We start from the raw sequence: 112,489 nt of genomic DNA, 5'->3' as shown, positions 1-112,489 counted from the left end.
TCAGCAGGTCCTCCATCACCTCGCCGAGGTTCGGGCTGACGGCGGACAGGCCGAGCAACCGGCCGACCGCTTCGGAGGACGTGACGACGGCGTCCGCGCCGGACTGGCGCAGCAGCGGGACGTTGTCCTCCTCGCGGACGGCGACGACGATGTGCGCGTTCGGGTTCAGCTGCCGGACGGCCAGCGTGACGAGGACGGCGGAGTCGTCGCGATCGGTGGTCACGATCACCTCGCGCGCCGTCATCACCTCGGCCCGGCGCAGCACCGTGCGGTTGGTGGCGTCGCCGTGGAAGGCGGCCATCTGGTCGTTGCCCGCGTCACCGACCGCCTGCGCGCGCGGATCGATCACTACGATGCCGTCGCGCTTCACCCCGTTGCTGAGCAGGGTCTGCACGGCGGAGCGGCCCTTGGTGCCGTAGCCGACGACGATGGTGTGGTCTCTCATCCGTTTCCTCCATCGCGTGTCGCGCATGATCCGGCGACCCTCGTTGGCCAGTACTTCCAGTGTCGTGCCGACCAGTACCACCAGGAACGAGATCCGCAGCGGCGTGACGATGAAGGCGTTCACCAGCCGGGCGGCGGGCGTCACCGGCGTGATGTCGCCGTACCCGGTGGTGGTGAGTGTGACGGTGGCGTAATAGATGCTGTCGATCAGATCGACAGTGCCGTCGTAGCTGTCCTTGTAGCCGTCACGGTCGATCACCACGATCAGGACCATCAGGGTCAACAGCCCCACTGCCACCATGAAGCGGCTGAAGAGCTGAAAGAGCGGCGAGCGCGTGCTCGCGGGCAGGTTGACCAGAAGGCCGTGTGGATTGCGACCGGGCAGGGATGGCACGGGACCGACCATATTGCACCGGCGGGCGATCCACCGCATGCGACAGGCTCTCCTGGGACAGCGCCACCGTCACCATCAGGTTGGCGCCGTCCTGGACCACTCGGGTCCGCATCCGCAGCCCCTCGATCGTGCGCAGCATGGCGGCGTTCTCCGGCTGGACGACGCAGACCGCCCGGTCCGCGCCCAGCTCGCGCGCGGCGGTGATGACCTGGCGCAGCAGCTGGCCGCCCAGCCCGCGCCCCTGCCAGCCGTCTTCGACCAGCACGGCGATCTCCATCGCCGTACCGCCCATCTCCTCCCAGGGCGCCGCTGTGGCCATTCCGATCACCGCATCGTCGACACCGGCAACAATCGACACCCCGCCGGCCGGTGCGGACAGGTGGCGCGCCGTCCGGGCCGTCAGCTTCGGCATCGGGACGTGGTAGCGCCGAGTCCGGCTCTCGTGCGAGCAGCGCTCGTGCATGGCCACTACGGCCTCGGCGTCCTCGACGGACGCCCGCCGCAGCTCCGGCTCGCCGGCACCTGGTCGCGGCCCGTCGATCACCGGCTCCTGCAGCCGCTCGGCCAGCCGGCCCGCGATCTCGACCAGTACGTCGGCCCGCGCCCACTCCGCCGGCGTGTACTCCTCGAACCCCTGCAGCGCGCCCAGCTCGTCGTCCACCGACATCGGGTCGTCGATCAGCCGCAGTACCGCCCGCAGGTAGCGCGTCGGCGCGTCACTCAGGACGTCGGCCTGACACGGCCGGACCGTCGTCCGAACGCACCCGGCCTCGGCCACCAGCGCGGTCAGATCGTCAGCGGTCCAGCCGACACCGGTCGAGACCACCAGCTCATCCACGGCGCCGGTCTCGGCCGTGAACACCTCCAGGCTCAGAATGTTGATGTCGTCCGCACCACACCGTGCAGCGAGTTCGGCCAGCGCACCGGGCCGGTCGGCGAGTTCGGTCCTGATCTTCCAGAGCATGCGGACGCCCTCCCTCGAAAGCTTCGTGCTTCCACCCTGCGGGAGCGCTGTTGCCTCGTCGGGTCGGGGATGTTACGTCCGCGTCAACGGCGGCGGATCACCTTGGGCAGCCGGGCGCCGATCCGCGGTTTGCGCGTCGCCGCCAGCACGGCGGCGGACTCGCGCTTGTCCAGGTCGGCGTGCCGCAGCAGCTCGGGGTACGTCGCCTGCGGGACCGGCGGGTAGGTCGTCACGATCGCGTCGCCGGAGAAGACGAAGAAGATCGCCTGCCCGTCCTTGATCACCTTGAGCAGCGAACCGTCGCGAACCGTCAGCGCGTGCTCCAGCGCCTTCTTCCGCGCCGCGCGCTTGGCCATCGCGGCCTGGACCGCCTGTTGCGCCGGCTCCCGGCCGTGCCGCACGGCCTCGGCGACGAGCGGTCCGTACCGCACGCCGTACTTGATCAGATTCTTGGCCAGTTGGCCGCGTCCAGCACCCGCCATACTCCGAGCGTACTGACTGAGCCGGGTCGGCGTGCGGAGGTTCGGTCGGTCAGGCACCATGGAGGCCGTGAGCTCCCCCAATCCGCGCCGCCCGATTCTGCCCGGCAACAAGCTGTTCGAGTCGTTGCCCGGTGCTTCCGACCCGGCCGCCGTCACCGAGGTCGCGCACCGGACGGCCGAGCTGCTGGTGCGCGGCGTCCGCTCGTCGGAGGACGCCGAGGTGCACGCGCGAGTGGTGAAGCTGGCCGACGACTACGGTCTGGACGAGCTGGCCGAGCTCTGGTCCGATGCGCCGTCCGACTCGCTGCCGGGCGCGCTGTGGCGCCTCTACCTGCTGCGCTCCTGGGTGCATTCGAACGCCGAGCAGGTCTCGCTGGAGTTCACCACCGGACGCAAGTACGCCGAAGTCCACGCGGTGGTCGCCGGCGTCGCCGAGCCGCCCGGCCCGACCGAGGTCCGGGACATGGTGGACGCCGTCCTGCGCGGCGTCGCGACCGGCGATTTCGCCACCACACTGGACCGGGCGGCCGCCTTCGCGCGGATCGTCGCGACCGGCCGCGCGCACCTCGCGGACGACGGTCACGACCAGGTTCTCTCGGCGTCCAAACTCGTCGAAATGGCCGACCAGCTGCAGATCGCGGCACGCTCGGAGCGCGCCGGTCAGCTCTGGTAGTTACACTGTTCGAGGTGTCGGGCCGGTGCAAGCCCCGGGTCCCAAATAAAGCCGCTACGAGCGGCCACGCGCCGTGAGGCGCTTCCCGGTCCGACACCCCAAACACGTGAACCGCGCCCGTCTCGTGAACGTTTGACGGTTACCTGGCGGTCTTTTGTCAGTTACCTTCACGAGGGTGTTCGTACCTCTGGGACCGCAAGTCTCGGACGCCCAACCCCTCGGAAGGATCACCCATGTCTCGCCTTCCCCGCGCGCTGCTGCCGGTTGCCCTGGCCGGCGCGTTGTTGCTCCCGGCCGTGCCCGCTGTCGCGCAGCGCGGCAACTTCGATGTGCAGGCTCATCGCGGCGGGCTCGGTCTGACGGTCGAGAGCACGATCGCGTCGTTCACCCGCGGCCTCGAGGTCGGCGTCAGCACGCTGGAGCTCGACGTCCAGATCACCCAGGACGGGCACGCCGTCATCACGCACGACCGTCGTGTCGGCGGCAACAAGTGCCGCGACACCGCGCCGTACACGCCGGGCGACCCGGAGTACCCGTATGTCGGCAAGTACGTCAACACGCTCACGTTGCAGCAGGTCAAGCAGCTGGACTGCGGCACGCTGACGCAGCCCGAGCACCCGCAGGCGCAGCCTGATCCGGGTGCGCAGATGCCGGAGCTGCGTGACGTCTTCGCGCTCGTGCAGCGGTTCAAGGCGCATGACGTGAAGCTGAACATCGAGACCAAGGTCGAGGCCGGCGCGCCGACCGAGACCGCGCCGCGCGAGCAGTTCGTCCAGGTCGTCGCGCGGGAGATCCGCAACGCGCGGATCGCCCGGCAGGTGACGATCCAGAGCTTCGACTGGGGCGCGCTGATGCGGATGCGCCAGGTCGCGCCCGAGCTGCCGCTGATCGCGCTGACCAACTACGACTTCCTGCAGGTCGGTCAGCCGGGCAGGTCGCCGTGGCTCGGCGGGATCGACATCGACGACTTCGGCGGCGATCTGGTCAAGGCGACCAAGTCGTTCGGCGCGGCCGCGATCTCGCCGGTGCACGGCTTCCCGCAGAACGGCAAGATCAGCGATCCGGGGTACCGGCCGTACGTCACCGCGGCCATGGTGCAGTCGGCGCACAAGGCCGGGATGAAGGTCGTGCCGTGGACGATCGACGACCCGGCGACGATGCAGTCGCTGATCGACAAGGGCGTCGACGGGATCATCACCGACTACCCGGATCGGCTGCGGTCCGTCGTCCGGGCGAACGGGTTCCGGCTGCCGCGCGCGTACGAGGCGCCGGCGGTCCGGGCGTTGCCGGCCGCGCATGCGCACAACGACTACGAGCACCGGCGTCCGCTGCAGGATGCCCTCGACCGCGGCTTCAGCAGCGTCGAGGCGGACGTGTGGCTCGTCGACGGCGAGCTGCTCGTCGCACACGATCTGGAGAACGTCGTCCCGGGCCGGACGCTGGAGAGCCTGTACCTGAAGCCGCTGGCCGAGCGTGTCCGCGCCAACCACGGCCGGGTCTACCAGCGCGGCGGCGACTTCCAGTTGCTGATCGACATCAAGAGCGACGGTCCGACGACGTACGCCGCGATCGACAAAGCCCTGGCCAAGTACCGCGGGATCAGCACGATCTTCGCGCACGGCCACGTCTTCGAGGGCGCCGTCACCTCGGTGATCAGCGGCAACCGGCCGCTCGACGTCCTCAAGGCGCAGAAGGTCCGGTACGCCGGGTACGACGGCCGGCTCGCCGACCTCAACTCCGGGATGCGGGCCTCGCTGATGCCGCTGGTCAGCGACAACTGGACCAACCACTTCACCTGGACCGGCACCGGCCCGATGCCGGCCGCCGAGCGCGCAAAACTCAAGTCCATCGTCACCACCGCCCACCGCGCCGGCTACCGCCTCCGCTTCTGGGCCACCCCCGACACCCGCGGCGCCGCCCGCGAGGCGCTCTGGGCAGAACTTGCGGACGCCGGCGTCGACCACCTCAACACCGACGACCTGCACGGCCTGGAGGCGTTCCTCCGCTAGAACCGCACTTGGTACAGACGGGCGGCCGGCTCGACGAGCACGTCGAGCCGCTCGCCCGTCGTGATTTCGCGGACGGCGCGGCAGCGGAACGTGACCTGGAACGAATCGAACCGCGGCCCGCTGATCCTGAGATCGAGCTCGTAGCCGGGCTGGGTCTCGCTCCAGCGCTGATCGCGAACCGCCAGGACGTCGCCTATCGCCTGGACGCCGGAGGTCTCGAGCAGCAGCGTGTCCCGCCGTCCGCCGCGGGAGATTCGCCAGAAGGCGATGCCGAAGCCGATCGGCACCAGCGCCAGCGGGCTGAACAAGGCGGCCGTCGACCAGCTCGTCAGGCCGAGGGCGCCGGGGCCGATCAGGATGGCGAGGCCGATGATCCCGCCCACGATCGCCGTCACCACCGACCCGCGGTAGCTCGTCGCACTGACGCTCGCCGGGCTGAGCTTCCCGTTACCCGGTTGGCGCCACTGCGTCGTCGACATCGGAGCAGATTATGTGATCTCCGTCAGATCGACGACATCTTTCCCGGCCCGGAACGCCTGCTGCTGGCGGATAGCGCCGTTGCCGTCGACCAGCAGCCGTTCGATCCCCTCAGTGACGAGATCCTCGTCCCCGAGTTGCTGCAGCGCCGGAGCGACGTACTGCTGCAGTTTGGCCAGCAGCTCCCGCACGGGCAGCGTCTGCCCAGTCGACACCTCCAGCGCGGTTCCGCTCAGACCATCCCGCGCAGCGAGCCAGTACGCCGCGTGGAGGATCTCCGGCTCCAGCTGCGGGCCGTGGTCGCCGTCGAGGGCAGTCATCACCAGCGCACGGCAGAGCGTCGCGAGCAGGACGGTTTCATCGACTGTCAGCGGTACGTCGCTGATCCGGACCTCTACCGTCGGCAGGTGACTCGACGGGCGCACGTCCCAATAGATCATCCGCTCGTCCAGAATCGTGCCCGCTGCCAGATGCATCGCGACCAGTGCGTCATAGTGCTCGGCGGACTCCAGGTACGGCGGCGGCCCGGCACTCGGCCAGCGCGACCACAGCACCCAGCGCCAGCTCGCGAACCCGGTGTCCTGCTCCAGATACACCGGCGAGTTAGCCGTCAACGCTAGTAGGGCAGGCAGCCACGGGCGCAGGTGATTGGAGACGCGGATCGCCGCCTCCTGGTCCGGTACGTCGACGTGGACGTGACACCCGCAGACTCCCTGCTCCCGGGCCAGCAGGCCGTAGCGATCGGCCATCTCGCGGTAGCGCGCCTGCTGCGTGACCAGCTGCGCGGCGACACCTCGCGGCGGGACGGCGATCGCTAGCACCCGAGCACCTTCACCGGCCGCGGCCTGCGCAAGCTCTCTGCGCAGTCCGGTCAGCGCCGTGTGCAGCTCGGCCGCAGAGTCGCAGACCGGGCTGTTCGTCTCTACCTGAGCCCGGGTGAGTTCGAGGGTGACGTCGAGGTCGGGCAGCTCGTCGACGACCGCCTGGCTGCGCGGGAGCGGGTCGCCGGTGGCGGATACCAGCAGGAGTTCTTCTTCGACTCCGATGGACGGAAGTTTCACCCTCCGCCGGTACCCGCGCGGGAAACGGGTTAGGGTCTGGCTGTGAGTCTGCCGATGGTCGCCGCGACGCGGTACGTGCTGCCGCTGAGGGAGGGCGGATCGCTGCCTGCTGTTGTCGAAGGCAACGATCTGGGGACGTACGTGATCAAGTTCCAGGGCGCGGGCCAGGGCCCGAAGGCCTTGGTCGCCGAGGTGATCGTCGGCGAGCTGTTCCGGCGGCTCGGCCTGCGGGTGCCGGAGCTGAAGCTGATCCAGCTCGATCCCGCGATCGGCAGGTCCGAGCCGGATTTCGAGATCCAGGAGCTGCTGATCCGCAGCGCCGGGCTGAACCTCGCCGTCGACTTCCTGCCCGGCTCCTTCGGCTACGACGTCACGTTCAACCCCGGCGCCAAACTGCAGGCCGAGGTGCTCTGGCTGGACGCGTTCACCGCGAACGTCGACCGGTCCTGGCGCAATCCGAACCTGCTCGTCTGGCACAAGCAGCTCTGGATGATCGACCACGGCGCCGCGCTGTACTTCCACCACTCGTGGATGCCGGCCGAGCGGTTCGCGACCCTCCCGTTCGACTACCACGACCACGTCTTCGCGGACGCGGCGTCCGACGTCCTCGCGGGAGTCGACGAGTCGCTGGCGGCGCGGATCACGCCACAGCTGCTCACCGAGGTGATCGCGCTCGTCCCGGACGAGTGGCTGACCGAGGGCGATCGCGAGCGTTACCTGGAATACCTGCTCGCCCGGCTCGCGAACAGGTCGGCCTGGGTGCCGGGAGGTGCCGCATGAGCGCGCTGGTGCCGTTTGACTACGTCATCCTGCGCTGCGCGCCGCGCGTCGAGCGGGGCGAGTTCATCAACATCGGCGCGATCGTCTACTGCCGCGACCTCGACTTCCTGGCCGCCGCCTGGGACTTCACCCCCGAGCGGGTCAGCGCCCTGTACGGCGACCTCGACCGGGACGCCCTCAAGGCGTCCCTGGAGCACATCTGCGCGATCTGCGCGGGTGACCCGGCGGCCGGGCCGGCCGCCAAGGTCAAACCCAACGAGCGGTTCGGCTGGCTCGCCGCGCCGCGCAGCACCGTCATCCACGCGGGGCCGATCCACAGCGGGATCACCAATGACCCCGCCGCGGATCTGGACCGGCTGATCGAGGAGTACGTCGGTTAGCCGAGCGCCTTCGAGACGACCTCGCGGGCCTCGACGAAGACCTCTTCGAGGTGGTCGGCGCCCTTGAAGGACTCGCCGTAGATCTTGTAGAGATCCTCGGTGCCGGACGGGCGGGCGGCGAACCAGGCCGACTCGGTCGTCACCTTGAGCCCGCCGATCGCGGCGCCGTTACCGGGCGCGCTGGTCAGCCGGTCGACGATCGGCTCGCCGGCCAGCTCGGTCGCGGTGACGGCGTCCGCCGAGAGCGCGGACAGCTTCGCCTTCTGCTCGCGGCTCGCCGGTGCGTCGACCCGCGAGTACGCCGAAGCGCCGAACCGCTCGACCAGCTTCGCGTGCGCCTGGGACGGCGTCGCCCCGGTGACGGCCGTGATCTCACTGGCCAGCAGCGCGAGCAGGATGCCGTCCTTGTCCGTCGTCCACACCGTGCCGTCGAAGCGCAGGAAGCTCGCACCCGCGGACTCCTCGCCGCCGAAGCCGACCGAGCCGTCGATCAGGCCGGGCACGAACCACTTGAACCCGACCGGCACCTCCCAGAGCCGCCGGCCGAGATCGCCGACGACGCGATCGATCAGCGACGACGACACCAGCGTCTTGCCGACGGCGACGTCCGGGCCCCACTGGCGGTTCGCGAACAGGTAGGAGATCGCGACGGCGAGGTAGTGGTTGGGGTTCATCAGGCCGGCATCCGGGGTGACGATGCCGTGCCGGTCGGAGTCGGCGTCGTTGCCGGTGGCGACGTCGTAGGCGTCGCGCTGGGCGACCAGCGAGGCCATCGCGTACGGCGAGGAGCAGTCCATCCGGATCTTGCCGTCGTGGTCGAGCGTCATGAACGACCAGGCCGGGTCGATCCGCGGGTTCACCACGGTCAGGTCGAGGCGGTGCCGCTCGGCGATCGCGGCCCAGTAGTCGACACTCGCGCCGCCGAGCGGGTCGGCGCCGATCCGCACCCCGGCCGAGCGGACGGCGTCCAGGTTCAGGACCGACGGCAGGTCGTCGACGTAGTGGCCGAGGAAGTCGTAGGAGCCGGCCGCGCGCCGGGCCTGCTCGAACGGCGTCCGGCGGACGTCGCGGTTACCGCCGGCGATCAGCTCGTTGGCCCGGGCGGCGATCCAGCCGGTCGCGTCGGAGTCGGCCGGGCCGCCGTGCGGCGGGTTGTACTTGATGCCGCCGTCCCGCGGCGGGTTGTGCGACGGGGTGATGACGATCCCGTCCGCGCCCGCGCGCTCGACCCGGTTCAGCCGCAGGATCGCGTGCGAGACGCCGGGCGTCGGCGTCAGCCGGTCGGCGCTGTCGACGAGCGTCTGGACGCCGTTGCCGGCGAGGACTTCGAGCACCGTCCGCCAGGCCGGCTCGGACAGGCCGTGGCTGTCGCGGCCGACCAGGACCGGGCCGCTGGTGCCCTCCCCGGCGCGGTACTCGCAGATCGCCTGGGTGATGGCCAGGATGTGCGCCTCGTTGAAGGCGCCGTCGAGACTCGAGCCGCGGTGGCCCGATGTCCCGAAGACGACCTTCTGCGCGGGATTCTCGACGTCCGGCGTGATGCTGTCGTACGCCGCGAGCAGTGCGGACACGTCGACGAGGTCCTCGGGCTGGGCGGGCTGGCCTGCGCGTGAGTGCATACCCACATGCAAGCACAACTCGCGACCGGTGTGTGTCGATCTCGCGTCCGCCCGTTCGTCAGGTGAACATGGATCCGATGACCAACGCCACCTTGTACGCCGACACCCGCGCCCGGGTGATCGCCGCCGTCCGCGATCTCGACCCCGGCGCGCTGGACCGGATCGTCCCCGCCTGCCCGGAGTGGACCGTGCACAACCTGGTCTCGCATCTGGCCGGCGTCGCGGCCGACTTCCTCGCCGACAACCTCGACGACGCCCCCTCGCCGCCGTGGACCGCCGTCCAGGTCGACGCCCGGCGCGACCGGTCGCTGGCCGCGATCCTCGACGAGTGGGCCGCGGCCGACATCGAGCCCGTCATCCGGGCCAGCACGCACCCGCTCGTCTGCAACCTCTGGGCCGACGCCGGCACCCACGAAGCCGACCTGCACGCCGTCCTCGGCAGCGGCCGCCCGCCGACCGAGCTGCAGCTGGCCGCGCTCGCCTGGATCCTCGACGAACCCGGCCCGCTCACCCTGCACACCGAGCACGGCACGTGGTTCCTGGCCGGCGACGGCCCGCCTGCCGAGGCCAGCACCTCGACGTACGAGCTGTTCCGCGCCCTGATGGGCCGCCGCCACCCGAGCCAGATCCAGGCCTGGAGCTGGTCCGCGCCGTCAGCTGCTCCCTACTGGAGCCATGAACTCCCCCGCCTCCCCGAGCCCGCCCAGCCTCAGACCGACTAGATCTCGTCCAGGCGGGCGATGAGCGTCTTCGGCGCGATCTGCCGGTAGGCCTGCTCGACCAGGTCCTCGACGTGGTCCCAGTCGACGTCGACGTCCAGGTAGACGCCGAGCCAGCCGCGGTGACCGACGTACGGCGGGCGGTAGAAGTGCTCGGGGTCCTCGGCGACGAGCGCCTCCTGGACGCCCGGCGGCGCCGCGCACCACAGGCCGATCCGGTCGTCGTGATGCTGGTTCGCGAAGTTCACGAACACCTTCTTGTCCCGCACGAACCACGTCGGCTCGCCGTGACTCAACCGTTCGGTCGCCTCCGGCATCGCGAGGCACAACGCGCGCAGCCGCTCCAGTACGTCCATGACCTCAGTGTCGCGGACGGGGGACGACGACGCCCGCCTCGTACGCGTAGACGACCGCCTGCGCCCGGTCCCGCAGGTCGAGTTTGGTCAGGATGCTGCTGACGTGCGTCTTGACCGTCTGCTCCGCGAGCACCAGCTCGGCCGCGATCTGCCGGTTCGCGAGCCCGCGCGCGACCAGCCGCAGTACTTCGGTCTCCCGCGGCGTGAGCTTCGTCGGGGCCGCGACCACCGCGGGCTGCGAGCGGGCGAAGTCCTCGACCAGCCGGCGGGTGACCGACGGCGCGAGCAGCGCGTCCCCGGCGGCGACCACCCGGACCGCCGCGGCCAGCTCGTCCGGGGTCGAGTGCTTCAGCAGGAAGCCGCTCGCCCCGGCGCGCAGCGCGGAGTACACGTAGTCGTCGAGGTCGAACGTGGTCAGCATGACGACCCGCGGCGCGTCCGGGACGGCGAGGATCTCGCGAGCCGCGGTCAGCCCGTCCATCACGGGCATCCGGACGTCCATCAAGATCACATCCGGCCGCAGCTCGGCCGCCTGCGCGACCGCCTCCGCGCCGTTCCCGGCCTGGCCGACCACGTCGATATCCGGCTGCGCACCGAGCAGCGCGCCGAACCCGGCGCGGACCATCTCCTGGTCGTCAACGATCAACACCCGGATCGACACGAGTCACCTCCTGCAGCGGGAGCAGAGCCTCCACCAGATAACCCCCTTGCGGGGTCGGCCGCGCCGTCACCGCGCCGTCCACCAGCTCGACGCGCTCGCGCATCCCGATCAGCCCGTGCCCGCTGCCCCCGGTCATCACCGGGCCGCCCTGCTCGTTGCGCACGCGGACCACCAGCATGGACGCCGTCCGCCGGATCTCCACCTCGATCCGCGCCCCCGGCGCATGCCGGACCGCGTTGCTCAGCGCCTCCTGGACGACCCGGTACGTCGTCAGCTGCACCGCCGGGTCGACGTCCAGGACCGACTCGACATCGACCTCGATCGACGCGCCGGCCTCCCGATGGGCGGCGATCAGCTCGGACAGCTGCTCCAGGCCGGGCTGTGGCTCGAGCTCGGCGTCCGGCTGCTCCTCACGCAGGATCCGCAGCACCCGCCGCATCTCGGCGAGCGAGGACCGCGCCGCCTCCGCGATATCGGCGAACTCCGCGCGGACGCCGTCCGTCAGCCCAGGCAGCCGATGCGGCGCACTATCGGCGCGGACGACGACAACCGACAGGTGATGCGCCACCACATCGTGCAGCTCACGCGCGATCCGGGCCCGCTCCTGCAGCCGCGACCGCTCCGACCGCTCCGCCTCAGTGATCGTCTCCTGAACAGCCAACTGACTACGCGTCTCGTTGACCGACCGGAGCACGTCACCGACACCAGCGCCGACAGCCGAGAGCACCACCATGATTACCAGCGCGGCCCAGCCTGTGTAGAAGCCCAGCACCACGGCCCCGATCACCGCGACCAGGCTGAACGCCTGGGCTGCGAGCCACCAGCCGATCAGCTCCCGCCGCGGCATCCCGCGAGCGCCGGCCAGCGCGAGCAGGATCGAGTGGCTGAACACAGCCGAAGCCGCCCACGGCCAGGGCTCGCTCGCGCCGTTCGGCGCGGACAGCGGCGCCATGACCGCGGTGATCGCGAGCGAGACGCCGAGCGCCACCTGCGGCTGGTAGAAGACGGCCGCCAGCGCGAACGCACGAGCCAGCCCGAGAAGCACCGGCAAGAGCAGGAACCCGTAAGCGTAGTGCTGCAGGGTATCGAGTGTGGTCAGGAAGAAAGTCGCCGTGACTCCGACGGCGGCCGCGATCCCCCAGCGACCGCGCGGCCAGCCCGCGAGGAGCTGTTGAACGTCGAGCATGATGAGAACCCTTTCACAGTTGAGCGAGCCAGGACAGGAAGAAGAACGTTCCCGCCACGCAGATCGCGATAGTTGCCGGAAGCACCCACTTCGAGGTTCGCTCCCCGCTGAGCCGGCGGAGCAGCGCGGCGTGCAACCTGGTGATCCCCCGCAGCACCAGGGTCAGCAGCACCACGATCGGCACCGACACCGCCGCATGCACCGCCCACGCCCCGGCCAGCGTCGGCCCGCCCCACGTCCCCGCCCCGTAGGGCCCCCGCACCACCAGCCCGTACAACGGCCCCCGCAACACCGCAATCGCCAAAACCACCAACAACAACCAAGCCACCAACCCCATCACCACCCCCGCAAACCCACCCCCCAACCTCCCCACCCGCCCCATCCCCCGCCCCCCTCCGCGCGGCTCGCCCCCGCCCTCGGCGGCGGCGTCTGCTGTGGGCTCGGCTTGGTCGGGGGTTGTTTCGGGCCAGCTGGCGGCTTCGGGGGTGCGGGCCAGGTTCCGGCGGGGGGTGACGGCGTCGGCCATCAGCGACAGGCCGCGGGGGACGAGGCGGGCGGCGTCCGCGAGTCCGCTCAGGGTGGCGCGGAGGAAGCCGGCCCGGGCCGGGTGCTCCGCGAGTAGCTGCGTCATGGTCTCTCCAGGTCTTGATCGGTGAGTCCAACGCTAGAAATTCGGCGGGCGCGGCACCTCCGGCCACGGAGCCAACCTGCGTCCAGTACCCCGGTAGGGGGTGGTTGTGATCCAGGTCACAGTGACCACGATCCGTGCCGTCGCGTTACACGGTCAGTGCCGTACGGCCTCGTCCGCCGTGGCACGCCCTGAGTGGAGGTTCGGCATGCGCATTCGGAACCTGGCAGTGACCGCACTCGTCCCCGCGATGGTGCTCGCCGGGTGCGGCAACGAGGCGTCGTCCATCGCCGCGTCGTCCCCCGGCGCCAAGAAGGCATCGAAGCAGACGCTGACCGAGGAGGTCGGCAGCCCCGCGGTCGCCTCGGGCGACCCGGTCGTCAACGCGTACTACGACTACCGCGTCGCGCTCGACCAGATGATGCGCAGCGGCGGCGCCAAGACCGAGCAGCTCCGCCCGGTGATGACGACGAAGCTGTTCCAGTCGATCAGCGTCCAGGCGAAGTACTACCGCGCCAAGCGGCTGCGCAACACCGGGGCGACCAAGGTCCTCTGGGCCAAGCGCACGCTCGCGTCGAACGGCGTCATCGTGACCGCCTGCTACGACACCGCGGCCGCCCGGACGGTCGACTCCGCGAACCAGTCCGTCCTGCCCGCCGACGTCCCGACCCGCTGGCTGGACCAGATGCGCGTCCAGCAGCAGAACACGCGCTGGATCGTCGACGGCGGTAAAACCACCCCGACCGACTGCTAGCGACTAGTGGCGGACCATCTGGCGCAGCAGGGTCTCCACCGCCAGATGCAGATCGGCGTCATGTTCAGGGCCTGACCACACGACGACACAGCCCTTGTCGCCGAGTTTGCTCGCGACCAACTCCCGGGCCGGCGTCGGGTCACCCTGATTGAGCACCACGACCAACCGGCGTCCGTCCCGCTGCAGCCGGTCGAGCAGCGGCGGCAGCGTCGACCCGCGGAACAGCCCCGGGTCGCTCTTCACCTTCGTCTCCACCATCACCCCGCGGCCGCGGACGACGAGCAGGAAGTCCGCCCGGTCGCGGGTGAACTCGCGATCGTGGTAGATCCGCGCCTTCGGCCAGAGCCGCTGGAACGCGACGTCCACGTCGGCGTCGTACCGGTCGGCCAACCGGCTCACCTTGGAACTCGTCCCACGCGGCCGGTAGCTCTCCGGCGTCCGCCGGCCCGAGCGCATCCGCCCGAACAACGGGCGCACCCAGCGCCGCAGTCTCGTGTCGATCATCGGCGGACCCCTCGACCTAGCCAACACTGATCTTCAGTGTCCCCACCCGGCCGGGCCGCCGAACCCGCCCACACCGATCGTGATCGCACCGCCACATACCTCGCCGTATTTCGGTTGCACGGCCGCGGCGCGTTCGGTCTGATGGATCGTCAACGACCCGGAGGCCGCACGATGGAATCGCTCAGCGCGGACGAGATCAGACGCTCGTTCGTCAACTCGACGAAGAGCCTGGTCAAGGCGATGACCCTGCCGCGCGGCTTCGCCGAGCTGCCCTGGGAGTCGCTGGACTTCCTCGGCTGGCGCGACCCGAAGGCGCCCAACCGCGGCTACCTCGTCGTCCGCCACGCCGACGCCGTCACCGGGATCGCGGTGACCACCCAGGCCAGCGGCAAACCCCGGCGCGGCACGGGCCTGTGCGACCTGTGCAACACCGCCCACCAGGTCACCGACGTCGCCCTCTTCGCGGCGCGCCGGGCCGGCGCCGCCGGGCGTGACGGCAACACCGTCGGCACCTACATCTGCGCCGACCTCGCCTGCTCGCTCTACCTGCGCGGCCTGCGCGACCTCGCCGTCCCCCAGGGCGACACCGCCCCCGCCGAGGAGCGCGTCCGCCGACTCGGCACGCACCTCGGCGCCTTCGTCACGCGCGTCCTCGCCTGAACCACGCCCACCCGGCCTAGGCTGGGCACCGGCACCACGCCGGCACGGAAGGGAACCGCGATGACGGAGTTCAGGATCACCCACGAAATCCACGAGGCCCACCCCGACATCCGCGAGAAGCTCACCGCCACCACCATCGAGGCGATCAACGAGTCCAGCGCCCGCTCCGCCGAGGACGCCGCCCGCGTCCTGCGCCACAAACTCGCCGAGATCGGCGTCCACATGAGCGACCCCGCCTGCCTGGCCGCCATCGAACGCATCCGCTCCGGCAAACAACTCCGCTTCGAAATCGAAGAAGCCGACTAGGCCTGGCCGCGCAAGGCGGCGACCGTCTCCCGCAGGACGACGTCGAGCGGCGTCGCCCGGACGCCGAGCACAGCCTCGGTCCGGGTGGAGTCGAGGACGTGCGGCTCACGATCGGCGTACTGCATCTCGATCAGCTCGGCCATGATCGAATCCTGCGCTCCGAGCCGGGTCAGCTCGGCCATCGTCATCGGGCTCAGCCGCGGCTGCGGCACGCCTGCCAGCTCAGCCAGCCGCGCGGTCAACGCGCGGACCGGCAGGGTGGAGGTGGACGGAACGTGCCAGCCATGACCCCAGGCGTCGTCGCAGCGAGCAGCGGCGAGTAGCGTGCGCGCCGCATCGTCGACAGAGGTCCAGCTGTGGACGACGTCCAGGTCGCCTGGGTAGGTCGCTTCGGCGCCGGTCAGCAGCTGTGGAAGGACGACGAGGTTGTAAACGGACAGAGCGTCGCCACCGAGGAAGTCGCTCCCCCGCACCTCGGTGGCGCGTACCCGGCCGGCGTCGTGCGCCGCCACCGCATCGGCCCACATCTGTGCGCGGACGCGCCCTTTCACCGTGCTCGGGGCCGCCGGCAGATCCTCGGTCATCGGGACGCTGACCGGCCCGTACGCATAGGTGTTGCCGAGCATGACGTAGTCCGCGCCGACGCGTTCCGCTGTACTGAGCAAAGCGGCCGCGAGCGGCGGCCAGTCGCTCGGCCAGCGGTCGTACGCCGGCATCGCGCAGTTGTACAGCGTGACCGCACCCGCGCTGACCGCGCCGAGCCGGTCGGCGTCACACGCGTCGGCCGCGATGCGCTCGATCCCGGGATGCTGCGGCCCGGACCCGCTCCGGGTGACGAGGCGAACCTGCTCGCCCTCCCCCGCGAGCATCCGGGCCAGGGCCCGCCCGGTAGCACCGGCTCCGACGACAACCGACAATGCCATGAGAATCCTTCCGTGATGAGATGTCTCCACCGTAGGAACTCTGGGCTGTGACGGACATGTCCGGAGAACTTGACTGCATATCCGATCGTCTGCGTCGTACGCTGATCGGATGGATGTCCTGAGCGACGTGCTGGCCGCCTTACGGACCGGCCGGCCACATGCGGCACGGACGCGGACCGAGGCGCCGTGGGGGATTCGCTTCCCGCCGAGCGACGGCGCGGGGTGCCATGTGTTGCTGGCCGGGTCGTGCTGGCTGATCCCGGCGCGCGGTGCGCCGCTGCAGCTGACAGTCGGCGATGTGGTGTTCATCCCGCACGGCACCGGCTATGCCCTGGCCGACCAGCTCGACAGTCCCTTGGTCGACTTCGACGCCACCCCGGACGACGTTCCCGGCGAGGGCGCCACCCGCTTGCTCTGCGCCGCCTACTACTTCGACCGGGCAGCGAGCCACCCGCTGCTGGACGAACTCCCAGAGGTCTTGCACCTTCCGCAGCGGCTGGGCCGGCACGCGTCTCTCCGCGCGGCCATCGAGCTGCTCGGGACCGAACTCAGCTCGCCGCGCGCCGGGACATCAGCGATTCTCGCGGGCCTGGTCGACGCGCTGCTGCTCTTCGTCCTCCGGGCCTGGTTCGACGACCGCGCCACTGCCGGCTGGGCAACCGTCCTGGCTGACCCGGCGCTGATGGCGTCCCTGCACGGGATCCACACCGAACCGAGCCGTCCATGGACAGTCGCCGGCCTGGCCGCACTCGCCAACCTGTCCCGCGCGACCTTCGCCAAACGCTTCACCGCGGCTGTCGGCCGCCCACCGCTGGCCTACCTCACCTGGTGGCGTCTGACCCTGGCTGCCCAGCAGCTACGCACAACTACGCACCCCCTACGCCAGATAGCCGGCCAGACCGGCTACAGCACCGAGTTCGCGCTGACCAAAGCCTTCAAACGCCAGTACGGCCAGGCCCCTGCGCACTACCGTCTCAGCTCGACTTCAACTGCTCCGGCGTCAGGAGCGCGTGCAGCGTCAGGCCGGCCTCGGTGAGGGCGGTCGGCGTCCGGTCGTTGCGGTTGATGACGCAGAGCGCGTCGGTGATTGTCGCGCCGGCTGCGCGGAGGTCGGCTGTCGACAAGACGATCTGGCCGCCGGTGGTGACGACGTCCTCGACGATGGTCACCCGGCGACCAGCGACGTCCGCGCCCTCCGCGAGGCGGCGAGTGCCGTACTCCTTGGCCTTCTTGCGGACGAACGCACACGGCAGCCCGGTATGCCGGCCAAGCGCCGCGACGACCGGGATGCCGCCCATCTCGAGCCCAGCAAGCACCTCGGCGTCCGGCGTCCCAACTCGGCTATGTCCACGCCTCGCACCCTAACCGGACGGGGCCTGGTGGGGCCCCGGCCGGTGGTGGGGTCAGTTGAGGGGGAGGTCGGTCCAGGTCTTGCCGGCGTCGGTGGAGATGGACGCCGTACGCGGACCGGTCTGGCCGTAGTAGAGGTCACCTTCACTACGGAAGGACCGCAGCTTCGGGAAGCCCTCCTGACGCTCCGCCTGCCCGTCCTCCCCGAGCAGGTACACCCCGACTGACTTCGGATTCGCCTTCTCAGCCTGGCCGACGAACATGACGCCACGATCGGTCATCGTCACGTGCTGCTCGACAAGCCCCCAGGCCGTCGGGTCAAGCTTGCTCCAGGTCTGGCCGCGATCCGTCGAGATCGAGCCGGCCAGGAGCGTGTCCGCGGTGTCACTCCCGTCACCGACCGGGAGCGCGATCACGGTCTTCCCATCGGGCGAAACCGCCAGATAGGCCGTACTCGTCTCCAGCACCGGGTCGCGCGCCAGGTCGTGCTGCTGCCAGGACTTACCGTCGTCGGTCCACAACACCACGCTCGTGCTGTCGGCACGGTCAGCCTCCACCCAGAGCCGACCGGTCTGATCCCGGTACGCCGGGCCCGCGGACATGACGCCGTCCGGCAGTTTCAGCCGCTTCAGCTCACCCGCGCGGACGTCGAGAACCGTGATCACGCCGCCGATCAGCTCACCGGTGACGAGATCCCCGGCACCGATCGTCGTCGTCTCACCGACGTACCGCACCGGCTTCTCCGCCGGTCCACCAGCGCTGAGGTGATACAGCTTGGCCTCCTGCCACGCCGGATCGGACGCGTTCTGCGGAAGGTCCTCCGGCAACGAGACAGCGACCAGGTCCGGCCGCGAGTCCGAGGACACCGAATCGTGGAACGGCAGGACCGTCACCGGACGTTTCAGCGCCGGCGTCACCAGCGGCACCTCGTCCCGAACCAACTTCGCGGCGTACGTGCACTTGTCCCCCGCGCACTTCTCCCACGCCGCCGCCCAGCGGTTCGGTGCGACGACCGTCAGGCCGGCAAGCTCGCCGTCCGCCTCAGCCGGCACCTGCGGCCCGGGGGCCGGCTTGATGTCGGTGACGTTCGGCTGCGGCGCGATCGACGGCTCCTGACCGGTGATCGAGCTCGGCGTGAAGATGAGCGCCGCGACGGCGATGGCCGCAGTCACGGTGGCACCGGCGGCCAGCAGTAGCTGATTGCGCGCCCGGCGCCGAAGCCCGCGCTGCAACAGCTGGTCGAAGTCGGTCTGCCGGACCTGCTCCTGGACGGAGAAGCCCGCATCCTTGATCTCAGGCATGGTCCGCCTCCTTGACGGGTTCGTCAGCAAATTCGTTCACCAAGCCGGCCAGCCGCTCACGCCCCCGCGCCAACCGCGCCTTCACCGTCCCCTCCGGGACGCCGAGCTGCGCCGCAACCTCACGCACCGGCAGATCGGCCAAGTGATGCAGCACCAGCGCCTCCCGCTGCGCCGCCGGCAACTGCCGGAACCCATCCACCAACGCCACATGATCCGGACTCAACGCCGGCTGCACCGCCGGCGCCGGAGCCCCCGCGAACAACCCCCGAAACCGCCCAGCCCGCTTGGCCCGCCGCCGAACCACATTCAGCGCCACCACCCGTAACCAAGCCTCCGGATTCTCCACCCGCGCAAACTGCCGCCGCCGCGCCACAGCACGCACGAACGCCTCCTGCACCGCATCCTCAGCCTCACCAAGCTCCCCGCAAAAGAAGTAAACCTGCGACACCAGCCGCCGATAACTCCCCACGAACAACTCCCGAAGCTGCTCCTCCACCGCCTCCACAGTCACCTCCACTCGTCCGTCACATCATCAACGAGTCCCACCCCACCCACCCGGTTGCATCCAACTCCCCGCATTTCCCCACCGCGCGGAGGACAGACACCGACCCGCCTCCGGCACCAGCGGGAAGTCACGCGGCAGCGCGGAATCCCGGCGCCAGCCGAGAACAGCCGAGCGGCAGCCCAGAGCGGGAAACCAAGGGCGGGACGAGGGGCTGCGGGGCGGGAGCACAGCGGACGGCACCCATGCAGTGCAGGCCGGCAGTAGCCGCGAATGCCGGCGACAGCCGGGAGTCACGCGGCAGCACGGAAGCCCGGGACAGCGCACCACCCGGACCACACACGACGACAGCACCTCCCAGCCACGCAGAGCAACACCCCGAGGCCAGTCCTCACCTCCCGCGCAGCAACGCGGTCCCGGTGCCAGCCGGAAGGCACGCTGCCGCAGCCGGGAACGGCGGAGCGACAGCCCGGAGTGGGAACCCAGGGCGGAGGAGCTGCGGGACGGGAGCGCAGCGGACGGCACCCGCGCAGTACAGGCCGGCGGCAGCCGCGAACAGCCCGGCGCCAGCCGGAAGTCGCGCGGCAGCGCGGAAGCCCGGCGCCAGCCGGGAACAGCCGGGCGGCAGCCCGGAGCTGGAGACGAGGGCGGGAGGGGGAGCGTGCGGGAGGGGAGCGCAGCGGACGGGACGCTCGCGGGGCAGGCGGGCGGCAGCCCCGCAGGAACCGCGCGGTAGCGCGGCGGAGGGTGTGCGGGCGGGTGGTGGGGGTTAGCTGGCTTGTTGGTTGGGGGGAATGGGGAGGAGGTTGCGGAAGGTTTGGACGGTGATGATGGGGACGCCGAGGTGGCGGGCGGTGCGGGCTTTGACGGAGAGGCTGTCGGGGTCGGCGGCGACTACGAAGGTGGTGTCGGGGCGGACGGCTTCTTGGGGGGTGTAGCCGGCGGCTACGGCGCGGTCCCACCAGGTTTCGCGGGATTCGATCATGTCGCCGGTGAAGACGAGGGTGCTGCCCGGCGGGAAGCCGGTGGCGCCTGGGCGGACGGGGACGACGTACGCTCCGGCGCTCGCTTGGGTCAGCGCTTCGTCGACGTCCGACTCGTGGTGGCCGAGCATGACCGCGACGCGATCGAGGTCGGCGCGCTGCTCGCCGGTGATCGGGCCGCCGGACCAGGACGCCTGCGCGAGGCCGGAGACGTAGTACCGGTGTAGCTCGTGGACCTCGGCGCGGGTCAGGCCGAGCGCGGTCGCGACCTGCACGAGCTGGTCGGCGTCCGACGCGGTGATCTCGCGATTCGCCAAGATGCCGTCCAGCAGCGCGAGGTACGAGTTCGCCTGTGGTGGTTCGGGAACGCGCGGCAGCTGGTCGACGAGTCGACTCATCCACCCATGCCGCCCACCCGCGTGCACCGGGCGGACAGTCGGCGTGAACGACCCACCCGGCAACGCCGGCCACCCCAGCCGACTGACCTCTTCATAAGCCCATTGCCACGGCGGCGGCGACGGAAACGCCTGCAAATACTGGGCAAACAGCTCAGCAGTCGCGCGAGTATCGGCCAGCGCCGAGTGCCAACCCTCGATCGAGATCCCCGCCGCGGCGCAACACGCACCCAGCGTCCGCTTCGCGCCCGGATACAGATAACCCGCCAGCGCCATCGTGCACATCGAGCGCTCGGTGATCAGCGGGACGACGACGCCCAGCCGCTCGAACTCGGCCCGCAGGAACCCCAGGTCGAACTCGACGTTGTGCCCCACGACCATCCGCCCCGCGAGCAGCTCCCCCAACTGCCCCGCCGCATCAGCGAACTCCGGAGCCGCCAGCACATCAGCGGTCAGGATCCCGTGGATGTGCTGCGGCCCGAGATCGCGCTGCGGATTCAGCAGCGTCACCCACTCGCCCTCGACCCGGCCGCGCGCATCCAGCAGCACGACCGCGATCTCGATCACCCGATGCCGGTGACTCGGCAGCAACCCGGTCGTCTCGGTGTCGATGACGGCGTACATCGCTGGCCTCCTCCGGCTCGGTTTCCACGCACAGCAAGCCAATCACAGCCCACCGACACTTTCCGCGCGCGCCACCTCACACCGGCGGAACGTCCACCCCGATCTCCTCCCCCAGCTTCGCCCCGTGCATCAGCGCCAGCTCGTCCCCGCTCCAGAAGCGCCCCGGGTCGTACCAGTTCGGCCGCCGGCCCTTCATCAGCAGGCCCATCTCCTCGTACGTCACCGCGACCACCTCCGCGCAGTACGCCGACTCCAGCTCGAACTCCCGCCGGCCGCGCCGCAGCGCCGGGATCCGGCCGCGCGCCCACCGCGACGCGAGCCGGGCCGTCGACGGGAACGGCGTCCCGTCGAGGCGCGCGACCGTCCGCAGTACGGCGTCCTCCATCGTGCGCGTCACCGGGTGGTCGAGCTGCCGCAACCACGCGCGCTGGCCGTACTTGTGCGCCCAGACGGTCACCGCGTCCCGCAGGTCGTGCAGCTGGACGCCGCGGTGGTGCGTGCCGGTCCAGACGTCCTCCAGCGAGCGGCCGAGCTCGGCATGCCACATCAGCGGCGGCATGTCCTCGATCACGATCGCCATGCCGACGTGGTTGACGGGACTGTTGGTCATGGTCTGGATCGCGCGATCGGCGGCACTGTCACCGCGGAACAGCCAAATGTCACCTGTTCGTGTCAGTTCCGTAGCGTCATCCAGTGAAATGCGGCTGTCCACGTCGCTAGGTTAGTCGGCATGAAGGTATGGAAGGTCGTAGGACTTGCGGGGCTCGTCGGCGTTGCCGCCACGGGCGTGGTCATCGCGCGCGGCGAGCGTAAGCGGCGCGCCTACACGCCGGAAGAGGTGCGCGACCGCCTCAAGACCCGGGTCAAGGAAGCAGCGAACGCCTGAATCGGTTCAGCTGACAGACCGGTACGACGATCGGCCGGGCGCGAGGACGCCGTAACTCGGTGGTACGGCGACACCCCTCCGCGCCCGGCCGAAGTCATGTCCTGATCTTACGGCCCCGCCGGATTAAATGTTGTGCAAGGCAACTTCTTTCAGTTGGCCGGCGCCGATCACGGCGGTCTGGAACGTGCAGTACGGCTGCCGCCGCCGATCCGTCGGCGATCCAGGATTCAACAATCGCATCCCCTTCGGGCTCACCGTGTCCCACGGGATATGACTGTGCCCGAAGACGAGCAGGTCTACTCCCGGGTAAGCACGATCGCATCGCTCCTCGCGCCCCTTCGCCGCGCCGGTCTCGTGGACGACGGCCACCTCGAGCCCGTCGAGTGACACCCGGGCCACCTCCGGCAGCCGCGCCCGCAGCTCCGCGCCGTCATTGTTACCCCAGCACCCGACGAGCCGCTTGGCCCGCGTCTCCAGCTCGTCGAGCAGCGCCACGTGCACCCAGTCGCCCGCATGGATCACGACGTCGGCCTCGTCGACCGCCGCCCAGACGACGTCCGGCAGCCGCTTCGCCCGCGCCGGTAGATGAGTGTCCGAGATCAGCAACAGCCGCATCTACCCACTCTCCAACGCCAGAACTCACCATTCAACTCTGCAGCGCCGCGATCAACTCCTTCTCCCGCGCCAGGCTGAGCCCCGCACGACGCTCGCGCTCCAGACCCAGCTCACGCTCGTACGCCAGGACGTCGGTCAGAAACTCCCGCCGGAACCGATGCCGCAGCCCCGCGGCCTGCCCGCTACGGCACGACCAACCGGCGTACTCCGGGTCGGACATCCACATCGTCAGCGACTCAGGCCCCATGTACTGCCCGACCTCCTGTTTCTCCAGCCAGCCCGGCGAGGCCGACACCACCGGCCCGGTATGCCCGCCGATCTCCCGCGCCAGCTCGATCCACTCCCCGAACGGCACAGCCGGCCCTACAGTGTCGAAAACGCCCACCCGCCCGGACTCCGCGCCGTCCAGCAGCCAGGCGGCCAGATCACGCACGTCGACCACAGCAGTCGGCAGGTCGGGGCAGTCCGGCACCAGCAACGGCTCCTCCGGCGCCTGCGCTGCTCGCGCGACCCACGCCCCGGCCCGGTCGCTCGGATCCCCCGGGCCGCCGATCAGACCGGCCCGCGCGATCACCAGCCGATCCCCGACCGCCGCCGTCGACGCCAGCTCACACGCGACCTTCGCCTCGCCGTACTGCGTTCTGTCCGCCTCGTCACCCTCGAACGGCGAACGCACCGCGGCCGACTCATCCGCCCCCGGGGTGTCGAACTTCTCGTACACATTCCCCGACGACACATAACTCCAGTGTTTGGCCCGCGCCCCGAACGCGGCCAGCGCCCCGCGCACGAACCCCGGCTGCCACGACACCTCGAACACCGCATCCCACTCCTTCGCGGGGACGGCGTCGTACGCCTCGGGTCTGCTGCGATCCACCGGCACCAAGGTCGCGCCGGACGCCGCCGCACCGCTCTCACCACGCGCGACGCACGTCACCGCATGACCGCGCGCCACCGCCTGCGTCGCGATCTCCCGACCCAGCCACGCCGTCCCGCCAAGGACCAGAATCTCCATACAGACAAGCCAATCAGGCCCCACCGACAAAACCCAACCCCCTTAGCCGACAGCAGAAATGGCTGGATTCCTGCAGGTCATCGAGTACCGGACGTCGAGACCGGACGACGTCGCGGCGCTGCTGGAGGACTACCGCAGCAAACGCGAAGCCGGCGCCGACGGACCGATGCCGGTGCACAGCGTCACCGGTACGGACCGGGAGGACCCGGAGCGCTACTTCACCGTGGTCGAGTTCACCTCCTACGAGGAGGCGATGGAGAACTCCGCACGCGCGGACACCAGCGAGTTCGCGGCGCGGATGCGCGAGCTGTGCGACGGACCGGCGACGTACCACAACCTGAACGTCCTGCACTCGGCCGCGTACCGCTGACAGGGCTCGACCCCAGCCGGACTCGCATTCGGCTGGGGTCGAGGCAGGGGAGGCTGGAGGCCGGTGCCGGAAAGGAAGGCGGCACCGGCACTCCGTTCGGGGCCGGGTCCACGGCGCTGGATCCGGACGTGTCTGGTGGAGGGCAGCCGGGAGGGCTAGCGGAAGACCCGGGACGGCGACCACCCGGACGGCGGAGCGCCGCCGTACGAGCCGTTGCCGCGATCGCTGTGCAGCGGATCGGGGTCCTGTGGTTCCGGTGTCGCGTGCAGGTCGGGCCACGGCCGGTGGGCCAGCGTTTCGCGCGGCGGGAGCGTCAGATCAGGGTCCGGACCGGACTCCGCGTCGATCCACTCGACCTCGGTCGCCCCGCCGTGCCCGTGGATCGCGATCACCGACTCGATCGCGTCCCACACGGTGGTGGTCGGATAGTCGCCGTACCAGCGCAGCGCCACCGCTCCGTCGGTGAACTGCACGCCCTCGGCGACCGGCCCGGTCCCGCTCACCCCGGACACGTCCTGATGGCGAATCAGCCGGAAGCGACGAGATGTCATTTCGGAGCGACCTCCCACAACCGCTCCCCCGGCAACCGCCGGCTCGGCCCGGCCTCGGTCAGGGGAATCGGCTCACTGGTCACTTTCAACCCCGCGAACCGGCGCGACATCGCAGCCGCATACCGCTCGGCCAACTCGGCCTCGGCACTGTAATCCGCGACGACGTGGTCCCCGAACCACACTCGTACGCGGCACCGTTGCGGAACAGGATCGCCGGCCACCTCAATGCACCCGGCGCGTCAACTCGATACAGCGGTCCACATCGATCACATCCACTTCCCTGTGGGGATGGGTACACCGATGTGACGCCCCCCACCCCACTTCATGACGCGATCCCCCAAAACTTTCTGAAATCCCCAGTCCCGGAAGTCAGCCAAGCCCCTCGACGATCGCCGCCGACGTGATCCCCGGGGTCAGTTCGACCGTGCGGAACGACCCCGACTCGATCAGATGCAGCCCACGCCCCGGCAACACGCTCTCCGCCATCCACAACGCAAACTCAGCCGCCGCCTCCACGTCAGCAGGATCCAGACTCACCGCCTGCCCAGTCCCACTCAACGCCACCCCCAACTCCCGCGGCCCCGGCACCAACGCCTCCAACACCACCGACGGCCCCTCAACACTCCCCCGCCCAACCCGCACCCCAGGCCACCGCCCCCGCAACGCCTCCGCAAACTCCTCGACGTCCAGAACCCACCCCGGCTCCTCCAACGGCGCGACCAGGTACACCTCAGGCACTCACGACCCAAGGCTGCCAAAGCTCGGCGTCCTCGGGGTCAGGCGTCGTCTGAGGAGGGAACTCGTGGACGCCGGCGCCGGGCAGGTAGGCGGCGACCAGCCAGCTCATACCGTGGTCGAGCACCAGCGCGTACGCCGAACCACCCGCAAGCTCCTCGAAGACCGCACGCGCCTCGAGCGCCTGCTCCTCCTCGTCCCTCCGAGCGTGCAACCGCCGAACATGCACCGCAACCGGATACCCGTCGTACGCCGTAGCCCCCTCCTCGGGATCCCACTCGCCATAAACATTCGGCTCCACCTCAAAAGCCAACTCGCCCTCCGACCGCCGCGCCCGCCCCACCAACACCCGCTGCCCCGCCCCCACCTCACCAGGCTCCACCACCCGCAACCCCAACACCCCCACCAACCACGCCGCACCCGCCGCGACGTCGTCCGCCGCCAGAAAGATGGTGTCGCTCGTGGACATCACTTCTCCTTCGTGAAGGTGAGCAGTCGCCCGTCACCGAGAATGACATGGACGGCGTCCGCAACCGCGGAGCCGGGCTGACCGAGCGCACGACGGTACGACCGGACGGCCACATCTTCAGTCAGACCGATCGGTCTGCCGTCGATCACTACTTCGCCGCTCGCGCCGGCCTGAGTGCTGCCGGTCGTCATGTTCCGCTTCACCGCACTCGATGACCTGCTCTCCGGCGTCTTGAACTCCACGACGACGCCCGCCGCACCTCGAGCCTTGCGGACGACGACGTCGGGATTGCTGGTCTTGTACTGAGTGTGGTCCTCCGGCCGCACGTCAGCGCGCCATCCTTCCGCGGTCAACCGCTCCGCGATCTCCTGCTCTTTCGGCAAGAGCCGCCGTTCTGGGTCGACGAGCACCGGCGCGAACTCGATCTCGAGCGGATGAAGGTCCAGAGCGAGTTGGAACTCCTCTCCCGGCACCCCGAACGGCTCGACGTCGATCTCCGGTTGCACGGCCTCTGGAGTCTCCAGCGGGTCTGCCAGGGCGGCGAGGAGGGGTTGGGTTCGGTCGTCCGGGGTGAGGGTGAGCTCGTAGCCGGATTGGAGGCGGTCTTGGCGGGCTTGTTCGGCTTTGCGTTCTTCGTTGGTGGGGGTGTGGGTTTTGCGGTGGTTTTCGAAGGGGGTTTGGTCGAGGGTGAGCTCGTAGTCGGACTGGAGGCGTTGCCGGCGGGCTTCTTCGGCTTTGCGTTCTTTGTCGGTGGGTTCTTCGGGGGTGTGGTCGGCGGGTTCGGGGATGGTGAGGTCGGGGGTTTCGGGAGGGTCGGGGAGGTGGTCGTCGTCGTTTTCGTGGGCTTTGCGGAAGTCTTCGAAGGGTTTGCGGGTGACGGAGAGGGGGGTGGGGTCGTCGCTGCCGCTGGTGAGGGGGTTGCGGTCGGGTGAGTTGGTGGAGGGGTTGCTGGTGGCGGGGCCGGTGGTTACGAGGCGGTCGGCCCAGCCGCGGGCTTTGGGGGGCGCCAGGGAGAGGTAGTGGGCGGCGGCTTCGCAGGAGCGAGCGGCGGCGTCCAGCTGGTGGGCTGCGGTGGTGGCGCCGCCTTGGGCGGCCAGGGCGGCGTTTTCGCGGCAGCGGGCAGCGGTGCGGTGCAGGCGGTCGATCACCTGCGGTACCTCGTCCAGGCAGTCGACCAGCCCGCGGGCGACCCGCTGCAGCTCAGACGGCATGGGTCAGATCTGGTCGGCGTAGCTCTTGCATCCGGCCGAGGCGATCTCGAGGGCCTCGGCGGCTTGTTCGACGGCCTTGCCGGCCGCTTCGAGGATCTCGGAGATGTCCCGGTCGATACCGGTCGCCGTACCCGCGATCAGGCTCTCCACCAGCTGGCTGTGCTGCGTGAACCGCAGCTTGAAACCGGCCAGCCCGCCCGCTGCCTGCTTGGCCTCCATCGAGACCTGGAACAGCTGTTCCTTGAGCCGCTGTACGTCGGACACCCTGCACCCACTCCTATGTCAGTTGCGCTTCTTCGGCAGCACGATCGCCGTCCCGGCCACGATCGCCGGTACCAGGATCGCAAGCCACCAGGGCAGCCCGGCCGCCATGGCGACGTACACCACACCTGCGCCGCCCCAGCCCCACCACCGCGCGCCGGGGAGCCGCGGCAGCCCGAGCATCCGGGACGCCGCCAGCATGGTGATCGCACCGATCGTCGCGGCCGCGACGGCGGCCGGGAACAACCCGCTGAACACCCACACCAGTAGGAACCCGACCAGCGTCAGGACGGCGCTGATCGTACGTCGTTTGCGTCGCTCCTGCAGCGCACGCCCCTCGGCCCGCACCGCCTCCAGCTCGTCGACCGCCTCGGCCAGCTGCGTGGTCAGCCGCGCCGCCGCCGACTCCAGGTCGCTCACCGCCCGGATCTCCGGGAACGGGACGTTGACTCGTCTGCCGTCCGCCGGGAGCCCGGCACGCTGCAGACTCGCCGCCGCCTTCTCAGCGAGCGCGTTGAGCCGCTCCTCGACCTGTCGGCCGCGCTCTGCCATCGCATCGGCTTCGCTCTGCGCCGAGGCCTCGGCGCGCGTCCGGGTCGCGGTCAGCCGGTCCTGCGCCTGCTGTGCGTCCGTCCGCGCCCCTGCGACGACGCGCAGCGCCCGTACGTACTCCGACCACTCCTGCTCTTCGGTCTTCATCGGCGTACCAGCTCCACTGCGCGCTCGACCTCGTCAGACCGCAGCGCGGCGAACGGTACGACGACCTGTGCCTCCGGATGCAGCCCGTCCCACAGCAGCCCCCGGTGCGGCTCCGAGGCCCACCGGACAAGCGGTCCGCAGACTGCGCGGACGCCGTCCTGCGGATGCCGCAGGAAGAGGTGCGTAGCGACATTCGCCCGGCCGTAGCCGAGGTGCTCCGTACAGACATGCAGCCGGTTCCACCAGCCGAAGGTGATCAGCCCCTGCGCCGGTCCGTCGCGCACGATGTCCTGCAGCGCGTTCGCCGGGCTCTCGAAGAACCCCTCCGCGTGCAGCTGCATCCGCGGTACGCCGTGGAACCCGAAACCGAGCAGATAGGTGTGGCTGAGCTCCCCGTTGCGCATGGCGTCCCGCAGCGCGAACAGCCGGGGCGCAATGTCGCCGTGCTTGTCGACAGTCTCGACTTCACAGCCGAGCGACCGTAGCGCCTGGACCAACGCGTACTTGCCGTCAGCAACCGCAGGCGCCGAGTCAGTCCCGTCCATGAAGATGAAGCGCGGCGCCTCCACCGCAGCAGCGGCAGTCGAGAGCGCGAGCCCAGTCAGGACGCCGAGTGCGTCCGCCGGCCCGTCTCCAAGCACCAGGACGCCGGCACCGGGCTCCGGCCGGACTTCGACCTGCACCGGCTCCTCGGTGACCGCAATCGGCAGCCCTGTCCACGGTCGACCCAGCTCCGGCTTCACTGCGGCCGCCGTATCCGTCAGCCGGGCCGGCTCGGCCAGATGGAACACCCGCGGCGGATGCACCGTCGTACCGGCTCGCTGCCACAGCTCATGCCGCAGGTCGTCCAGTACGGCCTTGTCCGCGAAACTGACCAGCACATGCTGGTTGTCGTCAGGGGAACCGAAGTTCGCGTTCAGCACCGCTTCGCCGCGGAATTGCAGCTCCGCCGCCGCAGTGTTCCCACCGCGCAGAATCGCCTGCGAGTCGGCCGGTGTCGTCTTCAGAGCGATCCGGTACGGCACCTGTCCGAAGATGGCGTCGCGCCGCGTCGACAGCCGTTTGACGCCTTCGATCGTCTGCGTCGCCAGTACGACGTGGACGCCGTACGCACGGCCCAGCCGGACCAGCCGCTCCAGCAGCTTCGCCGCCTCGTCGGCCAGCTCGTCGTCGTCCTCGAGCAGCACCTGGAACTCGTCCAGGACGACGAGGATGCGCGGCGGCCGCTCCGGCCCCGGTGCGAGCTCGGCAATGTCCGCAACGTTGCCGTGCGCCTTGAAGATCTCGCTGCGCCGCGCCAGCTCGTCCGACAGGTACCGCAGCACCGCAAGACCGAACGCACGGTCGCTATGGATCCCCAGCACCCGCACGTGCGGTAGCCAGTGCTCCCGCTCCCCCGCCGGGCCCAGCGCAGAGAACTCGACACCGTGTTTGAAGTCGAGCAGGTACATCTCCAGGTCGGCCGGGTCGTAGCGCGCGGCGAGGCCGTGGATCAGCACGAGCAACAGGTTCGACTTACCTTGCCCGACTGCGCCGCCGACGAGCACATGCGGCAGCGCGGGGTTGCCACTGCGCAGCCGGACCAGAGCCGGCGTGCGGTCGTCGTACCCGATGACCGTGCCGATTTCGTCGGTGACCGGCTGCCACCAGGTGATGCGGTCCGGCAGGGTGCGCTCGAAGTCGATGGTCGGCAGTACAGCGATCTCCGCCAGCTCGGCCACCACATCGCAGATGCCTGCGGCAACGTTCGCATCGAATGGTGGGTCGAGCTTCGCAGCGACACCAGCCAGCGCGGCCGCCTCGGCTCGGTCGCCAGTGATCGCTACCGGGTTCAGTAGGTCAAGCAGCTGTTTAGTGTCGATCTCGCTGTCCGCTGCGGCAGAGGGGTCGTGATGCACCAGGAAACAGATGCCCCGCTCGCCAGCAGTAGCGGCGAGCCGCAGCAGGTCGCGCTGGGCCAGCTGGTCGATACCGGACGGGTAGTCGAACAGCACGACGAGCCGGTACGGATCGGTGACGCGACCGGTCTCCCGAATCAGGTCCTCGAAGCGGCGGTGGCCGAGCTGCGCCTGCCGGCTGGCGCGCAGCGACGAGACATCGACCAGACCGGACAGCACGGTGTGCAGCTGCTCCGCGGTGTGGGTTGCCCTGGGCACCAATTGCGGGTACTTCGTGGTCAGATGCCCGAGCAGACCCATCATTCCGGTCAGCTTGGGGTCGAAGGCGTCGATGCGCAGCCGGAACGGCTCAGCCGCCGCAACCAGGCGTAGCGCGACGCTCTGCAGGAGGCGGCGAGCAGACTCGTTGCGGTCCGCGGTGACCTTCCACCCGTTGGTCCGGAGCAGCGGTACGACGACCGGCGCACCGGCCTCCAGCTCACCGATCCGGACGTACGGCGGCACGCCCGCGCCAACCAGCTGCCGTGAGCGCCAGCGGGCGTCGTTCGGCGGAATGGCGGCCAGACCGGGCGCCAGACGGTCGGCCAGCAGACGCGCGGCCGGCTCGGCCTCAGCGAGGGCAGCCGCGGTCTTGGCGTTGACCTGTGCCTGGGACTCACGACGGGCGAGTTGAGTCGCCTCCTGCAACTGCCGGTGCAGCTGGACGGCGCGCTGGTGCTCGCCGTGCGTCAGCCGCCGCGCATGCTCCAGCAACTGCCCCAGCGCATGCTGCAGACCACGAATCCGAGCTTCCAACAGCTCGGGAGCCACATCTTCTCGCGCAGAGCGCGCTGTATCAGTTTCTCGCGCAGAGCGCGAAGCCGCGGGCACACCGTCCCCGTCAGGCTTCTCCGTCACGAGCACCGTCCTTCCACCTCTGCCCCGCGACACCTACCGCCTGGGACAACCATGTCACACCAGCAGCCACTGTCGTCACTCCAGGCATCAGTAGTCTCACGCATCAGTCAGGGGGCCACGAGCTCCAGTTCGTAGCCGTCGTCGTTGTGCAGGAACGCGGCGTAATGCTGCGGCCCGCCGGCGTACGGGTGCCGGTCGGCGAACATCAGCGTCCAGCCGTGGGCCGGCGCCTCGACGACGATCGCGTCCAGCTCGGCGCGGCCGGCGACATTCAGGGCCAGGTGGTTCAGGCCGGGGCGGAGCCGGTCGTGGTCGGCGGCCGACATCGCCGGGCTCTGTTCGGCCACCAGATAGCTGCCGTCGGGCGCGATCCAGGTCATACCGCCCGGCCAGCCGTCGCCGTCCTTCCAGCCCAGCCGGTTCAGCACCCAGCCCCAGCTGCGGACGGCACGGGACAGCTCCGGAACCCAGAGTTCGACGTGATGCACGGCGGCGACCATCGGAGCATTATCTGTGCTCGTCGAACCGGCTCGACACCGCCGTCGCCACGGTCCCCGTGACGAGCAGCCAGACCAGCGCCGCGAGCAGCCAGGGCCACCAGGAGCGGCCCTGCGCGGCTTCGGCGACCGCCTTCCCCGACAGCCCGCCGGACGGCGCGAAAACGGCCACGAGCAACACCCTCGCGAACGTCGTCTGCCTGGTCATCTCCTCATTGTCACCAGCTCGTCCGACCCCCGCAGAAACCTTGGCGTTTCGCGCCTGTTGGAGGGGATTTCCGAACTTGTCCGTGGCAGGGTCTACCGTCTGCGGTGACAGTTGAGGATCGGGGGTTTTCGTGAGCAGCACCCGGATCGAGAGCACGGCGTACGGCGCGGCCGCGCTCGATCGTCTGCAGGCCGTCGTGCAGCGGCTGAAAGCCGGCGACCCGATGGCCCCGGTCACCCTGCTGCTGCCGAACAACCTGGCCGGCGTCGTCGCCCGCCGGCACCTCGCGAAGACCGCGATCGCGGGGCTTTTCCCGGCCACCTTGGAGCGGCTCGCCGAGCAGCTGGCGGCCGGGCTGCTCGCGCCCCGGCGGCCCGCGACCCGGCCGATCGTGGCCGCGAGCTGGCGGACGGCGCTGTCGAAGGCGCCGGGGATCTTCCACGAGGTCGCCGACCACCCCTCGACCATCCAAGCGCTTGCCTCGGCCCATCGGGAGCTGCGCGATCTGTCCGAGTCCGCGCTCGACAAGGTGGCCTCGGCGTCCGTCCTCGGTCCCGATCTGGTCCGGCTGCATCGTCAGCTGACCGGCGATCTGACCGGTGAGTGGTACGACGAGACCGACCTGCTGCGCGCCGCCGCGGCCCGGGTCGAGGCCGAGCCGGCGATCGTCGGTGAGCTCGGCGCGTTGGTGCTCTACCTGCCGCAGGAGCTCACCCAGGCCGAGGCCGCGTTCGTCCGGGCGCTGGGCGCCGCCGCGGCCGACCTCACCGTGATCGTCGGGCTGACCGACGTCCGGCGGGCCGATCGCGCCGTCCGGCGGTCGCTGGAGCGGATCGGTCTCGACCTGCCGCCCTCGATCTCGCGGAACTATCCGGTCGCGACCGAAATCCTCAACGCCTCCGACGCCGACGACGAGATCCGCTGCGTGGTGCGCGAGGTCGTCGCCGCGCTCGAGCGGACGTCGGCGCACCGGATCGCGGTCCTCTATTCGTCGATCACGCCGTACGCGCGGCTGCTGCACGAGCACCTCTCGGCCGCGGGGATCGCGGTCAACGGCCCGGGGACGCGCCCGGTGCACGAGCGAGCCATCGCGCGGACGCTGCTGGAGGTGCTCGCCCTCGTCGATCAGGACCTGCCGCGCGCCGATGTCTTCCGCGCCCTGTCGAACGCACCGACGCGTGACTTCACCGGTGAGCGCATCCCCGTCCCGCAGTGGGAGCGGATGTCCCGGGCGGCCGGTGTGGTGCGTGGTGACGACTGGGAGAGTCGGCTCGCCCTCTACGCGCAGTCCGAGCGCCGCACGGCCCAGCAGGAGGAGGCGGCGGAGGATCCGCGCCCTGCAGCGATGCGGCGCGCGCAGTACAACGCAGAGAAGGCCGAGCGGCTGCATGCGTTCGCGTCTGAGCTACGGCGTCGGCTGACCGCGCTGACCGGGCTGGAGAGCTGGTCCGAGCTTGCCAGCGCGGTTCTGCAGCTCTTCCAGGAGCTGCTCGGTGACTACTCGTCGCTGCCGATCGAGGAGCAGTACGCCGCTGCTGCCGTCGAGGGGTCGCTACGCGGCCTCTCAACGCTGGATGAGCTCGGTACGCCGGCGAGTCTCGCAGTGCTGCGCGACGTCCTGGAGCTGGAGCTGCAGCAGTCGCTCCCCCGGGTCGGCACGTTCGGGACGGGCGTGCTGGTCGCGCCGCTGTCCGCGAGCGTCGGGCTGGCGGCCGACATCGTGTACGTCGTCGGCCTGTCGGAGGACCTCTATCCCGGGCGCGTCCACGAGGATGCGCTGCTCCCGCACCGGGTCCGCGAGGCCGCCGCGCCGGAGCTGGCCTCCTTCCGCGACCGGCTCGACGAGAAGCAGCGACACCTGTTGGTCGCGTTCGCGGCCGGCGCGCGCAAGGTGGTCGCTTCGTTCCCCCGTGGCGACCTACGCCGTTCGTCGCGGCGGCTGCCGACCCGCTGGCTGCTCGGCTCGCTCCGCTCCCTGAGCGGCGACCATGCCCTGGCCGCCACCGCCTGGGAGCAGGGCGCGTACGGCGATCGCCTACGGACCTCGGCGTCGTACGCCGGCTCGTTGACGACGGCAACCATGCCGGCGAGTGAGCAGGAGTGGCAGGTGCGGTCGGCGGCGGCCGGGTTGTGGCTGAGCGACCGGGTGCTGGTTCGCGCTCGTGAGCTGCTGCGCGGCCGCGGCAGTCCGGCGTTCACGCGCTTCGACGGCGACCTGTCCGGCGTGCCCGGCCTCCCGCAGTACGCCGTCGAGGATCGGGTCGCGTCGCCGACGTCCCTGGAGGCCTACGCGAGCTGCCCGCACGCGTACTTCGTCGAGCGGCTGCTCCAGGTCGAGCCGTTGGAGGCCCCGGAGGATCTGCTCGTCATCTCGCCGATCCAGGTCGGCAACCTGATCCACGACAGTCTGGATGCGTTCGTCAGCCGGCTGGCCGGTGCGCTCCCGGCGTACGGCGCGGCCTGGCCGGCGGAGCAACGGCAGCTGCTGCTCGCGATCGGGGCCGAGCTGGCCGACCGTTTCGAGGCGGAGGGGCTGACCGGCCATCCCCGGCTGTGGCAGCGTGAGCGGCTGCGCATCCTCGGCGATCTGATGGTTCTGCTGAGCGATGACGACCGCTGGCGGTCCGAGCGGGAGGCGTCGGTGGTCGCGAGTGAGCTGCGTTTCGGGTTCGACGGCGAGCCGCCGGTAGAGATTCCGGTGCCGTCCGGGCGGGTGCTGCTGCGCGGCTCGGCCGACAAGGTCGACCTCGGCCGCGACGGCACGATCTACGTGACCGACGTGAAGACCGGCGGCTTCTCGCGGTACGAGGGGATCGAGGCCGATCCGGTCGCCGCCGGTACGAAACTGCAGCTACCCGTCTACGCGTACGCCGCGCGGGCCCGGCTCGGCGCGGCCGATACGCCGGTCGAAGCGTCGTACTGGTTCGTCCGGCGCGGCGGGAAGCGGATCCCGGTCCCGCTGACCGCCGAGGTCGAGGCGCGTTACGTCGAGACGCTGGACGTGATCGTGTCGTCGATCGCCGGTGGGCTCTTTCCGCCCAAGGCGCCCGAGATCCCGGACTTTCTCTGGGTGCAGTGCCCGTACTGCAATCCGGACGGGATCGGCCACAGCGAGGTCCGCGCGCGATGGGAGCGCAAGCGGCAGGATCCGACGTTGGAGCGGCTGGTCCGATTGATCGACCCTGCGGTGTACGAGGAGGCCGGCGATGAGTGAGCAGCTGCTCGACGGTCCGGCCCGGGAGCGGATCCGGACGGATACCGAGACGACGCTGTTCGTCGAGGCCGGCGCGGGCTCGGGGAAGACGCATGCGCTCGTCGACCGGGTGACGACGCTGGTGCTGCGCGATGGCGTGCCGCTGCGGACGATCGCGGCGGTGACCTTCACCGAGAAGGCCGGCGCCGAGCTGCGGGACCGTTTGCGAGTCGAGTTCGAGAAGGCGCGGAAGGGGCCGGCCGGGCCGCTGGCCGACGAGGCGCTCGACGATCTGGACTCGGCGTCCATCGGGACGCTGCACGCGTTCGCGCAGCAGCTGCTGCTCGCGCATCCGATCGAGGCCGGTTTGCCGCCGCTGATCGACGTCCTCGACGAGGTCGGTTCGTCGGTCGCCTTCGAGGAGCGCTGGGCCGAGCTGCAGCAGCAGCTGCTGGACGACGAGGCGATCGCCGAGCCGCTGCTGCTGGCGATGGCGGTCGGCGTCGAGCTGAAACACCTGCGCTCGCTGGCGCGCCTGTTCGGCAACGACTGGGACCTGATCGGCGAGCGCGTGCTGGTGGCGCCGCCGGAGCTGGTCGCGATGCCGGATCTGACCGGTCTGACCGCCGCGGCCGCGCAGCTCGGCGGCTTGGCCGAGTCCTGCTCGGACGCCGAGGACCGGCTGCTGCCGAAGCTGCGGCAGATCCGCGAGCTCGGGCTGATGCTGGAGACCGCGACCGATCAGGAGACCCAGCTCGCGGTGCTGCAAACGCTGCGCGGGCTGAAGATCGGCCGGATCGGCCGCAAGGAGAACTGGCCCGATATCGCCAAGGTCCGGTCGGACTGTACCGCCGTCGTGGACGTCGCCGGTTCGCTCGTCGAGCTGCTCCTCGATGCTTGCCTCCGGCATCTTTCCCGCTGGGTCGCGGAGCGGGTGCTGGAGTCGGCCGAGGTCCGGCGACGGGACGGCCGGCTGGAGTTCCACGACCTGCTGGTGCTGGCGCGCGACCTGCTGCGGCGGGAGACGTCGGTCCGCTCGGCGCTGTCCGACCGGTTCGAGCGCCTGTTGCTGGACGAGTTCCAGGACACCGACCCGATCCAGATCGAGCTCGCCGTCCGGATCGCCGCGGGCGCGGACGGCGGCGCCCCGGACTGGCACGACATCGACGTCCCCGACGGGCGGCTGTTCGTCGTCGGCGACCCCAAGCAGTCCATCTACCGCTTCCGCCGCGCCAACATCGCGACCTACCTGACCGCCCAGGAGCTGCTCGGCGAGACCGTCACCCTGACCACCAACTTCCGGACCGTCCCACCTGTCCTGGCCTGGATCAACCACGTCTTCAGCGCCCTCATCCAGCCGCAGGACGCCGCCCAGCCGACCTACCATCCGCTGACGCCGCATCGCGAAACCCCCGCCAAAGCTCCCGAGCCGGAGGTCGTCCCGGCCGACGGCGAGGAGCTCACCCTCTTCGACTTCATCTCCGACGAACCAGAGCCCGAGCCTGAGCCGCCGGCGGGTGACGGCCTCGGTCAGCTCCTGCAGTTCCGGCGTCCCGACGACGAACCGGCGCCCGCCCCCGCGCCGTCGTACGACGAGGCGGTCTCCGGTCCGGCGGTCAGCATTCTCGGCGCGACCCCGCACGACGATCTGCCGAGGGCCCAGGCGTCCGTCCTGCGTGAGCGGGAGGCGACCGATGTCGCGGCGGTCATTGACCAGGCGCTCCGCGAGGGCTGGCTCGTCCACGACGAACGGCGCAAGACCTGGCGGCCGGCCGCGGCGGGCGATATCGCCGTCCTGGTTCCGGCGCGGACGTCGCTGCCGTTCCTCGAAGACGCACTCGATCGGGCCGACATCCCGTACCGCGCGGAGGCCAGCTCGCTCGTCTATCAGACCGCCGAGGTGCGTGACCTGCTCGCCTGCGCCCGCGCGCTCGGCGATCCGAGCGACCAGCTCGCGCTCGTCACCACCTTGCGCTCAGCGCTGTTCGGCTGCGGCGACGACGATCTCTTCACCTGGAAGCGGTCGGGCGGCAGCTTCACGCTGACCGCGCCGGTCCCCGACGGCCTGCTGGCCCATCCGGTCGGCGAGGCGATGGAGTGGCTCCGGCGCGCGTATTACGCCGCGCGCTGGCAGACGCCGAGCGAGGTCCTGGCCAAGATCGTCGCCGACCGCCGGATGCTCGAGGTCGCTGCGATCGGCCCGCGCGCTCGGGACGCCTGGCGCCGCGTCCGGTTCGTCGTCGATCAGGCCCGCGCCTGGTCCGAGGTCGAGCACGGCGGTCTGCGCGCCTACCTCGCCTGGGCCGCGCATCAAGGTGAGGAGGCCTCCCGCGTCGCCGAGGCGGTGCTGCCCGAGACCGACGCCGACGCCGTCCGGGTGATGACGATCCATGCCGCGAAAGGCCTGGAGTTCCCGATCGTGATCCTGTCCGGGATGACCGCCGCCCCGAACCGGCAGCGCGGCGTCCAGGTCCTCTGGCCGCCGGACGGCGGCTACGCGGTGAAGCTCAAGTCCTCCGTCCAGACCGAGGACTTCGACCTCGTCCAGCCCGTCGACGAGCAGATGGACGATTTCGAGCGCCGCCGCCTGCTGTACGTCGCCGCCACCCGCGCGCGCGACCACCTCGTGGTCTCCCTGCACCGCTCCGGCACCAGGCGGCATTCCAGCAACGCCGAGCTGCTCGCCTCGGCCGATGCCGCCGAGGCCTCGACCGCGACGCTGTTCGACGGCCCGCCGCCCCCGGCGCGCGACCCGCGAGCGACGTCCGACGTGAGCCCGCCGATAAGCCGCAAACAATGGGACGAGCAGATCGAAGGCGCCCGCAAGGCCAGTCGCCGTCCCTCGGCCCAGAGCGCCTCCGGCCTGGAGGGCACCGCGCCGGCGCTCGCCCTGGGCGCGGAGACCGAGCCCGGGACGGCGAAGGCCGCTCGCGACCTCGAGCTGCCGCCGTGGTCGAAGGGCCGCTACGGGACGGCGATCGGTCGCGCCGTCCACGGCGTCCTCCAAGTCGTCGACCTGACGACCGGCGCGGGTCTGGAGCCTGCCGTCGCGACGCAGTGCCTGGCCGAGGGGGTTCTCGAGTACGCCGGTGTCGTGACGGCCCTAGTCCGCTCCGCGCTCGGCTCGGAGGTCGTGCAGCGAGCCGCCGCGCGGGAGCACTGGCGGGAGTCGTACGTCGGCGCCGTCCAGCCCGATGGCACCGTCCTCGAAGGTTTCGTCGACCTCATCTACCGCGAGGACGACGGCCGTCTCACCGTCGTCGACTACAAGACCGACGCCGTCCCCGAGGCGGCGCTGGACAGTCGCGTCGCCTACTACGCCCCGCAGCTGCGGACGTACGCCGACATCCTGCCCAACACCGCCCCACCTGTCCTACTGTTCCTCAACCCGGCCGGAGCCGTCGCCAGACAGTTGCCCTAGACAACCAATCGCACCGCGAGGACGACGATCACCGCACTCGACGCCAACGCGGTGATCAGCCGGCCGAGCCGCCCGGTCAGGACCCGTCCGAGCAGCGCGCCTCCGCCGGCCAGCAACAGCTGCCAGCTCGCCGACGCCAGAAAGGCCGCCACCACGAACACCATCCGCTCGACCGCGCCCGGATCGTCGCCCGTCCCGCCCAGCACCAAGGCGGCGAAGTAGATCACCGTCATCGGGTTGAGCAGAGTCATACCGAGCATCCCGACGTACGCCGTCCGCGCGCGCATCGGCGGCTCCTGCTGAAGCCCGGTCAACCGGCCGGCCCGATACCGCCGTACGCCGCTGATCGCCGCAACCGCCGCGAGGCCCACCAGGACCGCCACGGAGGCCCAGCGCAGCGGCTCCACAATCGGCGCCAGCACTGGCGCCAAGGCGGAACCGGCCACGGCCGCGACGAGCGCGTAGATTCCGTCAGCCGATGCGATCCCGAGCGCCGCGGCAGCTCCGACCCGTAACGAACTCCGCGCGCTCAGCCCGACCAGATAGGTGCCGACGGCTCCGACCGGAACGGCGATGCCGTACCCGGCGAGCACGCCGGCCACCACCACCTCGATCACAAGCGGAAGCGGCTCGACCCCCACCGACGGCCGGTCTGCTGCTGGAACCGAGCCGCCACGTCGGCAACCGGTTTCGTCAGCAACATCTCGATCGTCGTAGTCATGTCTCCATGATCAGCAGCGCCGCAACCCAATTAGTCCGGCTCGAAGCGCAGCAGGTCTCCAGGCTGGCATTCGAGCACTTCGCAGAGCGCGGCCAGAGTGCTGAACCGGACGGCCTTCGCGCGCCCGTTCTTCAGCACTGCCAGGTTCGCCGGGGAGATACCGACGCGCTCCGCGAGCACGCCAACGGCCATCTTCCGCTTGGCCAGCATCACGTCGACGTCGACCACGATCGGCATCAGATCACCTCGTCGAGCTCAGCCTGCAGCTCCTGCGCCTCGACGTCTCTCGCCACCGCCTGCACCAGCAGCAGCCGCATCACGAACACCACCAGCGCGACGCCGGCGATCACGAGCGACAGCCCGCAGATCAGACCGACCACCCCTGGCGCGACGGCCTCGCCCGGCGCCAGCACGACGGCCAGCGCGAAGGCGAGCACCGACGCGACGCCGATCGCGCCGATCACGACGTCGACGTACCGGAACGCGCCGTTCGAGAAGACCGTCCCCCGCCGAACCATCGTCAGCAGCCGCCAGATACAGACCGCCGTCACCTGCAGCGTGACGATGCCCAGCACGACGATGACGACGAGCGGAACCCGCACGCCCGCGGGCGCCTCGTCGAGATCGGCCCAGATCAGCGGAACCAGCACGGTCTGCACCAGCAACGATCCGGCCAGCGCGATCACCAACACCACTCGCAACGCGAGCACAGCAACTTTCCCCATCACCCCTCCTAACGAGCAACGATTCAAATCTATCGATATTCGACAGATTCGACAAGCTTCTCGTCAGTGACCGAGTAGCCGAGCGCTCTCCTCGGCGCGCTGCAACGCGGTCAGCAGCGCCGCCCGGCCGGCCTGGTCGATATCGGCCGCGAGCGCCGCCACGGCAGCCTCGCCGCCCTGCTGCAGCTTCTCGACCAGCTCGCGATGGACGGCGGCGAGCCGGGCCGCGTCGAAGTCCGGCCGGACGAACGTGAGCAGCAGCCGGACTTCGTCCTCGCAGTGCCGATAGCTGTCCAGCAGCCGCCGATTGCCGGCCGCGGCGACGATCGCGCGGTGGATGGCGCTGTGCACACCGGTCAGCTCTCGCCACGACGGCCGCGGCTCCCGAGTCGCCAGCGCCTCGAGCCGCTCGACCTCGACGAGCACGGGACCCAGATCCGCCCCCGCGGCCAGCGCCGTCCGCAGCGCGCCGAGCTCGAGCACCTTGCGGTAGTCGAAGATCTCGTCGATCCGCTCCCGGCTCAGGGCCGCGACAACCGCGCCCCGATGCCGCTCGTGGACGACGAGGCCGCGCTCGACGAGCAGCCGCAGCCCGGCCCGGATCGTGTGCCGCCCGACGTCGAACCGCTCGGCCAGCTCCGCCTCGCGAAACCGCGTCCCGACCGGATGTACGCCGTCCAGCAGCTCACCCCGCAACGCCTCCGCGACCCGCTCCGGCACCCCGACCACGGTCAGGCCCTCCCATGGATTGTGCAACAATATTTGAACGCTTATAGCAACAATACTGCCGATCGGAGCGCCCATGCCCATCGACAACCTCGAAGTCCACGGCACGTCTGGCCCACCGGTTCTGCTCGTGCCCGGTGGCGCCGAGTCCGCGCTCGGCTTCTTCCCCGGGCTCGTCGAGGGCCTCGTGGCCGATCCCGGCTGCCGCGTCATCGTGCACGACCGGCCCGGGACCGGGACGTCCATGCTTCCCGGCGCTCTCGCCGACGCTCCCGCGCACCTGAATGCGCTGATCACCGAGGTCGGCCTCGGGCCCGCGGTCGTCGTCGGTCAGAGCCTCGGCGGCGCCGTCGCGGTGCTGCTCGCGCAGGCGCACCCCGAGAACGTCGCCGGCTTGGTGCTGCTGGATCCGACGCCGATCAACGACCCCACGCTCTGCGGCCGGATCGAACGCATGACCCAGGTGCTGGCCGCGCTGGCCAAGGTCCCGGTCGCCCGCGGCCTGCTCGCGGCCGTGCTGCGCTCGAGTGTCGCCCGCAGCACCCGCGGCCGCGACCTCCGGCCCGACTGTCAGGCGGTCTTCGACCGCACCGCCAATCTGGACATCGCGCAGCTGGATCGAGCCGTCACCGGCCTCGCCGCGCTCTCGGCGAAGATCGCCCCGAAACCGCTTCCCAGCGTTCTCGTCACGGCCGACCGCAAACCCGGCGCCGCCATCACTCAGGCGCACACGCGCCTTGCCGAGGCGCTCGGCGCGACGCTGCGCAGCTTCCCCGGCGCGGACCACAACGTGCAGCTGACGCACCCCGACGAAACCCTCGCCGCGACCCGGGCGCTGATCAGCGAACTTCGGTGACGCGGCCGATGGTTACCGATTGTGGATAACGGGAAGTGACCCTGGGGTGTGGGTGAGCGTCCGGTCGCCTACGATCTGCGGGAACACTGTGAGGAATGCTGGCGGGTCTGCCACAAAGAGTGTGAGGGTGTGGCCATGAACATCGGTACTCGGAAGATCGTCGTCGACGAGGCGATCGCGCAGTTGCGGCTGTATGCCGAGACCAACGGCGCCGTACTGCGGTACTACGACGGACTGCCGGGGCAGACGCTGATCGGCGGCTCGGACCCGAACCAGGTAACGCTGGAGGATCTGGCGCGGACGATGGTGATCGGCTCCGACCTGCGCGCACTGGACATCCCCTGGCTGCTCGAGGTCGAGGCGGACAAGGAGTTCGCGGCCGTTCCGGTCGACGCCAGGCTGGAGGACGCCGCGCCGGGCAGCGAGCTGTTCGAGGCGGCGATGGCGCTGGACGAGAAGTTCTCCGGGCACCGCGGCTTCGGCCAGGCGAAGAAGTCGAAGCTGCTGCACCTGAAGCGGCCGTTCCTCTACCCGGTCAGCGACAGCTTCATCCGGATGACCTACACGAACGCGGCCGCCGGCGCGGAGTTCCTGTCGGCCGTGCACCGCGATCTGGTCAACCCGGCGAACGTCCGCGACTTCAAACTGCTGCAGGTCCGGCTGATGCAGGAGCCGCCGACCTCCGCCGCGCGGGTCCTCAGCGAGGCGCCGACACTGCGCCTGCTGGACATCCTCGCTTCGCTGCTCGGCGAGGCGAAGTAGCCGCTACGTCAGGCCGAGCCGCGCCAGCGGCTCGACCAGCTCACGCTCCTCGTACGACAGGTGCGAGAGCAGGGTGTCGTCGAGCAGATCGACCGCAGCACGCAGTCCGGTGATGTCACCGCTTCCGTCAACCAGGGCGACCAGCGCCTGGTCCACACGCTCCAGAACGTCGTGGATGACGAGGTGCTCCTCCTGCAAGCGGTTGACGACCGGAGCAAGTTCCGGGTCCGCCCGCCGCAGCCGCGGGAAGAGCATGGCGTCCTCCAGCGAGTGGTGTGAGGTGACCAGGCGGCAGTACGACTCGCAGTACGTGCCGAGCGTCCAGTTGTTCTGGCGCATCGTCATCGTGCTGATGTGTGAACGCGCCTGTCCGACACCGAGCGAGCCCGCCGCGACCTGCTCGACCAGATCGTGGATCTGCTCGAGCTCTGCGCGCAGGTGGTCGTGTACGTCGATCAGGTGCTGCCCGGAAGACAGCTGCTGTGGCGTGTACGTGCGCGACGGGTCCAGCGCCGGTCCGGTCGGCCGCTCGGACTCATCGATGAGCTGTACGGCGCTTCGGCGTACAGCGGGAGGTGGCGTCGGTACGACGCCGAAACCGGCAGACTGCGGGGCCACCGTCGTTGGAGCTCCACTGCGGGCCGACTGCACCGCTTCGCGCACTCCCTCGGCCACCTCGGCGAAACGCCGGATGTCGGTCGGGTCGTCCGAGCTGAGGATGTAGGTGCTCATTCCTTCGTTGAGCGTCAGCTCGGTGAGCTGGTCGATCCACAGCGCCTCCGGCCCTTGCAGGAACCCACCGCTGCCAGCGAACCGGCCAGACACGTTGTAGAGCCGTCGTACGTCGGCTGGGTCGCGTCCGGCGTCCACTGCGGCTTCGTCGATCAACTTGTTCATTGCGGTCAGGTCTTCGGGTTTGGCGTACGGGCTGCTCGGCAGCCAGCCGTCGGCGAGCCGGCCGGTGATTGCGAGCATGCGGGGCTTGTAGGCGCCTAGCCAGATCTCTACGTCATGGGCGGGCTGCGGGCCGCGCTTCGCACCGGAGACCGGGTAGTGCGCGCCTGGGAGCCGGATGCCGCCGCCGGTCGGCTCCCAGACCGCGCGGATGACCGCGATGGCCTCTTCCAGTGCGGTGATGCTCTGGCCGGTTGTCAGCCGCGGACCGGCGTTCGCCGCGACGGCGTCCAGGAAACCGCCCGCGCCGAGGCCGAGCTCGACCCGGCCGCCGCTGATCAGGTCGAGGGTGGCGACGCTGCGGGCCAGGACTACCGGATGCCGGAGCGGGAGGTTGGCGACGTTCGTGGCGACCTTGATGCGCTGGGTCTGGGCGGCGACGACCGACAGCAGCGTCCAGGCGTCCATCAGCCGCGGCTGGTACGGGTGGTCCTGGAAGCTGACCAGATCCAGGCCGACCTGCTCGGTGAGCTGCGCGAGCGCGATCACGCGGGCGGGGTCGTCGATGGCCGGGGTCAGGAAGGTGCCGAAAACGAGGTCGTGGCCGTAGTCCATGACTCCAAACTACGCTGTGCTCAAAATAATCTCAAACACAGAACATCTACTGTTGGATTAGATCGAAAGCCTGCTGTGGCGCCAGCAAACCGCCGGCCGCGACACCGTCGTCATAGCGCTCCGACCCGAGCGCGTCGCGCACCGCCTCGACTGCGCGCTCCAAGTCCTCCACCTCGGTTGACGCGATCAGATGCTCGCCTGCGGCGCGAGTGGCGGCCGCGGAGCCGAGGAGCTGCGCTGCGACGCTCTTGTCCGGCAGGCAGGCAGCTATGGCCTCCAGCGCCCAGCACATGCTGCGGACCGAGTCGTGGCCAGCGGCGACCTCGAAAGCCTCCATGTGCAGCTTGAGCGCCGCATCGGGCTCGCCCTTGAGCTGCAGGACGAAGCCCAGCTCTTGCAGCACCATCGACAGATAGAGCACTGCTTCGGGCTGTGTCCGGGCTGCGGCGAGCAGAGTGCGCAGGCGGTGCTCGGCCTCGACCAAGTCGCCAGTACGCCGAGCCGCGAACGCAAGCACGATCTCGGCGAGCGCCTGGAGCGGCCGCTGGCCCTGCTCGACCGACAACCGTAGCGCACGTTCACCGTGGGCGCGGGCACCGACGTAGTCGCCCTGGCGGACCTGCGTCCAGCCCAGCATGCCGAGGGCGCCTGCCACTTCCGGCCACAGCCCGAGCTCCTCCCCGATCTGCACGCCCTCGCGGTGCATGCGCGCAGCCTCGTCGAAATTGCCCTCTAGCTCGGCTGCGGCGCCAAGCCAGGTGGTGGCCTGCAGCATGCCCCACCGGTCCCCCACCGACTTGAAGAGCCGCACGCTCTCGCTGGCGTCCGCCCGCAACGCAGCCAAGTCGGACCGAACGTGCTGATGCTGCGCTCGGGCCGTCAACGCCGCTGCAGCACCCCACGTATCGCCGTCCGCCTCGAAGCTCTTCAGCGCGCGCTCCAGCAACACCTGGGCCGCTGCGAGCTCGCCCATATCGCTACTGGTGAAGGCGATCCACCACTGCCCGCGCGCATCAGCCGTCTCCTGCCAACGCTCACGCTCGGCGCTCGCCCGCTCATCGGCCTGCAGGTAGAGGAAGCCAGTCCGCCACGCACCTGCCCGTGGCGACTCCGGTACGGCGTCCAGGGAGCGCACTGCCTCCGGCGTCCGGCCTCGGAGGTACCAGTACCAGGCCAGCGCATCGACGAGTCTCTCGGCCAGGTCGGTTTGTCCGGTCACCACTGCGCGGTCCAGCGCCGTCCGCAGGTTCGCGGTCTCCGCGTCGAGCTGCCGCAGCCAGTGCCCTTGCTCAGCACCGAGCAGCCGCGCTGACTCGGCCAGCGTTACGTAGTACTCCAGATGCCGCTGCTTCAGCTCCTCGAGCTCATCTGCAGCCTTTTCGATGCAGTACGCCGCTACTGACTCCAGAAGCCGGTAGCGCGGGCCGTCCGCGCCGTGCATGGCGACAACAAGCGACCTGTCGACAAGTCGCACCAGAACGTCTACAACGTCCGGGTCCTGACAGACGGCCGCCGCAGCCTCTGCTGTGCAACCGTCGGCGTGGACGGCGAGGCGGCGCAGGACGACCTGCTCCTCCGGGCTGAGCAGCTCCCAGCTCCAGTCGATCATCGCCTGGAGTGTCTGCTGTCGTGGCGCGGCTCCGCGATGGCCGGTCGCGAGCAACCGGAAGCGGTCGTCCAGTCTGGTCACGAGACCGCGAATACCCAGCGCACGCACTCTGGTCGCGGCGAGCTCCAGCGCGAGCGGAATGCCGTCGAGGCGTCGACACAGCACAGACACGTCTGCAGCGTTCTCTGTGGTCAGTAGGAAGTCACGAGCCGCCCGCGCGACGAAGAGTTGCACAGCGCTGCTGTGGGCGACGTCGTCGAACTCGGACGCCGCAGTTGGCACTTCCAGCGGCGGCACGGTCCACACCACCTCGCCGGCCAGGTTGAGCGGCTCACGGCTGGTCGCCAGCACGCGCAGCCCGGGAGCCGCCGCCAGCAAGCTGTCGGCCAGGTCAGCAACCTCAGCAACCACCTGCTCACAGTTGTCGAGCACCAGCAGCCGTGAGCCCATCACTGCGGCCAGCCGCTCGACGGACGTGGCCGTCGGCCCACCGCTGTCTCTGAGGTCCAACGCAGCCTGGACGGCGTCGGTCAACGAGTCCCGCACGGACAGCGCGGCCGGCGTCACGGCAGCCAGCTCGACGAACAGGACGCCGTCCGCGAACCGGTCAGCCACCGCGGACGCCGACGCCAGGGCCAGCCGGGTCTTGCCGACTCCACCTGGCCCCGTGAGGGTGACGAGTCGTGAGGTCGTCAGCTCGGCGTCCAGCGCTCCTAGAGCGTCGCTGCGGCCGATGAGCTCGGACAACTGGGCAGGGAGATTGCTGCGGGCCTGCGGCAGCTCCTGCGCGAGGATCGACTGCTGCAGCGCCACCAGCGGCGGACTCGGGTCGAGACCGAGCTCATCGAGGAGCAGCTGGCGCAGCTCCTCGAAACTCTCCAGCGCCTCGCTCTGTCGCCCCGCTCGGTACAAAGCGCGCATGTGAGCGGCCCGGAGACCCTCGCGCAGCGGGTGTTCGGTCAGCAGTGCAGACAGCTCATCTACCGGGACATCAGCACGCTCCAGCACAGCCAGGCGCTGTTCAGTCAGCCTGGCCACCGCCGTCTCGACGAACGCCTCGTCCGCGAAGTCGGCGTACGCCGGACCGCGCCACAGGGCGAGCGCCTCGTCCAGCCGCCCGCTGTCGACCCGCTCCGCGAAGGTGAGCGCGTCGTACGACGCCTTGTCGACGGTGAGCGAGTAGCCGGCCGGACCGGAGCAGACGAGCGCACGGCTGCCCGGCTCGGCGTCCTCGAACGCACGGCGCAGCTGCGAGACCTTGGCCGACAGCGTGCCGGATGGGTTGCCCGGAAGCTGTGAACCCCAGAGGTCGTCGATCAGCCGGTCCGCAGGGACCGGTCGGCCCTCGTGAGCGAGCAGATCAGCCAGCAACGCGCGCACCTTCAGCCCCTGGATCACCACGGGCTCCCCCGCGTCTGTCCAGGCCGTAACCGGTCCTAGCACCCCGAAACGCATGGCCGCACCCTATCTTTCCGCAGCCGGACCGGCGGACCGGAAAGAAACCGTAAACGGTCTGCGGCAGAGTTTGGGTCAACAGAAGGGAGGCAGGAAATGCGACTCGCAGTCATCATCGGCAGCACTCGGAACGGACGGTTCGGACCCACCGTCGCCCACTGGCTGGCCCAGCAGGCGGCCAAACAGTTCACCGTCGACCTGATCGACCTCGCTGCCGCTGACCTGCCGACCACACTGCCGGACGCCGACGACACGCTCCCCGCGCAGGTCGCAGTACTGGCCCCGCGGCTCGAGGCAGCTGAGGCGTTCGCAGTGGTCACGCCAGAGCTCAACAGCGGCTACCCGGCCGCGCTGAAGACCGCACTGGACTGGTACTACGAGGAGTGGCACGCCAAACCGGTCGCAATCGTCAGCTACGGCCGGGAGAGCGGTGGGCTGCTCGCCACCGCGCAGCTGCGCCAGGTGTTCGCCGAACTGCAGGCGGTCACCATCCGCAACACAGTCACGCTGCCCTGTTACTGGGAGCAGTTCACCGCCGACGGCGACTGGCCCCGGCCGGCCGCGGGCTACGAGGCCCAGGCCAAACTCATGCTCGACCAGCTCGTCTGGTGGGCCGAAGCGCTTCGGGATGCGCGCACCAAGCGTCCCTACCGACAGTAGAAAAGGAAAAGACCCATGAGGAAGCTGATCGAGACCACGTTCGTCACGCTCAACGGCGCCATCGACAACCCGCAGAACTGGTCCGGCCCGTACTGGGACGAGGAGCACTTCGGCTACTCGGCCAAACTGATGGAAGGCACCGACGCGCTGCTGCTCGGCCGCCTCACCTACGAAGGCTTCGCCGAGGCCTGGTCGTCCCGTGACGGCGAGATGGCGGACATGTTCAACAACCTGCCGAAGTACGTCGCCAGCCGCACGCTCACCGAGACCACCTGGAACGCCACCCTCCTCGAGGGCGACACCGTCGAGGCCGTCAAGGCGCTGAAGGCCGAGGAGGGCGGCAACCTGCTCAAGTTCGGCACCGGCTCGTTCTCCAAGACCCTGCTCGAGCACAAGCTCGTCGACGAGTACCACTTCTGGGTCTTCCCCGTCCTGGCCGACGGCGAGACCATGTTCGCCGGCGACGGCCTGGACATCACCCACCTCGACCTGCTCGGCACCACCACCTTCAAGTCCGGCATCGTCGTCCACAAGCTCGCCCCGAAGGCCTGAGAAACCACCGGGGAGCGCTCTCCGAGCGATCTCGCCACCGCAGTACGCCGCGGCCCGCACGACACCCGTCGTCCGGGCCGCACTGCGTTGCCCACCAAGTAGCCCGCCGGGCTGCCCGCCAAGCTGTCCGCCCGGCCCCGAGCGATCAGGGCGCGATGTTCTGGTTGAGGTGGAAGAGGTTGCCGGGGTCGTACGTGCGTTTGACCTCGACGAGACGGTCGTAGTTGCCCTTGTAGTTGTCGCGGATCCGGCCCTGGTCGTCGTCGGCCATGAAGTTGACGTAGCCGCCGGCCTCCGAATGCGGGGCGATGTCGTCGTAGTAGGAGCGCACCCAGTCGACGCCGGCGTCGTTCTGCGCCGGGTCCGGCCACATGCCGGCGATCACGGTCGCGAACTTCGCGTCCCGGTAGGCGAAGGCAGTCGCGTCGGGGGTGACTCGATGGCAGGCGCCGTCGATCGGGTAGATGTGCACGGTGGAGTTGACCGCGGGCAGGCCGGGCGCGTGCCGAAGGTGCGCCTGGATCGCGTCGTCGGTCAGCTCGGTGACGAAGTTCGCCTTCCAGTAGTGCTGCAGCCCGGCCGGGACGAGACCGTCGAAGGCGCTGTTCAGCGCGGGGTAGGGCATCGGCCCGACGTGCTCGGCGACGACCGGCGCGAACTGCCGGAACGCCGAGACAGCGCTCTCTCCGCGTTCTGGATCACCAGCCCAGCAGGCCACGATCAGCGCGAACACCTCGCCGTGGCGAGCTTCGGGAATGAACGGCAGCGGCGGCGCGATCTGGAACGCCGGGAACCCGCCGAGCTCCTCGGGCGCGTCGCCGATCGTGTCCCGGAATCCGGCCAGCACGGCGGCGGCGTCCGACAACTCGAACAGCATCGGGCCGCCGTACACGGTCGCGACCGGCGCGAGCCGGAACTCCAGCGCGGTCACGACGCCGAAGTTGCCGCCGCCACCGCGCAGCGCCCAGAACAGGTCCTCGTGCTCCTTCTCGCTGGCGATCAGGAACTGCCCGTCGGCCGTCACCACATCAGCGGAGATCAGGTTGTCGCAGGACAGGCCGAGCCCGCGGGCCAGATACCCGATCCCGCCGCCGAGCGTGAGCCCGCCGACGCCGGTGGTCGAGATGATGCCGCCGGTCGTCGCCAGCCCGAACGCGTGCGTCGCCGCGTTGAAATCACCCCACGTCGCTCCGCCGCCGGCGCGCGCCGTCCGGCTGACCGGATTCACCCGGACGTTCCGCATCCCGCTCAGGTCGATCACGACGCCGTCGTCCACAGTCCCGAAACCCGGCACGCTGTGCGAACCGCCGCGGACCGCCAGCTCGAGTGTGTTCTCCCGGGCGTAGTCGACCGCAGCCATCACATCCCCGGCGTTCTCACACCGGACGACGACCTTCGGCCGCCTGTCGTGCATGGCGTTGTACACCCGGCGCGCCTCGTCGTACCCCTCGTCGCCGGCAGTCCAGATCTGCCCGCGAACGCGCTCTCTCAGTTTCTCCATCGTGCTCATCCGTCTGCTCCCCGGCCGTTCGCCGCTCGCGAAGCGACAGCACGCCGGACGACGACGCGCCACCGCGCAGACCGGCCGTCACCGAGCGCCGCGCACCCACCTCACCCAACCGGAAACTCCGCGGGGCCCGGCGTCGGCGTGCGGCTGTCATGCCTTGTGGGGTTAGAGGCTGGTGGCGGCTGCGGATCGGAGTGCGTCGGCGACGGCTGTGATGGTGGGGGTGCGGGTGCGTCGGGTGAGCATGAAGACGGTGCGGCCGACCGAGCCCTCGGCGGGCAGGCGGACGGCGACGCCCGGTGCGCCGTGGGCGAGCACGAGATCGGGGAGCAGCGCCGCGGCGCCGTTGCGGCGGACGAGCTCGAACAGGATCAGGAAATCGTCCGAGCTGTAGCGCAGGTCGGGCTCGAAACCGCCCAGCTCACGGCAGACGCGGACCTGCATCTCCCGATGCCCCGTCCCGGGCTGGCAACACGCCCAGGCGACGTCGGCCAGCCGGGCGATCTGCACGCGTTCGACCCCGGCTTCGGGATGATCGAGCGGGAGGACGACGCGAATCTGCTCCCGGATCAGGTGTTCGCGGAGCAGATCCGCGTGGACGGCGCGCGGCTGGCCGTCGTACTCGTCGCCGATCATCACGTCGAGCTGCTGCAGGCGCAGCGCGGGCGCCGCCTGCTCGACTTCGGCTTCGGCCGCCTCGACGCGGATGTCGGGATGCGTCGCCGCGAGCGCGCGGATCGCCGGCGCCACGATGCTCAGGAACGCGGACTGGAACGCCGCGATGCGGACGACGCCCGCCAGCCGGCCCGCGGCGACGCTCGCCAGCTCGGCCTCGGCCGCCTCGACGCCCTCGAGCAGGGTCGACGCGTGCCGCACCAGGACGTGCCCGGCCGCGGTCAGCCGGATGTTGCGGCCGACGCGCTCGAACAACGGCGTACCGGCTTCGCGTTCGAGAACCGACAGTTGCTGGGAGATCGCGCTGGGGGTGTAGCCGAGCGCTCGGGCGGCGCTGTGGATCGTCCCGCGGTGGTGAACCTCGCGCAGGAGCCGGAGCCGGTGCAGGTCGAGCATTTGTTCAGAATAGCTACACAATTTCGTCCATGAAGCCGCGATGGACGTGAACAATCCGGCGGCCGCACGATCTATCCCGTGGGCGCCCTCTTCTGTCTTCTTTCCGCTGCCGCCTTTGGAGCGATGGCCGTGTTCGGCAAGTTGTCGTACGACGCGGGTGTCTCGGTCGAGACACTCCTGCTGGTCCGGTTCGGCATCGCCGGCCTCGTGTTGCTGATCTTCGCGCTGGCCCGTGGCGCGCTGCGCGGTCTGCCCCGCCGGTCCGTGCTGATCGGGCTGGGCATGGGCGTGTTCGGCTACGCGGCGCAGGCCGGCCTCTACTTCTCCGCGCTGACCAGGATCGACGCGTCGCTGGTCGCGCTGATCCTCTATCTGTACCCGGTACTGGTGATGGCGGGTGCGATCCTGCTCGGCCGAGAGAGCGCTTCCCGGCGACGTTCTTGGGCGTTGGGGATCGCGCTGGCCGGCATCGGGCTCGTGCTGAGCGGCGCGGCGACCGGGCGGTTCGACATCCTCGGTGGGCTGCTCGCGCTCGGCGCGGCGATGGTCTACACGTGTTACATCCTGGTCGGCGACCGGGCCGGCGTACCGCCGCTGGCGTTGTCGGCCCTGGTGTGCGTCGGCGCGTTCGGGACGTTCCTGGTCGGGGAGCTCTTCCGCGGCGGACCGGCGCTGGACTTCGCGCCGCGCGGCTGGATCTGGCTGAGCGCGCTCTCTCTGATCAGCACGGTCGCCGCGATCCTCTGGTTCTTCGCCGGGATGGCGCGCGTCGGACCGTCGGTCGCCTCGATCCTGTCGATCTTCGAGCCGGTGGTGACGGTCGCGTCCGCCGCTCTGGTCTTCGGCGAGCAGCTGACCCCCGTGCAGTGGGCCGGCGGCATTCTCGTGCTGTCCGCGGTGCTGATCGTGCAGTGGCCGTCCCGCCGGGTCGCTCGGCCCGGGCCGCGAATCGTTGCCAGAACTTTCGACCGGGTCGGCTGACCAGCGCGGCAGACTGGATCGCATGGAACGGCGGACGGCGTTGGCGACACTCGGTGCGCTCGTGGTGGCGGCCGCCACTGGTTGCAGTAGCGACGATGCGGCATCCCCTCCGACCACCTCGGGTCCGACGAGTCCCAAGCCGTCCGCCGATCCAACGCCGAGCGGACCGACGTCCGGAGCGCCGTCCGGGACGCCCACGGGAACGCCGTCGAGAACGCCGGAGAGCGCTCACCCAGTCTCTCTGCCCGCGCTGATGGCGAAGAAGTACGCCGGCGGCGAGCTGCGGCTCGGCCGGGTGCTGGCGCGCAACGCGGCGTACACCAGGTACCACGTGACCTATCCGAGCGGTTCGCTGACGATCTCCGGGATCCTCAACGTCCCCAGCACGCCCGGCCCGCACCCGGCGCTCGTCCTCAATCACGGCTACATCGACCCGGCCGTCTACACCAACGGCCGCGGCCTTGCCCGCGAACAGGACTACCTCGCCCGCCGCGGCTACGTCGTGCTGCACACCGACTACCGCAACCACGCGCAGTCCTCCAAGGACCCGCGCTCCGAGCTCAACCTCCGCCTCGGCTACACCGAGGACGTGCTCAACGCCGTCCACTCCCTGCGGACCTCGCAGTACGTCGACCCGGACCGGATCGGAATGCTCGGTCGCTCGATGGGCGGCGGCATCACCCTGAACGCTCTCGTCACCCAACCAGGCCTGGTCAAAGCCGGCATCATCTTCGCCTCGGTCAGCTCGAACACCGTCGAGAACTTCAACCGCTGGACCCGCCCCGACCGCCCCGAAGCCGCCGCCATCCTCCGCGCCTACGGCGAACCCGCCCGCAACCCCGCCTTCTGGCGCAACGTCTCCCCCATCACCTTCTTCGACCGCATCACCGAACCCGTCCTCATCCACCACGGCGAATCCGACTCCACCTGCCCCATCGCCTGGTCACGCACCACCCACACCACCCTCCAAAAGGCCGGCAAGCAGACCACCCTGCACACCTACCCCGGCGAAGAACACGCCTTCGCCGCCGCCTGGCCCACCTCCATGACCCGCACCGTCACCTTCCTCAAACAGCACGGCCTGTAGCCCCGGCACAACAGTCACCGAGTTCCTTCGGGGTCCGCCGAGATTGCTTGCGGCGGGACGTAGAACCTCGCGACCCGCTGTGCCAGACTCCCCTGCCTGAGATGGCCGCCAATGGTTGAGGGGGAGCGGGCCACGATGAAGCAACTCGAAGCTTCGGAAGTACCTCTGCACAAGATCTTCTCCAGCGATTTCGATTTCTCGATCCCGAACTACCAGCGCCCGTACGCGTGGACGACCGATGAAGCGATGCAGCTCCTCGACGATCTGTCTCATTCGCTTGATCAGAACGCGGACGAGCCGTACTTCCTCGGCTCGATCGTGCTGGTGAAGGACCACGATCGCCCGCAGGCGTCAGTCATCGACGGCCAACAGCGACTGACCACGCTGACGATCCTGCTGGGGGTCCTGCGGGACCTGTCGTCGGATGCCGAATTCGCGAGCGAGTTGCAGGACATGATCGTCGAACCCGGCAAGAGACTCCTGGGGCTTGAAGAAAAACCGCGGCTGGCTCTCCGCACCCGCGACCGCGACTTCTTTGCCTGGCACGTTCAGCACGAAGGCGCGACGCCGAACCTCCTGCCCCTCAGTGACAGCCTCCTCGGCACCGACGCACAGAAATGCATTCGCGACAACGCTCGTGATCTCACGAAGGAACTGTCCACCTGGACGCCGCAGCGGCGGGCAGACCTGGCCACGCTGCTGAACGCCAGAACATTCCTCGTCGTGGTCAACACACCGGACCTGGACTCGGCGCACCGGATATTCAGCGTCATGAACTCCCGGGGACTCGACCTCACCCCCGCGGACATCTTCAAGTCCAACGTCATCGGCGCGATCCCGAGCGCGGCCGAAGGCGACTACACCGAGAAGTGGAACGATGCCGAGCAGTCGCTCGGCCGGGACGACTTCGCCGACCTCTTCCTGCACATCAGGCTGATCAAGACCAAACGTCGATCCGAGCAGAACCTGCTCCGTGAGTTCCCGGAACAGGTGCTGAGCCAGTATCTGCCGAATCGCGCACGTGAGTTCGTCGATGACGTCATCTCACCGTACGCCCGCGCCTACAGCGACATCGGCACGGCGACCTTCAAGGCCGATGAGAAGCAGGACGAGATCAACTCCTGGTTCAAGCGACTGGCTCAGCTGGATACCAGCGACTGGAAGGCACCGGCGCTGTGGGCACTACACAAACACGGCAACGATCCAGTGTGGATCGAGGAGTTTCTGCGCAAGCTCGAACGGCTCGCCGCGAGCATGTTCATCCGTCGCGTCTACGTAACACCCAGGCTCGGTCGTTACATCGACTTGCTGCGCCAGCTCGACAGCGGCGCCGGGCTGGACGCAGATGCTTTCGAGTTGAGCCCGCAAGAAGTCGCCGAAACGCAAGCCCGCTTGTCCGGCGACCTGTATCTGGTGACGAAGATCAGGAAATACGTCCTGCTACGGCTCGACGAAGCGCTGTCCGGGCACTCAGGCGTCAACTACGACTTCCCCCTCATCACCGTCGAGCACGTACTGCCACAGTCACCCGCGAAGGACAGCGAGTGGATGGCGGACTTCTCTCCGGCCGACCGCGATCGGTGGACGCACAAGCTCGGGAACTTGGTGCTGCTGAGCAGGTCCAAGAACTCCGAAGCCCAGAATTTCGAGTTCAGCAAGAAGAAGGCCAAGTACTTCCAGGGCCGCAGCGGCGTCACGACATTCGCTCTGACCACCCAGGTTGTCGGACACACCGTGTGGACCCCGGAGGTTGTTGCGCAGCGCCAAACGGCGCTCTTGGACACGTTGGTCGATGAATGGTCGCTGAAACCCGCGGACAGGACCGTCTACTGACTGATCGCGCGGAGGTAGCGCTCTCCGATGGTCTTGAGGTGCTGGACGAGGGCGGGTGGGGAGTCGACGTGGAAGTCGAAGCCGAGCATGCCGGTGTAGACGGCGATGAGCTCGAGGGAGTCGGCGCCGGTGACCAGGACGCAGGTTCGGTCGTCGACGGGTTCGACGACTCCGACGGCGGCGTGGATGCGGCTCAGGACCTCGTCGGCGGGGGCGTGGATCGTGATACGGGCATGGACTTTCCAGCCGGTCGAGGCGACGTCGCGGAGGACGAAGTCGATGTAGTCGGCGGCCGGCATCGGGCGCGGCGGGAAGTGCCGGCCGGTTGCCATCCGCAACGTCATCCAGTCGGCGCGGTAGGTGCGCCAGTCGCCGGGTTCGTCGCGGGCGACGACGTACCAGAAGCCGTGCCAGCTGACCAGGCGGTAGGGCTCGACCTGGATCGGGAGCTCCGCCGTCCGGCCGGAGCCGGCGTCACGAGAGAGCGCTCCCTGAGGGATCTCGTAGTCGAAGCGCAGATAGTGCTCGTCGCGGATACAGGCCGCGATCGTGCTCAGCAGCGCCGGGTCGACCTGTGGGGCCTCGACGTTCGAGCCGGTGTCGTCAGGGCCTTTCGACATCGCCCCGTGGACGGCGTTCACCTGCCGCTGGAGCCGGTGCGGCAGGACCTGCTCCAGCTTCGTCAGCGCTCGCGCGCTGCTCTCCTCCATGCCGGCCAGCCCGGCGCCGGTCCGCAACCCGATCGCGACCGCGACCGCCTCCTCGTCGTCCAGGAGCAGCGGCGGCAGCTTCGCCCCGACGCCGAGTTTGTAGTGCCCGGCCGGGCCGCGCGCGGCGTCCACCGGATAGCCGAGCTCGCGCAGCCGATCGATGTCGTTGCGGATCGTCCGCGTGCTGACGTCGAGTCGCTCGGCCAGCTCAGTTCCGGTCCAGGCCGGTCGGGTCTGCAGGAGCGCTAACAGGGACAGCAGTCGCGACGACGTCTCCAGCAACGAAAAACGCCTCCAGAATTCGTTGGTAATTAGGAAGCTGATGTTCCTATACCGATCCTACGCTGAAGCCATGACAACGAACGAGAACATCCGCAGCTTCACCGTCAACATCGCCCAGGCCGACCTGGACGACCTGCAGGCCCGCCTCGAGCGGACGCGCCTGCCCGAGCCGGCCCCCGGCGACAACTGGGACCTCGGCACCCCGAACCACTACCTGCGCGAGACGGTCGACCACTGGAAGGGTGAGTTCGACTGGCGGGCGCAGGAGGCGCGGATGAACGAGTTCCCGCACTACCTGACCGAGATCGACGGCCAGACCGTCCACTTCCTGCACGTCCCGTCCAAGGTCGAGGGCGCGACCCCGCTGCTGCTGGCGCACACCTACCCGGGTTCGTTCGCCGACTTCCTCGACATGATCGGCCCGCTGACCGACCCGGAGGCGTACGGCGGCTCCGCCGAGGACGCGTTCTCGGTCGTCGTCCCCTCGATCCCCGGCTTCGGCTTCAGCACCCCGCTGGTCGACCGCGGCTGGACGACGGCCCGGGTCGCGAAGACCTTCGACGCCCTGATGCGGCGACTCGGCTACTCGTCGTACGGCGCCCACGGCTCCGACACCGGCGCGATGATCGCCCGCGAGCTCGGCCTGCTGAACCCCGAGGGCTTCCTCGGGCTGCACGTCCTGCAGCTGTTCTCGTTCCCGTCCGGCGACCCGGCCGAGTTCGAGAAGTTCGGTCCGGCGGACTACGCGGCGCTGGAGCACATGCAGTGGTTCCAGTCGGTCGGCGGCTACAACGCCATCAACTCCAGCCGTCCGCAGACCGTTGCCGTCGGCATCTCCGACTCCCCGGTCGGCCAGCTGGCCTGGAACGAGCTGTTCAACAGCTTCGGCAACGGCACCAGCCTGGTCACCCGCGACCAGATCCTGACCGAGGTCTCGTTGTACTGGTTCACCAACACCGCGGCCGCCGCCGGCCGCTACCACTACGAGGAGGCGCACGCCGGCGCCGAGCCGCAGGTCAACCACGCCCCGACCGGCGTCGCCGTCTTCGCCGACGACTTCAAGACGATCCGCTCGCTGGCCGAGCGCGACAACACCAACATCGTGCACTGGTCGAACTTCGAGAAGGGCGGCCACTTCGCCTCCCTCGAGCGTCCCGAGGATGTGACCGCCGACCTGCGCACCTTCTTCCGCAACCTCTGAAGAGCCGCGCCCACCCGGCGCGCCGCGGCCTTCGCCGCAGCCATCTGGTAGCTGAGAGAGCCCGGAGCCCAAGCGCTCCGGGCCTCTCACCGTTCCAGGCCGATGGTGCCGATCGCCTTGGCGCCCACGCCGTCCAGGACGACGATGCCTTCCTGGAAGTAGCCCGTGACGTAGAGCCGGCGGCCGTCCGAGCTCGCGGCGAGATCGATCGCCAGCCCCAGCGCGTCGTCGGTCAGCGACCTCACCACCTCGCGGCTCCCGACGTCCACCACCAGCAGCTCATCGCGCGAGCCGGCCCGGCTCGCCACGAACAGCCGCTCGGCATCGGCCGCCCCGAAGCCGGACTTGTTCGGTAGCGCGACCGGCGTCGGCCGCGACATCTCGACGTTCGTGTTGATGACGGCGTACGACGAGGTCCCGATGACAAACAGCGCGCTGTCCGGGCCGGGGACGAGGTCGCGCGGTTCGGCGCCGACCTTGATCGGACTGCGGGCGGCCGCGCGCGTCGTGGTGTCGATCACCGACACGGTCCCGGCGTCCCCGTTGGCGACGTACAAGCGCTCGCCGCGCGCATCGACCGCGATATCGGCCGGACGCGACCCACTGGCCAACGGGCCGCCGACCGTCTGCCGCGACTCGGTGTCGATCTCGGTGATCGTCTCGGTCCGCGCGCTCAACACGTAAAGCCGATGTTTGGCGGGGCTCAGCGTCAGCTGGATGGGCTGCGGCGCCACCGCGATCGGCGTCCCGACGGTCTGCCAGCTCGCGACGTCGATGACGGAGACCGTGCCGCCCTCGGAGTTGGCGACGTAGAGCGTCGCACCGTCCGGCGTGAGCAGCAGGCGGGACGGCCGGTCGCCAACTGGGACGGCGTCGCCAACTTGCTCGCGGGTCGTCGTATCGAGCTTCACGACCCGGTCGTTGCCGATATCGGCGGCGTAGAGCATGCGATCGTCAGAACTCAGGGCGAGCGCGGCCGCGATCGGCGCCCGCGGTGCAGCCGGGACGACGGCGAACGCGACCCCGCCCAGTACGGCGGGAGCCAGCAGCGCCACCGCAATCGACCGCCGGATCGGGACACCTGGTCGCGATCTCCGGACCACTGTGAGGACGCCGATCGCCAGCCAAACCGCGAGCAGCACCCAGGCCGCGGGCCGCTCGACGGCGAAGAGACCGAGCCAGACCGCGAACCCGCCGACGATCGAACCGGCAGTCCACATCCGGCCGAAGTCGAGCGCCGGAGCGAGCAGCGCGAATTCAGCCGCGATCAGACCGAGAACGGACGCATAGGTGAGGTGCGGCGAGGCGTCGTAGCCAATGGGATTGCGGTACTGATCGACCACCAACACCAGCACGGCCAGCGCCGCGATCGAGCCGTAGATCAGTTGGCCAAGTCTCAGCCCGGGCACCTTCGCCGGTCGTTGGCTGATGCCGATCGCCGCCAGCCAGGCGAGATGAGCTGCCATCAGGAGGCCATTCATCAGGGTCGGCCTGGACAGAGCACCGGCCACGATCGCCGTACTCAGGACGGCCGGCGGAAGGAGGCCCGCGACGAAGGCCGCCCCACCTGCCCGGAACGACATCACGACCGCGGTACTGATGACTGCTGCCACGCCGATCGAGTACGGCGTACCGCGAAGCGTCGAGGCCGCGATCGCGAGACCCGCGGCGATGATCAAGAACCCGACGGCCCACCAGTTCGCGGCGTCCTGGAGACCGGCCGCGCGGCCGCGCAGGAGGTTCATCCGGTAGCGCCAGCGGCGCGTGCTCGCCCTCGCGGCGGCGCCGAAGGTTGGGCCGGCGGGACGGCGTACGGGCGGGATCGCGACCGGCTCCGGACGCCCGGGCGGACGCTCGAGATAGGACTTCGCCATCGCGGCGACCGCGCGGCTGTCGTCGTCCAGCAGCTCCTCGAGTTTCGCGCGGGCGGATCGGCGTACGTGCTCGTTGGTTGCCTCAAGCCACTTTCCGAGCCGCTCGAACGCGGCCTCCCGATGCGTCGGATCCTGTAGATCGGTGCTGATGGTGGCCGGCAGACTCCAGCGCGGGTTGCTGGCGATGACGGTACGGCCCTCGGTCTCGGCGATCTGCTTGGGCCGCTGACTTGGCTGCTCGGCAACGACTTTGTCGTATGCGTAGCGGTACAACTCGTCGGCGGTGATGTCGCCGTCGTAGTCGAGATCGGCCGCGCCACTGCGCAACCCCTCCACCACGTGGCGGGTGAACACCGACTGCGCGGTCTGCGCACCCTCGAACGCGTACTGCGTCGCCTCGGTCGCCGTCAGCACGATCCGGCCGCGGCCCCCGAACTCGGCCTTGGTGTCGACCTTCGCATCCGCCTTCGCGAACCGCTGGACGGCGTATGCGCCGCTGTAACAGCAATCGAGGATCAGGACCTTCTGCCGCGCGATGCTCTCGTCGACGGCCTCGTCGATGATGCGCGCGGGCAGACTGGTGAAGCGCAGCCGCTCGCGATTGGTGTTCTTCATCGCGAGATAGAGCCGGCCGTTGTCGTCCTTCAGGCCGTGGCCGCTGAAGTACAGCAGGGTGAAATCATCGCGTTCGGCGGCCTCGTAGAACTCGCCGATCGCCTCACCGACCCGGCTCGACGGATGATTGATCAGGACCTGGACGTCGTACCCGGCGACGGCCGGATCCCGGAGGACGTCGGCCAGCGCCTCGGCGTCCTGCGCAGGCGAAACCAGCTGCCGCAAACCGCTGTCGTCGTACTCATAAGTTGCCACGAGCAACGCACGTCGCCGGCCCATCGCTCAACTCGCGCTGTGCTTACGCAGGAACGCGTCGATCAGCTGCCCCTGCTGGTCCGTCAGCACGCCGTCGACCTCGATCGAGTCGTCGCCGATCGTCAACGTCACCCGCTGCTGCGGCCGCCGCCGTCCGAGCCACTCCCGCAGGATCGTGACCGCCACTGAGACGAGCCCGCCCGCACCGCCCAACGCGATCGCCAGCTCCGAGAACGACGCCGCATCCCCTTTGGCCGCGGGCGGCGTACTCCCCTCGACCGCGCGCGTGTCGATCTCGTACTCCGCCAACCGACGCCGCAACTGCCGGACGCCGCGCTCCGCGAGCTCCGCATCGTCGTCCACCACCACGACGTGCACCCAATCCCCCACCGGCACCCCTCCCGGGGTCCATGATCCCGATCCGTGCACCATCCCGCAACGGTCCGTGAGGGAGCCCGGAACACCAAGCGCCCCGGGCTCCTTTGGGCTCCACCCATCCGGAGGGAGTCCGGGCAGAGCTTCCTGCGGCGTCCCACCCCGCCGTACCCCAATCCGAAGCTACGCCGCCGCACCCCGCCCCCACAACGTTCAAACGCTCCCTTACCGCCCCACCAGGAACGCCTCGATCGCGCCGACCTCGTCGTCCACCGTCGACCGCTCGACCACCAGCGTCCCCTCGCCCACGACCAACTCCACCCGCTCCGGACTCCGGCGCCGATGGATCCAGTCCCGCAGTACGCCGACCACGGTCGCAGCCACCGCCTCCCCACCCGCCAGCCCCACCGCGATCGCCGTCCCCGGCATCTCCTGCGTCGCCAGATCCTGCTCAGCCAGCTCCTGCCGCAACAACTGCAGCGCCTTCCCGTCCCCCGCCCGCACCAACACCCAGCGCCCTTCGCCCACCATCTCCTCCAACCCTGTGGATAACTCCAAAGCTCCCACACCCGCACCTCCTATCCTGAGACCGACGCTCCCAACCGAAAGGACCCCCATGCCCACCGACGACGAGACCCAGCACCTGCTCCCCGACGGCAGCACGGTCTGGGTCATCAAAACGTCCGTCGCCGGCGACCTCCTCCCCCAAATGCTCACCCGCTTCCGCACCGGCGAGACCGAACCCCTCATCTTCGGCGAAGCCGGCCAACCCGAAGGCGTAGTCATCCCCTTCGACCTCTGGCGCCGCCTCGAAGCTCTGGGGATCGAGGAAGAGGGCTTCGACCACCTCTACGAGACAGCTCGCGAGCGCCTCGCCAACCCCCAGCCCTCGATCCCCATCGAGGAGGTCGCGGCCGAGTTCGGCTGGGATCTCAACGAGAAGCTCGACGACTCCGACTTCCGGCCCAAATGACGCAGTACCGCCTGATCGTCCGCCCCGAGATCCGCCGGCACTTCGCGGTCTTGGCTCAGGCGACCTCGGGCCAAGGCCCGGGCGGGCTCCGCACCCGCGAGTACTACGCGCTCCGGCTCGGTATTCAGGCCTTGCTGGACGGCCGCGAAGCGGATTTCGCCGGCAAGCGCCTGACCTACAAGCGTCACGACCTGAGCGACTGTGCCGAGATCAAACTCGCCGTCGTTCCGGAGATGCGTCGCGGTTCGGACCTTGGGCCGTCCCATCGCCTCATCTATCGCGAGTTCGAACCCGACGACGGCGGGCTCCCGTACCGCGAGATTGTCGCCTTCGCGCACCGCGGCAAAGATCGACCGTTCGAGGAGGCTGCCGCCCGTCTCAACCGGAAGGAGGGCGTCCGCCTGCAGTCGTTCCGACAGAGCACAGAGTCAGCTCCGCCGGCGCCGATCCGGCAGGCGCTCCCACCCGACATCCGCGCCGCGCTCGCCGCCGCGGGCGACGTCGCCTCGGCTCGCGGCGCGGCCACTCGGCCAACCGCCGGCGGCTCGGCGTCCGGACCTCGGCGGAGTGATCCGCCAGAACGCAGTCGTTAGCCCAGCGACGCGGCCGCCCGGTGATACCGATCGCCGACGGCGCGCACCGCTTCGGCCAGCTCAGGGGCGTCGAGTACCTCGAAGTCGGCGTCCATCAGCCCGAGCCAGAGCGCGAGCTGATGCGGGTTGTCCGAGCCGAGCTCGACGATGCAGGTGTCGTCGTCCACGATCTCCGGCTCGATCGGCATCGGCATCCGGTTCTGCACGTACATACTGGACGCCTGCACACGAACCCGCGCCCGGTAATGCCACGACGCCTCCCCCACCGAACGCCGAACGAGATCACCAGCGGCCGCCTCACTCAGCTCCCGAGATGCGAACCGCGCGCCGTTCGGCGTCTTGATCCGCATCCGGTCCACCCGGAAGACCTCCCACACCTCGTTGTCCCAAGCAACCAAATACCACTGCCGCCCCCACGACACCAGCCGATGCGGCTCAACGGTCCGCGGCGGCACGAAGTCCGCCCCCTCGATCGCCCCACCGGCGCGCGGCGTACTCCCGCCCTGCGACGTCCCCCACACCCCAGCCGCCGCCTCCGCGGCGTACTCGAACCGCAACCGCTCCCGATCCCTAATCGCCCCCGCCACCGCCACCAGCGCCTCGGCGTCCACCTGCGGCCCACCCCCACCCACCGAAACCATCGCCGAAGCCACCGCCCGCACCCGCTGCCGCAACCGCCCCGGCAACACCTGCTCCAACTTCACCAGCGCCCGAACCGAAGTCTCCTCGATCCCCGCAACCCCACCCCCGGCCCCCGTCCGCAACCCCACCGCAACCGCCACCGCCTCCTCGTCGTCCAGCAACAACGGCGGCAACTCCCCACCAGCCCCCAACCGATACCCCCCAGCCACCCCCGGCCGTGCCTCCACCGGATACCCCAACACCCGCAACCGCTCCACATCAGTCCGCACCGTCCGCGTACTAACCCCCAACCGCCCCGCCAACTCCGCCCCACCCCACTCCCGCCGCCCCTGCAACAACCCCAACAACCGCAACAACCGCCCCGACGTCTCCAACATCCCCCCATCCAATCGCGCCCCCCACCCTTCCGCAATCACCCCCACGTCCCCCCGGACCCGGGTAACGCATAACCCTTCGCCGTGTTCTCACGCTGACCACCGAAGGTGATCGCGGTCGCGGCCCCAGACGGTCCCGGAGGCACCTCTACCTAGGATTCGATCCTGCACGCAGCCGGTAGAGGCGGCGCATCCTGTGATTCTGTGTGTCTGTGGCGTCTCACTTCGCCGACGAAACTCAGCCGAGCCGTCGTGCCGCAAACAACGCCTCCCCCGAACCAACGACACATCCGAACGATGAGCGGTAGCGGTGTCGCTGTTCCGACAATCGCCATCGTGCACAGCCTGCCTCGGATCCTGCGGTACAACACATCGCCTGCAACGGGCCGGCTCGCCGATTCGTAACTCAGGCTGTCGCGAGCAACGACTCAGTAGATGCAATCCCTGCACGTACCGGCCGGTCGATCAGATGTCGTGGTAAGCAGCGCTTGTCAGAGCTGGATGTCGCCGTCGGCAGCTGACGGCAGAATCGCCCGTTCGAAATGCCGGTAGAGGTGGGACAGAATACTGAGTCCATCGAGGCAGTCCTGATAGGTCATGGCCTGAGTCTCTATCAAGCGGGCCTCTTCCTCGTGCGCGACAGGATTCCGAAAGGCCGCCACCACACCGTCCGACAGCTTCCACTGTCCGTTCCGCATGGTCTTGAGCGTCTTCACGTCGAAGCCGGCCATGACGTAGGGGCGGGTGACATCGATCTGAGCCACTTCTTCGCCGGAGAACTTGAACGCATGGGTCACGATTCCTGCGGCATCCTGGTTCTCGATACCGGCCGCTCTCCTGATGTCGTTGACGAAGCGCTTCAACGCCTCCGACAGCGCAGCGTGGAAGTGCCCGGACTCGTAGTATGACCTCGACGTGTCCTGAATAGCGGGGTGCAGATGCCTCCAGTGGAGGTCGGCGTAGTCGGGCGCTATCACCCGAAGACTCTCGAACAACGAGGTCCTGTCCCGGTCATCCATTGCCGAGTCGGGAGACGTCAGGATCGACGCGGCCTGCCCAACGGCGTCACGTTCACTGCTACGGATGGACCCGACCCACTGATTCAGATCGACACCGTGATCCGCCTTGATCTGCTCGGTGTTGGCCTTCCTGCGCGCCGCTCGACGCTCTTGCGACGTCCATCGCAGCAACGACTGCAGGTACTGGTTGAGCTCGGCTGTCAGGTCGGCGTCCCAGCTGATGGAGCGACGGTCCGTCGAGATGACGTCTGCCGACCCGTCGTCGATATAGTCCACATCGAGATATCCGGTGAGGTACGAGTACGCATAGCTCGACTCCGAGACGCCGTAGAACTCTGGCTCGTTCGCCAACCGACCGTGAGCATAGAGCGCCACCCCTCGTTGTTCGGCGGCCACCGGCTTGGACGCAGCGACAATTCGTCCTCTGATCAGGTCGTTCGGGAGCGACGACATGAGTTCCGCCGGTAGGTCCTCCGGGATTCGCCACTCGATGTCCTTCTTGACCCCGTCGAGTCGGGTGTCACGATTGATCGGTCTGCTCGTGCCTCCGGCGTCCACGACCTCGATGTGGAAGCCGTCGTCGACGTACCCGAACAACCTGCCCAGGCTGGCGGACAACTCGCGTGCGTTGACGGGTGTACTGCGTCGAAGGTTCGTCAGCTCGACCCTGGTGCCGTGCAGAAGTGGGTCCGACCGACTACTCGTCAGTCGTGGGTGGTACTCGGCGCCTGTCGCGCTCTTGATCTCCGGCCAATTGAGTGCCACGTGGAGTTGGTCGTCCGAGCCCCGCCGCTTGGTCGTCAGGAGGATCGTTTCGCCGATCCCGAAGAGAGCAAGCTTTCCCAGACCCTTCTTTCCCGCGACGTGCCGCCGGCCGGACTCCGAGTAACCGTCGCCCTCGACGCGGCGGTTTCGGCCGATCCGCAGATACTTCTCCTGGAGATCCCCGAACCCCATTCCGTGACCGTCGTCCTGAACGATCACGGAACGCCCTGCCTCGTCGTCGCGAAGTATCACTCGCACCGTCGTGGCATCTGCGTCGTACGCATTGGCGATCAGCTCGGCCAACGCGTTCGGTAGATGCGAGTACATCTTGTAGCCCAGATGTTCGATCGTGAGCGGATCGAACTGTAGCGTCAGCAGAGAGCTCACCGGGTCATCTTTCGATCGAGCACAGCGGACGGCCCGCCGTCGAACGGGCCAAAACTACCGACCGACATACAGCCACCGCGGATCGGGGCGTGTCGCGACTCATCGGCCGCTCGCCGATTTTTGCCGGATGTTGGTCACCGACTCGGCGACAAGCCAGGTACACCAGTCGGCCAGGGTTCGGTCGTCGAGAGCGCGCGCGTCGACGAACGCAAGGTGACGCCGAAGCCGTTTTGACACATCTCGAATCACCTCCCGGCGTGGGATGTCAGGCGTCGAGCTTCGCACCAGCGCAGCAGCGATACTCCGCACGAGACGAGGGTCACCACCGATCGTCCGACGTTCGAGGAGCTGGTTGAGATCGCTCTCCGTCAGGTACTCGAACAGTCCCGGATCGGTCTCGAAGACGACGGCCTGCCACCAGAGTCGCGCCCAGGTGTGCCGCGTGAGATCGCTCGCGATCCAGCGCTCACCGTTGCGAAAGCCGAAGCGCCATTCGGTCACGTGTGGCAACGGCACCAGCGCGACGAACGACCAGACAGAGCGGCTACCGGCCTCCGCCCACGTGATGTCGACCAGTTGTCGTACGACGGGAGCGCAGGCACGGTCGAAGGCGATCCTGGCGGACTCCGAAGGCGCGGCGGGAAACCCGTAGGCGGACGCAAGCTCCGTCACCGCCGTGGTCAGCGCCGCGACACAGTTCGGGCCGACACGCTCACCGACAGGCGCGTACACCTGTTCCGGATGATGAACAGAGGGGTGTGTGCCGGACCCCGCACGAATCTTCTCGAACTCCTCGACGGCCACCACCTCGGGAAGCCGCGGCCAGACGACGCTCATTCGAATCTCCTCCCCTGACCGCCCGCTCTGACGATTCCGGCCAATGAGGATCTGAATCTGTCGAGATCGTGTGGACCTGAGCTTTCGCCGATCTCGCCACCGGCCAGCGCGTCCGCGAGGCATCGACTGAGGACTTCCCCGACCGAGTCCGGCGGCCAGACGCCCCTGTCGGTCAGCTCCTCCCGCTGCAACAGCGCGAGCTCGAGCATCAACATGCCGACGCCATGGACGAGTTCGTCGACAAGGGCTTGCTGCCGCGTTGTCCGTGCACCGCGCTCGACGGCCTTCATCAGCTCGGTGTCCCGACTGTTGAGCAGTAACCGGAACGTGCCCAGGAACGGCGCGTGCAAATCGCTCGAGGTCTCGAGGTGCCAGGACGCCGAGGGGTGCAGTCTCGTGTGACTGAAGTCGATGCTGTTGACGGGGAACATCGACAGACTTCCCTCGAGCGCGACGTCCTGGCGCTCCTCGAGGAGGATTGCGCCCGGCAGACCGGCGACCCCGATCATCGGCGAACGCGGAGCGTTGGTGATCGAAATGGTCGTCCGGATGCGCAGAGTGCCTCCCACCCTGCCTCCGGGCAACAACGCCTCGACGATACAAGGACCGTCACCGCCGATCGGAACCGGGCGCGCAGACTCACTCATTCCCGAGGTGGAGCTCGTCCACGAGACCGTTGCAACGATCCCCACGTCGGGAGGCAGCTCAGCCTCCTGCCTGAGGCGGACCTGATCGACTGTCAGGACGCGGCGGATCCGCAGGTCCGTGCCGGAGTCCCAGCCCTCGAGCACCTCTGGCAGCTCCGACACCTCGTCACCCTCGACGAGCTGCCACGGCTGCCACTGCGCGCTGCTCGTGCTCGGTACCATGTAAGGGCGGACATCACTCGACATCTGCTGCCTCCTCCACGACCCGGAGCCGAACCATCGCGTCCGGCACATGAGTCGCGAAAACCCACCAGTCAGCTGGATCGCCCGGGCCCACCTGGACCGTAGGGCCGTCAACACCACGATCGTCCTGGGTTCTCCACCCGGTCACCTTCGGACTGGCGGCGCCGACCGGCGGGTCGGATTCACGCCCCCCGCCCTCGACCACGACAGCGACGTCCGCTCGGATCGTCCTCGGCGTCGCCGATGGCGGGACGCTCACCTTGGCCACCAGGTGCACCTTTCCCTCGTGCCGTAGCAGCCGAGGTCCCTCGACGATCCGAACAGTGGCTCTTCCAGGGCCCCCTGATCCGCCACCCGGCCGGGGTGGTTTCGGACCGGGACCGATCCCCGCAACCGGAGGCAGCAGCGATGCCAGACGTGTGGAGAGCGCACCGAGCCCCTTTCCCTGTCCGCCTTCGGCTCCGTCGTCGAGCCCCAACTCGGCATCGACAGACTTCGTGATGAAGTTCCGGGCGCCCTGGACGACTCCCTTGGCAGTTCCGCTCAGCCCCTTCTCCACCCAGCTGTCGTGCGTCGGAGGCTCGGACGCCGCGAAGTACACGTCGGAGTCCTCGGTGGATTTGAAGACACCGCCGTACCTCAGCAAGCCGTCCGGATGCACGCTCGTCGGCAGATAGTCCACGACCAGCTCCGCCACCCTCATCCGTGCAATGTGATGCGAGGGACCCTCGTACGGTTTCGCCAGCTCAACGATCTCGTCCGTCCTGGACGCCGCGGCCGCGAGGCCGACCGCCAAGCTGCCGGCCTTCCTCGGAACAACCGTCCGTTGGTAGACGCGGCTGTCACCGCTCCTGACCTTCACCAAACCGTCCACGAACGGTCCGAGCTCCGACACCACTCGCGGATCGGGTACTTGAAGAATCTCGCCGTCGATGTCGACGGAGAACCGCATCTGCGGGACCGAATCGGTGGGGACCGCTTTCGGCCACAAGTGCCACAGCATCGACGACGCGATGAACAGGCCGGCCTCCCGTACCGTCCTCGGACGAGAGTCGTCGTCCGAGGTGCCGACGTCTGCGGCGATCAGTACCACGTCGGTCCCGGTGCTTCGGTCGTCGAAACCCGGTAGGCGCAGTTGGGCAGCCAGATCTGCCGCGTCGGCTCCGACGTACGGATCTGGAATTCCATCGGCGGCGACGTCGCCCCACCAATGCCTGCCGGTGTATCGCTGGGGGCCGTCGTACCAACTGTTACCGAGGGCCGATCCCATCAGTCTGCGCTCGGCCCGATCCGTCGCTGTGTCGACAAGAATCGCCGATGCCCTGGACAGGCGGTAGAAGATCCCCTTGCCGAACCCGTAGGTTCCCCCGCCGAACTCGTTGTCGTTCGGCTCACCCACGTTCCGTAGGAACTGGACGAAGTCCGCCTTCTCGTCACCGGCCGGCCGTGTTCCCGCGCGCAACGGGCCACCGAGACCGCGCGTTCCACGATCGGAAACGATCAGGAGAACGGAATCCGAGGCCAGTGATCGGTCGAGCGGCAGCTCCGCAGCGGCCTTGGGGCCCGGCAACAGGAGATCGCGCCAGACCGGTGCCGACGGGCCGAGCGTCCGGAGGCTCACGCGGAAGTCTACCGGGCCGTCCCCGGTGCGGGCGTCCCAGCTGTTCTGCGCAGCTTCGCGGACCAGAACCGTCAGCGGATCGAGGAGGGGGCGCCCCAACTGCTTCACGATGCCTTCGGCAGCGGCAGATCCCTCCGGGGCGAATGGCTGGGACCACCAACGGGAGGTCATCCGACGACCTCCTCGGCGAGAGCGCTCAGCGAAGACATCACCGTGAGTGGGACGAGTGCGGATCGTTCGACGGAATACTCAACTCGTCCAACGCCTTCGGGTGCATCGCCTTCTGCGAAGGAACTCCGAACGATTCTGGGGGTCTGCTCCGAGACTCGCACCACCGCGGTAGTGCCGAGCAGGTAGCGCGTGTCGCGCCCGGGGTGGTCGTCGCTCCATCCGGCTGCGGTCAGCCGTCCGACAAGGCCTTCGGAGCTTCGGGCGACACCGGCAAGGTCATCGATCATCTCCGGAACAGTCTTTCCGTCAGGCCCTTCGGTGACCGTCTGAACTACGAGGAACAGCGGTCTGGCGTCGTGTCGAGCCAACTGGTCGAGACCGTGGATCCGCACGGCCTCCGACGTGCTTCCAACGGCCTTGACCTCCACGCAGGCCGTGGGGAACTCGAAGTCGTGCGGTTCGTTCAGCGGACCGCGCCAGGTTGCCATCCCGAGCCCGGCATCAGCCGTCAGTACCTCGTGGAAACACGCCAGTTCGGCGAACAGACCACGCCGCCCCTCGGCAGAAAGCCCGTGGACCGCAGCTGCCCGGAACAAACGCCTCCAGCGCTCCACCACCTGCAGTGTCGCCGCCCGGACATCCCCGGCGTCGTGCGTGGCGTCGAGGATGTCCTGAACAACGCCGTCGAACTCGTAGTAAAGATCGGACCTCAGGCAGCCAACGTCCACGAACAACTGTTTCACGCCACCGAACACCAGCTGGTGCTGCTCGACCGTCAGGGCAGATCCACGCTGCCCCTGAACCGCTCCTGTCTGTTCGACCGGCACGAGTAGATGGCGGGCGCCGGTACGGTCGACGGCCAGGCGGCACGGCGTCCGAGCGATCCGGTAGGACATGTACTCGTCTCCGTCGGTCGGGCTGGAAAGAACTGCCCAACCTCGCCGAAGGGACTCACGTGTCGTCACTGACCCACGTTCTCCGTATCGGTGTCGATGGCCTCGAGATCGTCTTGTTCCACGTCTGTGAGGTCCACGGCGAGGTGCGTCGCCGTCACGCTGTTCTTCTCGGCAGGACTTCCCGGGAAGACCAGTCCGACGCCGATGACCGTATTCACCGCATTGAGTGGGAGGCGGGAGCTGTCGGGTTCCGGGTGGGTCTTCGGACGTTCCGCCGGAGGGCTCTCGGCGTCGATCGGATAGATCACCAGGAGTCCACGGTCACTGACTTTGGGATCGCTGTCGCGCATATCCTTGAGCGAGGTCTCGCTCGGACGTTCGGTTCTGCCGACGGAGGTCGGGAGGTCAAGAATTCGGTCCTGCTTGCTCATCAAGGTTTTGATGTCCGCACGACCGTCCACCTGGTCATCGAGCCGTGCCCGGACCACCGAGGCGACCTCGATCCCGCTACCGAGATCCACCGAGGACCGCCCGGTGCCGGGCACGACGCACACGGACCAGAAGGACAGGCTCGGCGGGTCAGACTCCAGTTGTTTGTCCACATACTTGTTCAGCAGCGTCGCGTCCATGTCCGGAGAGTCGGGATGCACCTGGTACGCCGAGAGGAAGCGCTTCACGACCCCCGCGGGAACGTCCCGCAAGATCACTGCCTTCCCCTTGCTGTCGCGAGTTCCGTGTCTCACGGACTCTTGGACGAGCGCGCGGGTCGCCTCGATGTTGCGCTCCAACCAGTCCTCGTCCGAGGTGTAGAAATACCGGGTCTGCAGGCGGCTCCCGGCGTAGGAAACCTCCGCCGGCTGAGCCGCTCCCATCTTCGCGGTGATGCGAAGGGACGGATGCGTTCTGATCCGAACCGCGACCTGCGTCGGGGTCAAGTTCTGCCGCTGGTAACGATCGATGTCGTCGCGCATCTCATGCTCGACAGTCGCGAGATGCCGGAATGCCGCGGAGAGACTACTGGTCATCCAGATACGTGGCAGTTCCTCGTAGCCCGTTCGGTAACCGAACCAGCGCCCCATCTGCAACAACGTGTCGTAGGCGGTTGCGCCGCGCACGAAGAGACTGACGACAAGACCCTCGAGAGTAAGACCGCGCGACAGTGTGTTCCCGCCCACGGCGATCGCCACAACCGAGTCCTCGCTGTAGTCGAGACGGTCCTGGCTGCGGTAGTTGTCGAGCACGACCCTCGTGGCAGCCACAACACCAGGTAAGTGAGGCAGGACCTCGTCGAACGTCAACGGCTCACGACCGAAGCTCACCGAAGAGACCGCTCCCGACTCGTTCTCCCACCGCTTCCGCCACTCGGCGATGTCGGCGTCGTCACCCCGGTCGAGTTCACGCCGCGCTTGGGCGCGGAGTCCGAGGAGCGGGTCCCTGAATGACTCGTGCACGTCGATCTTCACCGAGGTGTGAATGAGCATCGTGCTGTGTCCGCTGTCGGCGCGAGCACGGCGCGCAGCCGTCGCCAGCCAGAACCACCGGACCGCGTCGATCACGCTGGGCGTCATCTCGGGTTCGAAGTCTGCGGCTGAGGCGCGGCCCATCGGCCTGAGCTTCGGAGTCTCATCATCCGAAACGATGCGGACCATGTCATAGCCGTCCGGTGCCGCATCGTCGGTCTCACCTTCGACCTCGTCACGACCGAAGATCATCTCCGGTCCGAAGTATCCCTCCGGCCGAGGCAGGTTCAGGATGAACGACTTCGGATACAGGTCGTCCTGGGTGGGATCGATGAAAACGTTGGCGAACGGCGTGGCGGTGTAGCCGATGTAGGTGCACTTCGGCATCAGCTTGAGGATCCGTCTGATCAACGGGTTGATCTGCGCAGTTGCGACAGAAGCCTGATCGGCTTCGTCGTCGATCACGAGGACCGGTGCAGCTTTCAACGCTTCCCGGCTGTTCGGCGTATCCAGCCAGCGAACGATCCGCTTCAGCACCGCCGCGTTCTTCTTGGCAACGATCAGGATCGGCTTGCCGGAGCTGAGCAAAGCCGACGCATGATGCGTCGGCACGACGAAATCCTTGGACTCGTCCGTCATCGTCACCCATTGGTCGTCCGTCAGATTCTTCAGCAGCTCGTCGAGCCGAGCCTGAGTCTGCCTGCGCAGGCCGTTGTGAATGCCTGACAGGACGATGACCATCTTGTACTTGACGTCCGCGAGCTTCGCGATGACACCCGTGAAGTTCGTGGTCTTTCCACTTTGGACGTAGCCGACGACCAGCCCCTTGGAGTCCCAGGTGACGAGCTCGGGTCTGGGCGTGTGTGCCACGACGGTGCTCGACGCGTCGTCGACCGATCGGATCCGATCCTCCGGCCACTCCAGTCGCTCGAACTCCCGCCGCACTGCCGGCCAGTGCTGGTCCACTTCCGTGGGGCCGCTGTACCAGTCGTTACGGCCGGCCGCGATGACCGGCGGGCCGCCCGCCTCCACACGCTGAAGATCGGTCAGGAACTGTTCCTGGAAGTCTTCCGCGAGCCCTGGAAGCGACTGCTTGAAGCGATCGAAAGCCGCCGCCACTCCGTGCGACCTCGCAAAATCGGCGAAGACCGTATACAGCCCTGGATCTGACATCTCTTACTCCTGCGTCGATAGCTGACGGACTGTACGCCGAGACCCCTGGTAGCCCATTCGCTCGGAGGCCCATGGCGGCTATATCGCTCAGCCCGCCCGAACGTTACTTACAGTCACCTGGTTCTCCGGTGCCGGTCAAGACCCTGACAATGCGTCGTACTGCGATCTCCGGCTCTTCGTGCTCCCAGATTCGGACGACCGTCCATCCCGACTCGCGCAACCGAGCATCGGTGTCCTGGTCCCGCTCGACGTTCTTCCGCAACTTCTCGGCCCACCAACTTGCGTTGTTCCGGGGGCTGGTGGCGTGTTCGGGACAGCCGTGCCAGAAGCAGCCATCGACGAAGACGACCAGCCGCCGCGAGGCGAAGGTGATGTCCGCACGTCTGCGCGGCATCCCAGGGAGAGGACTGTTGACGCGATAGCGATATCCGAGCCGATGCAGCCTGCGCCGCAGCTCCAGTTCGGGCTTGGTGTCGCGACGCGCCTGTCGAGACATCCGCGCGGAGGTCTGTGCCGACGCCGCAGGGGTGCTCCGCGAGCGCGGTGGCACGTCTGCACATGCGCCGGCGTCGTCGCATGCTCGTTCCTTGTTCATTGCTGTGCCCAACCTCTCACGTCGCCCGGGTCGTGTCCTTCGAATCGCCGGTACAGTCCGGTCCGCGCCGGCGATTCGTCGTCGAGAGACTGTCGGAGGGCCCATATAATCTCCTGCCATGACCCGGGATGAGCACGGTCTACCTCTTAATGTGCACATGGTGGATCTGTTCGCAGGACCCGGTGGACTGGATGTAGCAGCGAAGTGGCTAGGCGTTGCCGCCGATGGCGTCGAGTGGGACGAGAACGCTTGCGCGACGCGAAAGAAGGCTGGGCTGGGCACTCAAACAGGTGACGTCCGTCAGTTCAATCCAGCGAAGTTTCCCGACGAGGAGACGTTCCCGGATCCTCCGGCTGCACGAATCCTCGCCGGAGGGCCACCGTGCCAGACCTACACGGTTGCCGGCAGTGGTGTCGGCAGACGCGCTCTCACCGAGGTGGTCACGGCTGCCGAGAGTATGGCGGCAGGCGGGAACCCGACGGATGTATTCACGGATCTGGATGTGCGGACCCAACTTGTCCTCGAGCCGCTTCGGTGGGTTCTTGAGGCCTACGAAGAAGACGACCCCTACAAGGCTGTCATTCTCGAGCAGGTGCCGGCTGTGTTGCCCGTCTGGCAGACGGTTCGACGGGTCCTGAGGCGGATCGGCTACAGCTGTGAGTGCGGCGTGCTCCGGACGGAACAGTTCGGAGTACCGCAGACCCGTCGCCGTGCGATTCTGATCGCTCGCCTCGATGCCGAGGTCGAGCTGCCGACCCCGACGCACCGCCATTACCGTCGAGGCGTTCCACGTGATCAGGGAGATCCTTCGCTGCTGCCCTGGAGAACGATGGGAGAGACACTTCCCCATCGAGCGACGCCCTTCACCGTCATCTCCAACTATGGAACCGGTGGAGATCCGAAGGTCCGGGGGCGACGCACTTCCGACCAGCCATCTGCGACGGTAACCGGCAAGATCCGGCGTAATCGGGTGCAAATGCCAAGTGGCGAGGTCGAGCGTTTCAGCTTCGCCGAAGCGGGCATGCTTCAAACCTTCCCGCACGACTACCCGTGGTCCGGTAAGGACGTCGCACAGCAGATCGGAAACGCGATCCCGCCGCGACTCGCGGTGCACGTACTAGCGGCGGCGCTCGGCAGGAGGATCGACACCGACGAGCTCGACGTCGCCGTTGGGCGAAGTTGGGCAGACGCACAGACTGATTCGCCACTGATCAGTTCAACAGCAATCAAAACGGATGCTGCCCACCTCCTCCTTTAAGTTGTATCAGGGGCGCATCCCTCGACGCTCAGAAGGCCAGTTGATAGAACTGAGCGAAAGCTCTTGTTGGACAGCCTGGACGTGGAGAGAGACCTTGGGGGTATGGAATTTACTCAGCTTGGGCGGACGGGGCTTCGGGTTGGTCGGATTGTTTTGGGGACGATGAACTTTGGTCCTCATACGGAGGTGGGGGATGCGCACGCGATCATGGATGCGGCGCATGAGCGGGGGATCAATTTTTTCGATACTGCTAATGGGTATGGGCGGTCGATCTATCCGGGGCGGACCGAGGAGATCATCGGGGAGTGGTTCGCGGGGGGTTCGGCGCGGCGGGAGAAGACTGTGCTGGCGACGAAGGTGTATGGGGACATGGGGAGCGAGTGGCCCAATACGAATCGGTTGTCGGCGTTGAACATCCGGCGGGCGCTGGATGCGAGTTTGAAGCGGTTGCAGACGGATTATGTGGATCTGTACCAGTTCCACCATGTTGATCGGGCGACGCCGTGGGAGGAGATCTGGCAGGCGATCGAGGTCGCGGTGCAGCAGGGGAAGGTTTTGTATGCCGGGAGCAGCAACTTCGCGGGGTGGCATATCGCGCAGGCGCAGGAGGTTGCGGCGCGGCGGAACTTCAACGGGTTGGTGAGTGAGCAGTCGATCTACAACCTGATTGTTCGGGACGTGGAGCGTGAGGTGTTGCCGGCGGCGCGGGAGTACGGGCTCGGGGTGATTCCGTGGTCGCCGTTGCAGGGTGGGCTGTTGGGCGGCGTGATTCGGAAGGAGAACGCGGGCGTACGGCGTACCGAGGGGCGGGCCAAGGAGGCGTTGGAGCGGTTGCGGCCGCAGATCGAGCAGTACGAGGCGTTTGCGGACGAGCTGGGTCATGAGCCGGGTGAGCTGGCGCTGGCCTGGTTGCTGCACCAACCTGGTGTCACCGGGCCGATCGTCGGGCCGCGGACGATGGAGCAGTTGGAGTCCGCCGTCCGGGCGGTTGAGGTGAAGCTCGATGAGAAAGCGCTCGCCAAGCTCGATGAGATCTTCCCGGGGCACAAGACGGCACCCGAGGACTACGCCTGGTAGCTAGTGGACCGCGCTGGTGGGGAGCATGCCGATGAGCGCGTCGGCGGCTAGCGACGCGGCGGTGCCGGCGGGGACGGCTACGGAGACTTGCCAGTCGGCGGCACTGCCGGGGGTCAGTGGGACGGTGATGTGATCGCCGCGTTTGGCGGCGATGCGCTCGGGGACGAGAGCTACGCCCAGGTTGTGCGCGACGAGGGCGAGCAGAGTGTGGACGTCGTTCACCTCGATGGTCACCGGGTGGGCGACGCCGGCGGTGTTGAAGGCGCGGTCGGAGATGGCTCGGGCGCCCCAGGTCGGGTCGAAGTCGACGAAGGCCTCGCCGGCGAGGTCGTCGAGGCGGACCGCGCGGGCCTTGGCGAGGCGGTGGTCCGGGGCGCAGACGAGGACCATGGACTCGCGGGAGAGCGGTCTCAGGTCGAGACCCTCGACCGGGTCGCCGGCGGTGGCGACGAAGGCGACGTCCAGCCGGCCGGAGGCGAGCTCGTCGAGCATGGGGGTCGAGCCGCCCTGGCGTACCTCGATCTCGACGCCGGGATAGGCCGAGCGGAACTTGGCGAGTAGTGCGGGGACGTCGACCACGCCGAGGCACTGCTCCAGCCCGACGGTGAGGTGACCGCGGAGCAGGCCCTGGACCGCGGCGACGGCGTCCTTCGCGGCTTCGGCGGCGGCGAGCGTACGCCGTCCCTCGCACAGGAGAGCGCGTCCCGCTTCGGTGAGCTCGACACTGCGGGTGTTGCGGACGAACAGGGACGCGCGGAGCTCGCGCTCGAGGGCGCGGATCGAGGCGGACAGGCCGGACTGGGAGATCGACATCGCCTCGGCCGCGCGGGTGAAGTGCTTCTGCTCGGCCACCGCCACGAAGTGTTCCAAGTGCCTCAGCTCCATGACTAAGAACTGTAGTCGATCGAAGAAAAGCCATTCTCCTGTCGGGGAGATCAGAACGCGCGCGAGAAACCGAGAGAGCGCGATCTCCCGTTCTCACCCAGGTCCCGGCCAGGTGGTCCGGGCGGATCGGTAGGGTGTGCGTCATGGCGGATGAGGAGTTTCGGGTTGAGGTCGTGCTCGGTACCGAGGAGCACGGGCTGACGTTCTGGGATCGGTTGCGGGCGCTGGATCTGGACGACGACGCGCGCAAGCGACTCGGCAGCCAGGTCACGGTCACCCGGGACGGGAACCGGATGCTGCTCTACACCCAGAGCCTCGACGACGCGCAGGAGGCCGAGCGCACCGTCCAGGAGCTCGTCGCCGACGACAACCTCACCGCCGAGTACACGGTGACGCGCTGGAACCCGGCCGAGCAGGAGTGGACCGACCCGAGCGTGCCGGTCGGCGTCCACGACGAGGCCAGCGACGAGGCGAAGAACGCCGGCATGGAGGTTCCGGACCCGCGGTACGTGCTGATCCAGGCGTACAAGCCGGAGTTCATCCGCGATCTCGGTCTCTGACGCTCAGCCCTTCCAGGGCTGAGAAACCCCTTCGGTGGGTACTGGTATGACGGGTCGCGAGCAGGGCGGCGCCGGGCCGTGGGCAACGGTTCGGTGACGGGTTCGGTTCGCGGCACGACGATGGACTCCCCTGCGGACTAGTCTCGGCGGGTCGTTGCGCGCTCACGCGGCGTGGTTCTGCGACCCTGAACTTGCTCGAGGGAGAGGGGAATCATGTCTCGTCGACGTGGTCTCACAGCCGGCGCCGTCGTCCTGTCGTTCGTGTTGGCCGGCTGCTCCGACGTGGCCGCCAGCGAACCTACGGCCAAACCGTCCGCGGACGGTTCGACGAGCAGCACGCCGTCCCCGAGTACGCCGACCAGCGCGCCCACGACCGGCGCACCGACGAGCACCCCGCCCTCGGCCACGCCGACCGCGAAGCCGACGACGCCCCCGAGCGTCAAGCCGACGACGAAGCCGAAGAACCCGCACAAGCCGCAGTACTACGCGCTGAAGGTCGAGCAGAAGCTCGAGAAGCTCGGGTATCCGGTCGGCGATGTCGACGGCAAGATCAGCGTCCGGGCGCGGCAGGCATTGTGCGCCTGGCGTGAGCACAACGGGCTGCCGATCAACCGCAAGGGCCTGTCGCTGCCCGACGCGTACTCGGTGATCAACGCGACCGCCAAGCCGACGCCGGCGCGCGAGGACGGCATCTACGTCAACAAGACGTGCCAGATCCTGTACCAAATCGTCAACAAGCAGTACAAGCGGATCGTCTGGATCTCGACCGGCGCCCCCGGTTACGACACCCCGAACCGGACCGGCAAGGTCTGGCGCAAGTGGGCCGGTGCCCACGAGAGCAGCCTGTACGACGACGCGTACATGTACGACTCGATCTACTTCCTCAAAGATCGCCCGGGGATCGCTCTGCACGGATCTCGCGTCAACTCGCTGATCAAGCCCTACCCGGCCAGCCACCGCTGCGTTCGCGTGATGCGCCCGCAGATCCACCAGATCTTCGCCGACACCCCGATCGGCACCAAGGTCCAGGTCTACGGCAACTACTGACCGCCGCCCGTGGGCCAGGGGCGCTGAACGGCGAGAGCGCTCTCTGCGTACTCGGCGAGGGCTAGGGCGGTCATGTCCTGGTGGTGGGGTACGGCGAGTTGGGCGCCGATGGGTAGACCGGCGCCGGACCAGCCTGCGTTGACTGTGGTCGCGGGGTGGGCGGACATGTTGTACGGGACCGTGAAGGCGATGTGCTCGAAGGGCTTCGCGGGGTCGTCGGTGGGATAGGCGAGCTCGGCGGGGAACGCTGTGATCGGGGCGACCGGCGACAGGATGACGTCGTGCCGCGTGAAGACGGCGGTCACGGCGGCGGCCATCGCGCCCATTTGGCTGTAGCCGTGAAAGACGTCGAAGCCGGAGAGTTCGCCGGCGGTCGAGACCCAGTCGCGGATCTGTGGGAGAACCTTTGCTCGGCGATCTTCGGGGAGCGCCGCGATATCCGCGGCGGACCGGATGCGCCAGAAGCGGTCGAGTCCGTCGAGCATGTCGCGGTTGATGATCGGCGGGATCGGCTCGACGACAGCGCCGGCCTTCTCGAGGACGGCGGCGAGCGCGGAGACCGCGGCGGTGGTCTCGGGGTCGACGGGGAGGCCGAGACCGGCGTCCAGGAGCAGGGCGACGCGGAGACCGGGGCGGAGAGCGCTCTCTGGCGTTCTCGGGATGTTCTCGGGCGGCGGCGGGTACGACGTGTGGTCGCGCGGGTCGTAGCCGGAGAGGACCGCGAGAGTTAGCGCGGCGTCGGCCGCCGATCGGCTCATCGGGCCGATTGCCCTGCCTGGGTAGGGATTTCCGACCGGGATCCGGCCATGAGTCGGTTTGAGGCCGACGAGACCGCACCAGCCGGCGGGCAGGCGGATCGAGCCGCCGATGTCGGTGCCGAGGTGGATCGGGCCGTACCCGGCTGCGGCGGCCGCGGCCGCTCCCGCGCTCGAACCACCGGCCGTCTTCGTGAGGTCCCACGGGTTGCGAGTCAGCTGATGGAACGTTGAGACGCCGGACGAGAGCATCCCGTACTCCGGCATCGTCGTCTTGCTGAAGATCACCGCACCGGCGGCTCGGAGCAACGCGGCCGCGGGCGCGTCGGCGGTCGCCGGGACGAGCTCGGTTGCCGCCGTGCCTTGAGGGACGGGGGTGCCGCGGGTGGCGATGTTCTCCTTGACGGTGGCCGGTACGCCGTCAAGCGCACCTGCCGTACCGGCGACCCAGCGGGCCTCGGACTCGCGCGCGGCCGCGCGGGCGCCGTCCGGATCGAGGGCGTAGGTCGCGCAGATCCGGGGCTCCAGTTCCTCGACGCGATCGAGGACGTCCTCGATCACCTCGACCGGCGAGAGAGAGCGCTTCCGGTAGTTCTCGAGCAGCTCGGTGGCGGTCAGGTCGGCCAGGCTCATACGCGCTCCTCGGAAGATCGATCCGGCAGGTCGTCACGGCCGTCGAGCATCAGGTCGGTGACCCAGGCGGCCGAGTCAGGGGTTCAGTTGGGTGGGTCGAAGCGGCCGTCCACTGCCGTCCAGCCGCCGTCGACCGCGAGCACGCTGCCGGTGACGAAGCTGGCCGCGTCGGATGCGAGGTAGACGACCGCGCCGGCGAGCTCATTGGGCTGGGCCCAACGGGAGAGCGCTCCCTTGTGGGCGTACGCGTCGTACCAGGCGGGGTTCGCCTTGATTTGCGCGGTGAGCGGCGTTTCGACGACGCCGGGGGCGATCGCGTTGGCACGGACACCGGAAGGGCCGAGCTCGGCCGCTGCGGTGCGGAGCAACTGGACGAGGCCAGCTTTGGTTGCCGCGTAGACCGATTGGCCGGGCTCGACCGTCGTACCGCGGATCGAGCTGAAGCCGATGATGCTGCCGCTGCCGCGCTCGGCCATCTGCTTGCCGAAGGCACGGATCAGCTGGAACGACGCGCGCAGGTTGAGCGAAACAACGCGGTCGAACTCCTCGCCGGTGTAGTCGAGGATGCGTTTGCGTACGTTGGTCGCGGCGGTGAAGACGAGGACGTCGACCGGGTCGAGTTCGCCGGCCGCGCGGATGATCGCGTCGTCGTCCAAGATGTCGAGCTGGTACGCCGAGACGTCCGGTGCGCCGATCTCGCCGGCGACCGTCAGGTCCTGTGCGGACGACGCGGTTGACTCGGCGGCTGTCAGGTCGCGGTCGGCGCAGGTTACCTGAGCGCCGTGGGCAGAGAGCGCGAGAGCGCTTTCTCGGCCGATCCCGCTGCCGGCGCCGATGACGAGCGCGTGTTTGCCGTCCAGGCGGAAGAGGTTCGCGTAGTCCGTCACAAGCTCGTCACCTCTCAGGGGCGGGGGCGGATGATCGCCATCCGGGTCGTGGTCAGTTCCTCGATCGCGAAGCGGGGGCCCTCGCGGCCGGTTCCCGAGTCCTTGACGCCGCCGTACGGCATCACGTCGGAGCGGAATCCGGGGACCTCGTTGATCACCACTCCCCCGACGTCGAGCCGATCGATCGCGGTGAACGCGGTGTCGAGCGATGAGGTGAAGACGCTGGCGTGCAGGCCGTAGCGCGACGCGTTCACGGTTTCGAGAGCGCTCTCCAGGTCGGGAACGGAGCGGACGGCGATCACCGGCCCGAAGATCTCCTCGTCCCACACCTCCTGCCCCGACGGCACATCCGTCAACATCGTCGGCCCGAGCACATCAACCACGTCGGCGGAACTGGCGGTTGTGGAGGGTGAGTCTGCGGGGGTGGTGGGGTAGGCGAGGGTGGCGCCGGATTGGAGGGCGTTGTGGATCCAGGTGCGAACTCGGGCTGTCGAGTGGGGGTTGATGAGGGCGGAGACGCGACTAGCCGGGTCTCGGGGGTCGCCTACGGGGACGGCGGGGAGGCGGGTGCTGAGTTTGTCCAAGAGGGGTTGATGGACGGGCGCTACGGCCAGGACCCGTTGGACGGAGATGCACGCTTGGCCGGAGGCGTAGTAGCCGCCGCGGATGATGGCGTCGGCGGCTGCGTCGAGGTCGGCGTCCTCGGCTACGACAAGGGCGGAGTTGGAGCCCAGTTCGAGGAGGACTTTGGTGGGGGCGGCGTCGCGGGCGATCTGGTGGCCGACGGCGGCGGAGCCGGTGAAGGAGACGGCGCCGATGCGCGGGTCGGTGGTGAGGGTCGCGCCGACGTCAGGCCCGCCGGTAATCAGCTGGAGAGCGCTCTCGGGTGCTCCCGCCTCGTTCAGGGCAGAGCGCATCAGGTGCACCAGCCAGAGCGTGGCCAACGGAGTCTGGGGTGCGGGCTTGACGATGATCGGGCAGCCGGCGGCGAAGGCCGGTGCGATCTTGTGCGCGGCGAGCAGCAACGGGTAGTTGAAGCCGGTGATGCCGACGACGACGCCGATCGGTTTGCGGACCCAGAAACCGAGAAGCCCTTCGCCGCTCGGCAGGAGGTCCAGCGGGACAGTCTCACCGTGCAGCCGGGCGACCTCTTCGGCCGCGGTCTCCAAAGTCAGCAGGGTGCGGTCGATCTCGACGCGGCAGTCTACGAGCGGCTTGCCGGTCTCGAGGACGAGCAGGTCGACGAAGGCGTCGCGCTCGGCGCGAACGGCGGAATGCACGCTCTGCAAGACGTTTCGGCGTACGTACGACGGGAGGCGGCCGACCGTTTCGCGGACGGCGACGGCGTGGCCGAGGGCCTGCCGCGCGAGGGCGACGTCCCCGACCGGGGCCTCGGCGACGGTGGAACCGTCGTACGGGAAGAGCACCGGAGCGGTCGACGGGGCGTCGACCCAGGATTCACCGATCGGTAGGCCGGGCGGGAACTTCACGCGGGTGCTCCTTTCGACGGCGGGGCGGGGTGGCTGAGGAGGTCAGCGGTGGTCGCGCCGGAGAGCGCTCTCTGCAGAGTCGGGATCGCGGAGACCAGGCGCTGGGTGTAGGCGTGCCGCGGCGCGGCGTAGACCTCGGCGGTGGGGCCGGTCTCGACGATCTGGCCGGCGTTCATGACGGCGACGCGATCGCAGATGTGCTTGACGACGGACAGGTCGTGGGAGACGAAGACGAGGGTGAGGTCGAGTTCGTCGACGAGGTCGGAGATCAGGTTCAGGACCTGGGCGCGGACCGAGACGTCGAGAGCGCTCACCGGCTCGTCCGCGATCAGGATCCGCGGGCGGGGGGCGAGGGCGCGGGCGATCGAGATGCGTTGGCGCTGGCCGCCGGAGAACTGGTGCGGGTAGCGCTCTCCCGCGTTCGCGGGCAGGCCGACGGCGTCGAGGAGTTCGCGGACGCGGGCACCGGAGGCGGGATGCCCTTGGACGACGAGGGGTTCGGCGATGATGTCGCGAACCCGCATCCGGGGGTCGAGGGAGCTCATCGGGTCCTGGAAGACGAGCTGGAGGTTCTCGCGGAGGAAGCGCAGCCGGCGCTCCGGGAGGTGGGTGATATCGGTGCCCTCGACAACTATCTGGCCGGAGGTGGGACGGTCGAGGGCGGCGATCAGACGGAGCAAAGTCGACTTGCCGCAGCCGGATTCGCCGACGATGCCGAATCGCTCGCCCTGCTGGACTTCCAGGCTCACACCGCGAAGGGCGTGCACGACGGGTGCCGGCTTGAGCAGTGAGGTCCGTGGACGGGGGAAGTCCCGGACGAGGTCGACGGCCTGGATCGCTGGGTGGTCAGGCATCCGTGGCTCCGGCGGGGTGGTGGCAGGCGTAGCCGTGTGTGGCGGTGCCGGTCCAGGGTGGCGGCGTGGCGCAGATGTCGGTGGCGTGGGCACACCGGTTGCGGAACACGCAGCCGGACGGGAAGTGGCCGGCCGCAGGAACGGTGCCGGGGATCGTGGTGAGCCGCCGAGAGCGAGCCCGCGAGCTGGGCACAGCGTCGCCGGCGGCGGTGGCGTCGACGGGGGCGGCGTCGGTGGAGGTGGCGGCGGTGGCGTCGACGGGAGCGTCGGCGGTGGGGGCGTCGGGGGCGGGGGCGTCGAGGGTGGAGGTGTCGGCGGTGGGGGTGTCGAGGGTGGAGGCGGCTAGGAGGCCTTGGGTGTAGCGGTGGCGGGGGCCGGTGAAGAGGGTGGTGACAGGGCCGGATTCGACGACTCGGCCGCCGTACATGACGAGGACCCGGTCGCAGACGGTGGCGACGACGGCTAGGTCGTGGGTGATGAAGAGCAGGGCGGAAGCGCGCTCTCTGATGCCGCGGACGATGAGGTCGAGGACGAGGGCCTGGACGGTGACGTCGAGGGCGGTGGTGGGTTCGTCGCAGATCAGCAGGGCGGGGTCGTTGGCCAGGGCGATGGCGAGGACGACGCGTTGGCGTTGGCCGCCGGAGAGCTGATGGGGGTACGCGCGCAGGAGGTCGGCCGGGAGCTGGACGCGGTCGAGGAGCTCGGCGGCGGCCGCGCGGGCCGCGGCGCGGCCGGAGCGGGTCTCGTGGATGAGCATGACTTCGGCGATCTGGTCGCCGATGCGCATGGTCGGGTTGAGCGCGGTCATCGGTTCCTGGAAGACCATGGCGAGATCGCGGCCGCGGATCCGAGAGAGCGTTCTCTCGTCCGCTCCCACCAGGTCGGCGCCGACGCCGGCCAGCCGGATCGAGCCTGCCGCGACGACGTCGTCCGGGAGGAGGCCGAGGATGCTCAGCGCGGTGAGTGACTTGCCGGATCCGGATTCGCCGATCAGCCCGACCCGCTCCCCCGGGCCGACGGTGAGCTCGACGTCCGAGACCAGCACGGTGTCGCGGACGCTGACCGTGAGTCCGCGCACGCTCAGCACGTCTTCGCCAACGGCGGTGGCGTCGGCCGGTTGCACGCTCATCGGCGGTCCTCCAGCTTGGGGTCGAAGCGGTCGCGCAGTCCGTCGCCGAGCAGGTTGAAACCGAGGACGGCGATGGCGATCGCGACTCCCGGGAAGACCGCGAGCCTAGGCGCGGTAAAGAGGAACTCCTGGCTCTCTTGGAGCATCCGACCCCAGGACGGCGTCGGCGGCGGCGTCCCGTAGCCGAGGAAAGAGAGCGCTGCCTCGGCGAGAACGGCGATCGCGAACGAAACCGATGCCTGCACGGTGATCAGGCTGGTCACGTTGGGCAGCACGTGCCGGACGGCGATCGGCAGCGGCTGCCGCCCGGCCGCGCGGGCTGCCAGCACGTACTCCGTCCGCATCACCTGCAGGGCACCACTCCGGATCACCCGCGCGAAGCTCGGTACCGAAGCGATGCCGATGGCAACCATCGCCGTGAGCGTGCTGGCCCCGAAGACCGCTCCGAACATGATGGCCAGCAGCAACGCCGGAAACGCGAGCAACAGGTCGTTGGCGCGCATGATCAGCTCACTCGGCCAGCGGCGCGCCATCGCGGCCAGCACGCCGAGCGGTACGCCGATCACCGCCGCGACGCCCACCGCGACCACTCCGACGAAGAGCGTCGTCCGGGACCCGACCATGATCTGGCTCAGCACGTCGCGGCCGAACTTGTCTGTCCCGAACCAGTGTTCCCAGGAGGGCTGGGCCAACCGCGACCCCGGGTCGACCAGCGTCGCGTCGTACGGCGTCCAGACGAACGACACCAACGCCATCACCACGATGGCGCCGACGATGACGCCACCGGCGACCAGCGAAGCGTTCAGCCGCCTCATCGGGCCCCCGTCCGCAGTCGAGGATCCAGAGCGACGTACAGCAGGTCGACGAGGAAGTTCACCAGTAGTACGGCGACGACCAGCACCATGACCACGTCCTGGACGAGGAGCAGGTCACGGTTGGACACGCCGTCCAGCAGCAGGCTCCCGAGTCCAGGGATGACAAACACGCGCTCAACGACCACTGCGCCGATCAGCAGCGTTGCCAACTGCAGACCGAGCACAGTCACCACCGGTACGGCGGCGTTGCGTAACCCGTGCCGCCACAACGCTGGGAACGGCCGCAGCCCCTTCGCACGCGCCGTGCGCAGGTAGTCCTCGCGCAGCACGTCCAGCACGGCGCTACGGACATACCGCGTCAGTACGGCGCCTTGAACCAACCCCAGCGACAAGGCCGGCAACACCAGCTGCCGGAGGAACATCCCTGGGTCCTCTGCCGGCGGAGTCCACCCGTTCGCAGGCAGCCAGCCCAGCTTCACCGCGAACACCATGATGAGCAGAATTCCTGCCAGGAACGCCGGTACGGCGACACCGACCTGCGCGAGCGCAGAGAGCGCGAACCCGGACAGCCGGCGGTGCCGCGCCGCCATCACGGTTCCGGCAGGCGCAGCGAGCAGCAGAGCGATGACCATGCCCACGACGACCAGGATCAGCGTCACCTGCAGTCGGTCGAACACCTGCGGTCCGATCGCCACTTTCGACACGTACGACGTACCGAGGTCGCCGCGCAGCAGGCCGCCGAGCCAGTCGACGTACTGGACGGGCAGTGGGCGGTCCAGGCCGAACTGACGGCGCAGCTCGGCCACCGCCTCGTCCGACGCGTTCACACCGAGCGCGACCCGAGCCGGGTCACCCGGCAGTACAGCCATGAACCCGAACACGAGTACGGAGCTCACTGCGAGGCTGACCAAGAGCACTGCGGTGCGCTCGATCAGACGGAGGACCATTCAGCTCACCACGTCACGAGCGGGCAAGACGCGACAGGTCGAAGTTCTCGGTGATCGCGTTCTCCGGCAGACCGGTCAGGTTCTTGTCAGCGACGATCAGGTTCGGCAGAAGGAACAGCCAGTCCCCTGCGGCCTGCTCGGACAGCCGTCGCGCCGCCTTCTTCATGTTGTCGACCTGCGCCGCCTCGTCACCCGCATCCGCCGCTGCGAGGTCCTTCTGCAGCTCTGGGTCGTTGTAACGGGTGTAGTAGGTCGGACTGAAGACAGCGCCCAGATCGCGCGGCTCGACGTGCGCAATGATCGACATGTCGTAGTCGACGTTCTTGAAGACAGTGCTCAGCCAGGCCGCCGGAAACTCGAGCTGGTCGATCTGGACCTTCAGACCGGCCTGCTCCAGCTGGCTCTTCACCACCTGTCCGCACGACGTCGCATACGGCAGAGTGGGCAGCCGAAGCCGCAGCGTCGCACCAGCAGCGCCAGAAGCCTGCAGCAGCGATTTCGCCTTGGCAACGTCGTACGGCGCGACCGCGGTGAGGTCCTCGTACCAAGGGTCGGTCGGCGGGACCATGGAGCCGATCAGCTTGCCGCGTCCGGCGAAACACGTGTCCAGCAAGGCCTTGTGGTCGATGGCCTGCCGAATCGCCTGCCGCGTCCGGATGTCCCGGAAGACCGGCTTGGAGTTGTTGAACGACAGTAGTACCTCACCGTTCGTCGTCCCCTCGAGCACCTGGTACTTCGAGTTGCCGGTGAACTGGCTGAGCGCCTCTGGCGCCTGCACTGTGGTGATGACGTTGATCGTCCCGGTCAGCAGCGCGTTGTTCAGCGCAGTCGGGTCCTTGAAGTACTTCAGCGTGATCTGCTGGAAGAACGGCTTCGTGCCCCAGTAGGCGTCGTTCCGCTGCAGAACGATCGAGTCACCGCGGTTCCACTTGGAGAACTTGTATGCGCCGGTTCCGATCGGCTCAGTGGCCAGCTTGGCCACACCGGTCTCGGAGAACATCGCCCCGACCCGCGTCGTCATCCGGAACAGCCATCCGTTGCTGGGCTTGGCCAGCGTCACCTGCAGCTGCGTCGGCGACAGCGCCTTGGCGTCCTGGACGACGTCCATCGCAGCCTTCAGCGACGTCGTCCAGCCGGTCTTGACGCGGTTGATGCTGAACACCGCGTCGGCCGCGGTGAACGGCTTGTCGTTGGTGAACTTGGCGTTGTCGACCAGGTCGAACGTGTAGACCTTCCGGTCCGGCGAGACTGTCCACGACTTCGCCAGCGAGGGCACGATCTTGCCGGAGTCGTCCTGCTTGACCAGAGTCTCGTAGACGTTGCCCAGCAGCGCCTGCGGGATCGCAGCGCCGTCTGTGGTCGTGAAGTCCAGACTGGCCGGCTCCGCGACCAGACCGAGCGACAGCGACTGGTCGCCACCAGAGCCGCTGGACGAACCGCCCGACGTACTCGAACCGGCCGAGCAGGCGGTGAGGGCCAGCAGCGCCGCGGAGGCGACGAGCGCGACCGCTCGAGTGGTGTACGTCTTCACGCGAACTCCTCCAGTCACCGGGCTCTCGCCGCATTCTGACGACCACAGTCCTGCCGCCAGACCGGGGCACGCCGGACGGCGGCGTTCTCCGTCCAGCTGTGACTGGTCTGACCAGTGGACTAGGTGTCAGTGGGCCACTAGGTTTGTCGCTACGCAGGGGTCTGTCAAGGCGAATGGGGTGGTCGGATGGCCGAAAGTCCGCGGTTCCAGCCGGTCCAGCCCGTCCGGGCCTATCAGCGGATCGTCGAGCAGGTCGAGGACGCACTGGCCCGTGGCGACCTCGCACCGGGCCAACGGCTCCCCAGCGAGCGCGAACTGGTCGCCCAGTTCGCAGTCAGCCGTTCCACGGTGCGTGAGGCGTTGCGGGTGCTGGAAAGCAACGGAGTGGTCCGCTCTCGCCCCGGCGACCCGAACGGACCGGAGATCCTGCCGTTCTCCTCGACGGCGCTGCGCAAACAGCTGGTCCGGCTCGCACGGGTCGACGAGCTGACGCTGGCCGAGCTGATCGGCTTCCGGATGATCATGGACGGCGCAGCGATCCAGGTGGCGTCCCGGCTGCGGACTCCGGCGCAGCTGGCCGAGCTGACCGCCACACTGACGGCCATGCGGACGGCGATCGACGTGGACTTCGCTGCGTTCAGCGAGGCCGATCTGGCGTTCCACGACGTGATCGCGCGAATCAGCCGCAACTCGCTGATCGAGACCTGCAACGAGGTCGTCCGCGGCGTCGTCCTGAGCCTGATCTCGAACAAGATCGCCCACGCGCCGAACAGCCGTGCGCTGATGCTGGAGTCGCTGCAGCACCACTCCGAGGTGGTCGACGCGATCCGCGCCGGCGACGGCACCGTCGCCGCGCGGATCGCCCGGCAGAACATGTACGACTACTACGCCGGCTACGTCCCCGAGGAGGAGCGCGAGGCGCTCCAGGCCCTCATCGACTGACCACTCACGTGTCGTGCTCGAGGATCCGGATGGTGGGGACCTTCAGCAGCTTGCGGGCCTTGGCGACCCAGTCGGAGCAGAGGAACCTGGCTGCCGTCTCGGGCCAGGCGACCACCACGATCTCCTGTGCAGCGGTACTCATGACCACTGATCTGAGCGCCAGCAGCGGCTCTCCGTGCGTGATGGAGACATGGACCGGGTAGCGGCTGGCAGTGCGTAGATGCCGAGCGCTGTGCTCGATGACACCGGCCAGATCGACCTGTGGGTCCGCGAGCATCGCCGTGGCCGCCCGGCCGGGCGGAGCGGACGCTGTGGACGTCAGACCGGCGACATCCGCGAACGTCGACCCCAGTAGCGCCATCGGTCCACCGAACCCGCTCTCCGGATGGCTGGAGACGAGCAGGTGGTAGTCGACAACTTCTTCGTACCTTGCGTGCAGGGCGGCAACACTGCGCGCGTCGCCCTCGCTCATCTCCCGCTCGATGAGCACCACCACGTCGTAGGTCATGCGTGGCTCCCTTCGCAGTCACTTTCCGTTGTACTCCTGCTGCCGTCCAGGCCAAAGCACCCAGCGCGCCAACGTCACGGAATTGTCAAACTCGTCACCGGGCGACCGGGGCGTGTGCCCGGCTGTCCGGTGCGAAGGCGCCGAGCAAGTACGCCGCGTCGATCAGTGAGTGCGCCGTGGCGTCGATCAGCTGCGGATGCAGCGCGAAGACCTGCGCCCCTGGGCGCGGTGTGACGTCGCCAGTGAGGACTCCGACGAAATCAGCCCGTGCCGCGGCGTCCTGGTCCCACTGGCGGTCAGGCTCGAGCCGGGCGATCAGGCGGCGCGCAAACGTCGCCACGTCCTCGGCTGGGTCACGCTGGTAGCCCACGACCGTTCCGTCGGCGCACCGGACGGCGATCTCGTCAGTACGGGCTGCTGCGTGCCAGCAGCACACCTCCCACAGGCTGACGCGGTCGCCAGCGCCGTACACGTCCTCGAGCGCGGCAGCCATCAGGGCGATGTGACCGCCGTACCGCGCGACGTTGTGCCCGTATCCGCCCGCGCTGAGGTTCACGTCGTACCAGCGCAGCTCTTTCGTCTGCAGGTCGACGCCGAACGGGAGGAGGATCTTGGCCGGCCCACTCAGGTCGAAGCGCTCCTCGACTGCGGCCGGATCGAACAGTGCGGCGGGCTGTCGCATCAGCCCGACGAACCCGCGCTCCAGCTCGTCGAACGGGACGTCGTTGTAGCTGAACACCACCGGGAGCACGTAGCGACCACCGATCCGGCGAATCGCCCGCAGGTCCAGGTCGACGAACTCTGTCGAGCCGCCTGGTGCAGGCGCTGAGGTCAGGTCCCCCGAATGGACCAGCGCATCCTGGTCGAACCGCAGCCTGGTGTAGTCGCACAGGCCGACGAAACCCCACTCTTCGTCGAACACCGCGACCGAGAGGTCGAGGTCGACGCGGCGACTGCTCGGCTCAACCCAGTGCAGGAACAGGCGCAGCTCCTCCTCCGGTGGGATCGAAACAGCACTCCCCCGGGTCATACGGCGCAGCGTCGACGAGGAGCCCCGCTCTGAGCCCGGTGCGGCCAGACGAGCCAGCTCTTCGTCCAGAAACGCGCGCCGCCAGCGCGGCTGGTTGCCAGCCCGACGCAACATCTCTCCGACGAGTACGCCGGACAGCGCCGCGACTGTGTCGGCGGGCAACGGCTCCCGGTCGTCGACGGTCGTCCAGACGCGTGTGGAGCCGCCACGCGGGAAGAACAACCGCAGGTCGCCCGGCGGCGTCCGAAGTTGTCCAAGCGCCGCAGTGAGCACCGCGGGCGACACATCCGAAACTGCGACCGTCACCGCGCCGAGCAGATCACCGTGCTGGTCGGCCGGGAGCGCACGAACCAGCTGGACCAGCCGGCGCAGCAGCTCACCTGGCCGCTGCCGCAGCAGGTCCAACGCCAGACCAGGATGCCCTTCCGCGAACGCACCCTCGACGCGGGAGCCGAACGTCCGCATGACAAGCCGCCCGGCCTCGATCCGCACGAACGGATACTGAGCTGCCTCACTCAGCACAGCCCGCCCAGCCGCGGTGCTCAGCTCCAGATCCGTCCGGCGCAGTACGGCGAACGCGAGCGCAGCGGTCGGATGCCGCTCCGCATACTCGAACGGGTGCAGCCCTTCGGCCATGCGCTTCCACGCACGCTCGTGGCGCAGCATGTCCTCGATCAGCACCTCGGCCGGCAGCTGATCCAGCCGGGCCAGCACCTGTCGACGCGTCGCCCGCGGCAGCGACCTGCGGCGAGCAGGCGGCGTCCGCAGCCCGGGGTCGGCATCCATCAGTACGTAGAGCAGACGGAGTACGTCGGTCGCTGTGCCGGCTCGGTCGATCACGCTGGGGTCTTCGGCCAGAAAATGCGCAAGGACGAGCGCCTGCGTCTCCCGAACCGGGATGTCGCTCGGCACCCAGGACAGCTCAGTCAGCGGCAGCAGCACCTGCAGGTCGGCACGGTCCACAGCCGCGAGCGGAGTACGGCGTACGAGCAGCGACTCGACTGCGCCGCGCACCGCATCCGGACCGGCCAACGACAGCAACCGGAGCCGATCGGATCGGACATGCGTCGGCTGCACCTCGTCGAACGCGGGCTGGAGGAACGGATCGGCCGGATCGATGCGCCGAAGGCACAGCGGGCAGGCGCTGAAGTCAGCGCCGTCCCAACAGGTGCGGCAGACCAGATGGGCGCACGGCGCCACCGGATGGACCGAGGTCGTGTCGCCGCACAGGACGCACGGCTGCTCCGGCTCCTGCATGAGCTGCGCGAACACGCGGTTGATGTAGAAGGCATCCGTGTCGACCGGGACGGTCTCTGGGAAGCCGCGGAACAGCGGTACGTGCTCGGCGTCGTGGCCGGACTCGTCGTCCAGCAGGCCGAGTAGCGCGGCACCTAGGCCGGCGAGCGCCGGAGCAGACAGCCCCGCGCAGTGCCGGTACAGGTCTACCGACAGCAGGAAGCCGCGTTGGACGAGCTCTGCCTGCAGCGCCGACAGACCGGCCTGGATGGTGAGCGGACGCCGCAGCCACTGCCAGGCGGAACGCCGGACCGGCGGCGTCAGGCGGGCAGCGTCCACCAGCCGCCGGCGCCGCAACAGAACAGCGGCAACTTCCGGCATGGGCGGCCTCCCGCGAGACGACGATGACGCCGGGGGCGGAGAGCGGTCGCGCTACTGGCCTGGATAGTAGGAGAAGGAAGCACGTCCAAGAGCCGCCCCCGGCAGACAGAACGCTACCGGGTCGCACCGACAGTTCTGACCAGCAGAAACCGGAGGGGGCCGGCCGCGCACAGAGGGGGCCGGACAAAAGAGAAGTCCGATGCCAGGGTCGGGGCCGCCCCGCCCAGACCCCAGCATCGGAACACTTACAGAGTAGTACGTGTGATCAAATCTCAAGTCACCGGGGGCCCTATTTGAACGTTAAGTGGCACTGATGCGCCGCCAGCAAACGGCTGACCCAGACAGCCTGTGTGCAGGGAAACCCTTCGGATAACGCACAGAAGGTGTGGGACTACGGATAGTGGTTAAGTTGTACGTATGGAGGGTGGGGTGGTGGAACGCGCGCGCTGGCGGGACGTCTTCGGTCACGCCGAGTTCCGTGCGCTGTTCGTCGCCGGAGTGCTGTCGGTAGCCGGTGACCAGTTCGCTCGGGTGGCGCTGTCCGTGCTGGTCTTCGAACGGACGGAGTCGGCCGGGCTGACCGCGATGACGTATGCGCTCACCTACCTGCCCGACCTCCTGTTCGGCCCGCTGCTGGCAGGTTTCGCGGACCGCTACCCCCGGCGTGCGGTGATGATCATCACCGACCTCGCCAGGGCGGTTCTCGTTGCAGGTATGGCGATCGAGGGCCTCCCTCTGCTCGCAGTCATCGCACTACTACTGGGGCTCCAGGCGTTCGGGTCACCCTTCAACGCCGCACGGGCCGCCACTCTGCCCGCCGTCCTGCCAGGCGACCACTACGTGCTCGGCAAGGCCGCGAACGACATGGTCGTCCAGTTCAGCCAGGTGCTCGGTTTCGGCACCGGCGGCGTCCTGGTGGTCGCCATCGGGACGTCCGGCGGCCTCCTGCTCGACTCAGCGACCTTCTTGTTGTCGGCCGCCCTGATCGCGATCGGCGTCCGGCGGCGCCCCACTCCGGCGCGTGGCACTGATGCGCCACGTGCCGGCTACTTCAAGGACCTCTCCGCAGGCCTGTCCCTGGTGGTCCGGACGCCGAAGCTCCGGACTCTGATCGTTCTGGCCACCATCGCCGGCTTCTACGTGACCGTCGAGGGCCTCGCGGTTCCCTACGCCCATGAGATCGGCGGCGGGCCGACTGCGGCCGGCCTACTACTGGCAGCCAGCCCGGCCGGTGCGGTCCTGGGGATGTGGCTGATCACCCTGTGGCCGCCAGAGCGACGCATGCGGCTACTGGGACCACTGGCGGCGCTGGCGTGCGCACCGCTCACGCTGTGCTTCTTGGCGCCCGGTCTGCTGCCCACTGTGCTGCTGTGGGCGATCTCCGGGATGGCCTCGGCGTACCACCTACCGACGAGTGCCGCGTTCGTGCAGGCCGTTCCGGACGCGCAGCGCGGCCAGGCCTTCGGCGTCGCCAGCACCGCATTGAAGAGCAGTCAGGGCCTCGGGATCCTGCTGGCCGGCCTGATGGCCGACAGCGCGTCCCCGTCGGTCGCGCTGGGGGTGATGGGCACAGTCGGCATGTGCGCCGCCCTGGCGGCGGGCAGCGCCTGGACACGCGCCCGCCGCCCCGGCCCGGAGGTGGCCGGAACGGTCACCGGATGAGCCGGCCGGAGATTCAGGGGAATTACCTCCGGACAGCATCCGTAAAATATCGGTAAAGAAATTCGCGGGAGGTCCCGTGGCTCACCACTCGTTACCGCTGATGAACCATTCGTTACCGCCGCCGGCCGGCCGGTGCAGCCACTCGTTGCCACCCTGCGTGAACCACTCGTTCCCGCCGTGGAACCACTCGTTCCCGCTGGTCAGCCACTCGTTGCCGATACCGCTCAAACGCTTGCTGGAGCCGTGGAACCACTCGTTGCCGGTGCTCGTCTTGGACATGGTGCTGGATCCTTCCGTCGCCATCCGCCAGATGGAATAACGCGCAGGTCGGGATGACCTCGCGTGAACAGACAGTTACTATTCAGGAATAACCGCTCAGGTCTATCCGTGTGAGGCCACCATGATTCTGATCGGTCGGAGCAATTGGGTGCCACCCCGCCAATGGAAGCTCTGGTCGTTACCGCGTCCCGCGCTGGGCTACGTGCTCGGTGTGGATGCAGTCGCAGTCACGATCACCGCCTTGGCTCTGGCCTCGACGCTCTCCGGCGCCCGTACCGGTGTGAGGCCCTCCGAGTGGGTCGCCTTCGCCGTGCTGGCGGCCGCCTCGGTGCTACACCTGGAGTCTGCCCGCGGGATCGAGCGCCGACGCGAGATGGCAGCTAACAGTTCGCCATACACGAACCTGAAGAGCCTGTGGGTGTTCGCCGGCCTGCTGCTGCTCCCGCTGAGCCTGGTGATCGCTCTGATCGTCGTCTCGTACGGCTACTCGTGGATCCGCGTCTACGGCCGGACGATCGCGCACCGCAAGGTCTTCTCGGCCAGCACCTTCATCCTGGCCAGCGCGGCCGCTGCGGCCGTACTGCGCGGCGGCGGGCTGCTCACCGAGCCGCGGGTGCCGACCGGGCCGTTCACGCTGCTCGTGGTGCTGGGCGCCGCGACGACGTGGTGGCTGGTCAACTTCGCGCTCGTGATCGGCGCGATCCTGCTCTCCTCCCCCGACGCCACCGCCCGCGGCGCTCTGGGCGACCTGTCCGACCAGCTCGTCGTAGTCGCCGGTCTGGGGCTCGGTGTGGCGGTCGCCGCTCTGCAGGCGTCGTACCCCTGGGTCGTGCCGATCCTGATGGTGACAGTGCTGACTCTGCACCGGGATCTGCTGCTACCGCAGTTCCAGCGGGCCGCCGGCACCGACGTGAAGACCGGACTGGCGACTCCGTCGTACTGGGCGAACGCAGTGCCGGCTGAGCTGGCTCGGGCGGAGACGCTGCGGAGCACAGTCGGTCTGCTGATGCTGGATCTGGACAGGTTCAAGGAGATCAACGACACCTACGGGCACCCGGCCGGCGACCAGGCCTTGAAGGCAGTGGGCCAGAGTGTCCGCGCCGAGGTGCGCCAGGGCGACCTGGTCGCGCGCATCGGCGGCGACGAGCTGGCGGTGCTGTTGCCGGGCGCATCGGAGTCAGAGGTGCTCGAGGTGGCCGAGCGCATCCGGGACCGGCTGAGCACGCTCAGCGTCTCGGTCGACACGACAGCCGAGCGTACGGCGGTCATCACCGGCGTACCGGCCTCGATCGGCGCAGCCGTCTATCCGGACGTCGCGAACACCATGGACCAGCTGGTGCTCGCAGCGGACAACGCACTGCTCAGCGCCAAGCGGGACGGGCGGAACCGCATTGTCGCGGCCCGCCCGAACCCACCAGCAGTGACTGACCACTCCGAACAGCCAGTTGGCGACTAGCGCACTCTGATCAACGCTTTGCCGAGCAGCGTCCGCTGCTCGAGTGCAGTGTGCGCGTCGGCGACGTGGTCGAGGTCGAAGATCTGGTCCACCACAGGGACCAGATCACCGGCCGCGGCGCGTTCCAGCACCTGTGCTCCGCTGACGCTGGTTGTGGTGGTGTCCGCGCGCAGGTCGAGGATGCCTTTCACTGTGATGCCGCGCCGCTCAGCCTCGGCCGGCTCGACCGCAGCGAATCCACCACTGGGCGCTCCGTGCGCTGAGATCCAGCCGCCGTCCTTGACCACGCTGAACGCCGTAGCGCCGAGCTGTCCACCGGCACCTTCGAAGGCGATGTCGACGCCGCGGTCATCAGTTGCCGCGAGCACCTCCTTCTCCCAACCCGGCTGGGAGTAGTCGATCACCACATCTGCGCCCTGCGCCTTGCTGAGGTCCAACTTCGCCTGTCCCCTGGCCGCTGCGATAACGCGCGCACCGGCACGGTGGGCCAGCTGAATCAGCAATAGCCCCATTCCGCCTGCGGAAGCGGTGATCAGCACGTCCTTACCCCGCATCGGCGGGGCGAGCTCTTCGAGCATCAGCGCGGTCCAGCCGTCCCCAGACACGGCGACTACGGTTTCCAGGCTCAGCCCGGGCGGTGCCTCAGTCAGAGCGTCGACAGCGACCACTGCGAGCTCCGCGTGCGCGCCGAAGTCCGCTGCGCGGCCGACTACGGTTTTGCCGATCCACTCGGCGTCCACTCCGGGCCCAGTGGCGCGCACGCGGCCGCCGAGGAGACTGCCGGGGACGTACGGCGGTTCTACCGCGAAGAACTCACCGTGGTGCCCCTGCCGGAGCGCCGTCTCGACGAAGATGACGTCGGCGAGCTCGACCTCGACGACGACCTGTCCGGCAGCCGGCACCGGATCGGGCCACTCCTGGGTCCTGATCACTGTCGGGTCGCCGAACTCGGTCACCACTGCTGCACGCATCGCTCACTCCTTGGATTGTCGGGCCCCCAGCCTGTGACCTGAACAATGGTTGAGGTCAAGTCGGGCAGTTATCCACAGGTGCTCGACGACGAACAGGAAGTTGTCGGCGACTCGGCGTACTGTGCGGGGCATGTTCGACGCCGTCTTTGTCCCAGCCGACCCGCCGCGCGCGGGCCGATTGGCCTTGTACGGCGAGGTATCGAGTGCCGACGGCAGCGTCGATCTCGTGCTGCCCAAGGGTTCTCAGGTCCGGCGCGCGAGAGTGCCGGCGCGGTTGGTCAGCGTGCCGGAGGCGCTCGCGATGGCCACCTCATCGGTCGAGGGAGCAGCCAGCTGGCAGGCCTGGCGAGCGGCCGCGCTGGCGGGGCTGGGGCTGATCGCGCGTGGTCGGCTCGTTCCGGATCTGACCCCGAGCGGGTACGGCGGCTGGCGGGTGGCGCCGCTGGATCCGTTGGACCGGGGCTGGCTGAAGCAGCTGGCCGCAGCGATGCCGGCGTCCGCGCATGCATTGCCGATCGAGGGCACGCGGCCGCTGCGGCTGGTGGATCCGGAGCAGCTCGTGCGCGCGTTCTGGGATGCGATCGCGGACACGCTCGTCCGGAGTCCGGCTGCTGCGGTGTCGGTCGGGTCCGGCGCGGCCGCATTCGCTGCGGTAGAGCCAGTGCAGGCGCCGGCGCCGACTGCATGGCTGGCAGAGACAGCGCAGTCCGAAGACGCCGGTGCGCGGTTGGTGCTGCGCATCGAGCCGCCTGAGGGTCTCGACGACTTCCGTGCCGTGCTGCAGCTGCGCAGTGAGCTGGATCCGAGTCTGTTGGTAGACGTTGCCGATGTGTGGACGGCGCCGGCCGCAGTGCTGGCCGCGCTGGGTGAGCGGGCCGAGACTGACCTACTGCTAGCGCTGCGACGTGGGGCGCGGGTGTGGCCGCCGCTGAGTAGCGCGTTGCAGGATGCGGCGCCGTCCGCGGTCAGTGTCGACGATGAGGCGTTGGAAGAGCTGGTCGAGGGCAGTACGGCGCTGGAGGGTGCCGGAATCGAGGTGCTCTGGCCGGCCGAGCTGTTCGCGGGTGAGCTCGCCATGCGCGGCACAGTCGCGACACCGACGCCCAGCGCGGTGACCGGGCCGGATTTCAGTCTCACCGATCTAGTGGCGTTCAGGTGGCGGCCGACGCTCGACGGACAGGAGCTGTCCGAGCAGGAGGTCGCTGCGCTGGCGGAGGCTAAGCGGCCGATGATCCGGATGCGCGGGCGGTGGGTGCGGGTCGACCACGACGTCGTCCGGAAACTGCGCACCGGAGCGAGCCGGAAGCTGACCGGTGCGGAGGCGCTCGGGGCCGCGCTGACCGGTGCCATCGAGATCGACGGCGAGCTGGTCGCTTTCGACGCGAGCGGATCGCTGGCGACGATGCTGACCCGACTGCGGTCGGCTGAGGAGCCGCTACCGGCGTCCGAGCCGTTGGGTTTGCAGGCGACCTTGCGGGACTACCAGCGCCGCGGGGTCGCGTGGATGGCGCAGCTGACCGAGCTGGGGATGGGCGGTTGTCTGGCCGACGACATGGGCCTGGGGAAGACGATTCAGATCATCGCGCTGCACCTGCTGCGGCGCGATCGAGGGCCGACATTGGTGGTCTGCCCGTCGACCCTGCTCGGCACGTGGGAGCGCGAGTTCGCGCGCTTCGCGCCCCAGGTGCCGACGCGCAGGTTCCACGGCGCCGGGCGGACGCTGAGCGAGCTCGCGGCCGACGAGGTGGTGCTGACGACGTACGGCGTCGTCCGGCAGGATCATCGGGTGCTCGGCGAGCTCAGCTGGTGTCTGGTCGTCGCGGATGAGGCGCAGCACGCGAAGAACCCGCTCTCCCGGACGGCCCGCGCACTAAGGACGTTGCCATCAGCAACCAGAATCGCGCTGACCGGGACGCCGGTGGAGAACCGGTTGTCCGAGCTCTGGTCGATCCTGGACTGGGCAGCGCCGGGGCTGCTCGGCTCGCTCGAGCGGTTCCGGCAGGACATCGCCGTCCCGGTCGAGCGGTATCACGACGCGGAGGCGACGTCCCGGCTGGCGCGCGTCACGCGGCCGTTCCTGCTCCGGCGGAAGAAGAGCGACCCGGGGATCGCGCCGGAGCTGCCGCCGAAGACCGAGCACGACGTCGTCGTCCCGCTGACCGTCGAGCAGGCGACGCTCTACCAGGCGGTGGCGACCGAGACGCTCGCGAAGATCGAGTCGGCGGAGGGGATCGAGCGGCGCGGGCTGGTGCTGAGTCTGCTGACCCAGCTGAAGCAGGTGTGCAACCATCCGGCGCAGTTCCTGCATCAGCCGGGCCCGCTGGAGCGCCGATCGGGCAAGCTGGCGGCGCTTGACGAGTTGCTCGACGTCATCCTGGCCGAGGGTGAGTCGGTGCTGATCTTCAGTCAGTACGTCGAGATGTGCCGGTTGATCGAGGCGCATCTGGCTGAGCGCCGGGTCCGGTCGCTGTTCCTGCACGGTGGAATCGGAGTGCGCAAACGTGAGCAGCTGGTCGAGGAGTTCCAGCGCGGCGAGGCGCAGGTGTTCCTGTTGTCGCTCAAGGCGGGCGGCGTCGGGCTGACGCTCACTCGGGCGACGCATGTCGTGCATTACGACCGCTGGTGGAATCCCGCCGTCGAGGATCAGGCGACCGACCGCGCCTACCGGATCGGGCAGGACCGGCCGGTGCAGGTCCATCGGCTCGTCACCGAGCACACGCTGGAGGACCGCATCTCGGCTGTCATCGCCGCGAAGCGCGAGCTTGCCGACGCGGTGGTCGGCTCGGGTGAGGCGTGGTTGAGCGAGTTGTCGGACAGCGAGCTGACCGAATTGGTCTCGCTGTCGACGGCGCCGATCAAGTCGGGTGCGGCCAGTGCGTACAACCCGTCCGCGATCGGGAGGACGCCGTGAACGAGCGCGTGCCCTGGCAGGGCTGGCGTCGCGACAAGAGCGAGGACGCCGGGCTCCCCGCAGCCAAGGGTCCGGGGAGTCGGCGTCCGTTCGGGGCGACCTGGTGGGGCCGGGCTTGGTTGGAGGCGTTGGAGCAACGCGCCCGGCTGGATCCGAATCGGCTCGCGCGCGGGCGTTCGTACGCTCGCCGCGGGAGCGTGCTGGAGCTGGCGGTCACACCGGGCGAGGTCGAGGCCGTCGTCCAGGGCAGCCGGTCGACGCCGTACCAGGTGACCGTGCGGATCCGCGCCTTCTCCAGCTCCGAGTGGGACGCCGTCCTGGCGATCGTGTCGGAGCAGATCGGTCGGGTGGCCGCGTTACTCGACGGGGAGCTGCCGCCGGAGGTGGTCGACGACGTCCAGGCTGCCGGGTTGGAGCTGTTGCCTGGTGCGGGTGAGATCCGGACGAGCTGCTCCTGTCCGGACTTCGCCGTCCCGTGTAAACACTCGGCCGCGGTCTGCTACCTGATTGCGGATGCGCTCGACAACGATCCGTTCGCGCTGTTGCTGTTGCGTGGGCGCTCGAAGGACGAGCTGCTCGCCGCGCTGCGCTCCCGGCGCGGGCCGGTTGCCGACGTACCCGTCGCGAAGCCCGCTCCTCCTGGGATCCCGGCGCGCGCTGCCTTCGCCGACCGTCCGCAGGTCGCGCTTCCCGCCGTCCCTCGGCCGCTGCGCGCGCCCAGGCTGCCCGCCGCCGTACAGGCTCTGGAGCCACCGCGCGCCACCGGCATCGAAGCGCGTGACCTGGTCGCCCTCGCCACCGACGCCGCCCAGCAAGCCTGGTCGCTGGCCTCCGGCTCCAGCGCCGAGCCGCTGACTTTCCAGCAAGACCTGGTACGCCGAGCCGCCGCCCTCGTCAGCGCACCGGAGCTGGCCGAGCTGGCGCACCGCGCCGACGTCCCCGCCCGTCAGCTCACCAGCTGGGCTGCCGCCTGGCGCCTGGCCGGCCCCGGCGGCCTCGCCGCCACCCTCGACACCGCAACTCCCGCCGACCCCGAAGCCCTCGCCGAAGCCGCCCGCCTCCTCCCCCACCCCCACACCGAAGCCAACCGAGTCACCTCCGGCAAACTCCAGCTACGCCTCATGCCCGACAACCTCTGGTACCGCTTCGACCAACACTTCAACGACTGGACCCTCACCCGTCCACCCGCCCCAGACCCCCAGTCCCTCCTCTGACCACCACAGGACCCCGATGCACCGTCCCACCGCCGCCCTCCTCAGCCTGGCCCTCCTACTCACCGCCTGCACCCCCACCACCAAACAAACCCAGCCACCCCCCTCACCAACCCCCAACCCCACCGGCTCAGTCTGCGAACGCGTCCAGCCAGTCATCGCAGGCAAGTGGAGGGCGGAGACGGCGCTGCCACGGTCTGTCGTCCCTTTGACAGCCAGCTGCAATCTGGTCGACCTCAACGACAAGTACCACCGCGTGCGCGTCTCAGTGTCGGTGGTTCCGGTCAGCGCCGCCAAGGTCATCCAATGGCGCACGGAACACGAACGGGACCCGCAGAACGGCGCCGAGTACGCACAGTCCGTCTTCGGGCCGGATTCCTGGTCGCACAGACCGAAGTTCGACGAGTCCGCGCTCACCTTTCGCGCGAGCGGCCGGCTGATCATGATGCGGCAGGAGGAAGGCTTTCTCGACGACTACGCCCAACTGGAGTCGATCGGGCGCGCGATCAAGGCCCTGCCCGGAGGAATCCAGCCTGAGCGGGCAATCGTCGAGCATCCCGACTGTGCTCTCGGGGCTACCGCGGCGGCCCGGACGCTTGGCGCGAAGGTGACTATGCAGCGCGGCGGGACCGCGGGGACTGCAAGGTTCTGCGCCTGGGGATCGGCCAACGCGACGATCGTGCTGCACGCCGGCAAATCCGGATCCGAGCCGGCTAAGTACGTCGGCTACGACGGGGATCCGGTCGACGTCGGCGACGGCGGCCGCCTGTCCAAACCCGGTCTGCTGGAGTTCCGGGTCGGTGCCACATTCGTGCAGATCTACGGACCGACGACCAAGGGACTCGTGGAGTTGGGGCGGGTTATGGCGCCGGTTTATGGGCGGTGATCGTCGGTGGGCGGGGTGGTGCTGATGTGGTCGCCTTCGCGGTGGGGGGCGGTTTCGTGGGCGGTTTTGTCCTTGGCGAGGGAGGCGGCACCGCGGCTCGAGGCGTAGACGACCCAGAGGATGTAGGCGACGGCGGCGAAGGTGATGATCAGGACGGGGATGATGAGCGCGGCGCCCATGGGTTGCCTCCTGGGTGGGGCTCGGCGGGTGGTGAGGAGTGGGTCCAGTCGCTCTCTGCTCTAAAACCCGCGCCACGGAGTCGGCGTTGCCGTCGTGGCTGTGTGGCTCCTGCTGACCTGCGACTCGACCACCCGCCGGGCGGTCTGGTGAAGACCGCCCGGTACCCAGGTCGCGTGCGGGGAATCGGGATCAGCGGCGGCGCAGCGGGGTGACGGCTTCGAGGGCCGGGACGAGGCGGTCGGCGATCTTGGCGTGGCCGGCGGTGGAGGGGTGGATGTCGTCGGTGCAGTCGTCCTCGGTGATCCAGCCGGTGGAGTCGATCAGGACGACGGCCGCGTCGTCCAGGGACTTGACCGCGGTGGCGATTGTCTCGGCGTGGGCGCCGTTGAAGGGGGTGAGGGCGACGATGGTGGTCGATGGGTAGGCGGTGCGGACGCGGACGACGTACGCGGCGTAGTGCTCGGCGGTCAGGTCGGGGTCGTTGACGCCGAGGTTGACGACGACGACGTCCGGAGCCTCGATCCGCTCGGCGGGGGATCCGGCGAAGTTCCAGCCGAAGGCGTCCAGGCTGGCGGGCACCTCACCGTTGCCCGGCCGCACGATCCCCTGACTGCCGAAGCCGACCTGGTGCGACGTCCCGCCGAAGGCTCGCGCGGTCAGGTAGGCGTAGGAGACGGAGCCGTCGACGCCGGCCGATTCGATGTCCGGGCTGACAGCGCGTACGCCTTGGGTGATCGAGTCGCCGTAGAACTCCAGGCGCGGACCGCCCGGGCGGCCGCTGAGGCGCAGGCGCGAGTTCACGTCCAGGACGAGGCCGGCGAAGACCACCGCGCTCTCGAAGGGCGGGTTCCAGCGGTTGGCGTGCTCGTTGACGTCCTTGACCACAACCAGGACCTGGTGCCGACCGGTCGGCGCGGACACCTCGATGACCGAGTCTTCGATCAGGTGCAGCTGCGGCTCACCCTCGTCGACCGTGATCCACAGGTGCGGGGCGACCGTCAAGCCGGTCGTGTCGAAGAGCAGCTGGACCCGCTCCCCCGCGAAGGAGAACGCGAACCGCGACCCGGAATTGACCGTGATCGCGACACCCGGCTGGTGTCCCCACTGCCCCTCCAGCACGATCCGCGGGTCTGACGGGGCGACAACCTCACCCGGCTCGAACGGCACGACTCACTCCTCATCTCGATGGCGGCGCCATTGTCCCACCACCCGTCCCGGCGGCCGCGGGCCGCGAACCGCCGGAGCGGGCCGCCGAGTTTTCCACAGGCTCGGCGTGGCCGGTTTTTGGTCTGTCGGGGTCGGTGGCTAGAGTCCCTTTCCTGGTTGCCGCTCGCTCGCGAGGCGGCGCCGCACGGGAGGAGTGAGCATGGACGCGACGTTGCTGGACGCGGAGGCCGAAGCGGCCGTGCTGCGCGTCTACCGTCAGGTGTTCGCGGTGCTCGCCCGCGAGGCCGGGGCGATGATCGTCGATCCGGACCTGCTGGACGCCGATCAGGCGATCCTGGACGCGTTCGCCGAAGCCGGCAGCGACGGGCTCACCGTGGAGCAGGCGACGCTGGCGTGCCGGGCCTACCCGCATGACGTGATCGTGCGCCGATTCGACGTCCTGCGGCAGTACGGCGCGATCACCAAACTCGTCGACCGGCCGAACGAGCTGCGCCATCGGGCGGCGTTCGCGCCGTACGTGATGCTGATGTTCCTGCGCCGGATGTCGGTCCAGGGCGGGCAGGCCGAGCTGCACCAGCTGCTGACCCTGGAGGCGCACAGCGTCAGCGACCCGAAGTCGACCGAGGACGACGGGCTCGCCTCGATCGAGCGGCTGACCAAGGTCTTCCGCCTGCTCGGCAACGAGCTGGCGATTCTGGTCGCGACCAGCACCACACCGCAGCTACGGGAGAACGCGCAGCTCGCCTGGGGTAACGAGCGTCTGATCGAGCAGGCCGAGACCGTGCATCGGATCGTCCTGGGTCGTTGGCCGACGCTGCACCGCGCCTGCACCTCGCTGCGGATGTCGCTCGCGGCGTACGCCGACGCCGTCCAGCTGGCCGCGGGGCGCTTGGTCGAGCGCGCCGGGACGACGCGGGCGCTCGGGCTGCTGCCGATCGAGACCTGGCTGACGTTCACTCGCGGTAGCGAGCCGGATGCGCTGGCCGCCGTCCTGGACGGGCTGATCTTCGACGCCGCCGCGCCGGACTTCTCACCGCAGGCGATGGTTGAGGCGGTCGAAACAGGCCGTCGCTCCGGTACGGCGCGGATGGCGCCGCCTCGGCCGACTGGCGAGGTGGAGGCGCCGGAGTCCGCGGCCGCGACCGACCGTGAGGAGCTGCGGGCCGAGGCCGAGCGAGTGCTGGCCGGTCGGCCCACCGTCGACATCGTCGAGGTCATTGACGACGCCGGTGACTGGGTGACGGCCCGGCGGGTGCTGGCTGAGCTGACCGCCGCGCATCTGCACGACGAGCTCGACTACGAGCTGGTCTGGTCCGACGGGATGCGCATCGATCCGGCCGCCGGGACGCCGTGGGCGACCGAAGGCGTGTTCCGGCGGGTGGCGCGATGAGTACGCCGTCCGAGGCGGTCGAGCGCCGGCTCTACAACGCGCTGTGGTGGGCGAAGGTGCAGTCGGCCGGCCCGCTCGAGGTCGAGCCGGACACCCCGGCGGTGGCCGGGCTGACCCGCGCCGCGACGCCGGACGGCGCGAAGGTGTGGCTCGTTCCGACGATGCCGACCGGCGCCGGGCACACGGTTCTCGAAGAGCTGGGCGCTCCCCCGGTCGCCGTCGAACAGCCGAACGAGACCGCTCGTGTACTCGCGATCTGCGTGACCTGTTGCTGGACTGATCGCAGCGGTTCCGCCTGGCCCGGTACGACGGGGACGCTCGTCCAGATCAGATCCGTGTACGCCGCCATGCGTGGCCGGGCCGAGCAGTCGAGCGATCTGACCCTGATCATCGGCAGCCTGCGCCGCCTGCACGCGACACACTGGATCAGGTGGAACGAGAAGGCCGGCGAGGTTCGGCTCGGTCCGCGCGTCATCACCTGGGACGCCGGTGATCAGGCCACTCTCCGAGATCTGTGCCGCCACCTCCCCGACCCGCCGCCCGCCGTCCTCGCGGAGCCGGCTGTCGAGCCCGAGCCGGCGCCGGTTCTCGCGGCCGAGTCCGAGGAGGCCGCTGATGAGTGAGCAGCACGCGCTGTTCGATCCGCTCCTGCAGGATCTGAGCGACCGCGCCCGGGACGAGGTGCTCGCCGCGTTCAGCGCCGTCCAGTACGCCGCGCATCCGGTGGCCGAGGTGCAGCTCGCCGGGCTGCGCGACGTGACCTTGCGCCGTCAGGTGCAGAAGATGCTGAAGCTGATCGGGCGCACGCTCGTCCACGTCGACGGCACCCACTGGACGGCCGGGTACGCCGACGACATCGCCGAGGCCCTCACCGCCCAAGGGTGGCAGCCGCTGCCGGTCGTCGACCGGGCCGTGCTCGTTCTGGTGCTGGTCCACTCGGTCGCGATTCCGCGCAGCGAAGGCATCCTGACCGGCGACAGCTGGAAGTCGGCCCGCCCGACGACCGTCGACGAGCTGCGGACGACGCGGATCAGCGGCGAGGAGCGGCGGCTCGCGCTGCAGCGCCTCCGCGCGGCCGGTCTGATCCAACTGTCCGGCGACCACTCCGGTGGTCCCAGCTACATCCCCGGTCCGCAGTTGCAGCGGCTGACACCGGCGGCCCGGCGCCGCCTGCAGGACCAGCTCATCCTGGCCGCCGCCCCCGCGAGCCCGATCGCGGAGGCCATCCGCGCCCGCAACGGGACAGCCACGGCGCTGGATGTCGCGACCAGCACGGAACCGGAAGAAGGAGTCGCATGAGTAGCGCGGTGGAGGACGGTCCGTTCGACATCCTCGGGTCGAAGGTGCTGCTCGGTGTCCAGGTCGTCGACCTGTCCCGGCTGTCGACGCACCCGATCCCGATGGTCGGCCAAGGCCTCGTCACGGTGGCCGGTCAGGGCCCGACCGACTCGAACGGCGCCGGCAAGTCGTCCTGGATCGCGGCGCTCAGCCTGCTGCACGCCGATGACCAGTGGCGGCTGACCAGTGGCGCGCCCGGTGCGGCCGAGCTGCTGTTCACCGCCGAGGCCGCCGGCCAGGAGGGTAACTGGTCGAACGTCGACCGCGGCTACATCGTCGGCGTCTTCTCCGATCCCGCGCTGACCGAGCTCGAGGAGATCGAGGCGGCCGCGATCACCGTCTGGATCCGGATCAACCGCAAGGCGTCGTACCTCGATCTGCGCTGGAAACAAGGTCTCCACGTCCCGTACGGCGCAACCGAGGCCGAGCGGGCCGCGGGCGCCGACGCGCTCTGGGCCGCGCTGCCGCACTCCAACGGCCGTACGGATTTCCACGCTAACAAGCTGTCCACCGTGCTGTACGGCGGCCAGGTGCGCTGTGTCTCGTTCCTGTCGACGTCGGTGCGGTCCAGCCCGACGGCGAACCTGCTGGCCGAGCCGCTGAACGAGCTCGGTCCGGCCCGGATCTTCAACGCGATCGCCACCCTGACCGGTCTCGACCACGAGCTGGAGCAGGAGCAGGCGCATCGCTCGGCCGAGCACAAGCAGCGCGAGGCGACCAAACAAGCGACAGCCGATCTGCAGCGCTGGGAGCAGGAGATGGCCGCCGTCGAGGCGGGCATCCTGCAGCGCGGCGCCGCGCGGAACGCGCTGGCCGCGGCCAAGGAGTCCTGGCTGGCGCGGAACGCGCGGCATCTGATCGACGGCGACGCGCGCAACGCCGAGATCCTGGAGGAGCTCGGCACGCTGGACGAGCGGGTCGCCGAGCAGGAGGCGCGCCGCGAGGCGGTCGATACCGAGATCGATGCCTTTGGCAACGAGGAGCTGCTGCTCCGGGACGTCCAGCTGACCCGGCAGGAGCGCGACAAACTCGACGCGCGGGACCGCGAGCTCGATCTCGCGCAGCGCTCCGTCCGCGAGCAGCTGGAGCGGCTGGGCCAGGAGCATCGCAAGCTGCTGGACGCCGGTCGCTCGGCGGACGGCCGCGATCTGGAGGCGGCCGGCCAGGAGCAGGCCGAGGCGCGGGAGGCGCTCGAAGAGCACATCGGCCAGGACCACGCGGCTCGCTCCGCGGTCGATGCCGCGAAAGCCGAGCTGCGCGAGGCGGAGAGCGGTCAGACCGTTTCCGCTGCTCAGCAACAGGTTCTGGAGACGGCCGGGCTCGAGTGCGGTGCGCTCACCGACATCACCGAGCTGCCGGAGTCCGAGCGGGCCGAGTGGGAGCCGCGGCTGGCGCCGTACCGGGAGGCCGTCGTCATCGACGCCGGTGACGCCGTGGTCGCGTCCACCGCGCTGGCGGACGCCGGGTATGCCGGGTTCCTGCTCGTGCTGGCGAATCGGCCCGGCGCGAAAGCCAAACGGGGTAAGGGCTGGCCGGTTTCGGCCGACGAGCGCTTCACCCTCGACGCGTTCTTCGCGACGCTTGCCGAGCGAGCCTCGAAGGAGAACATCGACGACGTCGCCGGTGTCGTCGCGGTCGGCCAGTTCGACGAGCCGCTGACTGGGCGGACGGCGCGGATTCAAGCGGCCGGCCGTCGCGTCGACGCCGCGGTCGCCGCCCGCGCTGTCGCCGCGGCCGCGCTGGAGCAGGCGCGCGCCCGGGTCGAGCAGGCCGAGCGCCGGACGGCGGCCGCCCGCGCGCTCGCCGACGCGGACGCCGTCCAGGAGCAGATCCTGGCGCTGCGCGAGAGTATCGACCGCCACGAGAACGATCGCGATTCGCTCGCTCCGCAGCTGCAGGCCGCGAAGGAGTCCGCCGAGGCGGCCGCCGGTCAGCAGCTCGTCCGCGACGAACGGCTGAAGAACCTCGAGTCCACGCGGCGCGACCACGAACGCATCCTCGACGACCTGACCGCGCGGCGGCTGCGACTGCTCGAAGAGCAGGCCGGTCTCGATCTGACCGCGCGCGTCACCGCGTGGGGCGGGACTGCGGCCGAGGCCGACGAGTTCGTCCGCGGGCTGCCCGACGACGCGCAACGACGTACGACAGCCGACTGGAACCACCAGGCGTGCACGCAGCTCGACGACGTCATCCGCCGGTGCTTCCCGAATGCGGGCGCCCGCGAGGAGATCCCGGCCGAGCTGCGGGAGATCCTGAGCGGGCCGGATGGCTGGACGAGCGGCACTCTGGGCGCGCGCGTCGGCCTGGTCCCGGCTTTGCACCGGACGTTGAGCAGCCATCTTGCGCAGCACGAGACGTTCGACAGTCTGCAGCAACAGCAGATCGCGACTCAGCGCGCCGAGCGGCATGCCGCGCTCGAACGCGCCCGCGAGGGTCTGGGCGAGGCCGAGAGCACGGCCCGCGCACACCGTGCCTCCCTTGCCGACGGCATCAAAGCGCGGTTGCGCCTGGTGTCGCAGGAGTTCGACCGGCTCGACCAGCAGTACGGCGGCTACGGCGCGAAGCTCGAATTCCCCGAGCCCGACCCGCCCGCCGAGCCGGACAAACCCTGGCGATGGACGGTCACGCCGAAGTGGCGGCGTTCGGAGGGCGGCCCGTTCTCGGCGTTCAACGTCAAGGGCAACACCGCGCAGATGGACGAGAAGGCGGTGAAGCTGGTCTGCGCCGCCGCGCTGGCCGGCGGCTCAGACCGGCCGCTGCTGCTGATCCTCGACGAGCTGGGCCGCAACCTCGGGTCCCAGCACCGCCGGGAGGCCGTCGCGCTGTTCGAGCAGATCGGCCGCGACCGCAACATCACGGTGATCGGCGCGCTGCAGGACGACATGGAGCGGTACGCGCTCGCGTCGTCCCGGCTCTACGTCAAGCTCCGCCGCAGCTCGGACACGATGGCCTACAACCAGGCGCCGGTCGTCAAGGGCAACGAGGAGTACGCCGCCCGGGTCGAGCTGCTGCGCGAATGGCTGGAGTCGTACCGCGGCGCCACGCCGACGCTGGAGGCCTCGCCAACTCTCACGTAGTCGGACACTTTCCCACAGAAACAATCATCTGAGCTCTTGACCTGTTCGACCTCGTCGCCATACTGACGGGTGAGAGCGCTCTCTTCCCTACCGCCCCAGGGAGACCCAGATGAACTCCGCCCGGTCCCGTCATGCCCTGCCGCTGCGAGTGCTGCTGCTGGTGATCGCAGTACTCGCGGCGTTCCTGGTCCCCACACCCGCCAAGGCCTTCGTGCCGAAGCCGCCGCCACTCACGACGCCGTGGACGAACCAGGTCTCGGTGACGAATCCGCTGCCGGAGTACCCGCGGCCGCAGCTGACCCGGACCGAATGGCAGAGCCTCAACGGCGTCTGGCAGTTCGCGCCGACCAGCAACCTGAACAACCCGCCGATCGGCGGCACCTTGGCCGAAGAGGTGCTGGTCCCCTACCCGATCGAGTCGGCGCTGTCCGGCATCATGCGGCACGAGAACCGGATGTACTACAAGCGGAACTTCACCGTCCCGGCCGGCTGGTCCGGCCGGAATGTCCAGCTGAACTTCGGCGCGGTGATGTGGCAGTCGAAGGTGTGGGTGAACGGCGTTCTGCTCGGCACGCACGAGGGCGGGTACGACGCGTTCTCGTACAACATCACCTCCGCGCTGCGGGCCGGGAGCAACGAGATCATCGTCGGCGTCTGGGCGCCGGTCGACGTCGAGGACATCCCGCTCGGTAAACAACGGCTCAACCGCGGCGGCATCTGGTACACGCCGTCGTCCGGGATCTGGCAGACCGTCTGGCTCGAGCCGACCCAGGCCACCTGGGTGAAACGCCTCGACACCACGCCGAACGTCGCCGCCGGCGGCCTCGATCTGAACGTCCAGGCCTCTGCTGCCGGGCAGCCGGTCCGTGCGCAGGTCCTGTCCGGCGGCCAGGTCGTCGGCGAAGCGACAGGCGTCAGCGGTACGTCGTTCCGGGTGCCGATCCCGAACGCGCGGCTCTGGTCGCCGGACGATCCGTTCCTCTACGACCTCAGAGTGACGCTCGGCAGCGACTCCGTCGGCGGGTACTTCGGGATGCGGTCGGTCGGAAAGGCGATGATCGGCGGCTTCCTGCGGCCGACGCTGAACGGCAAGTTCGTCTATCAGCTCGGCACACTCGACCAGGGCTACTGGCCCGACGGCCTCTACACCGCGCCGACGGACGCCGCGCTGCGGTTCGATCTGGAGCAGCAGAAGGCGCTCGGCTTCAACATGGTCCGCAAGCACATCAAGGTCGAGCCCGCGCGCTGGTTCTACTGGGCCGACCGGCTCGGGCTGATGGTCCTGCAGGACATGCCGTCGCTGGTGGCCGGCCGGAACGCGTCGGCGACCGGCGAGGCGCGGTACGAGTCCGAGCTGCGGCGAATGATCGACAACCACAAGCAGATCACCTCGATCGTGCAGTGGATCCCGTTCAACGAGGGCTGGGGCGAGTTCCAGTCCGGCCGGATCGCCGATCTGGTCAAGAGCCTCGATCCGACCCGTTTGGTCAACCACAACTCCGGATCGAACTGCTGTGACTCCGATCCCGACCCGGGCAACGGCGATGTCATCGACGACCACATGTACGTCGGCCCCGGGCTCGCGCGGTCGCCGTCCAGTACGCGCATCCTGCAACTCGGTGAGTACGGCGGCCTCGGCCTGCACGTTCCCGGCCACGAGTGGCCGAGCGGCAACAGCTTCGCCTACGAGATGCTCCCGACCAGCGACGCCCTGACCAACCGGTACGCGCAGATCACCAGCCAGCTGCCCGACCTGATCAACGGCTCGGGGCTGTCGGGATCGGTCTACACCGAGCCGACCGACGTCGAGGACGAGATCAACGGCTTCTTCACCTACGACCGTCAAGTGCAGAAGATGGACTTCGCGCGCGTCCGCGCCGTCCATCAGCAGGTGCTCGCCGCCGCGAACGGGACCGGTCTGCCGACCGGCAAGCTCGTCTCGTTCCGCGTGACCACGCCGAACTACACCAACCGCTATCTGCGGCACACGGGCGGCGTCGCGAACACCGAGGTCGTCGACGGCGCCAGCAGTCAGACCTTGAAGCAGGACGCAAGCTTCTGGGTGCGTGCCGGTCTGTCGAACAGCAGCTGCTTCTCGTTCGAGTCGCGGAACTTCCCGGGGCAGTACCTACGCCAGCGCGACCAGCGTGTCTACAAAGAGGCCAACACCGGCGGCACGTTCGCGGCCGATGCGACGTTCTGCGCACGGCAGGGGCTGAGCGGCGGCGGCACCTCGCTGGAATCGGCAGCGCGACCTGGTCAGTACCTGCGGCACCGCAGTTCGGAGGTGTGGGTCGAGGGTGATACCGGTGGCTCGTTCCGCGACGACTCGACCTGGAACCTGGTGCCGGCCTGGTGGAAGAGCGGAGCCAGCCTGACGGTTGGCCAGTCGCGCACCTTCCGGGTCACGACCGCCGGCTACACCAACCGGGTGCTCCGGCATCGGGAAGGGCTGGCACGGACCGATGTGGTTGATGCGGGCTCCGCACTGTCCGACCGACAGGACTCCAGCTTCGTCGTCCGGGCCGGGCTGGCCGAGAGCACCTGCTACTCGCTGGAGTCGGCGAACTTCCCCGGTCAGTACCTGCGGCACAGTAACTATCGGCTGCAGAAGGCCGCGAGCGACGGGTCTGAGACGTTCCGCAAGGACGCGACGTTCTGCGCACAGCCGCCGCTGGCCGGAGGTGCCGGCAACGTGTCCCTCCAGTCGATCAACTACCCGACGTACTACGTCAGGCACGCCAGTGAGCTGGTGTACATCGCCACGGTCTCCGGGGCGAACGCCTGGGACGGCGGTGGCAGCTACAACGCCGACGCGACGTGGACCGACCAGTCCGGCCTTGGAGGCTGACATGCGACTCATCACCTGGGCGGCCGCGGCCAGTCTGCTAGCGGCGCTGCTCGCACCTACTAGTGCGGCGGCTGAGACACCGCCAGCCGCTCCGGCTCCGGCTGCCGCTGCCGTGTGCGCAGTCTCCTGCGACACGCTCGATCCATCGCGTGCACAGGAGGAGCTGTTCCCAGTCCCCGAGAAGGTGCTCAACGGACGCCGCGTCGTCCTGCACGTCTCCGACAAGGACGGGATGGCCTGGGGCAGCATCGACAACGGGTCAACCAACGACTCCGTCTGGCTCGACCGTAGTTGGGACGGCGGCGCCACCTGGGAGGGCCTCCTCGGCAAGGCCTGGATCCCGTCCGGATGGACCGGAACGCGCACACTGATGTACAACCTGTCCGACCCGGGTGGACACCGCCGCGGCATGATCCGCGCCTGTGGGGACGCCGCCGGCGTGGACTGCACTGCCTGGGCGTATCCGTCGGTCTGTGCAGCCGCCTGCGACGGCAGCGACGGTCCGTCCGGTGACAACCAGCCGGTGCCGTCGGCCACGCTGGCGAACCGCCGGATTGCGTTGCACATCGACAACCGCGGTATGGCCTGGGCAACGCTCGACACCGGTAAGGCCGGGGATGAGGTCTGGCTGGACCGCTCATGGAACGAAGGAGCCTCCTGGCCCGGCGGCTCCTCCCTCGGCCGCCTTGCGGTCAGCGCCGGTGCCACCTCGGCGCGGACCAAGCTCTACGCCAGCACCGACCCCCGCTCCAAGCTGTACGGCGGCGTCGTCCGTGCCTGCGGCCGAGCCGTCGAGGGGCAGAACGGCGCCTGTACGGCGTGGGCGCGGCCGGCGTCCGATCGGCTCGGCGCCGCGGCTGACGCGCTGATGTACTCCTATCAGCCGCACACCGCCTGGTGGCTGTCGAGCTGGTGGAACTCCGCGGTCGCGCTGACCACGGTGATGGACTACCAGCAGCGCGCCCGGCGTACGGACCTGCGCTGGATCGTCAATGAGATGTACGAGAAGAACCGTGGTGTCTTCCCGGCCGGTGTGAAGAGCGGCGACGCGCTGGAGGGGAACTTCATCTCCCGGGCGATCGACGACACCGAGTGGTGGGCGATCGCGTGGATCCAGGCCTACGACCTGACCGGGGAGCGGAAATACCTGGATATGGCTGTGACGATCGCGAACTACGTCCAGGGCTACTGGGACACCGGGTCGTGTGGCGGCGGCGTGTGGTGGGACCGGGAACGGACCTACAAGAACGCGGTCACAGTCGGGCTGTACATCCGCATGACCGCGGCATTGCACAACCGGCTGCCCGGCGACACACTCTGGCTGCAGCGGGCGACCACGAGCTGGAACTGGTTCAAGAACAGCGGGATGATCAACTCGGCCGGCCTGGTGAACGACGGCCTGAACGGATCCTGTGGCAACAACGGGCAGACCGTGTGGACCTACAACCAGGGCCTGGCGATCGGTGGGGCGCTGGAGCTGTGGCGGGCGACTGGCGACAGCACGATCCTGGCGAAGGCGCGGCAACTCGGCGACGCGGCGATCTCGTCGTCGCTACTCAGCCCCGGCGGGATCCTGACCGAGTCCTGCGACGCGGCCGGCACGTGTGATGACAACCAGAAACAGTTCAAGGGCATCTTCATGCGGTACTTGATGGACCTGGCCGACAGCACCGGCGATTCGGCGTACAAGACGTACGCGCAGCGGCAGGCCGACTCGATCTGGCAGTCCGACCGGGACGCGCTGAATCGGCTCGGCCAGCGGTGGGCCGCGGGCGGCGTCCGGGACTGGCGGACCCAGGCCAGTGGACTGGGTGGGCTCCTCGCGGCGACCCCGAAAAGCTGAGGTACTTCGGATGCTTATTTACTAAAACCGGACCCCGGTGGTCACCTCCGACCCACCGGTGCCGCAGACTGGTCGGGTGGATGCTCCGGAGAACCGCTCAGGCTCTTCACGCCGAGTAGGCGGAACTCTGGCCAACCATCCGACCACCGGCGTACCGTCTGCTGCGCAGGATCGGCCGGCTCACGATCGGAGGGCGTGAATGGCATCGTGGCTGTTGCGCGCTCAGTGGGCCCATCGCGACGAGAGCGTCGAGCAGCGCGCGCTCCGGGTGGATCGCACGCTGACGGCCGTCGCGGTGGCCTTTCCCGACGTCCACGCCTGGACGCAGGACGAGCGGTGGGGGTACCACGTCCTGGAGGCGGACGGCTCGATCCCGCTCGAGGAGATGGTCGAGGCCACCACCAAGGTGCTCGCCAACGGCTCCAGCACGACGCGCCTGCATCTGCAGAGCACCGGTGACCTGCCGTGGCTGTTCGATCTGTCGATGGGCGGCACGCTGACCACGGTCTCGGACCAGATCACGCTGCACTGGAGCGACGAGGACGCCCTCGTTCACTCTGAGCGCTTCGCTCAGGTACTCCGTGCCGTCGTGTCGATCTGGGAGCCGGAGTGGGCCAGCATCGCCGACACCGAGCTGGCCGCCGCGGCCGGGGTGTTCCGGCGCGGGATCCCGATGATGGGCTGGCTCACGTACGTCCGCGGGATGGTGGCCGGCGCGCACGGGATCGATATCCAGCTGACGCCGTTCGAGCGCGGGACGCTGCTTCAGGCGCCAGTCGCGCCGGCGGACCTGACTCCGGTGCACATCTGCGCGGCTGCCGCGCTAGTCGGCATCGCTCCGGAAAGTTGAGCGATCCCAGGTCGCGTACTCCTCTGCGGTCGGACGCTCGAAGAGGCCGTCGTACTCCTCCAGCTCCGATCGGCTGATCTCGAACACATCCGCAGGCCGATTCGCGTTCCGGGCCGCTAGTCGCGCCCAAAGGACCTCCAGCGGCGGGTCCAGGACGATCAGCTCGGTCTCGGCACCTAGATCCTTGGCACGGGAGCGGAAGAGATCACGCTCATCCGGCCCCCAGCAGCCGTAGTCGAGGATGACGTTGCCGCCCAGCGTGAGAACGCGAGCCGCGACAGACCAGAGCAGCTCGGACTCCAGCACCCAGCGTTTGTTGTCCGCCTCGCCAGCACCGAACAGCGGAGCCATCCATTCGTCCGGCGTCAGCCGAACCGCGGAGCGCTCCAGCTCGAGCTCACGGGCGAGGGTGGATTTGCCGGCGCCCGGCAGTCCCACGATCAGAATCAGCTCCGCCATTCGCAGAGCTTAGAAGCCGCACGGCCGCACGGCCACAGATTTTGGCTGTGGATATGCCAAGGGCCACCCCTCACGGGATGGCCCTTAACAGTGTGAAAGTCCGGCGGCGTCCTACTCTCCCACGACCTCCCGATCGCAGTACCATCGGCGCTGAAGGGCTTAACTTCCAGGTT

General features: G+C 68.9%; 104 protein-coding genes and 1 rRNA gene (1 of these 105 cut by a window edge). 40 read left to right on the top strand and 65 right to left on the bottom strand.

All coding sequences use genetic code 11. The features are described from left to right. The 3 genes from ACZ6ZD_RS31615 to ACZ6ZD_RS31605 all read right to left on the bottom strand — a co-directional run. A protein-coding gene (locus ACZ6ZD_RS31615) for a potassium channel family protein (RefSeq protein ID WP_465677593.1) crosses the window boundary here: on the bottom strand, window positions 1-745 show its 5' portion. It extends 233 nt beyond the left edge of the window; only the first 745 of its 978 coding nucleotides appear in the window; its start codon is at window positions 743-745; its stop codon lies off the left edge, out of view. Beyond that, window positions 690-1,802: a GNAT family N-acetyltransferase gene (locus tag ACZ6ZD_RS31610; protein WP_465677592.1), complete on the bottom strand. Its 1,113-nt coding sequence runs from the start codon at window positions 1,800-1,802 to the stop codon at window positions 690-692. Before ACZ6ZD_RS31610 ends, ACZ6ZD_RS31615 begins: the two co-directional genes overlap by 56 nt. Window positions 1,803-1,885: 83 nt before the next feature. Beyond that, entirely contained in the window at window positions 1,886-2,284 is a 399-nt protein-coding gene (locus ACZ6ZD_RS31605; RefSeq protein WP_465677591.1) for a hypothetical protein, read from the bottom strand. Between the two features lie 67 nt (window positions 2,285-2,351). Here ACZ6ZD_RS31605 and ACZ6ZD_RS31600 point away from each other — a divergent pair, with 67 nt between their 5' ends. Beyond that, the gene (locus tag ACZ6ZD_RS31600) at window positions 2,352-2,957 is read left to right on the top strand and encodes a hypothetical protein (RefSeq protein WP_465677590.1); all 606 of its coding nucleotides are present in this window, start codon (window positions 2,352-2,354) and stop codon (window positions 2,955-2,957) included. Between the two features lie 233 nt (window positions 2,958-3,190). Then, window positions 3,191-4,966 carry a glycerophosphodiester phosphodiesterase family protein gene (locus tag ACZ6ZD_RS31595; RefSeq protein WP_465677589.1) on the top strand — a complete coding sequence of 592 codons (1,776 nt, stop codon included), beginning with the start codon at window positions 3,191-3,193 and terminating at the stop codon, window positions 4,964-4,966. Here the strand turns inward: ACZ6ZD_RS31595 and ACZ6ZD_RS31590 are convergent. Both ACZ6ZD_RS31590 and ACZ6ZD_RS31585 read right to left on the bottom strand, forming a co-directional pair. Beyond that, window positions 4,963-5,445, bottom strand: coding sequence for a hypothetical protein (locus ACZ6ZD_RS31590; protein ID WP_465677588.1), 483 nt, complete (start codon window positions 5,443-5,445; stop codon window positions 4,963-4,965). The genes ACZ6ZD_RS31595 and ACZ6ZD_RS31590 overlap by 4 nt on opposite strands. 9 nt (window positions 5,446-5,454) lie before the next feature. Continuing rightward, a complete protein-coding gene (locus ACZ6ZD_RS31585; RefSeq protein ID WP_465677587.1) occupies window positions 5,455-6,504 on the bottom strand; it encodes a carboxylate-amine ligase in 1,050 nt (349 codons plus the stop codon). A 42-nt stretch (window positions 6,505-6,546) separates the two neighbouring features. Here ACZ6ZD_RS31585 and ACZ6ZD_RS31580 point away from each other — a divergent pair, with 42 nt between their 5' ends. Next, window positions 6,547-7,284, top strand: a complete 738-nt coding sequence (locus ACZ6ZD_RS31580) for a HipA family kinase (protein WP_465677586.1) — start codon at window positions 6,547-6,549, stop codon at window positions 7,282-7,284. After that, window positions 7,281-7,664: a DUF3037 domain-containing protein gene (locus ACZ6ZD_RS31575; protein ID WP_465677585.1), complete on the top strand. Its 384-nt coding sequence runs from the start codon at window positions 7,281-7,283 to the stop codon at window positions 7,662-7,664. Before ACZ6ZD_RS31580 ends, ACZ6ZD_RS31575 begins: the two co-directional genes overlap by 4 nt. On the opposite strand, the gene pgm is transcribed toward ACZ6ZD_RS31575, so the two are convergent. Further along, entirely contained in the window at window positions 7,661-9,283 is a 1,623-nt protein-coding gene (pgm, locus tag ACZ6ZD_RS31570; RefSeq protein WP_465677584.1) for a phosphoglucomutase (alpha-D-glucose-1,6-bisphosphate-dependent), read from the bottom strand. The two genes, ACZ6ZD_RS31575 and pgm, sit on opposite strands and share 4 nt — an antisense overlap. A 77-nt stretch (window positions 9,284-9,360) precedes the next feature. On the opposite strand from pgm, the gene ACZ6ZD_RS31565 reads away from it, so the two are divergent. Further along, window positions 9,361-10,005 (top strand): maleylpyruvate isomerase N-terminal domain-containing protein, encoded by a 645-nt coding sequence (locus ACZ6ZD_RS31565; protein WP_465677583.1) that lies wholly within the window; start codon window positions 9,361-9,363, stop codon window positions 10,003-10,005. Here ACZ6ZD_RS31565 and ACZ6ZD_RS31560 read toward each other — a convergent pair. The 4 genes from ACZ6ZD_RS31560 to ACZ6ZD_RS31545 are packed head-to-tail and all read right to left on the bottom strand — an operon-like array spanning window position 10,002 to window position 12,836. Next, window positions 10,002-10,358, bottom strand: coding sequence for an MmcQ/YjbR family DNA-binding protein (locus ACZ6ZD_RS31560; RefSeq protein WP_465677582.1), 357 nt, complete (start codon window positions 10,356-10,358; stop codon window positions 10,002-10,004). The genes ACZ6ZD_RS31565 and ACZ6ZD_RS31560 overlap by 4 nt on opposite strands. 4 nt (window positions 10,359-10,362) lie before the next feature. Further along, window positions 10,363-11,019, bottom strand: a complete 657-nt coding sequence (locus ACZ6ZD_RS31555; RefSeq protein WP_465677581.1) for a response regulator — start codon at window positions 11,017-11,019, stop codon at window positions 10,363-10,365. Next, window positions 10,994-12,205 (bottom strand): sensor histidine kinase, encoded by a 1,212-nt coding sequence (locus tag ACZ6ZD_RS31550; RefSeq protein ID WP_465677580.1) that lies wholly within the window; start codon window positions 12,203-12,205, stop codon window positions 10,994-10,996. Before ACZ6ZD_RS31550 ends, ACZ6ZD_RS31555 begins: the two co-directional genes overlap by 26 nt. 13 nt (window positions 12,206-12,218) lie before the next feature. Next, complete coding sequence (locus tag ACZ6ZD_RS31545) at window positions 12,219-12,836, bottom strand: hypothetical protein (protein WP_465677579.1); 618 nt, start codon at window positions 12,834-12,836, stop codon at window positions 12,219-12,221. 205 nt (window positions 12,837-13,041) lie between these two features. Between ACZ6ZD_RS31545 and ACZ6ZD_RS31540 the strand changes: the two genes are divergently transcribed. After that, entirely contained in the window at window positions 13,042-13,587 is a 546-nt protein-coding gene (locus tag ACZ6ZD_RS31540) for a hypothetical protein (protein WP_465677578.1), read from the top strand. A gap of 3 nt (window positions 13,588-13,590) precedes the next feature. On the opposite strand, the gene ACZ6ZD_RS31535 is transcribed toward ACZ6ZD_RS31540, so the two are convergent. Beyond that, the gene (locus ACZ6ZD_RS31535) at window positions 13,591-14,091 is read right to left on the bottom strand and encodes a hypothetical protein (RefSeq protein ID WP_465677577.1); all 501 of its coding nucleotides are present in this window, start codon (window positions 14,089-14,091) and stop codon (window positions 13,591-13,593) included. A gap of 171 nt (window positions 14,092-14,262) precedes the next feature. On the opposite strand from ACZ6ZD_RS31535, the gene ACZ6ZD_RS31530 reads away from it, so the two are divergent. Beyond that, window positions 14,263-14,751 carry an FBP domain-containing protein gene (locus tag ACZ6ZD_RS31530; RefSeq protein WP_465677576.1) on the top strand — a complete coding sequence of 163 codons (489 nt, stop codon included), beginning with the start codon at window positions 14,263-14,265 and terminating at the stop codon, window positions 14,749-14,751. 60 nt (window positions 14,752-14,811) lie between these two features. Then, entirely contained in the window at window positions 14,812-15,057 is a 246-nt protein-coding gene (locus tag ACZ6ZD_RS31525) for a hypothetical protein (protein ID WP_171678513.1), read from the top strand. Here the strand turns inward: ACZ6ZD_RS31525 and ACZ6ZD_RS31520 are convergent. After that, a complete protein-coding gene (locus tag ACZ6ZD_RS31520; RefSeq protein ID WP_465677575.1) occupies window positions 15,054-15,980 on the bottom strand; it encodes an NAD-dependent epimerase/dehydratase family protein in 927 nt (308 codons plus the stop codon). The genes ACZ6ZD_RS31525 and ACZ6ZD_RS31520 overlap by 4 nt on opposite strands. A gap of 109 nt (window positions 15,981-16,089) precedes the next feature. Here ACZ6ZD_RS31520 and ACZ6ZD_RS31515 point away from each other — a divergent pair, with 109 nt between their 5' ends. Beyond that, the gene (locus ACZ6ZD_RS31515) at window positions 16,090-17,016 is read left to right on the top strand and encodes an AraC family transcriptional regulator (RefSeq protein ID WP_465677574.1); all 927 of its coding nucleotides are present in this window, start codon (window positions 16,090-16,092) and stop codon (window positions 17,014-17,016) included. Here ACZ6ZD_RS31515 and ACZ6ZD_RS31510 read toward each other — a convergent pair. From ACZ6ZD_RS31510 to ACZ6ZD_RS31490, 5 genes are all read right to left on the bottom strand, one after another. Next, window positions 16,955-17,296: an orotate phosphoribosyltransferase gene (locus ACZ6ZD_RS31510; RefSeq protein WP_465677573.1), complete on the bottom strand. Its 342-nt coding sequence runs from the start codon at window positions 17,294-17,296 to the stop codon at window positions 16,955-16,957. The genes ACZ6ZD_RS31515 and ACZ6ZD_RS31510 overlap by 62 nt on opposite strands. An 87-nt stretch (window positions 17,297-17,383) precedes the next feature. Then, entirely contained in the window at window positions 17,384-18,631 is a 1,248-nt protein-coding gene (locus tag ACZ6ZD_RS31505; protein WP_465677572.1) for a hypothetical protein, read from the bottom strand. Next, on the bottom strand, window positions 18,624-19,136 hold the full coding sequence (locus tag ACZ6ZD_RS31500) for an RNA polymerase sigma factor (RefSeq protein WP_465677571.1): 513 nt from the start codon (window positions 19,134-19,136) through the stop codon (window positions 18,624-18,626). Before ACZ6ZD_RS31500 ends, ACZ6ZD_RS31505 begins: the two co-directional genes overlap by 8 nt. 766 nt (window positions 19,137-19,902) lie before the next feature. Beyond that, window positions 19,903-21,135, bottom strand: coding sequence for an exonuclease domain-containing protein (locus ACZ6ZD_RS31495; protein ID WP_465677570.1), 1,233 nt, complete (start codon window positions 21,133-21,135; stop codon window positions 19,903-19,905). A gap of 76 nt (window positions 21,136-21,211) precedes the next feature. After that, on the bottom strand, window positions 21,212-21,745 hold the full coding sequence (locus ACZ6ZD_RS31490) for a hypothetical protein (protein WP_465677569.1): 534 nt from the start codon (window positions 21,743-21,745) through the stop codon (window positions 21,212-21,214). A gap of 120 nt (window positions 21,746-21,865) precedes the next feature. Here ACZ6ZD_RS31490 and ACZ6ZD_RS31485 point away from each other — a divergent pair, with 120 nt between their 5' ends. Further along, complete coding sequence (locus ACZ6ZD_RS31485; RefSeq protein ID WP_165546543.1) at window positions 21,866-22,021, top strand: hypothetical protein; 156 nt, start codon at window positions 21,866-21,868, stop codon at window positions 22,019-22,021. A gap of 123 nt (window positions 22,022-22,144) precedes the next feature. Here the strand turns inward: ACZ6ZD_RS31485 and ACZ6ZD_RS31480 are convergent, their stop codons facing one another. Together ACZ6ZD_RS31480 and ACZ6ZD_RS31475 are read right to left on the bottom strand one after the other, a co-directional pair. Next, on the bottom strand, window positions 22,145-22,636 hold the full coding sequence (locus ACZ6ZD_RS31480; RefSeq protein WP_465677568.1) for a metallophosphoesterase family protein: 492 nt from the start codon (window positions 22,634-22,636) through the stop codon (window positions 22,145-22,147). 31 nt (window positions 22,637-22,667) lie between these two features. Beyond that, window positions 22,668-23,648: an NAD-dependent epimerase/dehydratase family protein gene (locus ACZ6ZD_RS31475; RefSeq protein ID WP_465677567.1), complete on the bottom strand. Its 981-nt coding sequence runs from the start codon at window positions 23,646-23,648 to the stop codon at window positions 22,668-22,670. Between the two features lie 58 nt (window positions 23,649-23,706). On the opposite strand from ACZ6ZD_RS31475, the gene ACZ6ZD_RS31470 reads away from it, so the two are divergent. Further along, on the top strand, window positions 23,707-24,018 hold the full coding sequence (locus tag ACZ6ZD_RS31470; protein ID WP_465677566.1) for a hypothetical protein: 312 nt from the start codon (window positions 23,707-23,709) through the stop codon (window positions 24,016-24,018). Between the two features lie 155 nt (window positions 24,019-24,173). Here ACZ6ZD_RS31470 and ACZ6ZD_RS31465 read toward each other — a convergent pair whose 3' ends face one another. From ACZ6ZD_RS31465 to ACZ6ZD_RS31425, 9 genes are all read right to left on the bottom strand, one after another. Beyond that, entirely contained in the window at window positions 24,174-24,569 is a 396-nt protein-coding gene (locus ACZ6ZD_RS31465) for a hypothetical protein (protein ID WP_465677565.1), read from the bottom strand. Window positions 24,570-24,938: 369 nt separating this feature from the next. Then, the gene (locus tag ACZ6ZD_RS31460) at window positions 24,939-25,307 is read right to left on the bottom strand and encodes a hypothetical protein (RefSeq protein ID WP_465677564.1); all 369 of its coding nucleotides are present in this window, start codon (window positions 25,305-25,307) and stop codon (window positions 24,939-24,941) included. Then, the gene (locus ACZ6ZD_RS31455; RefSeq protein ID WP_465677563.1) at window positions 25,300-25,773 is read right to left on the bottom strand and encodes a hypothetical protein; all 474 of its coding nucleotides are present in this window, start codon (window positions 25,771-25,773) and stop codon (window positions 25,300-25,302) included. Before ACZ6ZD_RS31455 ends, ACZ6ZD_RS31460 begins: the two co-directional genes overlap by 8 nt. Further along, complete coding sequence (locus tag ACZ6ZD_RS31450) at window positions 25,773-26,984, bottom strand: hypothetical protein (RefSeq protein ID WP_465677562.1); 1,212 nt, start codon at window positions 26,982-26,984, stop codon at window positions 25,773-25,775. The genes ACZ6ZD_RS31455 and ACZ6ZD_RS31450 overlap by 1 nt, the downstream gene beginning before the upstream one ends. Before the next feature lie 3 nt (window positions 26,985-26,987). Next, on the bottom strand, window positions 26,988-27,248 hold the full coding sequence (locus ACZ6ZD_RS31445) for a hypothetical protein (RefSeq protein WP_171678531.1): 261 nt from the start codon (window positions 27,246-27,248) through the stop codon (window positions 26,988-26,990). A gap of 18 nt (window positions 27,249-27,266) precedes the next feature. Continuing rightward, window positions 27,267-27,944, bottom strand: coding sequence for a hypothetical protein (locus ACZ6ZD_RS31440; RefSeq protein WP_465677561.1), 678 nt, complete (start codon window positions 27,942-27,944; stop codon window positions 27,267-27,269). Then, on the bottom strand, window positions 27,941-30,637 hold the full coding sequence (locus ACZ6ZD_RS31435; RefSeq protein WP_465677560.1) for an FtsK/SpoIIIE domain-containing protein: 2,697 nt from the start codon (window positions 30,635-30,637) through the stop codon (window positions 27,941-27,943). Before ACZ6ZD_RS31435 ends, ACZ6ZD_RS31440 begins: the two co-directional genes overlap by 4 nt. Window positions 30,638-30,846: 209 nt before the next feature. Beyond that, window positions 30,847-31,239: a VOC family protein gene (locus ACZ6ZD_RS31430; RefSeq protein ID WP_465677559.1), complete on the bottom strand. Its 393-nt coding sequence runs from the start codon at window positions 31,237-31,239 to the stop codon at window positions 30,847-30,849. 7 nt (window positions 31,240-31,246) lie between these two features. Beyond that, the gene (locus tag ACZ6ZD_RS31425) at window positions 31,247-31,444 is read right to left on the bottom strand and encodes a hypothetical protein (protein ID WP_465677558.1); all 198 of its coding nucleotides are present in this window, start codon (window positions 31,442-31,444) and stop codon (window positions 31,247-31,249) included. A 130-nt stretch (window positions 31,445-31,574) separates the two neighbouring features. Here ACZ6ZD_RS31425 and ACZ6ZD_RS31420 point away from each other — a divergent pair, with 130 nt between their 5' ends. Both ACZ6ZD_RS31420 and ACZ6ZD_RS31415 read left to right on the top strand, forming a co-directional pair. After that, window positions 31,575-34,658: a PD-(D/E)XK nuclease family protein gene (locus ACZ6ZD_RS31420; RefSeq protein ID WP_465677557.1), complete on the top strand. Its 3,084-nt coding sequence runs from the start codon at window positions 31,575-31,577 to the stop codon at window positions 34,656-34,658. Beyond that, window positions 34,651-38,058 carry a UvrD-helicase domain-containing protein gene (locus ACZ6ZD_RS31415; RefSeq protein WP_465677556.1) on the top strand — a complete coding sequence of 1,136 codons (3,408 nt, stop codon included), beginning with the start codon at window positions 34,651-34,653 and terminating at the stop codon, window positions 38,056-38,058. Before ACZ6ZD_RS31420 ends, ACZ6ZD_RS31415 begins: the two co-directional genes overlap by 8 nt. On the opposite strand, the gene ACZ6ZD_RS31410 is transcribed toward ACZ6ZD_RS31415, so the two are convergent. The 4 genes from ACZ6ZD_RS31410 to ACZ6ZD_RS31395 all read right to left on the bottom strand — a co-directional run bounded on the left by ACZ6ZD_RS31410 (window position 38,055) and on the right by ACZ6ZD_RS31395 (window position 40,308). Further along, window positions 38,055-38,675 carry a LysE family transporter gene (locus ACZ6ZD_RS31410; protein ID WP_465677555.1) on the bottom strand — a complete coding sequence of 207 codons (621 nt, stop codon included), beginning with the start codon at window positions 38,673-38,675 and terminating at the stop codon, window positions 38,055-38,057. The two genes, ACZ6ZD_RS31415 and ACZ6ZD_RS31410, sit on opposite strands and share 4 nt — an antisense overlap. Before the next feature lie 134 nt (window positions 38,676-38,809). After that, entirely contained in the window at window positions 38,810-39,016 is a 207-nt protein-coding gene (locus ACZ6ZD_RS31405; RefSeq protein WP_465677554.1) for a helix-turn-helix domain-containing protein, read from the bottom strand. Further along, complete coding sequence (locus ACZ6ZD_RS31400) at window positions 39,016-39,504, bottom strand: DUF2975 domain-containing protein (RefSeq protein ID WP_465677553.1); 489 nt, start codon at window positions 39,502-39,504, stop codon at window positions 39,016-39,018. Before ACZ6ZD_RS31400 ends, ACZ6ZD_RS31405 begins: the two co-directional genes overlap by 1 nt. Before the next feature lie 63 nt (window positions 39,505-39,567). Beyond that, a complete protein-coding gene (locus tag ACZ6ZD_RS31395; RefSeq protein ID WP_465677552.1) occupies window positions 39,568-40,308 on the bottom strand; it encodes a GntR family transcriptional regulator in 741 nt (246 codons plus the stop codon). Here ACZ6ZD_RS31395 and ACZ6ZD_RS31390 point away from each other — a divergent pair. Next, entirely contained in the window at window positions 40,307-41,086 is a 780-nt protein-coding gene (locus ACZ6ZD_RS31390) for an alpha/beta fold hydrolase (protein ID WP_465677551.1), read from the top strand. The genes ACZ6ZD_RS31395 and ACZ6ZD_RS31390 overlap by 2 nt on opposite strands. A gap of 135 nt (window positions 41,087-41,221) precedes the next feature. Further along, a complete protein-coding gene (locus ACZ6ZD_RS31385; RefSeq protein WP_465677550.1) occupies window positions 41,222-41,848 on the top strand; it encodes a DUF6308 family protein in 627 nt (208 codons plus the stop codon). A gap of 3 nt (window positions 41,849-41,851) precedes the next feature. Here ACZ6ZD_RS31385 and ACZ6ZD_RS31380 read toward each other — a convergent pair whose 3' ends face one another. Together ACZ6ZD_RS31380 and ACZ6ZD_RS31375 are read right to left on the bottom strand one after the other, a co-directional pair. Then, window positions 41,852-43,357: an LLM class flavin-dependent oxidoreductase gene (locus ACZ6ZD_RS31380; RefSeq protein WP_465677549.1), complete on the bottom strand. Its 1,506-nt coding sequence runs from the start codon at window positions 43,355-43,357 to the stop codon at window positions 41,852-41,854. 46 nt (window positions 43,358-43,403) lie between these two features. Beyond that, window positions 43,404-46,364, bottom strand: coding sequence for an AfsR/SARP family transcriptional regulator (locus ACZ6ZD_RS31375; protein ID WP_465677548.1), 2,961 nt, complete (start codon window positions 46,362-46,364; stop codon window positions 43,404-43,406). 153 nt (window positions 46,365-46,517) lie between these two features. Here ACZ6ZD_RS31375 and ACZ6ZD_RS31370 point away from each other — a divergent pair, with 153 nt between their 5' ends. Both ACZ6ZD_RS31370 and ACZ6ZD_RS31365 read left to right on the top strand, forming a co-directional pair. After that, complete coding sequence (locus ACZ6ZD_RS31370; protein WP_465677547.1) at window positions 46,518-47,081, top strand: NADPH-dependent FMN reductase; 564 nt, start codon at window positions 46,518-46,520, stop codon at window positions 47,079-47,081. Window positions 47,082-47,096: 15 nt separating this feature from the next. Then, a complete protein-coding gene (locus tag ACZ6ZD_RS31365; RefSeq protein WP_465677546.1) occupies window positions 47,097-47,633 on the top strand; it encodes a dihydrofolate reductase family protein in 537 nt (178 codons plus the stop codon). Window positions 47,634-47,778: 145 nt separating this feature from the next. Here the strand turns inward: ACZ6ZD_RS31365 and ACZ6ZD_RS31360 are convergent, their stop codons facing one another. Both ACZ6ZD_RS31360 and ACZ6ZD_RS31355 read right to left on the bottom strand, forming a co-directional pair. Next, window positions 47,779-49,134, bottom strand: coding sequence for an FAD-binding oxidoreductase (locus ACZ6ZD_RS31360; RefSeq protein WP_465677545.1), 1,356 nt, complete (start codon window positions 49,132-49,134; stop codon window positions 47,779-47,781). Between the two features lie 171 nt (window positions 49,135-49,305). After that, window positions 49,306-50,211, bottom strand: coding sequence for a LysR family transcriptional regulator (locus ACZ6ZD_RS31355; RefSeq protein ID WP_465677544.1), 906 nt, complete (start codon window positions 50,209-50,211; stop codon window positions 49,306-49,308). 78 nt (window positions 50,212-50,289) lie between these two features. Here ACZ6ZD_RS31355 and ACZ6ZD_RS31350 point away from each other — a divergent pair, with 78 nt between their 5' ends. The 3 genes from ACZ6ZD_RS31350 (at window position 50,290) to ACZ6ZD_RS31340 (ending at window position 54,112) form a co-directional block, all read left to right on the top strand. Continuing rightward, window positions 50,290-51,192, top strand: coding sequence for a DMT family transporter (locus ACZ6ZD_RS31350; protein ID WP_465677543.1), 903 nt, complete (start codon window positions 50,290-50,292; stop codon window positions 51,190-51,192). A 253-nt stretch (window positions 51,193-51,445) separates the two neighbouring features. Then, entirely contained in the window at window positions 51,446-52,279 is an 834-nt protein-coding gene (locus tag ACZ6ZD_RS31345; RefSeq protein WP_465677542.1) for an alpha/beta hydrolase family protein, read from the top strand. A gap of 135 nt (window positions 52,280-52,414) precedes the next feature. Beyond that, window positions 52,415-54,112 carry a DUF262 domain-containing protein gene (locus tag ACZ6ZD_RS31340; protein WP_465677541.1) on the top strand — a complete coding sequence of 566 codons (1,698 nt, stop codon included), beginning with the start codon at window positions 52,415-52,417 and terminating at the stop codon, window positions 54,110-54,112. Here ACZ6ZD_RS31340 and ACZ6ZD_RS31335 read toward each other — a convergent pair. Next, window positions 54,106-55,104: a helix-turn-helix transcriptional regulator gene (locus ACZ6ZD_RS31335; protein WP_465677540.1), complete on the bottom strand. Its 999-nt coding sequence runs from the start codon at window positions 55,102-55,104 to the stop codon at window positions 54,106-54,108. The genes ACZ6ZD_RS31340 and ACZ6ZD_RS31335 overlap by 7 nt on opposite strands. 70 nt (window positions 55,105-55,174) lie before the next feature. On the opposite strand from ACZ6ZD_RS31335, the gene ACZ6ZD_RS31330 reads away from it, so the two are divergent. Then, on the top strand, window positions 55,175-56,305 hold the full coding sequence (locus ACZ6ZD_RS31330) for an epoxide hydrolase family protein (RefSeq protein WP_465677539.1): 1,131 nt from the start codon (window positions 55,175-55,177) through the stop codon (window positions 56,303-56,305). A gap of 86 nt (window positions 56,306-56,391) precedes the next feature. Here the strand turns inward: ACZ6ZD_RS31330 and ACZ6ZD_RS31325 are convergent, their stop codons facing one another. The 3 genes from ACZ6ZD_RS31325 to ACZ6ZD_RS31315 form a co-directional block, all read right to left on the bottom strand. Then, a complete protein-coding gene (locus ACZ6ZD_RS31325; RefSeq protein ID WP_465677538.1) occupies window positions 56,392-59,073 on the bottom strand; it encodes a caspase, EACC1-associated type in 2,682 nt (893 codons plus the stop codon). Window positions 59,074-59,076: 3 nt separating this feature from the next. Further along, window positions 59,077-59,439, bottom strand: a complete 363-nt coding sequence (locus ACZ6ZD_RS31320) for an effector-associated constant component EACC1 (RefSeq protein ID WP_465677537.1) — start codon at window positions 59,437-59,439, stop codon at window positions 59,077-59,079. Window positions 59,440-59,649: 210 nt separating this feature from the next. Beyond that, the gene (locus tag ACZ6ZD_RS31315) at window positions 59,650-59,955 is read right to left on the bottom strand and encodes a hypothetical protein (RefSeq protein WP_465677536.1); all 306 of its coding nucleotides are present in this window, start codon (window positions 59,953-59,955) and stop codon (window positions 59,650-59,652) included. A gap of 85 nt (window positions 59,956-60,040) precedes the next feature. Here ACZ6ZD_RS31315 and ACZ6ZD_RS31310 point away from each other — a divergent pair, with 85 nt between their 5' ends. Both ACZ6ZD_RS31310 and ACZ6ZD_RS31305 read left to right on the top strand, forming a co-directional pair. Then, a complete protein-coding gene (locus ACZ6ZD_RS31310; protein ID WP_465677535.1) occupies window positions 60,041-60,397 on the top strand; it encodes a hypothetical protein in 357 nt (118 codons plus the stop codon). Then, window positions 60,394-60,990 carry a hypothetical protein gene (locus ACZ6ZD_RS31305; RefSeq protein WP_465677534.1) on the top strand — a complete coding sequence of 199 codons (597 nt, stop codon included), beginning with the start codon at window positions 60,394-60,396 and terminating at the stop codon, window positions 60,988-60,990. The genes ACZ6ZD_RS31310 and ACZ6ZD_RS31305 overlap by 4 nt, the downstream gene beginning before the upstream one ends. Here ACZ6ZD_RS31305 and ACZ6ZD_RS31300 read toward each other — a convergent pair. From ACZ6ZD_RS31300 to ACZ6ZD_RS31265, 8 genes are all read right to left on the bottom strand, one after another. Next, the gene (locus ACZ6ZD_RS31300) at window positions 60,987-62,009 is read right to left on the bottom strand and encodes a helix-turn-helix transcriptional regulator (protein ID WP_465677533.1); all 1,023 of its coding nucleotides are present in this window, start codon (window positions 62,007-62,009) and stop codon (window positions 60,987-60,989) included. The genes ACZ6ZD_RS31305 and ACZ6ZD_RS31300 overlap by 4 nt on opposite strands. 488 nt (window positions 62,010-62,497) lie before the next feature. Beyond that, complete coding sequence (locus ACZ6ZD_RS31295; protein ID WP_465677532.1) at window positions 62,498-64,177, bottom strand: TIGR02391 family protein; 1,680 nt, start codon at window positions 64,175-64,177, stop codon at window positions 62,498-62,500. Between the two features lie 99 nt (window positions 64,178-64,276). Beyond that, complete coding sequence (locus ACZ6ZD_RS31290) at window positions 64,277-65,014, bottom strand: DUF6339 family protein (RefSeq protein WP_465677531.1); 738 nt, start codon at window positions 65,012-65,014, stop codon at window positions 64,277-64,279. Then, complete coding sequence (locus ACZ6ZD_RS31285; RefSeq protein WP_465677530.1) at window positions 65,011-65,805, bottom strand: hypothetical protein; 795 nt, start codon at window positions 65,803-65,805, stop codon at window positions 65,011-65,013. Before ACZ6ZD_RS31285 ends, ACZ6ZD_RS31290 begins: the two co-directional genes overlap by 4 nt. 91 nt (window positions 65,806-65,896) lie before the next feature. Further along, window positions 65,897-67,303 (bottom strand): hypothetical protein, encoded by a 1,407-nt coding sequence (locus ACZ6ZD_RS31280; RefSeq protein ID WP_465677529.1) that lies wholly within the window; start codon window positions 67,301-67,303, stop codon window positions 65,897-65,899. A 389-nt stretch (window positions 67,304-67,692) separates the two neighbouring features. After that, the gene (locus tag ACZ6ZD_RS31275; protein ID WP_465677528.1) at window positions 67,693-68,661 is read right to left on the bottom strand and encodes a PD-(D/E)XK motif protein; all 969 of its coding nucleotides are present in this window, start codon (window positions 68,659-68,661) and stop codon (window positions 67,693-67,695) included. After that, entirely contained in the window at window positions 68,658-71,225 is a 2,568-nt protein-coding gene (locus ACZ6ZD_RS31270) for a Z1 domain-containing protein (RefSeq protein ID WP_465677527.1), read from the bottom strand. The genes ACZ6ZD_RS31275 and ACZ6ZD_RS31270 overlap by 4 nt, the downstream gene beginning before the upstream one ends. Before the next feature lie 103 nt (window positions 71,226-71,328). Further along, window positions 71,329-71,820, bottom strand: a complete 492-nt coding sequence (locus ACZ6ZD_RS31265) for a very short patch repair endonuclease (protein ID WP_465677526.1) — start codon at window positions 71,818-71,820, stop codon at window positions 71,329-71,331. A 118-nt stretch (window positions 71,821-71,938) separates the two neighbouring features. Between ACZ6ZD_RS31265 and ACZ6ZD_RS31260 the strand changes: the two genes are divergently transcribed. Together ACZ6ZD_RS31260 and ACZ6ZD_RS31255 are read left to right on the top strand one after the other, a co-directional pair. After that, a complete protein-coding gene (locus tag ACZ6ZD_RS31260; protein ID WP_465677525.1) occupies window positions 71,939-73,078 on the top strand; it encodes a DNA cytosine methyltransferase in 1,140 nt (379 codons plus the stop codon). A 102-nt stretch (window positions 73,079-73,180) separates the two neighbouring features. Then, window positions 73,181-74,155 (top strand): aldo/keto reductase, encoded by a 975-nt coding sequence (locus tag ACZ6ZD_RS31255; RefSeq protein ID WP_465677524.1) that lies wholly within the window; start codon window positions 73,181-73,183, stop codon window positions 74,153-74,155. Here the strand turns inward: ACZ6ZD_RS31255 and ACZ6ZD_RS31250 are convergent, their stop codons facing one another. After that, window positions 74,156-75,040, bottom strand: coding sequence for a LysR family transcriptional regulator (locus ACZ6ZD_RS31250; protein ID WP_465677523.1), 885 nt, complete (start codon window positions 75,038-75,040; stop codon window positions 74,156-74,158). A 143-nt stretch (window positions 75,041-75,183) separates the two neighbouring features. On the opposite strand from ACZ6ZD_RS31250, the gene ACZ6ZD_RS31245 reads away from it, so the two are divergent. Beyond that, entirely contained in the window at window positions 75,184-75,600 is a 417-nt protein-coding gene (locus ACZ6ZD_RS31245; protein ID WP_465677522.1) for a hypothetical protein, read from the top strand. A gap of 213 nt (window positions 75,601-75,813) precedes the next feature. Further along, window positions 75,814-76,647, top strand: coding sequence for a L,D-transpeptidase family protein (locus ACZ6ZD_RS31240; protein WP_465677521.1), 834 nt, complete (start codon window positions 75,814-75,816; stop codon window positions 76,645-76,647). On the opposite strand, the gene ACZ6ZD_RS31235 is transcribed toward ACZ6ZD_RS31240, so the two are convergent. The 8 genes from ACZ6ZD_RS31235 to ACZ6ZD_RS31200 all read right to left on the bottom strand — a co-directional run bounded on the left by ACZ6ZD_RS31235 (window position 76,641) and on the right by ACZ6ZD_RS31200 (window position 85,688). Next, window positions 76,641-78,035, bottom strand: coding sequence for an amidase (locus ACZ6ZD_RS31235; protein WP_465677520.1), 1,395 nt, complete (start codon window positions 78,033-78,035; stop codon window positions 76,641-76,643). The genes ACZ6ZD_RS31240 and ACZ6ZD_RS31235 overlap by 7 nt on opposite strands. 83 nt (window positions 78,036-78,118) lie before the next feature. Then, window positions 78,119-78,922, bottom strand: a complete 804-nt coding sequence (locus ACZ6ZD_RS31230; RefSeq protein ID WP_465677519.1) for an SDR family NAD(P)-dependent oxidoreductase — start codon at window positions 78,920-78,922, stop codon at window positions 78,119-78,121. A gap of 14 nt (window positions 78,923-78,936) precedes the next feature. Beyond that, window positions 78,937-80,412 (bottom strand): aldehyde dehydrogenase family protein, encoded by a 1,476-nt coding sequence (locus ACZ6ZD_RS31225; protein WP_465677518.1) that lies wholly within the window; start codon window positions 80,410-80,412, stop codon window positions 78,937-78,939. Further along, entirely contained in the window at window positions 80,409-81,266 is an 858-nt protein-coding gene (locus ACZ6ZD_RS31220) for an ATP-binding cassette domain-containing protein (RefSeq protein WP_465677517.1), read from the bottom strand. The genes ACZ6ZD_RS31225 and ACZ6ZD_RS31220 overlap by 4 nt, the downstream gene beginning before the upstream one ends. Further along, entirely contained in the window at window positions 81,259-82,395 is a 1,137-nt protein-coding gene (locus ACZ6ZD_RS31215) for an ABC transporter ATP-binding protein (protein WP_465677516.1), read from the bottom strand. Before ACZ6ZD_RS31215 ends, ACZ6ZD_RS31220 begins: the two co-directional genes overlap by 8 nt. Further along, the gene (locus tag ACZ6ZD_RS31210; protein ID WP_465677515.1) at window positions 82,392-83,210 is read right to left on the bottom strand and encodes an ABC transporter permease; all 819 of its coding nucleotides are present in this window, start codon (window positions 83,208-83,210) and stop codon (window positions 82,392-82,394) included. The genes ACZ6ZD_RS31215 and ACZ6ZD_RS31210 overlap by 4 nt, the downstream gene beginning before the upstream one ends. Next, window positions 83,207-84,157, bottom strand: coding sequence for an ABC transporter permease (locus ACZ6ZD_RS31205; RefSeq protein ID WP_465677514.1), 951 nt, complete (start codon window positions 84,155-84,157; stop codon window positions 83,207-83,209). The genes ACZ6ZD_RS31210 and ACZ6ZD_RS31205 overlap by 4 nt, the downstream gene beginning before the upstream one ends. Window positions 84,158-84,170: 13 nt before the next feature. Next, window positions 84,171-85,688 (bottom strand): ABC transporter substrate-binding protein, encoded by a 1,518-nt coding sequence (locus ACZ6ZD_RS31200; protein ID WP_465677513.1) that lies wholly within the window; start codon window positions 85,686-85,688, stop codon window positions 84,171-84,173. 186 nt (window positions 85,689-85,874) lie between these two features. On the opposite strand from ACZ6ZD_RS31200, the gene ACZ6ZD_RS31195 reads away from it, so the two are divergent. Further along, window positions 85,875-86,630 carry a FadR/GntR family transcriptional regulator gene (locus tag ACZ6ZD_RS31195; protein WP_465677512.1) on the top strand — a complete coding sequence of 252 codons (756 nt, stop codon included), beginning with the start codon at window positions 85,875-85,877 and terminating at the stop codon, window positions 86,628-86,630. A gap of 4 nt (window positions 86,631-86,634) precedes the next feature. On the opposite strand, the gene ACZ6ZD_RS31190 is transcribed toward ACZ6ZD_RS31195, so the two are convergent. After that, window positions 86,635-87,138 (bottom strand): hypothetical protein, encoded by a 504-nt coding sequence (locus tag ACZ6ZD_RS31190; RefSeq protein ID WP_465677511.1) that lies wholly within the window; start codon window positions 87,136-87,138, stop codon window positions 86,635-86,637. Between the two features lie 94 nt (window positions 87,139-87,232). Next, window positions 87,233-89,785 (bottom strand): MXAN_6230/SCO0854 family RING domain-containing protein, encoded by a 2,553-nt coding sequence (locus ACZ6ZD_RS31185; RefSeq protein ID WP_465677510.1) that lies wholly within the window; start codon window positions 89,783-89,785, stop codon window positions 87,233-87,235. A gap of 429 nt (window positions 89,786-90,214) precedes the next feature. Between ACZ6ZD_RS31185 and ACZ6ZD_RS31180 the strand changes: the two genes are divergently transcribed. After that, on the top strand, window positions 90,215-91,447 hold the full coding sequence (locus ACZ6ZD_RS31180; protein ID WP_465677509.1) for an MFS transporter: 1,233 nt from the start codon (window positions 90,215-90,217) through the stop codon (window positions 91,445-91,447). A gap of 81 nt (window positions 91,448-91,528) precedes the next feature. Here the strand turns inward: ACZ6ZD_RS31180 and ACZ6ZD_RS31175 are convergent, their stop codons facing one another. Then, window positions 91,529-91,726 carry a DEAD/DEAH box helicase gene (locus tag ACZ6ZD_RS31175; protein WP_465677508.1) on the bottom strand — a complete coding sequence of 66 codons (198 nt, stop codon included), beginning with the start codon at window positions 91,724-91,726 and terminating at the stop codon, window positions 91,529-91,531. Window positions 91,727-91,937: 211 nt separating this feature from the next. On the opposite strand from ACZ6ZD_RS31175, the gene ACZ6ZD_RS31170 reads away from it, so the two are divergent. Next, entirely contained in the window at window positions 91,938-93,182 is a 1,245-nt protein-coding gene (locus ACZ6ZD_RS31170) for a GGDEF domain-containing protein (protein ID WP_465677507.1), read from the top strand. Here the strand turns inward: ACZ6ZD_RS31170 and ACZ6ZD_RS31165 are convergent. Beyond that, window positions 93,179-94,153, bottom strand: a complete 975-nt coding sequence (locus ACZ6ZD_RS31165; protein ID WP_465677506.1) for a zinc-binding dehydrogenase — start codon at window positions 94,151-94,153, stop codon at window positions 93,179-93,181. The genes ACZ6ZD_RS31170 and ACZ6ZD_RS31165 overlap by 4 nt on opposite strands. A 130-nt stretch (window positions 94,154-94,283) precedes the next feature. Here ACZ6ZD_RS31165 and ACZ6ZD_RS31160 point away from each other — a divergent pair, with 130 nt between their 5' ends. From ACZ6ZD_RS31160 to ACZ6ZD_RS31150, 3 genes are all read left to right on the top strand, one after another. Next, window positions 94,284-97,064 (top strand): DEAD/DEAH box helicase, encoded by a 2,781-nt coding sequence (locus ACZ6ZD_RS31160; RefSeq protein WP_465677505.1) that lies wholly within the window; start codon window positions 94,284-94,286, stop codon window positions 97,062-97,064. Further along, window positions 97,061-98,278 (top strand): SWIM zinc finger family protein, encoded by a 1,218-nt coding sequence (locus ACZ6ZD_RS31155; protein WP_465677504.1) that lies wholly within the window; start codon window positions 97,061-97,063, stop codon window positions 98,276-98,278. Before ACZ6ZD_RS31160 ends, ACZ6ZD_RS31155 begins: the two co-directional genes overlap by 4 nt. A gap of 253 nt (window positions 98,279-98,531) precedes the next feature. Then, window positions 98,532-99,161, top strand: a complete 630-nt coding sequence (locus ACZ6ZD_RS31150; protein WP_465677503.1) for a hypothetical protein — start codon at window positions 98,532-98,534, stop codon at window positions 99,159-99,161. Here the strand turns inward: ACZ6ZD_RS31150 and ACZ6ZD_RS31145 are convergent. Together ACZ6ZD_RS31145 and ACZ6ZD_RS31140 are read right to left on the bottom strand one after the other, a co-directional pair. Then, a complete protein-coding gene (locus tag ACZ6ZD_RS31145) occupies window positions 99,149-99,340 on the bottom strand; it encodes a hypothetical protein (RefSeq protein ID WP_465677502.1) in 192 nt (63 codons plus the stop codon). The genes ACZ6ZD_RS31150 and ACZ6ZD_RS31145 overlap by 13 nt on opposite strands. 190 nt (window positions 99,341-99,530) lie before the next feature. Beyond that, window positions 99,531-100,508: a GDSL-type esterase/lipase family protein gene (locus ACZ6ZD_RS31140; protein ID WP_465677501.1), complete on the bottom strand. Its 978-nt coding sequence runs from the start codon at window positions 100,506-100,508 to the stop codon at window positions 99,531-99,533. Between the two features lie 199 nt (window positions 100,509-100,707). Here ACZ6ZD_RS31140 and ACZ6ZD_RS31135 point away from each other — a divergent pair, with 199 nt between their 5' ends. The 7 genes from ACZ6ZD_RS31135 (at window position 100,708) to ACZ6ZD_RS31105 (ending at window position 111,857) form a co-directional block, all read left to right on the top strand. Further along, window positions 100,708-101,898 (top strand): hypothetical protein, encoded by a 1,191-nt coding sequence (locus tag ACZ6ZD_RS31135; protein ID WP_465677500.1) that lies wholly within the window; start codon window positions 100,708-100,710, stop codon window positions 101,896-101,898. Continuing rightward, a complete protein-coding gene (locus ACZ6ZD_RS31130; RefSeq protein WP_465677499.1) occupies window positions 101,895-102,521 on the top strand; it encodes a hypothetical protein in 627 nt (208 codons plus the stop codon). The genes ACZ6ZD_RS31135 and ACZ6ZD_RS31130 overlap by 4 nt, the downstream gene beginning before the upstream one ends. Continuing rightward, window positions 102,514-103,197 (top strand): hypothetical protein, encoded by a 684-nt coding sequence (locus tag ACZ6ZD_RS31125; RefSeq protein ID WP_465677498.1) that lies wholly within the window; start codon window positions 102,514-102,516, stop codon window positions 103,195-103,197. Before ACZ6ZD_RS31130 ends, ACZ6ZD_RS31125 begins: the two co-directional genes overlap by 8 nt. Further along, window positions 103,194-106,313, top strand: coding sequence for a coiled-coil domain-containing protein (locus ACZ6ZD_RS31120; protein ID WP_465677497.1), 3,120 nt, complete (start codon window positions 103,194-103,196; stop codon window positions 106,311-106,313). Before ACZ6ZD_RS31125 ends, ACZ6ZD_RS31120 begins: the two co-directional genes overlap by 4 nt. Before the next feature lie 109 nt (window positions 106,314-106,422). Then, window positions 106,423-109,164: an AbfB domain-containing protein gene (locus ACZ6ZD_RS31115; protein ID WP_465677496.1), complete on the top strand. Its 2,742-nt coding sequence runs from the start codon at window positions 106,423-106,425 to the stop codon at window positions 109,162-109,164. Between the two features lies 1 nt (window position 109,165). Further along, window positions 109,166-111,007, top strand: coding sequence for a glycoside hydrolase family 76 protein (locus ACZ6ZD_RS31110; protein ID WP_465677495.1), 1,842 nt, complete (start codon window positions 109,166-109,168; stop codon window positions 111,005-111,007). A gap of 199 nt (window positions 111,008-111,206) precedes the next feature. Further along, window positions 111,207-111,857 carry a hypothetical protein gene (locus ACZ6ZD_RS31105; protein ID WP_465677494.1) on the top strand — a complete coding sequence of 217 codons (651 nt, stop codon included), beginning with the start codon at window positions 111,207-111,209 and terminating at the stop codon, window positions 111,855-111,857. Here the strand turns inward: ACZ6ZD_RS31105 and ACZ6ZD_RS31100 are convergent. Together ACZ6ZD_RS31100 and rrf are read right to left on the bottom strand one after the other, a co-directional pair. Beyond that, window positions 111,831-112,316, bottom strand: coding sequence for a P-loop nucleotide/nucleoside kinase family protein (locus ACZ6ZD_RS31100; RefSeq protein ID WP_465677493.1), 486 nt, complete (start codon window positions 112,314-112,316; stop codon window positions 111,831-111,833). The genes ACZ6ZD_RS31105 and ACZ6ZD_RS31100 overlap by 27 nt on opposite strands. A gap of 98 nt (window positions 112,317-112,414) precedes the next feature. Continuing rightward, window positions 112,415-112,489: ribosomal RNA gene (rrf, locus tag ACZ6ZD_RS31095) — 5S ribosomal RNA — on the bottom strand; the annotation flags it as partial.

The sequence above is a fragment of the Kribbella sp. NPDC104218 genome (genome assembly GCF_055584105.1).
Note: the sequence above shows the minus strand (reverse complement) of the source record. Positions and strands in the feature narration are given on the sequence as shown.

Bases quoted from the DNA above. Each gene is read 5' to 3' on its own strand.
- ACZ6ZD_RS31395 (WP_465677552.1), bottom strand. From the start codon at position 40,308: ATGGGCGCTCCGATCGGCAGTATTGTTGCTATAAGCGTTCAAATATTG.
- ACZ6ZD_RS31270 (WP_465677527.1), bottom strand. From the start codon at position 71,225: ATGTCAGATCCAGGGCTGTATACGGTCTTCGCCGATTTTGCGAGGTCG.
- ACZ6ZD_RS31130 (WP_465677499.1), top strand. From the start codon at position 101,895: ATGAGTACGCCGTCCGAGGCGGTCGAGCGCCGGCTCTACAACGCGCTG.
- ACZ6ZD_RS31550 (WP_465677580.1), bottom strand. From the start codon at position 12,205: ATGCTCGACGTTCAACAGCTCCTCGCGGGCTGGCCGCGCGGTCGCTGG.
- ACZ6ZD_RS31315 (WP_465677536.1), bottom strand. From the start codon at position 59,955: ATGGTGGGCGAAGGGCGCTGGGTGTTGGTGCGGGCGGGGGACGGGAAG.
- ACZ6ZD_RS31240 (WP_465677521.1), top strand. From the start codon at position 75,814: ATGTCTCGTCGACGTGGTCTCACAGCCGGCGCCGTCGTCCTGTCGTTC.
- ACZ6ZD_RS31400 (WP_465677553.1), bottom strand. From the start codon at position 39,504: ATGGGGAAAGTTGCTGTGCTCGCGTTGCGAGTGGTGTTGGTGATCGCG.
- ACZ6ZD_RS31455 (WP_465677563.1), bottom strand. From the start codon at position 25,773: ATGTCCACGAGCGACACCATCTTTCTGGCGGCGGACGACGTCGCGGCG.
- ACZ6ZD_RS31430 (WP_465677559.1), bottom strand. From the start codon at position 31,239: ATGGTCGCCGCCGTGCATCACGTCGAACTCTGGGTTCCGGAGCTGTCC.
- ACZ6ZD_RS31520 (WP_465677575.1), bottom strand. From the start codon at position 15,980: ATGGCATTGTCGGTTGTCGTCGGAGCCGGTGCTACCGGGCGGGCCCTG.
- ACZ6ZD_RS31380 (WP_465677549.1), bottom strand. From the start codon at position 43,357: ATGGACTACGGCCACGACCTCGTTTTCGGCACCTTCCTGACCCCGGCC.
- ACZ6ZD_RS31575 (WP_465677585.1), top strand. From the start codon at position 7,281: ATGAGCGCGCTGGTGCCGTTTGACTACGTCATCCTGCGCTGCGCGCCG.
- ACZ6ZD_RS31235 (WP_465677520.1), bottom strand. From the start codon at position 78,035: ATGAGCCTGGCCGACCTGACCGCCACCGAGCTGCTCGAGAACTACCGG.
- ACZ6ZD_RS31530 (WP_465677576.1), top strand. From the start codon at position 14,263: ATGGAATCGCTCAGCGCGGACGAGATCAGACGCTCGTTCGTCAACTCG.
- pgm (WP_465677584.1), bottom strand. From the start codon at position 9,283: ATGCACTCACGCGCAGGCCAGCCCGCCCAGCCCGAGGACCTCGTCGAC.
- ACZ6ZD_RS31215 (WP_465677516.1), bottom strand. From the start codon at position 82,395: ATGAGCGTGCAACCGGCCGACGCCACCGCCGTTGGCGAAGACGTGCTG.
- ACZ6ZD_RS31110 (WP_465677495.1), top strand. From the start codon at position 109,166: ATGCGACTCATCACCTGGGCGGCCGCGGCCAGTCTGCTAGCGGCGCTG.
- ACZ6ZD_RS31125 (WP_465677498.1), top strand. From the start codon at position 102,514: ATGAGTGAGCAGCACGCGCTGTTCGATCCGCTCCTGCAGGATCTGAGC.
- ACZ6ZD_RS31485 (WP_165546543.1), top strand. From the start codon at position 21,866: ATGAAGGTATGGAAGGTCGTAGGACTTGCGGGGCTCGTCGGCGTTGCC.
- ACZ6ZD_RS31490 (WP_465677569.1), bottom strand. From the start codon at position 21,745: ATGACCAACAGTCCCGTCAACCACGTCGGCATGGCGATCGTGATCGAG.
- ACZ6ZD_RS31210 (WP_465677515.1), bottom strand. From the start codon at position 83,210: ATGAGGCGGCTGAACGCTTCGCTGGTCGCCGGTGGCGTCATCGTCGGC.
- ACZ6ZD_RS31405 (WP_465677554.1), bottom strand. From the start codon at position 39,016: ATGCCGATCGTGGTCGACGTCGACGTGATGCTGGCCAAGCGGAAGATG.
- ACZ6ZD_RS31185 (WP_465677510.1), bottom strand. From the start codon at position 89,785: ATGCCGGAAGTTGCCGCTGTTCTGTTGCGGCGCCGGCGGCTGGTGGAC.
- ACZ6ZD_RS31195 (WP_465677512.1), top strand. From the start codon at position 85,875: ATGGCCGAAAGTCCGCGGTTCCAGCCGGTCCAGCCCGTCCGGGCCTAT.
- ACZ6ZD_RS31415 (WP_465677556.1), top strand. From the start codon at position 34,651: ATGAGTGAGCAGCTGCTCGACGGTCCGGCCCGGGAGCGGATCCGGACG.
- ACZ6ZD_RS31345 (WP_465677542.1), top strand. From the start codon at position 51,446: ATGGCGAAGAAGTACGCCGGCGGCGAGCTGCGGCTCGGCCGGGTGCTG.
- ACZ6ZD_RS31565 (WP_465677583.1), top strand. From the start codon at position 9,361: ATGACCAACGCCACCTTGTACGCCGACACCCGCGCCCGGGTGATCGCC.
- ACZ6ZD_RS31100 (WP_465677493.1), bottom strand. From the start codon at position 112,316: ATGGCGGAGCTGATTCTGATCGTGGGACTGCCGGGCGCCGGCAAATCC.
- ACZ6ZD_RS31160 (WP_465677505.1), top strand. From the start codon at position 94,284: ATGTTCGACGCCGTCTTTGTCCCAGCCGACCCGCCGCGCGCGGGCCGA.
- ACZ6ZD_RS31465 (WP_465677565.1), bottom strand. From the start codon at position 24,569: ATGACATCTCGTCGCTTCCGGCTGATTCGCCATCAGGACGTGTCCGGG.
- ACZ6ZD_RS31205 (WP_465677514.1), bottom strand. From the start codon at position 84,157: ATGGTCCTCCGTCTGATCGAGCGCACCGCAGTGCTCTTGGTCAGCCTC.
- ACZ6ZD_RS31605 (WP_465677591.1), bottom strand. From the start codon at position 2,284: ATGGCGGGTGCTGGACGCGGCCAACTGGCCAAGAATCTGATCAAGTAC.
- ACZ6ZD_RS31220 (WP_465677517.1), bottom strand. From the start codon at position 81,266: ATGCCTGACCACCCAGCGATCCAGGCCGTCGACCTCGTCCGGGACTTC.
- ACZ6ZD_RS31425 (WP_465677558.1), bottom strand. From the start codon at position 31,444: ATGACCAGGCAGACGACGTTCGCGAGGGTGTTGCTCGTGGCCGTTTTC.
- ACZ6ZD_RS31545 (WP_465677579.1), bottom strand. From the start codon at position 12,836: ATGACGCAGCTACTCGCGGAGCACCCGGCCCGGGCCGGCTTCCTCCGC.
- ACZ6ZD_RS31165 (WP_465677506.1), bottom strand. From the start codon at position 94,153: ATGCGTGCAGCAGTGGTGACCGAGTTCGGCGACCCGACAGTGATCAGG.
- ACZ6ZD_RS31175 (WP_465677508.1), bottom strand. From the start codon at position 91,726: ATGTCCAAGACGAGCACCGGCAACGAGTGGTTCCACGGCTCCAGCAAG.
- ACZ6ZD_RS31370 (WP_465677547.1), top strand. From the start codon at position 46,518: ATGCGACTCGCAGTCATCATCGGCAGCACTCGGAACGGACGGTTCGGA.
- ACZ6ZD_RS31540 (WP_465677578.1), top strand. From the start codon at position 13,042: ATGCGCATTCGGAACCTGGCAGTGACCGCACTCGTCCCCGCGATGGTG.
- ACZ6ZD_RS31590 (WP_465677588.1), bottom strand. From the start codon at position 5,445: ATGTCGACGACGCAGTGGCGCCAACCGGGTAACGGGAAGCTCAGCCCG.
- ACZ6ZD_RS31505 (WP_465677572.1), bottom strand. From the start codon at position 18,631: ATGCCTGAGATCAAGGATGCGGGCTTCTCCGTCCAGGAGCAGGTCCGG.
- ACZ6ZD_RS31260 (WP_465677525.1), top strand. From the start codon at position 71,939: ATGACCCGGGATGAGCACGGTCTACCTCTTAATGTGCACATGGTGGAT.
- ACZ6ZD_RS31355 (WP_465677544.1), bottom strand. From the start codon at position 50,211: ATGCTCGACCTGCACCGGCTCCGGCTCCTGCGCGAGGTTCACCACCGC.
- ACZ6ZD_RS31135 (WP_465677500.1), top strand. From the start codon at position 100,708: ATGGACGCGACGTTGCTGGACGCGGAGGCCGAAGCGGCCGTGCTGCGC.
- ACZ6ZD_RS31390 (WP_465677551.1), top strand. From the start codon at position 40,307: ATGCCCATCGACAACCTCGAAGTCCACGGCACGTCTGGCCCACCGGTT.
- ACZ6ZD_RS31475 (WP_465677567.1), bottom strand. From the start codon at position 23,648: ATGGAGATTCTGGTCCTTGGCGGGACGGCGTGGCTGGGTCGGGAGATC.
- ACZ6ZD_RS31595 (WP_465677589.1), top strand. From the start codon at position 3,191: ATGTCTCGCCTTCCCCGCGCGCTGCTGCCGGTTGCCCTGGCCGGCGCG.
- ACZ6ZD_RS31560 (WP_465677582.1), bottom strand. From the start codon at position 10,358: ATGGACGTACTGGAGCGGCTGCGCGCGTTGTGCCTCGCGATGCCGGAG.
- ACZ6ZD_RS31300 (WP_465677533.1), bottom strand. From the start codon at position 62,009: ATGTTGGAGACGTCGGGGCGGTTGTTGCGGTTGTTGGGGTTGTTGCAG.
- ACZ6ZD_RS31250 (WP_465677523.1), bottom strand. From the start codon at position 75,040: ATGGAGCTGAGGCACTTGGAACACTTCGTGGCGGTGGCCGAGCAGAAG.
- ACZ6ZD_RS31115 (WP_465677496.1), top strand. From the start codon at position 106,423: ATGAACTCCGCCCGGTCCCGTCATGCCCTGCCGCTGCGAGTGCTGCTG.
- ACZ6ZD_RS31365 (WP_465677546.1), top strand. From the start codon at position 47,097: ATGAGGAAGCTGATCGAGACCACGTTCGTCACGCTCAACGGCGCCATC.
- ACZ6ZD_RS31310 (WP_465677535.1), top strand. From the start codon at position 60,041: ATGCCCACCGACGACGAGACCCAGCACCTGCTCCCCGACGGCAGCACG.
- ACZ6ZD_RS31265 (WP_465677526.1), bottom strand. From the start codon at position 71,820: ATGAACAAGGAACGAGCATGCGACGACGCCGGCGCATGTGCAGACGTG.
- ACZ6ZD_RS31255 (WP_465677524.1), top strand. From the start codon at position 73,181: ATGGAATTTACTCAGCTTGGGCGGACGGGGCTTCGGGTTGGTCGGATT.
- ACZ6ZD_RS31385 (WP_465677550.1), top strand. From the start codon at position 41,222: ATGAACATCGGTACTCGGAAGATCGTCGTCGACGAGGCGATCGCGCAG.
- ACZ6ZD_RS31450 (WP_465677562.1), bottom strand. From the start codon at position 26,984: ATGCCGTCTGAGCTGCAGCGGGTCGCCCGCGGGCTGGTCGACTGCCTG.
- ACZ6ZD_RS31340 (WP_465677541.1), top strand. From the start codon at position 52,415: ATGAAGCAACTCGAAGCTTCGGAAGTACCTCTGCACAAGATCTTCTCC.
- ACZ6ZD_RS31515 (WP_465677574.1), top strand. From the start codon at position 16,090: ATGGATGTCCTGAGCGACGTGCTGGCCGCCTTACGGACCGGCCGGCCA.
- ACZ6ZD_RS31360 (WP_465677545.1), bottom strand. From the start codon at position 49,134: ATGGAGAAACTGAGAGAGCGCGTTCGCGGGCAGATCTGGACTGCCGGC.
- ACZ6ZD_RS31610 (WP_465677592.1), bottom strand. From the start codon at position 1,802: ATGCTCTGGAAGATCAGGACCGAACTCGCCGACCGGCCCGGTGCGCTG.
- ACZ6ZD_RS31480 (WP_465677568.1), bottom strand. From the start codon at position 22,636: ATGCGGCTGTTGCTGATCTCGGACACTCATCTACCGGCGCGGGCGAAG.
- ACZ6ZD_RS31120 (WP_465677497.1), top strand. From the start codon at position 103,194: ATGAGTAGCGCGGTGGAGGACGGTCCGTTCGACATCCTCGGGTCGAAG.
- ACZ6ZD_RS31305 (WP_465677534.1), top strand. From the start codon at position 60,394: ATGACGCAGTACCGCCTGATCGTCCGCCCCGAGATCCGCCGGCACTTC.
- ACZ6ZD_RS31245 (WP_465677522.1), top strand. From the start codon at position 75,184: ATGGCGGATGAGGAGTTTCGGGTTGAGGTCGTGCTCGGTACCGAGGAG.
- ACZ6ZD_RS31440 (WP_465677561.1), bottom strand. From the start codon at position 27,944: ATGAAGACCGAAGAGCAGGAGTGGTCGGAGTACGTACGGGCGCTGCGC.
- ACZ6ZD_RS31525 (WP_171678513.1), top strand. From the start codon at position 14,812: ATGACGGAGTTCAGGATCACCCACGAAATCCACGAGGCCCACCCCGAC.
- ACZ6ZD_RS31105 (WP_465677494.1), top strand. From the start codon at position 111,207: ATGGCATCGTGGCTGTTGCGCGCTCAGTGGGCCCATCGCGACGAGAGC.
- ACZ6ZD_RS31190 (WP_465677511.1), bottom strand. From the start codon at position 87,138: ATGACCTACGACGTGGTGGTGCTCATCGAGCGGGAGATGAGCGAGGGC.
- ACZ6ZD_RS31330 (WP_465677539.1), top strand. From the start codon at position 55,175: ATGACAACGAACGAGAACATCCGCAGCTTCACCGTCAACATCGCCCAG.
- ACZ6ZD_RS31290 (WP_465677531.1), bottom strand. From the start codon at position 65,014: ATGAGCGTCGTCTGGCCGCGGCTTCCCGAGGTGGTGGCCGTCGAGGAG.
- ACZ6ZD_RS31470 (WP_465677566.1), top strand. From the start codon at position 23,707: ATGGCTGGATTCCTGCAGGTCATCGAGTACCGGACGTCGAGACCGGAC.
- ACZ6ZD_RS31145 (WP_465677502.1), bottom strand. From the start codon at position 99,340: ATGGGCGCCGCGCTCATCATCCCCGTCCTGATCATCACCTTCGCCGCC.
- ACZ6ZD_RS31495 (WP_465677570.1), bottom strand. From the start codon at position 21,135: ATGTACGCCGTCATCGACACCGAGACGACCGGGTTGCTGCCGAGTCAC.
- ACZ6ZD_RS31535 (WP_465677577.1), bottom strand. From the start codon at position 14,091: ATGATCGACACGAGACTGCGGCGCTGGGTGCGCCCGTTGTTCGGGCGG.
- ACZ6ZD_RS31325 (WP_465677538.1), bottom strand. From the start codon at position 59,073: ATGGGCCGGCGACGTGCGTTGCTCGTGGCAACTTATGAGTACGACGAC.